The 115,343-nt window shown below is 42.3% G+C and carries 102 protein-coding genes and 1 pseudogene (1 of these 103 running past the window's edge); 15 read left to right on the top strand and 88 right to left on the bottom strand.

The window, feature by feature from the left end; genetic code table 11:
- From ACRYKC_RS10545 to ACRYKC_RS10450, 20 genes are all read right to left on the bottom strand, one after another.
- Positions 1 to 593 carry the 5' end (the start) of an acyl-CoA dehydrogenase family protein gene (locus tag ACRYKC_RS10545; RefSeq protein WP_433806695.1) on the bottom strand. Its footprint begins 1,069 nt before the window's first position, so 593 of the gene's 1,662 nt are visible here — the first part of the coding sequence; the start codon lies at positions 591 to 593; its stop codon lies off the left edge, out of view.
- A gap of 10 nt (positions 594 to 603) precedes the next feature.
- On the bottom strand, positions 604 to 2,121 hold the full coding sequence (locus tag ACRYKC_RS10540; protein ID WP_433806694.1) for a class I adenylate-forming enzyme family protein: 1,518 nt from the start codon (positions 2,119 to 2,121) through the stop codon (positions 604 to 606).
- Positions 2,118 to 2,507 carry a MerR family transcriptional regulator gene (locus ACRYKC_RS10535; protein ID WP_433806693.1) on the bottom strand — a complete coding sequence of 130 codons (390 nt, stop codon included), beginning with the start codon at positions 2,505 to 2,507 and terminating at the stop codon, positions 2,118 to 2,120. Before ACRYKC_RS10535 ends, ACRYKC_RS10540 begins: the two co-directional genes overlap by 4 nt.
- 225 nt (positions 2,508 to 2,732) lie before the next feature.
- On the bottom strand, positions 2,733 to 3,557 hold the full coding sequence (locus ACRYKC_RS10530; RefSeq protein WP_433806692.1) for a hypothetical protein: 825 nt from the start codon (positions 3,555 to 3,557) through the stop codon (positions 2,733 to 2,735).
- A gap of 123 nt (positions 3,558 to 3,680) precedes the next feature.
- Complete coding sequence (locus ACRYKC_RS10525; protein ID WP_433806691.1) at positions 3,681 to 5,348, bottom strand: glycerol-3-phosphate dehydrogenase/oxidase; 1,668 nt, start codon at positions 5,346 to 5,348, stop codon at positions 3,681 to 3,683.
- Between the two features lie 303 nt (positions 5,349 to 5,651).
- Positions 5,652 to 7,154 (bottom strand): glycerol kinase GlpK, encoded by a 1,503-nt coding sequence (glpK, locus tag ACRYKC_RS10520; protein ID WP_433806690.1) that lies wholly within the window; start codon positions 7,152 to 7,154, stop codon positions 5,652 to 5,654.
- Between the two features lie 28 nt (positions 7,155 to 7,182).
- Entirely contained in the window at positions 7,183 to 7,980 is a 798-nt protein-coding gene (locus tag ACRYKC_RS10515; protein WP_433806689.1) for an MIP/aquaporin family protein, read from the bottom strand.
- A gap of 128 nt (positions 7,981 to 8,108) precedes the next feature.
- A complete protein-coding gene (locus ACRYKC_RS10510) occupies positions 8,109 to 8,654 on the bottom strand; it encodes a glycerol-3-phosphate responsive antiterminator (protein ID WP_433806869.1) in 546 nt (181 codons plus the stop codon).
- 538 nt (positions 8,655 to 9,192) lie between these two features.
- Positions 9,193 to 9,735: an acyltransferase gene (locus ACRYKC_RS10505; RefSeq protein ID WP_433806688.1), complete on the bottom strand. Its 543-nt coding sequence runs from the start codon at positions 9,733 to 9,735 to the stop codon at positions 9,193 to 9,195.
- Between the two features lie 3 nt (positions 9,736 to 9,738).
- Positions 9,739 to 10,377 (bottom strand): pyrophosphatase PpaX, encoded by a 639-nt coding sequence (gene ppaX, locus ACRYKC_RS10500; RefSeq protein WP_433806687.1) that lies wholly within the window; start codon positions 10,375 to 10,377, stop codon positions 9,739 to 9,741.
- Complete coding sequence (locus ACRYKC_RS10495) at positions 10,352 to 11,308, bottom strand: nucleoside recognition domain-containing protein (protein ID WP_433806686.1); 957 nt, start codon at positions 11,306 to 11,308, stop codon at positions 10,352 to 10,354. Before ACRYKC_RS10495 ends, ppaX begins: the two co-directional genes overlap by 26 nt.
- Positions 11,309 to 11,321: 13 nt before the next feature.
- Complete coding sequence (gene lgt, locus ACRYKC_RS10490; RefSeq protein WP_433806685.1) at positions 11,322 to 12,155, bottom strand: prolipoprotein diacylglyceryl transferase; 834 nt, start codon at positions 12,153 to 12,155, stop codon at positions 11,322 to 11,324.
- Positions 12,156 to 12,170: 15 nt separating this feature from the next.
- Complete coding sequence (gene hprK / locus ACRYKC_RS10485; protein ID WP_433806684.1) at positions 12,171 to 13,103, bottom strand: HPr(Ser) kinase/phosphatase; 933 nt, start codon at positions 13,101 to 13,103, stop codon at positions 12,171 to 12,173.
- 222 nt (positions 13,104 to 13,325) lie between these two features.
- Positions 13,326 to 13,679, bottom strand: coding sequence for a phage holin family protein (locus tag ACRYKC_RS10480; protein ID WP_433806683.1), 354 nt, complete (start codon positions 13,677 to 13,679; stop codon positions 13,326 to 13,328).
- 27 nt (positions 13,680 to 13,706) lie between these two features.
- Positions 13,707 to 14,729 carry a DUF4097 family beta strand repeat-containing protein gene (locus ACRYKC_RS10475; RefSeq protein WP_433806682.1) on the bottom strand — a complete coding sequence of 341 codons (1,023 nt, stop codon included), beginning with the start codon at positions 14,727 to 14,729 and terminating at the stop codon, positions 13,707 to 13,709.
- Positions 14,730 to 14,840: 111 nt separating this feature from the next.
- Positions 14,841 to 15,497 (bottom strand): bacillithiol biosynthesis deacetylase BshB2, encoded by a 657-nt coding sequence (bshB2, locus tag ACRYKC_RS10470; protein WP_433806681.1) that lies wholly within the window; start codon positions 15,495 to 15,497, stop codon positions 14,841 to 14,843.
- Positions 15,490 to 15,861 carry a YojF family protein gene (locus ACRYKC_RS10465; RefSeq protein WP_433806680.1) on the bottom strand — a complete coding sequence of 124 codons (372 nt, stop codon included), beginning with the start codon at positions 15,859 to 15,861 and terminating at the stop codon, positions 15,490 to 15,492. The genes bshB2 and ACRYKC_RS10465 overlap by 8 nt, the downstream gene beginning before the upstream one ends.
- A 135-nt stretch (positions 15,862 to 15,996) precedes the next feature.
- Entirely contained in the window at positions 15,997 to 18,873 is a 2,877-nt protein-coding gene (gene uvrA / locus ACRYKC_RS10460; protein WP_433806679.1) for an excinuclease ABC subunit UvrA, read from the bottom strand.
- 7 nt (positions 18,874 to 18,880) lie between these two features.
- The gene (gene uvrB / locus ACRYKC_RS10455) at positions 18,881 to 20,860 is read right to left on the bottom strand and encodes an excinuclease ABC subunit UvrB (RefSeq protein ID WP_433806678.1); all 1,980 of its coding nucleotides are present in this window, start codon (positions 20,858 to 20,860) and stop codon (positions 18,881 to 18,883) included.
- A 189-nt stretch (positions 20,861 to 21,049) separates the two neighbouring features.
- Positions 21,050 to 22,633: a peptide chain release factor 3 gene (locus tag ACRYKC_RS10450; protein ID WP_433806677.1), complete on the bottom strand. Its 1,584-nt coding sequence runs from the start codon at positions 22,631 to 22,633 to the stop codon at positions 21,050 to 21,052.
- Positions 22,634 to 22,954: 321 nt separating this feature from the next.
- Here ACRYKC_RS10450 and ACRYKC_RS10445 point away from each other — a divergent pair, with 321 nt between their 5' ends.
- On the top strand, positions 22,955 to 26,158 hold the full coding sequence (locus tag ACRYKC_RS10445) for a DEAD/DEAH box helicase (RefSeq protein ID WP_433806676.1): 3,204 nt from the start codon (positions 22,955 to 22,957) through the stop codon (positions 26,156 to 26,158).
- 232 nt (positions 26,159 to 26,390) lie between these two features.
- Here ACRYKC_RS10445 and ACRYKC_RS10440 read toward each other — a convergent pair whose 3' ends face one another.
- Positions 26,391 to 27,278 (bottom strand): COX15/CtaA family protein, encoded by an 888-nt coding sequence (locus tag ACRYKC_RS10440; protein ID WP_433806675.1) that lies wholly within the window; start codon positions 27,276 to 27,278, stop codon positions 26,391 to 26,393.
- Positions 27,279 to 27,387: 109 nt separating this feature from the next.
- On the bottom strand, positions 27,388 to 27,942 hold the full coding sequence (locus ACRYKC_RS10435) for a metal-dependent hydrolase (RefSeq protein WP_433806674.1): 555 nt from the start codon (positions 27,940 to 27,942) through the stop codon (positions 27,388 to 27,390).
- 88 nt (positions 27,943 to 28,030) lie between these two features.
- On the opposite strand from ACRYKC_RS10435, the gene ACRYKC_RS10430 reads away from it, so the two are divergent.
- Positions 28,031 to 28,684: a haloacid dehalogenase type II gene (locus tag ACRYKC_RS10430; RefSeq protein WP_433806673.1), complete on the top strand. Its 654-nt coding sequence runs from the start codon at positions 28,031 to 28,033 to the stop codon at positions 28,682 to 28,684.
- A 66-nt stretch (positions 28,685 to 28,750) separates the two neighbouring features.
- Here ACRYKC_RS10430 and ACRYKC_RS10425 read toward each other — a convergent pair whose 3' ends face one another.
- The 23 genes from ACRYKC_RS10425 to ACRYKC_RS10315 all read right to left on the bottom strand — a co-directional run bounded on the left by ACRYKC_RS10425 (position 28,751) and on the right by ACRYKC_RS10315 (position 52,207).
- Positions 28,751 to 29,584 carry an ABC transporter ATP-binding protein gene (locus tag ACRYKC_RS10425; protein ID WP_433806868.1) on the bottom strand — a complete coding sequence of 278 codons (834 nt, stop codon included), beginning with the start codon at positions 29,582 to 29,584 and terminating at the stop codon, positions 28,751 to 28,753.
- 341 nt (positions 29,585 to 29,925) lie between these two features.
- Positions 29,926 to 30,105 (bottom strand): hypothetical protein, encoded by a 180-nt coding sequence (locus ACRYKC_RS10420; RefSeq protein ID WP_433806672.1) that lies wholly within the window; start codon positions 30,103 to 30,105, stop codon positions 29,926 to 29,928.
- 189 nt (positions 30,106 to 30,294) lie between these two features.
- Entirely contained in the window at positions 30,295 to 30,942 is a 648-nt protein-coding gene (locus tag ACRYKC_RS10415; RefSeq protein WP_433806671.1) for a methanogen output domain 1-containing protein, read from the bottom strand.
- An 80-nt stretch (positions 30,943 to 31,022) separates the two neighbouring features.
- A complete protein-coding gene (locus tag ACRYKC_RS10410) occupies positions 31,023 to 31,937 on the bottom strand; it encodes a DMT family transporter (RefSeq protein ID WP_433806670.1) in 915 nt (304 codons plus the stop codon).
- A gap of 239 nt (positions 31,938 to 32,176) precedes the next feature.
- On the bottom strand, positions 32,177 to 33,367 hold the full coding sequence (locus ACRYKC_RS10405; RefSeq protein WP_433806669.1) for a PDZ domain-containing protein: 1,191 nt from the start codon (positions 33,365 to 33,367) through the stop codon (positions 32,177 to 32,179).
- A gap of 157 nt (positions 33,368 to 33,524) precedes the next feature.
- On the bottom strand, positions 33,525 to 35,030 hold the full coding sequence (locus ACRYKC_RS10400; protein WP_433806668.1) for a S41 family peptidase: 1,506 nt from the start codon (positions 35,028 to 35,030) through the stop codon (positions 33,525 to 33,527).
- Positions 35,031 to 35,285: 255 nt separating this feature from the next.
- Positions 35,286 to 35,972, bottom strand: coding sequence for a cell division ATP-binding protein FtsE (gene ftsE, locus ACRYKC_RS10395; protein ID WP_433806667.1), 687 nt, complete (start codon positions 35,970 to 35,972; stop codon positions 35,286 to 35,288).
- 179 nt (positions 35,973 to 36,151) lie between these two features.
- The gene (gene cccB, locus ACRYKC_RS10390) at positions 36,152 to 36,556 is read right to left on the bottom strand and encodes a cytochrome c551 (RefSeq protein WP_433806666.1); all 405 of its coding nucleotides are present in this window, start codon (positions 36,554 to 36,556) and stop codon (positions 36,152 to 36,154) included.
- Positions 36,557 to 36,603: 47 nt separating this feature from the next.
- Positions 36,604 to 37,443: a YitT family protein gene (locus tag ACRYKC_RS10385; RefSeq protein WP_433806867.1), complete on the bottom strand. Its 840-nt coding sequence runs from the start codon at positions 37,441 to 37,443 to the stop codon at positions 36,604 to 36,606.
- Positions 37,444 to 37,686: 243 nt separating this feature from the next.
- Entirely contained in the window at positions 37,687 to 38,568 is an 882-nt protein-coding gene (gene galU / locus ACRYKC_RS10380; protein WP_433806665.1) for a UTP--glucose-1-phosphate uridylyltransferase GalU, read from the bottom strand.
- Between the two features lie 291 nt (positions 38,569 to 38,859).
- On the bottom strand, positions 38,860 to 39,375 hold the full coding sequence (locus ACRYKC_RS10375; protein WP_433806664.1) for a GNAT family N-acetyltransferase: 516 nt from the start codon (positions 39,373 to 39,375) through the stop codon (positions 38,860 to 38,862).
- A 365-nt stretch (positions 39,376 to 39,740) separates the two neighbouring features.
- A protein-coding gene (gene prfB / locus ACRYKC_RS10370; protein WP_433806663.1) for a peptide chain release factor 2 occupies positions 39,741 to 40,845 on the bottom strand; the annotation gives its coding sequence in 2 pieces (ribosomal slippage) (positions 39,741 to 40,772 and positions 40,774 to 40,845; 1,104 coding nt in all).
- Positions 40,846 to 40,964: 119 nt separating this feature from the next.
- Complete coding sequence (gene secA / locus ACRYKC_RS10365) at positions 40,965 to 43,478, bottom strand: preprotein translocase subunit SecA (protein WP_433806662.1); 2,514 nt, start codon at positions 43,476 to 43,478, stop codon at positions 40,965 to 40,967.
- A 146-nt stretch (positions 43,479 to 43,624) separates the two neighbouring features.
- Positions 43,625 to 43,819, bottom strand: a complete 195-nt coding sequence (locus tag ACRYKC_RS10360; protein WP_433806661.1) for a hypothetical protein — start codon at positions 43,817 to 43,819, stop codon at positions 43,625 to 43,627.
- 221 nt (positions 43,820 to 44,040) lie between these two features.
- Positions 44,041 to 44,601, bottom strand: a complete 561-nt coding sequence (hpf, locus tag ACRYKC_RS10355) for a ribosome hibernation-promoting factor, HPF/YfiA family (protein WP_433806660.1) — start codon at positions 44,599 to 44,601, stop codon at positions 44,041 to 44,043.
- 584 nt (positions 44,602 to 45,185) lie between these two features.
- The gene (locus ACRYKC_RS10350; protein ID WP_433806659.1) at positions 45,186 to 45,569 is read right to left on the bottom strand and encodes a DUF8042 domain-containing protein; all 384 of its coding nucleotides are present in this window, start codon (positions 45,567 to 45,569) and stop codon (positions 45,186 to 45,188) included.
- Positions 45,570 to 45,718: 149 nt separating this feature from the next.
- Positions 45,719 to 45,892 (bottom strand): hypothetical protein, encoded by a 174-nt coding sequence (locus tag ACRYKC_RS10345; protein WP_433806658.1) that lies wholly within the window; start codon positions 45,890 to 45,892, stop codon positions 45,719 to 45,721.
- 229 nt (positions 45,893 to 46,121) lie between these two features.
- Positions 46,122 to 46,505 (bottom strand): aspartate 1-decarboxylase, encoded by a 384-nt coding sequence (panD, locus tag ACRYKC_RS10340; RefSeq protein ID WP_433806657.1) that lies wholly within the window; start codon positions 46,503 to 46,505, stop codon positions 46,122 to 46,124.
- A gap of 473 nt (positions 46,506 to 46,978) precedes the next feature.
- The gene (locus ACRYKC_RS10335; RefSeq protein ID WP_433806656.1) at positions 46,979 to 47,644 is read right to left on the bottom strand and encodes a ComFC family protein; all 666 of its coding nucleotides are present in this window, start codon (positions 47,642 to 47,644) and stop codon (positions 46,979 to 46,981) included.
- Positions 47,641 to 49,056, bottom strand: a complete 1,416-nt coding sequence (locus tag ACRYKC_RS10330; protein ID WP_433806655.1) for an ATP-dependent helicase ComFA — start codon at positions 49,054 to 49,056, stop codon at positions 47,641 to 47,643. Before ACRYKC_RS10330 ends, ACRYKC_RS10335 begins: the two co-directional genes overlap by 4 nt.
- A gap of 60 nt (positions 49,057 to 49,116) precedes the next feature.
- On the bottom strand, positions 49,117 to 49,962 hold the full coding sequence (locus ACRYKC_RS10325; protein ID WP_433806654.1) for a DegV family protein: 846 nt from the start codon (positions 49,960 to 49,962) through the stop codon (positions 49,117 to 49,119).
- A gap of 267 nt (positions 49,963 to 50,229) precedes the next feature.
- Positions 50,230 to 50,907: a response regulator gene (locus ACRYKC_RS10320; RefSeq protein WP_433806653.1), complete on the bottom strand. Its 678-nt coding sequence runs from the start codon at positions 50,905 to 50,907 to the stop codon at positions 50,230 to 50,232.
- 160 nt (positions 50,908 to 51,067) lie between these two features.
- Complete coding sequence (locus ACRYKC_RS10315; RefSeq protein ID WP_433806652.1) at positions 51,068 to 52,207, bottom strand: sensor histidine kinase; 1,140 nt, start codon at positions 52,205 to 52,207, stop codon at positions 51,068 to 51,070.
- A gap of 171 nt (positions 52,208 to 52,378) precedes the next feature.
- Here ACRYKC_RS10315 and ACRYKC_RS10310 point away from each other — a divergent pair, with 171 nt between their 5' ends.
- Positions 52,379 to 53,020 carry a YigZ family protein gene (locus tag ACRYKC_RS10310; RefSeq protein WP_433806651.1) on the top strand — a complete coding sequence of 214 codons (642 nt, stop codon included), beginning with the start codon at positions 52,379 to 52,381 and terminating at the stop codon, positions 53,018 to 53,020.
- A 17-nt stretch (positions 53,021 to 53,037) separates the two neighbouring features.
- Positions 53,038 to 54,048, top strand: a complete 1,011-nt coding sequence (locus ACRYKC_RS10305) for an LCP family protein (RefSeq protein ID WP_433806650.1) — start codon at positions 53,038 to 53,040, stop codon at positions 54,046 to 54,048.
- Between the two features lie 124 nt (positions 54,049 to 54,172).
- On the opposite strand, the gene ACRYKC_RS10300 is transcribed toward ACRYKC_RS10305, so the two are convergent.
- On the bottom strand, positions 54,173 to 55,216 hold the full coding sequence (locus ACRYKC_RS10300) for a glycosyltransferase family 4 protein (RefSeq protein ID WP_433806649.1): 1,044 nt from the start codon (positions 55,214 to 55,216) through the stop codon (positions 54,173 to 54,175).
- Positions 55,217 to 55,823: 607 nt separating this feature from the next.
- Between ACRYKC_RS10300 and ACRYKC_RS10295 the strand changes: the two genes are divergently transcribed.
- On the top strand, positions 55,824 to 57,284 hold the full coding sequence (locus ACRYKC_RS10295; RefSeq protein WP_433806648.1) for an APC family permease: 1,461 nt from the start codon (positions 55,824 to 55,826) through the stop codon (positions 57,282 to 57,284).
- 59 nt (positions 57,285 to 57,343) lie between these two features.
- Here ACRYKC_RS10295 and ACRYKC_RS10290 read toward each other — a convergent pair whose 3' ends face one another.
- Positions 57,344 to 60,496 (bottom strand): chitobiase/beta-hexosaminidase C-terminal domain-containing protein, encoded by a 3,153-nt coding sequence (locus ACRYKC_RS10290; RefSeq protein ID WP_433806647.1) that lies wholly within the window; start codon positions 60,494 to 60,496, stop codon positions 57,344 to 57,346.
- A 243-nt stretch (positions 60,497 to 60,739) separates the two neighbouring features.
- Here ACRYKC_RS10290 and ACRYKC_RS10285 point away from each other — a divergent pair, with 243 nt between their 5' ends.
- Entirely contained in the window at positions 60,740 to 61,801 is a 1,062-nt protein-coding gene (locus ACRYKC_RS10285) for an LCP family protein (protein WP_433806646.1), read from the top strand.
- Positions 61,802 to 61,896: 95 nt separating this feature from the next.
- Here the strand turns inward: ACRYKC_RS10285 and ACRYKC_RS10280 are convergent, their stop codons facing one another.
- From ACRYKC_RS10280 to ACRYKC_RS10270, 3 genes are all read right to left on the bottom strand, one after another.
- Positions 61,897 to 62,160 carry a hypothetical protein gene (locus tag ACRYKC_RS10280; protein ID WP_433806645.1) on the bottom strand — a complete coding sequence of 88 codons (264 nt, stop codon included), beginning with the start codon at positions 62,158 to 62,160 and terminating at the stop codon, positions 61,897 to 61,899.
- A 127-nt stretch (positions 62,161 to 62,287) separates the two neighbouring features.
- The gene (locus ACRYKC_RS10275) at positions 62,288 to 62,806 is read right to left on the bottom strand and encodes a hypothetical protein (RefSeq protein ID WP_433806644.1); all 519 of its coding nucleotides are present in this window, start codon (positions 62,804 to 62,806) and stop codon (positions 62,288 to 62,290) included.
- 99 nt (positions 62,807 to 62,905) lie between these two features.
- Positions 62,906 to 63,115 carry a YkvS family protein gene (locus ACRYKC_RS10270; protein WP_085028987.1) on the bottom strand — a complete coding sequence of 70 codons (210 nt, stop codon included), beginning with the start codon at positions 63,113 to 63,115 and terminating at the stop codon, positions 62,906 to 62,908.
- 241 nt (positions 63,116 to 63,356) lie between these two features.
- Here ACRYKC_RS10270 and ACRYKC_RS10265 point away from each other — a divergent pair, with 241 nt between their 5' ends.
- From ACRYKC_RS10265 to ACRYKC_RS10255, 3 genes are all read left to right on the top strand, one after another.
- Positions 63,357 to 63,935, top strand: coding sequence for a YdcF family protein (locus ACRYKC_RS10265; RefSeq protein WP_433806643.1), 579 nt, complete (start codon positions 63,357 to 63,359; stop codon positions 63,933 to 63,935).
- Between the two features lie 145 nt (positions 63,936 to 64,080).
- On the top strand, positions 64,081 to 66,852 hold the full coding sequence (locus ACRYKC_RS10260; RefSeq protein WP_433806642.1) for an alpha-amylase family glycosyl hydrolase: 2,772 nt from the start codon (positions 64,081 to 64,083) through the stop codon (positions 66,850 to 66,852).
- A 152-nt stretch (positions 66,853 to 67,004) separates the two neighbouring features.
- Positions 67,005 to 68,510: an S-layer homology domain-containing protein gene (locus ACRYKC_RS10255; RefSeq protein ID WP_433806641.1), complete on the top strand. Its 1,506-nt coding sequence runs from the start codon at positions 67,005 to 67,007 to the stop codon at positions 68,508 to 68,510.
- A 103-nt stretch (positions 68,511 to 68,613) separates the two neighbouring features.
- On the opposite strand, the gene ACRYKC_RS10250 is transcribed toward ACRYKC_RS10255, so the two are convergent.
- The 6 genes from ACRYKC_RS10250 to ACRYKC_RS10225 form a co-directional block, all read right to left on the bottom strand.
- On the bottom strand, positions 68,614 to 69,069 hold the full coding sequence (locus ACRYKC_RS10250) for a hypothetical protein (RefSeq protein WP_433806640.1): 456 nt from the start codon (positions 69,067 to 69,069) through the stop codon (positions 68,614 to 68,616).
- 97 nt (positions 69,070 to 69,166) lie between these two features.
- On the bottom strand, positions 69,167 to 70,171 hold the full coding sequence (locus tag ACRYKC_RS10245; protein WP_433806639.1) for a YecA family protein: 1,005 nt from the start codon (positions 70,169 to 70,171) through the stop codon (positions 69,167 to 69,169).
- A gap of 173 nt (positions 70,172 to 70,344) precedes the next feature.
- Complete coding sequence (locus ACRYKC_RS10240) at positions 70,345 to 71,385, bottom strand: LacI family DNA-binding transcriptional regulator (RefSeq protein ID WP_433806638.1); 1,041 nt, start codon at positions 71,383 to 71,385, stop codon at positions 70,345 to 70,347.
- Positions 71,386 to 71,540: 155 nt separating this feature from the next.
- Positions 71,541 to 72,383: a sugar ABC transporter permease gene (locus tag ACRYKC_RS10235; protein ID WP_433806637.1), complete on the bottom strand. Its 843-nt coding sequence runs from the start codon at positions 72,381 to 72,383 to the stop codon at positions 71,541 to 71,543.
- Between the two features lies 1 nt (position 72,384).
- Entirely contained in the window at positions 72,385 to 73,674 is a 1,290-nt protein-coding gene (locus ACRYKC_RS10230; protein ID WP_433806636.1) for a carbohydrate ABC transporter permease, read from the bottom strand.
- Positions 73,675 to 73,752: 78 nt separating this feature from the next.
- The gene (locus ACRYKC_RS10225; RefSeq protein WP_433806635.1) at positions 73,753 to 75,051 is read right to left on the bottom strand and encodes an extracellular solute-binding protein; all 1,299 of its coding nucleotides are present in this window, start codon (positions 75,049 to 75,051) and stop codon (positions 73,753 to 73,755) included.
- A 281-nt stretch (positions 75,052 to 75,332) separates the two neighbouring features.
- Between ACRYKC_RS10225 and ACRYKC_RS10220 the strand changes: the two genes are divergently transcribed.
- The 3 genes from ACRYKC_RS10220 to ACRYKC_RS10210 all read left to right on the top strand — a co-directional run bounded on the left by ACRYKC_RS10220 (position 75,333) and on the right by ACRYKC_RS10210 (position 79,994).
- A complete protein-coding gene (locus tag ACRYKC_RS10220) occupies positions 75,333 to 77,066 on the top strand; it encodes a glycoside hydrolase family 13 protein (RefSeq protein WP_433806634.1) in 1,734 nt (577 codons plus the stop codon).
- A 224-nt stretch (positions 77,067 to 77,290) separates the two neighbouring features.
- The gene (locus ACRYKC_RS10215) at positions 77,291 to 78,232 is read left to right on the top strand and encodes a nuclease-related domain-containing protein (RefSeq protein ID WP_433806633.1); all 942 of its coding nucleotides are present in this window, start codon (positions 77,291 to 77,293) and stop codon (positions 78,230 to 78,232) included.
- A 403-nt stretch (positions 78,233 to 78,635) separates the two neighbouring features.
- Positions 78,636 to 79,994, top strand: coding sequence for a glucoamylase family protein (locus ACRYKC_RS10210; protein WP_433806632.1), 1,359 nt, complete (start codon positions 78,636 to 78,638; stop codon positions 79,992 to 79,994).
- 62 nt (positions 79,995 to 80,056) lie between these two features.
- Here the strand turns inward: ACRYKC_RS10210 and ACRYKC_RS10205 are convergent, their stop codons facing one another.
- From ACRYKC_RS10205 to ACRYKC_RS10185, 5 genes are all read right to left on the bottom strand, one after another.
- Positions 80,057 to 80,968 carry a DMT family transporter gene (locus ACRYKC_RS10205; RefSeq protein WP_433806631.1) on the bottom strand — a complete coding sequence of 304 codons (912 nt, stop codon included), beginning with the start codon at positions 80,966 to 80,968 and terminating at the stop codon, positions 80,057 to 80,059.
- 181 nt (positions 80,969 to 81,149) lie between these two features.
- On the bottom strand, positions 81,150 to 82,139 hold the full coding sequence (locus tag ACRYKC_RS10200; RefSeq protein WP_433806630.1) for a LacI family DNA-binding transcriptional regulator: 990 nt from the start codon (positions 82,137 to 82,139) through the stop codon (positions 81,150 to 81,152).
- 63 nt (positions 82,140 to 82,202) lie between these two features.
- Positions 82,203 to 83,033: a carbohydrate ABC transporter permease gene (locus ACRYKC_RS10195; RefSeq protein ID WP_433806629.1), complete on the bottom strand. Its 831-nt coding sequence runs from the start codon at positions 83,031 to 83,033 to the stop codon at positions 82,203 to 82,205.
- A gap of 19 nt (positions 83,034 to 83,052) precedes the next feature.
- Entirely contained in the window at positions 83,053 to 83,937 is an 885-nt protein-coding gene (locus tag ACRYKC_RS10190; RefSeq protein ID WP_433806628.1) for a carbohydrate ABC transporter permease, read from the bottom strand.
- Positions 83,938 to 84,011: 74 nt separating this feature from the next.
- Entirely contained in the window at positions 84,012 to 85,244 is a 1,233-nt protein-coding gene (locus ACRYKC_RS10185; protein ID WP_433806627.1) for a sugar ABC transporter substrate-binding protein, read from the bottom strand.
- 220 nt (positions 85,245 to 85,464) lie between these two features.
- On the opposite strand from ACRYKC_RS10185, the gene ACRYKC_RS10180 reads away from it, so the two are divergent.
- Complete coding sequence (locus tag ACRYKC_RS10180; protein WP_433806626.1) at positions 85,465 to 87,627, top strand: glycoside hydrolase family 3 N-terminal domain-containing protein; 2,163 nt, start codon at positions 85,465 to 85,467, stop codon at positions 87,625 to 87,627.
- 50 nt (positions 87,628 to 87,677) lie between these two features.
- Here the strand turns inward: ACRYKC_RS10180 and ACRYKC_RS10175 are convergent, their stop codons facing one another.
- The 24 genes from ACRYKC_RS10175 to ACRYKC_RS10060 form a co-directional block, all read right to left on the bottom strand.
- Positions 87,678 to 88,622 (bottom strand): ArsA family ATPase, encoded by a 945-nt coding sequence (locus tag ACRYKC_RS10175; RefSeq protein ID WP_433806625.1) that lies wholly within the window; start codon positions 88,620 to 88,622, stop codon positions 87,678 to 87,680.
- Positions 88,623 to 88,646: 24 nt separating this feature from the next.
- Positions 88,647 to 88,910: a cory-CC-star protein gene (locus tag ACRYKC_RS10170; protein ID WP_433806624.1), complete on the bottom strand. Its 264-nt coding sequence runs from the start codon at positions 88,908 to 88,910 to the stop codon at positions 88,647 to 88,649.
- Between the two features lie 11 nt (positions 88,911 to 88,921).
- Positions 88,922 to 89,305, bottom strand: coding sequence for a hypothetical protein (locus ACRYKC_RS10165; RefSeq protein ID WP_433806623.1), 384 nt, complete (start codon positions 89,303 to 89,305; stop codon positions 88,922 to 88,924).
- A gap of 57 nt (positions 89,306 to 89,362) precedes the next feature.
- Entirely contained in the window at positions 89,363 to 91,099 is a 1,737-nt protein-coding gene (locus ACRYKC_RS10160; protein ID WP_433806622.1) for a carbon starvation CstA family protein, read from the bottom strand.
- A 312-nt stretch (positions 91,100 to 91,411) separates the two neighbouring features.
- A complete protein-coding gene (locus ACRYKC_RS10155) occupies positions 91,412 to 91,819 on the bottom strand; it encodes a PaaI family thioesterase (protein ID WP_433806621.1) in 408 nt (135 codons plus the stop codon).
- Between the two features lie 13 nt (positions 91,820 to 91,832).
- Positions 91,833 to 93,017, bottom strand: coding sequence for a thiolase family protein (locus ACRYKC_RS10150; protein WP_433806620.1), 1,185 nt, complete (start codon positions 93,015 to 93,017; stop codon positions 91,833 to 91,835).
- Between the two features lie 16 nt (positions 93,018 to 93,033).
- A complete protein-coding gene (locus ACRYKC_RS10145) occupies positions 93,034 to 94,185 on the bottom strand; it encodes an acyl-CoA dehydrogenase family protein (RefSeq protein WP_433806619.1) in 1,152 nt (383 codons plus the stop codon).
- 180 nt (positions 94,186 to 94,365) lie between these two features.
- Positions 94,366 to 95,577, bottom strand: coding sequence for an acyl-CoA dehydrogenase family protein (locus tag ACRYKC_RS10140; protein WP_433806866.1), 1,212 nt, complete (start codon positions 95,575 to 95,577; stop codon positions 94,366 to 94,368).
- Positions 95,578 to 95,895: 318 nt separating this feature from the next.
- A complete protein-coding gene (locus ACRYKC_RS10135) occupies positions 95,896 to 97,125 on the bottom strand; it encodes an ABC transporter substrate-binding protein (protein ID WP_433806618.1) in 1,230 nt (409 codons plus the stop codon).
- A 39-nt stretch (positions 97,126 to 97,164) separates the two neighbouring features.
- On the bottom strand, positions 97,165 to 97,872 hold the full coding sequence (locus ACRYKC_RS10130; protein WP_433806617.1) for an ABC transporter ATP-binding protein: 708 nt from the start codon (positions 97,870 to 97,872) through the stop codon (positions 97,165 to 97,167).
- Complete coding sequence (locus ACRYKC_RS10125) at positions 97,865 to 98,629, bottom strand: ABC transporter ATP-binding protein (protein WP_433806616.1); 765 nt, start codon at positions 98,627 to 98,629, stop codon at positions 97,865 to 97,867. The genes ACRYKC_RS10130 and ACRYKC_RS10125 overlap by 8 nt, the downstream gene beginning before the upstream one ends.
- Positions 98,630 to 98,633: 4 nt before the next feature.
- Positions 98,634 to 99,665, bottom strand: coding sequence for a branched-chain amino acid ABC transporter permease (locus tag ACRYKC_RS10120; RefSeq protein ID WP_433806615.1), 1,032 nt, complete (start codon positions 99,663 to 99,665; stop codon positions 98,634 to 98,636).
- Positions 99,666 to 100,529, bottom strand: a complete 864-nt coding sequence (locus ACRYKC_RS10115) for a branched-chain amino acid ABC transporter permease (RefSeq protein ID WP_433806614.1) — start codon at positions 100,527 to 100,529, stop codon at positions 99,666 to 99,668.
- A 77-nt stretch (positions 100,530 to 100,606) separates the two neighbouring features.
- Positions 100,607 to 102,286 (bottom strand): long-chain fatty acid--CoA ligase, encoded by a 1,680-nt coding sequence (locus ACRYKC_RS10110; RefSeq protein WP_433806613.1) that lies wholly within the window; start codon positions 102,284 to 102,286, stop codon positions 100,607 to 100,609.
- A gap of 76 nt (positions 102,287 to 102,362) precedes the next feature.
- Positions 102,363 to 103,130, bottom strand: coding sequence for an SDR family NAD(P)-dependent oxidoreductase (locus ACRYKC_RS10105; protein ID WP_433806612.1), 768 nt, complete (start codon positions 103,128 to 103,130; stop codon positions 102,363 to 102,365).
- A gap of 21 nt (positions 103,131 to 103,151) precedes the next feature.
- Positions 103,152 to 103,556, bottom strand: a complete 405-nt coding sequence (locus tag ACRYKC_RS10100; protein WP_433806611.1) for an acyl-CoA thioesterase — start codon at positions 103,554 to 103,556, stop codon at positions 103,152 to 103,154.
- 66 nt (positions 103,557 to 103,622) lie between these two features.
- The gene (locus tag ACRYKC_RS10095) at positions 103,623 to 104,192 is read right to left on the bottom strand and encodes a TetR/AcrR family transcriptional regulator (RefSeq protein ID WP_433806610.1); all 570 of its coding nucleotides are present in this window, start codon (positions 104,190 to 104,192) and stop codon (positions 103,623 to 103,625) included.
- A 73-nt stretch (positions 104,193 to 104,265) separates the two neighbouring features.
- A complete protein-coding gene (locus tag ACRYKC_RS10090) occupies positions 104,266 to 105,438 on the bottom strand; it encodes a thiolase family protein (protein WP_433806609.1) in 1,173 nt (390 codons plus the stop codon).
- Positions 105,439 to 105,464: 26 nt separating this feature from the next.
- A complete protein-coding gene (locus tag ACRYKC_RS10085) occupies positions 105,465 to 106,238 on the bottom strand; it encodes an SDR family oxidoreductase (protein ID WP_433806608.1) in 774 nt (257 codons plus the stop codon).
- The gene (locus ACRYKC_RS10080) at positions 106,228 to 107,457 is read right to left on the bottom strand and encodes an acyl-CoA dehydrogenase (protein ID WP_433806607.1); all 1,230 of its coding nucleotides are present in this window, start codon (positions 107,455 to 107,457) and stop codon (positions 106,228 to 106,230) included. Before ACRYKC_RS10080 ends, ACRYKC_RS10085 begins: the two co-directional genes overlap by 11 nt.
- Before the next feature lie 11 nt (positions 107,458 to 107,468).
- A complete protein-coding gene (locus ACRYKC_RS10075) occupies positions 107,469 to 107,882 on the bottom strand; it encodes a MaoC/PaaZ C-terminal domain-containing protein (protein WP_433806606.1) in 414 nt (137 codons plus the stop codon).
- Positions 107,879 to 108,328: a MaoC family dehydratase N-terminal domain-containing protein gene (locus ACRYKC_RS10070; protein ID WP_433806605.1), complete on the bottom strand. Its 450-nt coding sequence runs from the start codon at positions 108,326 to 108,328 to the stop codon at positions 107,879 to 107,881. Before ACRYKC_RS10070 ends, ACRYKC_RS10075 begins: the two co-directional genes overlap by 4 nt.
- 17 nt (positions 108,329 to 108,345) lie before the next feature.
- Positions 108,346 to 109,110: a 3-oxoacyl-ACP reductase FabG gene (gene fabG / locus ACRYKC_RS10065; protein WP_433806604.1), complete on the bottom strand. Its 765-nt coding sequence runs from the start codon at positions 109,108 to 109,110 to the stop codon at positions 108,346 to 108,348.
- A gap of 28 nt (positions 109,111 to 109,138) precedes the next feature.
- Positions 109,139 to 110,308 carry an acyl-CoA dehydrogenase family protein gene (locus tag ACRYKC_RS10060; RefSeq protein ID WP_433806603.1) on the bottom strand — a complete coding sequence of 390 codons (1,170 nt, stop codon included), beginning with the start codon at positions 110,306 to 110,308 and terminating at the stop codon, positions 109,139 to 109,141.
- Between the two features lie 325 nt (positions 110,309 to 110,633).
- Here ACRYKC_RS10060 and glcD point away from each other — a divergent pair, with 325 nt between their 5' ends.
- A complete protein-coding gene (gene glcD, locus ACRYKC_RS10055; protein ID WP_433806602.1) occupies positions 110,634 to 112,049 on the top strand; it encodes a glycolate oxidase subunit GlcD in 1,416 nt (471 codons plus the stop codon).
- Positions 112,046 to 113,374, top strand: coding sequence for a (Fe-S)-binding protein (locus ACRYKC_RS10050; protein ID WP_433806601.1), 1,329 nt, complete (start codon positions 112,046 to 112,048; stop codon positions 113,372 to 113,374). Before glcD ends, ACRYKC_RS10050 begins: the two co-directional genes overlap by 4 nt.
- A gap of 53 nt (positions 113,375 to 113,427) precedes the next feature.
- Here the strand turns inward: ACRYKC_RS10050 and ACRYKC_RS10045 are convergent, their stop codons facing one another.
- From ACRYKC_RS10045 to ACRYKC_RS10035, 3 genes and pseudogenes are all read right to left on the bottom strand, one after another.
- The gene (locus ACRYKC_RS10045; protein WP_433806600.1) at positions 113,428 to 114,564 is read right to left on the bottom strand and encodes a CdaR family transcriptional regulator; all 1,137 of its coding nucleotides are present in this window, start codon (positions 114,562 to 114,564) and stop codon (positions 113,428 to 113,430) included.
- 136 nt (positions 114,565 to 114,700) lie between these two features.
- Positions 114,701 to 115,066, bottom strand: coding sequence for a gas vesicle accessory protein GvpU (gene gvpU, locus ACRYKC_RS10040; RefSeq protein WP_433806599.1), 366 nt, complete (start codon positions 115,064 to 115,066; stop codon positions 114,701 to 114,703).
- A 15-nt stretch (positions 115,067 to 115,081) separates the two neighbouring features.
- Positions 115,082 to 115,343: pseudogene (locus ACRYKC_RS10035) on the bottom strand (hypothetical protein); the annotation flags it as partial.

The raw sequence follows: 115,343 nt of genomic DNA, 5'->3' as shown, positions 1-115,343 counted from the left end.
GCAAAATACTTTTCCCCATATATTTTGTAATGATTGCCTTCAGGCACTGCTTTAACTTCGTTAGCTCCTACATCCGATCCTCCCTGGCGCTCAGTCAGAAATGTCGCTCCCTCGTACAAGTCTTTATCACCAGTCGATAACACATGGGGAAGATATTTCTCTTTTAAATGATTGTCAGCATAATGATCCATTAAATAAGCCGTCGCCATCGTTAAAGTGACAGGACAGTAAAACCCTGGCTCAGACTGGGACAAAAGATAGCCCTGTGCATAGGAATACGTATAATTTCCTTTTCTCCCCAGCTCGGGGATAGGCTTGTGAATATAGCCAACGATGCCCTCATTATACGTCTCTTTTATCGTTTGTTTATATCCTTCATTGACCCAAACCTCTGAAATATCTTCTCCCATTTTGTCATATTTGATCAGCTTCGGTTGTCCTTCTCGATCCGTATGAACCGCCCGTTCATCAATTTCATTGGCACATAACTTCCCGAATCGCCTGAGCTGCTCATCTGCCCATGGCCACAATGATGAATCCAAATGTTCTTCCAAAATCTCACTCAGCACTGGGTCACTCTTATAAAAATTCACAGAATCCCCCTTAAGTCTGACGCGCTTTTTTTCGAAGTTTGGTTTTTAACAACTTGCCTGTTGCATTTCTTGGCAGTTCAGTCACTTCCTCATATAACCTGGGTATCTTATAATCAGCTAGCCGTGCATGTAAGTATTGTCTACATTCCGCTTCGATATCTTCTATTGTACCGTCTTGAACAATAAAGGCTTTAACCGTTTCTCCCCAGTCTGTATCAGGTACACCGACTAAAGCGACATCCGTAATGTGAGGATGTTCTAATAGAATCGTTTCTGTTTCGCGCGGGTAAATGTTGAGTCCACCTGAAATAATGATGTCTTTTTTGCGATCAATGACCCAAAAGAATCCCTCATTGTCCTTAATCGCCATATCCCCCGTATAGAGCCAGCCGTTACGAAAAGCTTCCTCTGTCTGCTCCTCATCCTTATAATAGCCTTTCATGTTCCCTTCACCTTTAAGAATGATTTCACCAACCTCACCTTGTTTAACATCCTCACCCTCTGAATCAACCAATCTAATTTCACAATTCAAAGCGGCCCTTTGACCGATACTCCCCGCTTTCGAAGCGTGCTCCTGAGGCATGAGCAGCGTGCCATTTGGACCAGCTTCGGTCAACCCGTACACACAATACAGATGGTCGGTGTCCAGCTGGTCCTGGATGAATTGAACTTCAGACTGCGATAAAGGTGCTCCACCGTACACCCAGGATTTCATCCATGATAAATCCGTTTCTGTTACTTTTGGATGCTTGGCCGTCATAAGATAAGCGACAGGAGCCCCAAAAAAGTGGGTTGTTCTTTCTTTAGACACAAGCTCCAACAGCAGATCAGGTGAAAACGTCGGTGCCAGCACATGGGTAGCTCCTACATAAGTACCACCGATTAAGAAAAGATGAAGCGGAGCTGAATGACTGAGAGGCATCATATGAAGCATACGGCTTGAAGGTTTCATTTCCATCTCTACAGCCATCATAGAAGCCACCGACAAGATGTTTTTATGGGTAAACACAACTCCCTTAGGTTTTCCAGTGGTTCCTGAGGTATAAAGAATCGAAGATTCCTCATCCTCTTTTGCCTCACTGACGACTTCTGAGGAATCTTCTGCTTGAAGCAGCTCGTCGAAAGCAAGCCATCCATCAGCTGAATTTTTCGTTTTTATAAAAATGCCATCATAGATTTCCGATAAAGAGGATACTTGATCAAAGAGCAAGTCGTCTGTCAAAAAGACCTTCCCGTCACAATGATTAAATATATAGGAGACTTCTTCAGAAACAAGTTTTGGGTTAATCGGAACCGCAATAGCTCGGATTCTCTGTACGGCAAAATAGCTAATGACAAACTCTTTCGTATTGGGCATATGAATAACGACCTTGTCGTTTTGTTTCACTCCCAAGCGTTGTAATGCTTTCGCCAGTTGATTGACAGCTTGATTCCACTGCTCATATGTTACACGATCGTCTAGGGTGACAAGGCCCTCTTTGGACGGATACTTACGAGATTGATAAGCTAAAAGCTCTGAAAGATTCACGAAGATTCCCCTCTCCTTTTAATTAATTCTTCTTCAAACTTATTTAGCCAATCATTCATTTCAGCCTTCAACTGTTCCAATTCCCGGATCCGCGCATCCACCTCCAACATTTTCTTTTTACCGTACCCAATCGTCCGTTCCAGTTGCTTTACCCCTGAAGGATCCTTGTCGAAAAGCTCAATCATATCTTTGATCTCGTCCAGCTGGAAACCATATTTTTTGCCACGGAAAATCAAACTCAGCCGAGTCATATCTGCTGGACTGAAGATCCGTCGTTTGTTTTTTCTGGGTGGATCAATCAAACCGATTTCTTCATAATATCGAATCGTCCGTTGAGACACGTCAAAATGTTCAGCGACTTCAGCAATGGATAAAAAATCAGACATTCCATCCCCTTCTAACGTTTGAAAATTCTCACAATTAAACTATATCATTTACGTTAGCGTAAAGTGCAATTATAAAAATATGGAAATTAAGCCTAAGAAGTCTTGCTTCTCTATACCAAATGGTTCAAGGATGTCCTGTTTTGACTCACAATCCCATCTTAGCAAAGCAAATAATCTGCTTTAATAGAGCAAAAAACTCCCTGTTTGTTGAACAGAGAGTTAGAATTATATCTGATATCGAGTTTGTAAAAGGAAAACAAAAGCCATCAGCGAATTCGGTATATTTTTTCGGACCTTCCATTCAATTACAGATCCTTGAATATCATTAAAACGATCTGCAGCTTCTACAGGAACCGCTCCACTTTTCAAGACTGCCCAAACCTTTCCTGAAGTATCCTTTATCTTGAAATGAGCCACTTGCTCATCCCCTTCTGCACTCCAGCGGAAACCATCCTTTTCAATATAGCGGTACACTCTTTGTCCTGTTGCTTTATCCTTAGATGATTCTGTGTAAGCCACGTACTTTCCTTTATTATTTTGGACATAACCTCGCCACGTGAAACCACCTTTCCTCTCAATACGATAAAAGTGGCTCCCATATTGGTCTGTCATGTTAAAATCGACCGGCCGGATGGATCCATAAGACATAATTGCAGCGAGCAGAAAAGAGTACTTACGCTTATATGCAGAGTCCTCTTCAATTTTTCCATAGCTTTCTCCTGCCATATCATAAAGCTCAGCTTTGAAAAACTCCTTCTCCCTCTGACCAACAAACATTCGTGCTGGGACCTTTTCAATAAAAGTTGATGATTGGTCCTTATTAAAATCAATAATTGTATTTTTTGATTTTTGGAAGTCAAGATAACCTTTCCTAAGCAGGGTCGAACCGCTTATCGCAAAAACCCCTGAATACAGAACGGCTAGCAAAATACTGCTTGCGTTGAAAGTAAAGAGTCCCATAAAAAAAATTAAGGCTACCCCTACTAGGACGCCGCCTGTGATCATTTGTTTTCGAGCGTCTTTTTCTATGTACGTTTGAACGGTTGTCATGCCTCTTCACCTTCCCTTGCTTTTTATACGTATATAATTGGAAAAAGGTTTCAATTTAAATGGAAAAAGAAGGTGATATAAGCTATAAAAAATGGCCCTCTAAACAGAGGGCCATTCTTAACTTTATACATATTCGACAGGTTGGACAGCTTCTTTCAATAAAAGTTCCAGCTCTTCCGTATAGTCACTCTTCTGAATTTCGGTGTAATTCAATTCTTTGGCCATAAAGTCAATGACCGACTCTTTATGTTCGTGAACCCAATGGATATTGAAGAAAAGAGCTGCTGTTCGACGGATAAAGAAGTCTACTGGTTTATAAGTTAATTCAGCTTCTAGCCCGTATACAAGCTGAGCGAATACGATAGGATCAATTCCTTCTTTCTCAGCGTCCTGCTTACGACTCTTATAAATATGGAAGACCGCATCCACATTTGATCCATAAAGGCGGACTAACTTATCCGCTTCTTCATGGCTGAGACCGATGGATTCACCGATCTGTATCCGTTCTTTCTTAAACTGTTTGAAACCTTTGGAGCCTCCGACATCTCCACCGGATATTGGCATGTGCTTCGTTTCTGAATCAGTATAACGAATGCCATACTCTTCCATTAACTGATCACGTACAAGATCGATAGCTGTTTGAGCCATCTTCCGGTATCCTGTGAGTTTTCCTCCTGCCATGGAAATGAGGCCGGAATTAGAAATGAAAATTTCGTCTTTCCTTGAGATTTCAGAAGGATCTTTACCTTCTTCATGAATAAGCGGGCGTAATCCTGCCCAGCTAGATTCTACATCGCTCGCCGTTACCTCAACTGTAGGGAACATCATGTGAATCGCATCCAGAATGTAGTCCCGATCTGCTTCTGTCATTGTTGGATGGGCAATTTCTTCTTTATACTCTGTATCCGTTGTACCTACGTATGTTTTGCCATCTCTAGGAATTGCGAAGATCATACGTCCATCTGGACTGTCAAAATAGATAGCTTGTTTTAGAGGGAACTTAGATTGATCAAACACCAGGTGTACGCCTTTTGTTAACTGAAGCGTTTTTCCTTTCTTAGAACCATCGATTTCACGAAGCTCATCCACCCAAGGGCCGCCAGCATTTACGATTTTCTTCGCTTTTACGTGATACTGTTTTCCTGTTACCGTATCTTCAATTTTCGCTCCATGAATCGTACCATTCTCATTATAGATAAAGTCAACCACTTTGGCGTAGTTTGTGGAAGCTGCTCCATACTCAACCGCTTTTTTCATGACTTCGAGTGTCAACCGTGCATCATCAGTTTTGTATTCGACGTAAAAGCCAGCTCCTTTCAGTCCTTCCCGCTTCACTAAAGGTTCACGTTCAATCGCTTCTTCGGCTGAAAACATCGTACGACGCTCTGATTTTTTCACGCCTGCTAAGTAGTCATAAACGCGCAGTCCGACGTTTGTGCTGAATGGGCCGAAATTTCCGCCCTCGTGAAACGGAAGCATCATCCACTCTGGTGTCGTGACGTGGGGACCATTCTCATAGACAATTTCCCGCTCTTTTCCGACTTCTGCCACCATTTTTACTTCGAACTGTTTCAGGTAACGAAGTCCTCCGTGCACAAGCTTGGTTGAGCGACTGGAAGTCCCTGCTGCGAAGTCCTGCATTTCCACAACAGCTGTTTTCATGCCGCGGCTAGCTGCATCAAGGGCGATGCCTGATCCAGTTATTCCTCCACCGATAACAAGGACGTCCCAATCTTCCTGGGATAAGTTTTCGAAATGTTGTTGGCGCTCATAGCTTGAAAATGAATTCATGGTAGATCTCTCCTTCAATTTACTCTCGTCAGTAAGTATGGTCGTCTCATACGTTTATTCCCTAAAAGAACTACAAATATGTGTAAGAATGTTCACGAATGCTCCTGCGTTTTTCTTAAAAATGGGGTTCTTAGTTTTTGCTAAATCTTCTACTGCCATCCAAATTAAGGGAATGAAAATAAAAAAAGAGACCACGAAAATCTTTATGCCTTGAGCATAAAGGTTCGTGGTCTCTCCATATCTCCGACCGAATTTCTTAACTTGTAGGTTTATTATATCAGATAGTTTGTAGGAGTCAATCGATTAATCCATCTTAAATATTCTCGTTGCTTCAACAGCTTTTTGCCATCCGCGATATAAATCTTTACTCTTCTCTTTGTTCATTGAAGGATCAAATTCACGTTCGACCTTCCATTGATTTTCTATTTCTTTGCGGCTTTCCCAATAGCCAATTGCAAGACCAGCCAAGTAAGCTGAGCCAAGAGCAGTTGTTTCACTAACCTCAGGACGTTCAACCGTTACGTCCAACAGGTCGCTTTGGAACTGCATTAGCAAATTGTTCTTGACTGCGCCGCCGTCAACACGTAGTTTTTTCAACTCAATACCTGAGTCTTCGACCATCGCATCAACGACATCCTTCGTTTGGTAAGCAAGCGATTCAAGTGTGGCGCGTACAAAATGCGCTTGTTTCGTCCCTCTAGTTAATCCGAATACGGCACCACGTGCTTCACTATCCCAATAGGGAGTCCCTAAACCGACAAAAGCAGGAACAACATATACTCCCTCTGTAGAGTTAACCTGTCCGGCGATCTCTTCACTTTGGGGTGCACTTTCGACCATTTTTAATCCATCTCTAAGCCATTGAATGGCTGATCCCGACACAAAAATGCTGCCTTCAAGCGCATATTCGACTTTTCCGTCTATTCCCCAGGCAAGCGTCGTAAGTAATCCATGCTCTGACTTAACAGCTTCCTCTCCGGTGTTCATCAACATAAAACCACCTGTACCATATGTGTTTTTGGCCATCCCTTTTTCAAAGCATGCCTGGCCGAACAAGGCCGCTTGTTGATCTCCTGCAATTCCTGCTATCGGCACTTCTTTTCCATAAAAATGATAATCAACGGTATGTGCATATACTTCTGATGAAGGTTTCACCTCTGGCAGCATATCCTTAGGAATACCTAAAATGTCCAGCAGCTCTTCATCCCATTTCAAATCGAAGATATTATACATAAGCGTACGGGAAGCATTGGAATAATCCGTCACGTGAGCTTTTTGTCCAGAAAGTTTATAGACTAGCCACGTATCAATCGTACCGAACATTAAATCGCCTTTTTCAGCTTTTTCGCGGGCCCCTTCTACGTTATCCAGGATCCACTTCACTTTAGTCCCAGCAAAATATGGATCAAGAAGCAGTCCCGTCTTATCTCTGAACGTATCTTCCAATCCCTTTTCCTTCAGCTCATTACAGATGTCCTGAGTTTGTCGAGATTGCCACACAATCGCCCGGTAAATTGGTTTTCCGGTTTTCTTATCCCATACTACAGTTGTTTCCCGTTGGTTGGTAATTCCAATACCTGCCACCTGGTCTGGCTCTACATCGCCTCTTCGTAGCACATCCGCAATACAGGCTAAAACGGACGTCCATATTTCATTAGCATCGTGTTCTACCCAGCCCGGTTTAGGAAAATGCTGTTCAAATTCCTTTTGGCCTGTCTCGACAATTTCACCATCGTGATTAAATAAGATGGCGCGTGAACTCGTTGTCCCCTGATCAATCGATAGGATATATTTTTCTTTCTCCATAATTTCCACTCCTCTTTAGAAATTTTATTTAAGTATGCACTTTCTTCAACTCTACTCTCATCGATGAGAGCAACAAACTAACAATGATGAGAGAGCCGATCCAAAACCATAGATTTGAACTTCCTTTAAAAATAGCTTGGTAAAAAAGCCCTCCATAAACGCCCCCGATGGCAGGACCTAGTATGGGAACCCAAGAGTACCCCCAGTCCGATCCCCCTTTTCCGGGTATCGGCAGGAAGGCATGAGCAAGTCTTGGCCCAAAATCACGGGCTGGGTTAATTGCATATCCGGTAGTAGATCCGAGCGACATCCCGATAGCAACAATGAGCAATCCTACGATTAAAGGATTTAACCCTTCCGTAAATTCATTGGCTCCTATAAATAGAATTCCTATCACTAATACAAATGTGCCGATAATTTCACTCACTAAGTTGGAAATGGGACTTCTTATCGCAGGATCTGTACAAAAGATCGACTTTTTTGCCAGCTGATCCTCAGTATCCTTCCAGTGAGGCAAATAATGAAAATAGACGATGGTCGCTCCAATGAAGGCCCCTAAAGTCTGAGCAAAGATATACATTGGGACCTTTGCCCACGCGAAATCTCCGACCGTTGCCAGTCCGAGAGTGACCGCTGGATTGATGTGAGCCCCGCTTACCTGTTTCACTGCATAAACACCCATAGCTACACCAAGCCCCCAGGCAATAGTGATCAGCACCCAGCCTCCGTCGGCTTTAGTATTTTTTAAATTGGCTCCAGCAATTACACCGCCGCCCAAAATGATCAATATCATCGTTCCGATCAGTTCACCCATGAATTCTGTCAACACTGCCACTCCCTTTCTATAAAAACCGTAAGGAGAAAAATACACACGAAGATTTGTAGTCCCTCTACAAATAATTGTGTGTAATGGCAGTTCCTTTTTTCACAAAAGGCAAGTATGTAACCAAGCTGTCAAAAATCCCATAAATCATTCTGTGAAGTAGAAACTGCGGAAGCACCTGCTTGTAGAGCCTGGTCCACTTCTTCCTTTGTTCGGATCAGGCCTCCGGCGATAACAGGAACTCCCAAACGGTTTTTAATCTCTTTTATCATTCCCGGGAGAATGCCCGGCAAAACTTCAACAAAGTCGGGGCCTGCTTTTTTGATGATGCTGACGTTATGTTCGATCGCCTGACTATCAATTAAGAATAATCGTTGTACAGAAATCAGGTTATACTTTTTCGCCTGATGGATGACATGGCTCCTTGTCGAGATGACTCCGTCGGGCTTCACTTCCTGACCGATGTATTCCATGCCGTAATCGTCTGCCTTTAATCCCTGAATGAGGTCAATATGTACAAAGACTTTCTTGCCTGCCTTCTGTCCTACTTTTACGAGTTTTTTTAAGAGACCGAGACGTGTTTCTAATAAAATGACATAGTTTGTGTCGCTGTCCAGTAAGGTTTCGTATTCTTTGATCGACTTTACTGCAGGCAATATCGATTGTTCAAGCTTCATATAAACCCTCACTTCTTTAGAAAAGTACTTCTTATTGTGTATCCAATGTCCCGAAGCTTCCATAAATAATATTACCCTCCAGCTCAGCTAAGAGTACTCTTGGGTCCGTTACAATATTAGTGGTAGGCTGCAGGAAAACGACTCACTTTCCTAAGGGGGAACTGCCAAGCCTCCTCAGTCTCTGTGCTTCTTGTGGGGTCTCCGTATTCCTACCACCCCATTTGTTATGAGATTCAGAATGTGATGGCCAAAACGGAAATATGGGGTTCTTACCATAGGTGTTTAGTTGTTTCCGTTATTCCAAACAATTGTAAAGGGGTTCGAGAAATGGCGTGGCTCCTGTGAGACATCCGGCATGACAGGTAAGACCCCGGAGAGCGATTGCTCAAGGAGGATCAGCGCATTCCAGCGGAAAGCGAGCCATTTCTTGGACCTCCTTGTTCCATCTATGGTAACGAACAGATCCCTAACGTAAGTAATCTCAATATCTAATCTCATGGGGCTATAAATTGAAAAATACATTTACATGAAAAGACCCCTATTCACGTTTTGCATAGTCTTTAAAGAAGCCGTCATTTTTTCTTCTTTCGTCCATTTCGGCTTTGGTGTAGATGACTTTCATCGGATTTCCACCTACAAATGTCCCTTGAGGAACATCTTTATGAACAAGCGTCCCTGCGGATACAATCGCCCCATCACCAATGACAACGCCAGGAAGAATAGTTGAATTCGCGCCAATCATCACTTCGTCCCCGATAATGACATCACCAAGACGATATTCCTCAATCAAATATTCATGAGCCAAAATCGTCGTATTGTAGCCAATGACCGTATTTCTCCCTACCTGTATTCGCTCTGGATACATAACATCAAGCATAACCATGAGTGCAAAGGCTGTTTGACTTCCGACCTTCATTCGTAAAAAAGTCCGGTAAAGCCATGTTTTCATTCCCAGGAAAGGAGTATAGCGAGCCAGCTGAATGACGACGAAATTTTTTACAACTTTTAAGAACGGCACAGTCTTATACACATGCCAAAGCGAATTGGCTCCTTTGACGGGATATCGCTCGGTTTTACGCATTCGTCACCCTCCTGTTATTTCGAGCAGCTCACTCATATGAGTAAGCATGTAATCCGGTTTCAGCTCGTCCAGAACTGCGCGGCCTTTGACGGTCCAGGCTACACCCGCTGTTCTCGTCCCGGCATTTTGACCTGCTTCGATATCATGTGTATTATCACCGACCATTAAAGCCCTTGAAGCTTTTGCATCGAGGGCCTCTAGAGCCTTCACGATCGGTTCCGGATGCGGCTTGGCGTTTGACACATCATCAAGAGTGATAATGGTTTCAAATAAACCATCCAAATTAGTCAGTTCAAGCCCCATATGAACGGTATTGCGCATTTTAGTTGTCACAATCCCTAAGCGATATCTTTGTTCTTTCAACTTGTGGATTGTATCCACAACCCCTTCATAAGCTTTTACATAATCATGGTGATGCTCAATGTTGTGTTTACGATAGGTTTCCACCATCTCCTCAACATGGCCAGGGTTTATCTTTTGTAAACTCTCGCGAAGCGGTGGACCAATAAAATTCAGAATCTCTTCTCGTTTGTATTCACGATCACTATACTGACTGATCGTATGAGTAAAGGAAGCGATGATCAACTCGTTCGTGTCAATTAACGTTCCATCCAAATCAAAAAGTATTGTATCTATGCTCATGGGAAGTATCCTTTCTCTCTTGTTGTGATTTGTTCCATATAAAACCGACAATAGCTGTCAGCAGGATCGCAGTCAAAAGCCGAACGGCAAGCAACGGCCAGACCGGGATCCCGAGGGGAATAAAAATCAAGGTATCTTCAACGACGGCATGACAGGAAACTAAAAATAAGATGGCCAAATACATATCCTTCTTAGAGACGCCATCCTCTTCAACCGCCTGAATCATTAAACCTGCGCCGTAAGCCAGCCCAATGGTTAACCCCGCGACAAGCGTCATCGATGTATTTCTTTCCATACCGAGGAATTTTGTGAACGGCGCGACCCATCCGGAAAAACGGTCAAGCCAACCTTTTTCCCTTAAATATTGCATGAATATCATTAACGGGATGACAATGAGAGCAAGCTGAAAAATACCGACAATAGCCGTCTCCAGCCCTTGCCAGATGATCTCCAGCCAGCCATTCGGGTCAGCTGTTTTCTCTGGTGCCAGTCCGTACTTTGCTATCTCGCCTCCGCCTTTCCAAAAGAGGTTAATGAGCGTGGCAGATAAGAACGCCAGACCAAGTCTGACTCCAGCTACAAACCACCAGCTTACACCGACTCGCTTGGCGACCGTTGACTCTATCAGCAAATTATGCGAGAAAGAAAGCATAATAGCCAGAATGAAAACTTCTTTAACCGTGAATTCGAACGATATAATCGCTGCTATTCCAGCATATAAGTTTAAAAAGTTACCGACTACGAGCGGAACAGCCGCTTCCCCCGATAACCCAATCCATCCCATTACAGGCTCCAGCTTTTCCATGACCCAGGGCAGAATTGGAGTGAACTGGAGTATAGTCACGATCAATGTTACAGGAAAAATCACTTTTCCAAGTGTCCAGGTCAGCTCCAGCCCTTTTTTGCCGCCTCGTATGACTATTCCCTTCATTTCTACTTCTCCCTTATTTTACTTTCTTTCCGTTATAATATTTATTGGCCATTCCTGTTTTACGGCGATAAATCATGACAGCAATTGCTAAGGCTATAAGAATGATAGAAATAAACTGAGCCGTACGAATTTCACCAAACAGGTATAGACTGTCTGTACGCATTCCTTCGATGAAGAATCTTCCAAAAGAATACCAGATTACATAGCTCAAGAATACTTCGCCTCTACGAGGGTTGAACTTGTGACGCAACACCAGCAGGAAGATGAATCCAAGAATATTCCAAACAGATTCATAAAGAAAAGTTGGGTGATACAACGTTCCACCAATGCACATTTGCTGATTGATGAACCCAGGCAAATACTGCATAAAGCTGTTATAAAAAGTTTCAGACACAGGCCCGCCATGAGCTTCCTGGTTCATGAAGTTCCCCCATCGTCCTATCGCCTGGCCAAGAATGATGCTTGGGGCAGCTATATCTGCCATCATCCAAAAAGAAAGGCCTTTAATTTTCGTATATAGATATGCAGTCAAAACAGAACCGATTAGGGCTCCGTGTATGGCGATACCTCCTTCCCAAATCGCGAAGATATCCCACCAGGGGCCTCCGATATACCGATCCCATTCAAAAATAACGTAGTATAATCTTGCAAAAACAATCGCCGCTGGAATTGCGTAAACGACGATGTCAATCATGTAGTCTTTCTTTAAGCCTAGCCGTTCCGTTTCTCTTGTCGCAATCAACAGCCCTAAGAAGGCTCCTGTTGCGATAATTACTCCATACCAATAGATCGATAAAGGACCTAACTGGAGAAAGACCCGGTCCAAGGCTTCAGGTGTACAGGTCATGATGCCACCCCTCCCTTATGATTTCTGCTGATCCGAATCGATCACGTTGGTCAACCGCTCTGAAAATTCTTCTGCTGCATTGACTCCCATTCTCTTCAAGCGGAAATTCATCGCAGCTACTTCTATAATGACTGCTAAGTTACGTCCTGGACGCACAGGAATAGTCGCCTTTGGAACTTCTACATCCATGATCTTCATCGTCTCTTCTTCTAGACCAAGACGGTCATACTGCTTGTTTTTATCCCACAGTTCCAGGTTGATCACCAAAGTGATACGTTTATAACTACGGACAGCACCCGCACCGAACAGCGTCATCACATTGATGATTCCTAGTCCACGAATTTCTAACAGATGTTCAATTAAAGGCGGGCTGTTTCCAATTAACGTATCATAATCTTCTTGACGGATCTCAACACTGTCATCGGCTACAAGTCGGTGGCCTCTTTTTACAAGTTCAAGGGCGGTCTCACTTTTACCGACGCCGCTCTGCCCTGTAATGAGCACCCCAATTCCGTATATGTCGACAAGGACGCCGTGGATAGCTGTAAACGGTGCAAACTTCGTTTCTAAAAAATTAGTTAGCCGGCTAATCACTCTAGTCGTCTTATAAGGAGAAATCATTAACGGCACGCCAGCTTCTTTTGCAGCATCATGCAGCTCTGCCGGGATATCCATTCCCCTCGTAATGACGATTCCTGGTGTTACATCCGTACACAACTTCTCAGCGCGCTCCTGTCGCTGCTCCTTTGTCAATTCATTGAAATAGGAAAGCTCTGTTTTTCCTAAGAGCTGCAATCGTTCTTTCGGATAGAACTTGAAGTACCCTGTCATTTCTACACCTGGTCGAGAAATATCGCTCGTATGTATTTCACGGTGAATACCATCCTCACCAGCTATCAATTCAAGTTTAAACTGATCAATCAAATCTTCTGTTCGTACTTTACTCATGTTGATCTATGACCTCCTCTTTCATCGTTCAATCACTGTCCCCTATTGTAGCATGTTTTCTTATTATCTTGTGTAAAAACAAGCTTGGACTCTATTATACAGCGATTCTTCAGGCGGGTTAGTACACGTTCATCTTCAACAACAGTATGCCACATAAAATCGGTATACAAGCAAAAAAATCAAGTGCCCATGGACTGGGCACTTGATTTATGTCCAAACTCTTTATTTTTTCATATCCTTGATCAAACTATTCAAAATCAGATTAATTAGGGATATGATGATCGCTGCGAGAATTGCCATCCCGAACCCATCTATCTCAAAGGTACTGCCAAGGAAAAGGTCCGTCAGTGCAAGGGTAATCGCATTAATGACGAATAAGAACAGTCCTAGTGATAGTAGTGTGATTGGTAATGTTAAAACGACAAGAATAGGACGGACGATCGCGTTCAAAATTGAAAGAATGAAAGCAGCGAGCAATGCACCGCCGATTCCGTCAATATGAACGGCTTGAAACAATGTTCCTACTGCAATAATCGCAACCGCATTTACTACTATGTGAATAAGCCAACTTTTCATTCTTCCACCTTCTTTCTAATAAACTCTCTATTCACCTGCTTTTACGGTCACAGATCCTGTTTTCGTCTCAGCTTCAATATGAAAAGCTTGTTCGTATTCTTCATACGCTTCAAACTCCAATAGTTTGTTTGCGACATCTTTTTTATCTTTCAAGATCTTATAGTTATCTAGTTGACAATTTAGACTGCCCACTTTCGATCTCAGTACTCCATCAATACGTTTTTCCATCGGCAAGTTAACTTTCACACTTCCAGCTGTCGTTTTGTAAAAAGCGGTATGCGCCTTTTCTCCCTTATGTTCGACTGTAATGTTTCCGCTTAATGCTGACACATCACTCTTTCCAAAAAGACCAGAGAGGTTGACCGCCCCATTAACCGTATCAATTTCGCACGTTTCAAAGTCCCCTTCGGTAAACGTAATCGCACCATTTCCTGTTTCGATCTTACATTTATCCCCGCTTACTTGGCTAAGTTGGATTTTTCCATTCGTTGTTTTCAATTGGAAATGGTCACTATCGACCTGGTTAAACTTTATTCCGCCGTTCGTAAGCTTCGCTTTGAGGAATTCATACCTTTTCTTAGGAATATTCAGCTTTACGAAAGTCTTCACTTTCTTAGAAGGACTGGCAAGACGGAGCAGTCCTGATTGAATGTTAAATTGCCCATCAGTCAGAAACCTATCCCGGGCTTCTTCTTCTGATTTCACTTGATACACTTTCACTTGATAGGATGCCTTTACGTGAGGTTCCTCCCACGTATTTACTTCAAGCGATCCGTTAGCAATGGAAACGTCCAAATCATTAAAGTCCTGTGGATCAAGTGATTTTTCATAGTCAAACGTAACAGATTCTCCAAAAGATAGATCAAAATCCGCATTCTTAATCTTATCGACAGCGTCACCTAAAAAATGCTTGATGCCGTACTTGTTTGAAGCTGGGTCCGACTCATTTTTTTCAGTATCGTCGACGGCATCAAGCAGCTTTGCGCCTTCCTCAGCAGTTACTGTCCCTTCTTCAATCATTTTTAAGATTCTCATACGTTCTTCATTCATTACTTCATCCACTCCTTTATTCATTATTACTGCATTCCCTCACAAAAGGTTTCAAAAACACCAACAAAAAAACACCTTGAAAAACATGATGTCTTTTCAAGGTGTAAGGGATTAATCAAATTTGTATTGATAAAAACGCTCGGTTTTCAAGCGCTCCAATTGTTCGGCTTGCTGGTCTTGAGATTGTATCAAGCTCATCATTCCATCTGCTTGAGACAGGTGAGCTTTGATGGCAGCCAGTTTGCGATCCCAAAAAGGTTCTACATTGTGAACGATTTGAGGTTCTCCCAAATCTTCCTCATGATTATTCGAGATAGCGTGCATCCAAACATCCGGACGATTATTTTCCTCTATCTGTCGTACGGCCTCAACCACTGCTTTTCCTAAAGCATCGTGATCTGGATGAACTGCATATCCAGGGTAATGTGTAATGACCGTTGTGGCATTCAATGATTCAATTCGCTCTTTCAAATGTTCAGCCATTTCTTCGACGGGTTCGAATTCCAAGGTTTTATCACGATAACCCAGATATTCAACTTCTATATCCAACTGCTTGGCAGCCTCGGCAAGCTCTTTCTTACGGAATGAAGAAAGAGTTTCTCTATTGGCGAAAACAGGATTGCCCATATTTCTTCCCATCTCTCCTAGCGTTCCACACAAATAGGTCACAGGAACACCATCATCTCTGAATTTTGAAATGGTTCCAGAAGCTCCGAATGATTCATCATCAGGGTGTGGGAAAATGACCACGACATGCTGCTTACTCATCAGGATCAGCCTCGTGTGAGAATGGTGTTTCACTAATTTCGAGTGCCACCATCAAACGCCCTTCACGGTCGTGTCCTGCCATCAGCAACCGGTCTTTTTCATCGATTTCGAAGTCTGTTAACCCTTCTGCATAAACCCAGCCGAGGTCCAGTTTCAACCCCACACGATAGGATCCGCCCGTACTGACGATTTTGCCATGCTGGTAATTGACTTGAGCATTTCTAATAAACGCCCCAACATTATAGGCTTCTTCGTCAAAGTGGCTGGCATAGGCCCCATTGGTTGTTTCAAGGTGTACATAAACCTCTTTATTCGCTAAGGCATTGATTTTGTTCTGTACTTTATCTTGTATGATTGCTTCCATTCGAATTCCTCCCGTTCAACGCTTCTTGCTGGTCTAAGGAGAAAGTGAGCGGTATATGCTCTTTCACATTCCACTCACCCTACTGCCTTTACATACCTTAAACGATACGGAACTATTTTCCCAACGTCAAAACATTTACTTGTTTGCTACTTTTTCCTTTGTTTTGAGCACTTTATCCATCCGCTTGCGATCGCGTTCGAGAATAGGCTTTAAGTATTTACCTGTGTAGGACGTGGAGTGATCAGCGACTTCTTCTGGAGTTCCGCTGGCGATGATTTGACCGCCATTTTCTCCGCCTTCAGGCCCCAGATCAAGAATAAAATCAGCTTCTTTTATAACATCAAGGTTGTGTTCAATGATTAATACAGAATCTCCATTCTCTACAAGACGTTGAAGCACCTTCAATAAGCGGGAAATATCATCAACGTGAAGACCTGTCGTCGGTTCATCCAAGATGTAGAAGGATTTTCCATTCGACCTGCGGTGCAGTTCACTTGCCAGTTTCACCCGCTGCGCTTCCCCACCGGAAAGAGTCGTCGCTGGTTGTCCGAGTTTGATATATTCAAGACCAACATCCGCAACAGTTTGCAGTTTACGTTTAATTTTAGGGATGTTCGCGAAAAATTCCAATGCTTCTTCAATCGTCATCGCTAATACATCTGCAATGCTTTTTCCTTTGTATTTTACTTCCAGCGTCTCTCGGTTATATCGCTTTCCGTCACATACTTCACAAGGAACGTAAACATCTGGTAGGAAGTGCATCTCAATTTTAATGATGCCGTCTCCACGACATGCTTCACAGCGTCCGCCTTTTACGTTGAAGCTGAAACGGCCTTTCTTATAACCACGGATTTTCGCTTCGTTCGTTTGCGCAAATACATCTCTGATATCGTCAAAAACACCTGTGTAAGTTGCCGGGTTGGATCGTGGTGTACGTCCTATCGGAGACTGGTCGATATCAATCACTTTGTCCAGCTGGTTGATCCCTTCAATGGTTTCATGTTTTCCTGGTTTTTGTTTACCTTTATGAAGCTTCATTGATAAGGATTTGTATAAGATTTCGTTAATAAGCGTACTCTTGCCGGATCCTGATACACCGGTAACGGCTGTAAGCAGTCCAAGTGGAATTTTAGCATTCACTTTCTTCAGGTTATTTTCTTCCGCTTTCTTAATCTCAAGGAAGCGTCCGTCAGGCTTCCGACGCTCAGCTGGAAGCGGAATGAATTTTTTCCCAGATAGATACTGTCCAGTTAAGGACTTCCCACTTTTCATGACTTGTTTAGGAGTTCCTTGCGTGACGATATCCCCACCATGAGCTCCAGCTCCTGGCCCAATATCGATCAAATAGTCGGCGGCAAGCATGGTGTCTTCATCGTGCTCGACAACGATGAGAGTATTGTCTAAGTCTCTCATCCGCTTCAATGTATTGATCAAACGATCATTATCACGCTGATGGAGCCCAATGGATGGCTCATCGAGAACATAAAGCACGCCCGTTAATGCAGAACCAATCTGCGTCGCCAATCGAATACGCTGGGCTTCACCACCTGACAGAGTTCCTGCCGAGCGGGATAAAGTTAAATACTCCAGACCAACGTTTGCTAAGAAGCTCAAGCGTTCGCAAATTTCCTTTAAGATCATTCGGGCAATGGTTTCTTCTTTTTCCGTTAATTCAAGACTTTCAAAGAAATCTTTGGCTTCTGTAACGGAATAATCCGTTGTGTGACCAATGTGTTTACCGTTAATAAGAACCGCTAATGCCTCTTCATTCAAACGGTTTCCCTTACATTTTGGACAGGGCTTCTGAGCCATATATTTTTCCATTTGTTCACGAATATAATCAGAACTCGTCTCTCTGTAACGACGAGATATATTTGGAATGACCCCTTCAAAGTAAATTTCGTTTTCTCTTACTTTTCCAAAGTCATTTTCATAACGGAAATAGACTTTATCATTTCCACTTCCATAAAGTATTTTGTCCATCTGCTCTTTTGGCAGATCTTTGACAGGCTTGTTCATATCGATGCCGTAATGATCAGCAACACTTTTCAGCAGCTGTGGGTAATATTGAGAGCTTGTCGGTTCCCACGGAGCAATTGCATGTTCTTTTAACGAAAGTGTCCAATCGGGAATAACAAGGTCAAGATCCACTTCCAGCTGAGTCCCTAATCCATCACAGCGGCTGCACGCTCCGTATGGACTGTTGAATGAGAACATACGGGGTTCTAATTCGCTAACGGAAAACCCACATATCGGACAGGCATGGTGCTCACTGAACATCAGTTCTTCATCATTGATGACATCAACGATCGTATGGCCGCCTCCAAGATTCAATGCTGTTTCAATGGAATCAGATAGACGTCCTTCCACACCGTCTTTTACAACGATACGGTCAACAACAACTTCTATCGAGTGCTTTTTATTTTTATCAAGGTTTATTTCCTCGGAAATTTCACGCATCTCTCCATCGACACGTAGACGGATATATCCTTCTTTTTGAAGCTGCTCAAAAACCTTCACATGCTCTCCCTTTCGACCTGAAATGACAGGGGCAAGAATTTGAAGTTTTGTGCGCTCTGGATATTCCATAACTCTGTCGACCATTTGCTGGACCGTCTGAGAGCTGATTTCAACTCCATGCTTTGGACAGGTCGGCCGTCCGATACGGGCAAACAGTAAGCGCAAGTAATCGTAAATTTCTGTTACTGTTCCTACGGTAGACCTGGGGTTACGGCTCGTCGTTTTTTGGTCAATAGAAATGGCGGGTGATAACCCTTCGATTGAATCGACATCAGGCTTATCCATTTGACCCAGGAACTGACGGGCATAGGCACTCAATGATTCGACATAGCGCCGCTGCCCTTCCGCGTAAATCGTGTCAAATGCTAGAGAAGATTTTCCTGAGCCGGACAAGCCTGTCATGACCACCAGTTTATTTTTAGGAATATCGATATCGATATTTTTTAAGTTGTGTGCTCGGGCACCTTTGATACTGATATACTTACTGGCCATTGTACACTCATCCCTCCGCTTTTAATTCCAATAAAACATCTCGCAGTTCTGCCGCTCGTTCGAAATCGAGATCTCGAGCCGCTTGTTTCATTTCTGTTTCTAGATTGTCGATCATTTCCAGGCGTTCTTTCTTCGTCATCTCTGAAGGTCTCTTAGTTGTCTCATAATCTCCCTCTTCCTCAGCAACAGCTGTGGCCTTAATGACGTCCCGTACTTCCTTCCTGATGGTCTTAGGAGTAATGCCATGCTCTTCGTTATAAGCAATTTGCTTTTCGCGGCGACGGTATGTTTCGTCGATCGCAAACTGCATCGATTTTGTAATTTTATCTGCATACATGATGACTTTTCCATTTTCATTACGTGCAGCTCGTCCAATGGTTTGTATTAGGGAACGGTCAGAACGTAAGAATCCTTCTTTATCAGCATCCAAAATAGTAACTAACGACACTTCTGGTATATCAAGACCTTCTCTTAACAAGTTAATCCCGACAAGTACATCATATTTTCCAACACGGAGATCCCGTATAATTTCAATTCTCTCCAGTGTTTTAATTTCTGAGTGTAGATAAGCGACTTTGATTCCGAGTTCTTTTAAGTAATCCGTTAAATCCTCGGACATCTTCTTAGTCAACGTCGTGACTAATACGCGCTCACTTCTATCTTTTCGCTTATTGATTTCTCCGACAAGGTCGTCAATTTGGCCATGGATGGGTCGAACTTCAATTTCTGGATCCAACAAGCCAGTTGGTCGAATGATTTGTTCAGTCATTTTCGGTGTATGCTCTAATTCATAAGGCCCAGGGGTAGCAGATACGTAGGCCGCTTGATTAACTTTTGATTCGAACTCCGGAAATTGGAGAGGACGGTTATCCATCGCTGATGGCAGACGAAACCCGTGGTCAACGAGCACTTGTTTTCTCGCTCGGTCTCCATTGTACATCCCTCTTACTTGAGGAAGTGTAACATGCGATTCATCCACCATGACCAAGAAATCATCGGGGAAATAATCCAGCAGTGTATAGGGCGTTGCCCCTTCTTCCCGGAATGTCAAATGGCGTGAATAGTTCTCAATACCGGAACAGAACCCCATTTCCCTCATCATTTCTAAGTCATAGTTCGTTCTTTGTTCTATCCTCTGAGCTTCCAAAAGTTTATCCTGATCTTTAAGTTCTTTTACGCGAACTTCTAATTCTTTTTCGATATTCTTGATTGCTTTTTTCAACTTCTCTTCTCTAGTTACGAAGTGAGAAGCAGGGAATATTGCAACATGTTCTCTGTCTCCGACAATTTCACCTGTCAGGACATCAATCTCCCGAATTCGGTCAATTTCATCTCCAAAGAACTCCACACGTATCGCATGTTCTTCGCGGGATGCTGGAATAATTTCAACCGAATCCCCACGGACACGGAACGTACCGCGCTGAAAATCGATATCATTTCGTGCGTACTGGATGTCTACCAAATTCCTTAAAAGCTCGTCCCGGTCCTTTTCCATTCCAACTCGTATGGATAAAACTTGACTGCGGTATTCGTCGGGAGAACCTAAACCATAGATGCAGGACACACTGGCTACAATGATGACATCATTCCGTTCGAACAACGATGAAGTAGCCGAGTGGCGCAGTTTATCGATTTCATCATTAATGCTTGCATCTTTTTCTATAAATGTATCCGATGATGGTACATAAGCCTCAGGCTGATAATAGTCATAGTAACTGACAAAATACTCAACGGCATTGTTCGGAAAAAACTCCTTAAACTCACTATATAGCTGTCCAGCTAATGTTTTATTGTGGGCGATAATTAGAGTAGGTTTATTGACTTGCTGGATCACATTGGACATCGTAAACGTTTTTCCCGTTCCTGTTGCACCTAGAAGCGTCTGATGCCGCTCACCACGTTTAATTCCTTCAACCAATTCCTTGATCGCTTTCGGCTGATCACCTTGAGGTGAGAACTGTGAAACCAATTCAAATTTATTCTCCACGACGAAACCCTCCGTTCCTATCTCATTCAAGATTAGTTTACCACAATATATTACCATTCTAACATGAAACGAACAAACATTCGGTTTGCAATTCTTTTGGAAATTTTCGGGATTCAATCGGATATTAAGTACCGCTTTAAACCCTAAAAGAGAAACCACTACATGAAGGTGTAGTGGTTTCTCTTTTACTTATTCAAATGTCTGGTTATACTGGTTGACTTCAAACAAATCGGTAAGTTCAATATCTGGGTTTTTGTCGATGAACCAACGAAGTGAGAAATCATTTTTAAATAGGACAAGTGGATTGCCTTCTCTATCTTGCACTAGCATATTTCGCTCATCAAACAAGGATTCATCCACCTGATCCTGCCGCAACCAGCGAGGAATCCGTTCCCCAATCGAAGTCAGTTCTACTTCAACGTTATACTCATTCTTCATCCTATATTCGAATACTTCATATTGAAGTTCTCCGACAGCTCCGATGATATAATCTTCAAATCGATAGCGTTTAAACAGTTGAATTGCTCCTTCTTGGACAAGCTGTTCCAAACCTTTTTTAAATTGCTTCGACTTCATCACGTTCTTAGCGGTTACTTTTTTGAAAAGCTCTGGCGGGAACTGAGGAAGCTCATCATATTCAAAGTTGGATTTTCCTGTCACAATCGTGTCTCCAATGCGGTACACGTTAGGATCATAGATTCCGATAATATCCCCAGCATATCCTTCTTCTACTGTACCTCTTGAAGAAGCAACAAATTGCTGTGATTGAGCAAGTTTGAATGTTTTCCCTGTTCTTGAAAGGGTTACGTTCATCCCGCGCTCAAACTTACCAGAGCAGATCCGGACGAAAGCAATACGGTCACGGTGCTGCGGGTTCATATTCGCCTGAATTTTGAAAATAAACCCTGAAAACTCTTCGTGATCTGGAGATACGACTCCTTCAGTTGATTTTCTAGGTGCAGGCTCCGGTGCCATATCAATAAACGTATTAAAGAAGGTCTCGACTCCGAATGGAGCAAGGGCACTGCCGAAGAAGACTGGTGTCTGGTCGCCTTTCATCACCTTATCCATTGAGAAATTGTCACCCGCTTCCACTAAAAGCTCCATCTCTTCTTGAGCTTCCTGGAAGGTGGCGTTTTCGGTCAGCTCTGGATAGTCATCAAGCTGATCATAGGGAATGTACGTTTCTTCTTCATTTCCTGAGAAGTGAACAAACTTTTCATTGTTGCGGTCAAATACGCCAAGGAATCGTTTCCCCATTCCAGCCGGCCAAGTCATCGGGTACGTTTCAATATTAAGCGTTTCTTCGATTTCCTCCATCAATTCAAACGGATCGCGGCTTTCACGGTCCATTTTATTGATAAAAGTAAAAATCGGAATCCCGCGCATTTTACAAACTTTGAACAATTTCAATGTTTGAGCTTCAATCCCTTTTGTAGCATCGATGATCATGACTACGCTGTCTACGGCCGTAAGCGTACGGTACGTGTCTTCACTGAAATCTTCGTGACCGGGTGTATCTAAAATGTTTACCTGGTAACCCTTATAAGGAAAGTTCATCACACTGGATGTCACAGAAATTCCACGCTGCTTCTCAATTTCCATCCAGTCTGAAGTTGCAAACTTACCAGACTTCTTTCCTTTTACAGTTCCTGCTGAACGAATCAGGTTTCCGAACAAAAGCATTTTCTCTGTCATCGTTGTTTTCCCGGCGTCCGGGTGCGAAATAATGGCAAACGTTCTGCGCTTTTTCATTTCTTCCTGTATTTCCATCGTTATATCCTCCATCATTTTAAAATCGTTTATGAAAAGGTTCGGGGATATACGGATATCACATTGGACTCTTCACTCCATAAAAAAACCGCTCCCTCTCGAGCGAGCGGCTTCCTCGAATTTTCAAACTCATACTTTGAAAGTTAGCATAACCATAGCGTAAAATCAATCGTAAAAGGAATTTCTGCCACCTCAGGTCATCCATTATCTGGATGACCTGAGGTGGCAGAATCTGGATGACCTGAGGAGACATTTATAGGAAATCTTCACCTTTTCAAACCTGTTATAATAGAGAAAATACTGATAGTAAGGATGCCAGTTATGCAGACGTACTTGTTACAACCGAACGATATAAAGAAAATAACCGGTACTACATTTTATACTCGAGGCAAGCAATACTTTGAGGCCGGTAAAGTATACGGACTTTCCCATAATAGCGCCATTCGGTCGTGGCGAGCTGTCGTAGCGGGTACGCATGATTATGAAGTACGCGTCTTCTTTTTTGAGGATGACGATGTAGAAGCAACTTGCGAATGCGCTGCTTATAGTAAGTACTATACATGCAAGCATATTGCTGCCGTATTAATTGCAATCCGTGAGAAAGCTCTGGATGAAGTCGCACCAAAACTTGCGGACAAAGGACAGCGGGAACGATCTTCAACGACTAACAATGACCGATTATTTGCAATGCGTTTATTTGAGACGTTTCGTCAACGGCAGGAAAACCGAATGGCGAGTGATCTTAAAAAAACATTAGGAGTTCAGTACTTTCTTCACCTTCATACTTTACTAGGGACTAAAAGCTTAAGTATTGAAGTAAAACTAGGTGAGAACTATCCATATGTCATAAAAAACATTAGAGAACTTCTTGAACATATGGATCGTGAGCAGCCATACAGAATTTCTAAAAAATTCACTTACGATCCTGCTGAACATGTCATGAAGACAGAAGACAGAGCCATTTTTGACCTTCTCATTCATGCTTACGAGCAGGAACGTTTTTATGAACAGCAATGGAACATCTCCGAACAAAAAACAATAAGAATCCCGCCCGGCCTTGCAGAAAATCTTCTGCCAAAGCTGGAAGAGAATAATTGTGAAATTATCGATCGCGGAGAGACCAAAGGGAAATTACACTACGACCGTGAGTTTCCTGATCTTTCTTTTTACATTTCTGAAGAACGCGGACATTTTCATATGCACTTAAGTCATTTGAAAAGTTACGATTATTTAGCAGATTATCACCTTTTATATAAGGAAGGTACATTCTATCCTATAGAACAGAAAAAGGAACAAGTCATCGATACGCTCTATTCGCTGTTTCCTTATAACTCCAACGGAAACCATACGGTCAGCCACACGGATATGGAAGGGATTGTTTCTTATGTACTTCCGGAATTAGAAACCATTGCAGACGTGGAACTTGATAGTGCTGCCGAAAAAAAAATCATCCAAAAACCACTCCGGGCTGAAGTCTACCTCGATTTCTATCATTGGACCTTAACGATCGAAGTCCGCTTCCGCTATGGAGATGAAACGATCAATCCATTTAAAACGAAACCACAAAACGATAGCACAATTATTCGAAGAGATAGCGCAACAGAACAGGCCATAATGGAACTGATTGAGTATGCGGAATTCAAGTTCGATGGTGAGATCGTTTATATTGAAAATGAAGATCAACTGGATGTGTTCTTACAGGAGCTTCTTCCAAAGTTCAGAGAACACGCGGAAGTATTCTTATCATCTTCCGTTCGTTCATTAATGGATCAGCAGGATCATGAATTGAAGCCTTCTGTTGAAGTTCAAAGCGATGGCAGCTGGCTTGATATCAGTTTTGAAATTGATGGTATTAGTTCAGATGATGTATCAGCGGCGTTAAAAGCTTCGATAGAACGAAAAAAATATTACAGGCTTTCTGATGGCGCACTGTTATCTTTAACTTCTGACTCTTTTGAGCGATTCCAGCGACTGGCCTCAGAGCTTGATTTGTCCAGCAAAGATATCGAGGATAGCCACCTTCAAGTAGCTAAAATGAGAAGCCTGCAGGTTGAGGATGCACTAAAAACGGAAGAATCCGAGCGTGATCAGTCGTTTACTGAACTAGTTGAACGGTTAAAGTCACCTCAGTCCTTTAACATTGAGGCTCCAAAGAACTTACAGGCCGACTTGCGTCCCTATCAGCTGACAGGTTTTCGCTGGATGAAATCACTAGCGACTTACGGACTTGGAGGCATTCTCGCCGATGACATGGGACTAGGTAAAACTTTGCAGACCATCACCTTCCTGCTTTATGAAAAAGAAAAAGGTCTATTGGAGCATCCAGCGCTTATCATTGCGCCTGCATCACTGATCTACAACTGGAAAAAAGAAGTGGAGAAATTCGCACCAGACTTATCTGTTCAGACCATCTCGGGAGATCCGCAAGCAAGAGCAGAAGCACTTGAACAAATGGCTTCTAAAGATATTGTGATTACTTCTTATCCCTTGTTGCGACAAGACGCTGATTTTTATAAAGAAGCAGACTTTCATGCGATGATATTAGACGAATCGCAGGCCGTTAAAAATGAATCGACGAAAACAGCCACTGCTGTTCGGACCATCAAAGCGAAGCACCGCTTTGCGTTGAGCGGTACTCCAATAGAAAATTCCTTACAGGAGCTATGGTCCATATTCCGCATTATCATGCCTGGTTTCTATACGAGTAAAAAGAAATTTCTTGATATGAAACCGGATAAAATTGCCAGGATGACGCGTCCCTTCATTTTAAGGCGGATGAAAACGGAAGTACTTGATGAACTTCCCGATAAAATTGATACGGTTCAGTACTCCGAGCTTACTCGCGAACAAAAAGAAGTATACCTGGGTTATCTTGAAAGAATTCAGAATGATATTCAAGAAACCATAGCGACGAAAGGCATTCAGCGAGGAAAACTTGAGATTCTTGCCGGCTTAACTAGATTGAGACAAATTTGCTGTCACCCCTCCTTATTCTTAGAAAACTACGAAGGGGGATCAGGCAAGCTGGAACAATTGAAAGAACTAGCGAAGGAAATGAAGGCAGGCGGTCATCGTCTCCTCATATTCTCCCAGTTTTCAAGCATGCTGACTATTCTTCATAACGAGCTTGCAACAGAAGGAATCGATGGTTTTTACCTGGATGGGAGTACTAAATCTGAGAAGCGTATGGAACAGGTGGAACGGTTCAATGCAGGTGAAAAGGATGCCTTTTTTATCTCATTGAAAGCTGGAGGTACTGGCTTGAACCTAACCGGTGCAGACACCGTCATTCTCTATGACTTATGGTGGAACCCGGCCATTGAGGAACAGGCTGCCGGCAGGGCTCACCGTATTGGTCAAGAGAAAATCGTCCAAGTGGTCCGTATGATTTCTGAAGGAACGATCGAGGAACGCATCTATCAGCTTCAGCAGAAGAAACGTGACCTCGTCGATCAAATTATCCAGCCTGGTGAGTCAATGCTGACGTCCTTAAGTGAAGAAGAAATTCGTGATTTGTTTAGATAAAAGAAATAAGCCCAGCAGGAAGTCGAGGCTCCTTACTCTTATCTTCAACTGCGGGAAAGCGGGAAAGTTAAGACCGACAAACAGGGACCCTGAAGAGGCTTGCCAGCACGCCCGCAAAAGCGAGTGATTTCTAAACCCGCCTTTTACTAAATTGAGAGAAAGAAACAACTGCAAGTAAATAAAAAGAGCCTCGACTTCGTGTCGAGGCTCTTTTTGTCCATTCAATTGCTGTTTAACTTACCACCGATTTCTTTTGCAGTTTGAACCAGTATCCACCTAGGATGCTTGCACCAATAACCATCGTTACCGTTGAAATGATCATATGAATCGACGATGCAACCACGATGTTCCCTGTCACAACGATCACAAATCCAACGACGGCATTCAATAATAGCGAAATGAGGTAAAGCCAGGCAAGTGAAATGTGATACTTGAATTTTGAAGCATAAATAAGGAACCACACAGCTGCAACAACGATGACCACGGTTGCTACCCAGTGCAGCGAGTAAATCATATTCGCAATCGATTCGCTTTTTATCAAGTACTCCACGGCCGGAATATCAAGCAGCACGTTACTGGCACGACTATGCTTGAAAAAGGCGCCCAGAATAACCTGCATTACATACAACCCAAAACCGATTAAAAAGGTACGATAGCTCATAGAAACCGTTGACCAGCTTGTGCGGTCAAGCTCAATTTTCTTCTCGTGCAGACTGTAACTCAGTAATACAAGAACAATTAAAAGAATTTGACTGAACGTCACGTCGAGCGTTGTGAACCCTGGAGGAGTACCAAGCAGAACGTTTAATCCTCCAACGAGTGATTGAAAGACAAGCAAGCCTAAGCTTAAAATCGATAAAATAAAGACAGATTTCCGCTTGCGATGTTTATAAAGCGCTCCTACGGCGTTAATGAACGTCAGCATTGCAAGTAGCGGCACCATTAAACGGTGCGAGTATTCTATAAGGACATGGTAGTTCGTAAAATCGGGAATGACCGATCCATTACAAAACGGCCATGACGTCCCGCACGCATCCCCTGAATCTGTCGCAACGACGAGATTGCCGAGAATAAGGGCGAGAAAAGTTACGAACGTTGTCAAAATGGAGAATTTCTTCATCGTCTTACCCTTCCTCTATCTAGATCATAAAAATATTGTCATTTCATGCATTCACAGTAAATCATATCATGAAAACCAAACTGGAGAGAACGAAAAAGGCCGTCATAGGTCATGAACTTTTTGTGAACGGACGCTTTTTTCTCAGTTTTTGGATAAAAAGGTAAAGAAGTGATAGCATGATCAGCGTTGTATTTATAAGGGAAAAGATCCCAGCGTAATGTTCGTCATCCCAGTACGATACTTTGCTTCTAAACGTATAGCTGTTGACAGGGTAAAACATTGGAACGGCATCCTCAACATGAGTCAACAAGTCGAGGATGATGTGACCAAGCCAACCGTATAAAAGAGCCATCCACTTAGTTAATTTCCGTCCTTTCCAGACAAAAATAATTACAAATACAACAGCCCATACAAACATAGAGTGCCCTGCTTGACGAAGGACAAACACAACTGGATGCTCAAACAGGTCATGAATTAGTCCAAACAAAGAACGCATTGGATCTGGATTGTCTAAAACTTGAAAAGCATTTCGTGTAATCGCTAAGTATAAAAACATGACATAGTAGACAATATCAGGCATAACGCTGCCGAAAACGAACCAGCCAACATTTTTTTGCTTTCTGGAAGCAAAAAACGTCCAATATCCATGGTGGAGTGTATTCAACGTCCCCTCCTCCCCTTCCTGAACACTTCCTTCTGTTTACCACCAATGTGAAAAGGGAAACAACAACGATGTAAAGGAGCGTGATTGGATGAGTTACAAAGCATACGTATTCGATGCGTATGGAACCCTTTTTGATGTCCATTCTGTCATGGATAAAATTCATGAGTACTACCCTGATCAAGGCGGCTCCATCAGTCAACAGTGGAGAGACCGGCAAATTCACTATTTTATGGTCCGCCAGCTGATCCAGGGCTATCGACCATTCCACGAGATTACTCAATGGGCCTTGGAAGATGCTTTAGCTTTTAGTAATGTGGTTATCAAACCGGATGTTTTAGAAGACTTGATGAAGCAATACGAAAAACTACAGCCATATGAAGAGGTCTCAACATTGTCAGACCAGCACCCAGATAAAACTTTTACGATCTTTTCCAACGGAACACGATCAATGCTGCAACCTTTGCTCGAACATAATAAGCTGACAGAAACCTATGATTTGCTCAGTGCGGACGATGTAGAAGTTTATAAACCTCATGCGGAATCTTACCAGTATGCTCAGGAAAAATTGGATTGCAGCAAGGATCAAATCCTATTCTTCTCAAGCAACCCGTGGGATATCACCGGAGCTGCATCATACGGTTTCCATACGGCTTGGGTGAACCGTAAACAGGAGAAATGGCCTGAACTTGGCATTGAACCTACCTATATCATTCAAAACCTAAATGAAATACCTGGTGAATAAAAAGTATAGGAAACATAAAAAAGCAATGGGACTCCCCATTGCTTTTATTGATGTATTTCCTGTGGATTATACGATGGATTGAGATTGAGCTTCCGCCTGGGCTTGTTTGATCAAGCAGCGGCCTTTCCCATGTGGAATACACATTGGTGTTCCAAATAAAGGATCCTGTCTCACTTCACAATTCATTTCAAATACATGCTGCATGAGATCACAATTAACGACTTCTTCAGGTTTTCCTTGAGCGAAGACAGTTTTATCTTTTACAGCGATGATATGATCTGCATAACGGCAGGCAAGATTAATGTCATGTAAAACCATAACAACTGTGCGTCCATTGTCCTGATTTAAGTCGAAAAGCAGATCCAAAATATCGATTTGGTGAGTCATATCAAGATACGTTGTCGGCTCATCTAATAAAATGGTATCCGTATCCTGGGCCAAGGTCATGGCAATCCAAGCTCTCTGGCGCTGTCCTCCAGATAGTGAATCGACTGTACGATCACGCAGTTCAGCTAGGTTCGTATCATTTAATGCTTTTTCAACGGCATGTTCGTCCTGCTCAGACCAACGCTTTGTAAATCCCTGATAAGGGTATCTTCCCTGTTTCACCAACTGATGAACAGTCAATCCTTCAGGCGTTGTAGGACTTTGTGGAAGAATCGCCATTTTCTTTGCGACTTCCTTCGTTTTCATTTTTGAGATGTCCTTGCTGTCTAGGACAACCTCACCGGATTTAGGTTTCAGCAGACGGGCCATTGAGCGCAATAGTGTTGATTTTCCGCAGCCATTGCCGCCGATCAGCACCGTCACTTTACCTTTTGGAATTTCTATATTTAACGAATCTATAATAATGGAATCTCCATATCCCAAGGTTAAATTGTTTGCGAGCAGCGTATCCATCTTCTTAACCTCTCCTTTTCCCACAAGCAATAATCCATAATACTACGTACAAATATCGCTATCTACTAGTTTATTGGGTGAATCGAAAACTGTCAATGAATTTGAGAATCATTTTCACTAGAAGTCTCACTCATTTGTATGCCATTCAGCATTAAGACAGAACAAAAACTCGAGCACCTTGGGAGCCTTGACAAGCATAAGAAAAGCGATGGATTGGATGGTCTTTAGTCACATAAAAAACAAAGGGCTAAATGAATCCTCAAAGCGCAATAAGTTATTCATAGACCCATAAACACAAAAAAGTCAAAAACCGAATGGCTTTTGACTCATATATATGCGTTCTATAGATTTTCAGGTTTTGTGGCTTCGTTGCCTGATCCGTGGGAGATGTAGTCCTGTTCGAGTGTTTGATGATCTTTGACAGAGAGATGGTCTTCCTGAGCCTGTCTCTTGTTTCTTCGTTCAAAATAGATCGCCACAGCAATAATCGCTGCAGGAATGACGAGTATCAGCCATATCATAGTAATTCCTCCTAGGATTTATTGGCTTACACTCTATTTATTCCCTGCTAGCAAAACGATATGCTTTTATGACAGAAAATAGGAGTTGGGAAAGAGATTTAGTAAAGATAGACATGCGGTTGTAATGGGTGTAAGCTTTGCCCAACGAATTGTTAACAATTTTGAAATATGCTTTTTTGTTAACTGAAGTTAAAGTTTCGTCGCTTTTTCAGCTTTAAGCGTATCGACTTCTTTTTTCAAAGTCTCTAATTCATCCAAAAGCTTTAAGATCATTTCATCACTTTTTCTCAGTTCTTCCCCTAATGATTCAATCGCTTCCTCATCCCAGATAAAAGGGTTTCCGTTTGAGGGAGTAATTGGGAGGTTTTCATAAACATGTCCTTCTTCTTCATCCGTGGGATGAAAATAAATAACGACTTCACAGCCTGGATCTCCTTTAGCAATCCGCTTTCGCAAATTGACCTTACCGTACCCCATCCGCCTTGATGCAATGCCTCCAAATACGCTCGAAGTCATCATACAAAGGTGAGGAGCATCTTTAACCACTTCTCCGAATGGACACCCAGACGCTTTTACAATCACTTTGTCTGGATGGATCTCTGAGATTCGAAAAAGACCTCCAATGGAGTTCTTGATGTCAACAATCACCTCTGCATAACGCTCAACAGACCACTGTTCATTCTTTTCACCATAGAACGATTCGACCCATTCTCCCGTACGAATTCCTAACTGGCTTATATATTCATCTGCATGTTTACCTACTGTCCGTTCATGTAAATGAGCATATTGAGTAATTAGTTTAGAAAGAAATACCGTACCACTTAGCGAAGATGACATGCTAATTACCCTCCTAACTCTTTTAATCTTATTATATACCTGTTTCTTTCATATCAAAAAGAAAACCAAAGTATTTTTGGCTACTTTTTATGATTTTCGATTCTTATGGAATGATAGCTTAAGAGTGTAATGGTAACGACGATCACTATCATTCCTAGCAGTTGAGTGAAATTCAACGCTTGGGCTAAAAGAAGTATTCCAAAAGAAGAGGCGGTCACTGGCTCTATCATGGCAACTATGGAAGCCACTCCAGGTGTGATTTTTTTTAAACCAATGACATAGAGAAGAGTGGACAAACCTGCCCCTATCAAACCAAGAATTAAAAACCAAATCAAATCCTGGTTCATTTCAAATATAGAGAAAAACTGGTTCTTATCAGAAAGAGACAAAAGTATAGTAGATTCTGTAATGGAGGAAATAATTAACACAGTTATGAAGTTACCGTAAGCTGAACTGTTTTTGTAACCAAATATGAAAACAGCGTAGGATAACCCTGATAACAGACCACTTAGAACTCCTATAAATTGAATAGCAGAACGTTCGGTATCATAAACCCCTGTTAATAAAATAATTCCTCCTACGACGACTAGGGCCGAAATAAGTTTAAACGAAGTAACTCTTTCCGTTTTAAATAGTGCTGAAAGAATGAGAACAAAAATAGGGGCGGTGTACATGAGCGTAGATGCTACAGGCACACTAGTATATGAAATACTGACAAAGTAAAAGCCTATGTTACCCGCCATCCCAATTCCAGCTACTACAGCCCAAATGAGTATTGATTTATTTAATATGAAGCTCATCTGGCTTCGTGAGACATACCAAAAGAGAATAAAGAGAAATCCAAGGCATGCGCGAAATGCCGCAATAACAACAGCATTCCATCCATGATTTAATAAGATTCCAGCTAACCCTCCACCTATGCCCCATAAAAAAGCCGCAAGTATGACAAATACTAGTCCATAGGAAAAAGAAGAGAGGAATTTTAAGCTGTTCATGTAATCTCCCTTCCAATTTCGCCCTCGTAAAATAAATAGATACATTCGAATTTTCGTGATCTGAAAGACTTTTGTACCCAATACCTGTGTAGCCTTTTGCTCACTTCCCCAAACCCATAAATAAGAAATAATTTAATTTAGTAAAGTTTTCGCCGGAGATCTCACTAGTCTTCTTGCTTACAATAAAGAGGTTATCCAAAGATACCCGGATAACCTCTACTAAGACTTATGCATATGAATTACACGTATAAACCAACCGTTTCTTCATGCTCAGGAGGTTCTAAGAATACTAGTCCAAGTTCATAGTGCTCTCCTTCATAAAGAGCGCGCTGCACATAACGATTTTCTCCCCATTCATCTCTAACTTCAATTTTGTTAAAGCCTCCGTTCATTTGCAGCGCTTCATAAAACTGTCTCTCCGTTCGAACCTGCTGAGCGTTGACACGAACAATAAGCTCTCCAGGCGCAAGTCCCATTTGTGCTCCCGGGCTTTTCGGAATAACACCGAGAACGCGCAGCCCTCTGGCATCAGGAGAAAAAAAGCTTTGGCTTCCTTCTTTTAAGCGATGATGAACTTGAATAATGATTCGTCCTGCAAGTCCTGCTCCTATGGCTGCAAGCGATAGGGGTGTATAGATTATGCTTCCGATCGTTAACAAAAGAACGAAAATCGCTACCACAAACGTATGTCGTCCTATCATTTTTGCTGCTTTTTCAGGAGACTGTCCCCTCGCTACCCATTCCCATCCTGTAACAAAAGGAACTAGGACGAGCCCGAAGCTTTCCTCTCCTATATGTAAGATGGGCCACCAGGAGGCTAAGGCTTCTATATTTCCTACTGGAAAAAGTGCTATAAATGGAACGATGGCCATTTTCGTACTGCGATGCTGTCCAATCCACATGCCGCGACTGCCCTTAATTCGCTCTGGAAACGTTTGAGTTTTCGATGTGCGTAAAAGCAGGATCGCTTCAACAAAGAGCATGACCGACAACAAGACAGCAATTGATGTTATCGGCACCTCCAGAAGAGTGGTCTTCAAAGATTCTATCGGGCCGTACACAGGCGCGTACGGAAGAGCTAGGAGCACTAGTGTAGTGATACCTAGTGTATAGCTAGCAGAATACAAGCTGAGTTTGAAAGGGAGACTGACCAATATCAGAGTCAGGCCGAGCAGCCATAAGAATGAAGGAGGCAGCACCATACCTGCTCCTAGAGAGAAAATCGATAAACATCCTCCAGCGATCAAAGATGTTGCGACCGTTCCCTTCCATTCTGAAAAGCGATCAAAAATACGTGTGCCGAACGCTTTTCGTTCCTTGTTAATCCTTCTTTGTGACAGGAATATTACCATGATAACAGCTATGTATAAATGAGGTTGGGTAAACATTCTTCCCAGCCCTTTTATCAGTTCCAAAAACCAAACTTCCACATTAATTTCTCCTTTCAAATTGAAAAACAAAACGTCTTACTTTGCCTTTAAAGGGTGTGCGGTTGAGTCAGCAAGATGAACAATGTGCAGTAAATGAAAAAATCCGCAGTCAAAGACTACGGATTATATTTCGTGATCGAATAACAGAATCCCTTCCTTACTCAAACAGGACTTCCAAAGCTTTCTCCATTTGACGGTCATTTTCTTCATTACGGACTTCTTCAACGATTTTTTCTTCTAATTTGCCGCCGGTCTTCTCATCAACCTGGCCGGTTGCTTCAAGCCCGGAATCGGATTGGAAAGCTTCTACGGCAGCTTCTGTTTCTTTGCTGTAATATCCATCTGTGCGGCCTGGATCGTATCCGAGACCCTTCAGCATTTCTTGGACATTTTTAATTTTATCGTTATTATCATTACGTTTCAGCGGCTCTTCGATTTCTACTGGGTTTGTGTAGAAGTACTCAGGCTGCTTCACTTTGACCGTAGGCTCAATGCCTTTTTCATGAATCCAGTTGCCATCAGGAGTCAACCACTTGAATAGCGTCAGCTTGATCGTACTGCCGTCCCCCATTGGTATCGCCTGCTGGACCGTACCTTTTCCGAAACTTTTCGTACCAACAAGATCATAACCGCCTGCTTCTTTCATTGTTGCTGCTAATATCTCTGAAGCTGATGCACTTCCTTCGTCCATCAGTACGGTAATAGGATAGTCCTTCTTCTCTGTGCGGTCAGAGAAGTAACGGGATTTTTCCCCTTTACGATCTTCCACTTGTACGATCGGCTTTTCATCTGTAATAAATTCCTTCAAGATTTCCTGCACATCCGTAAACAAGCCCCCCGGATTACCTCTCACATCAATAACGAGTCCTTCCATTTCATCTCCTTCAAGCTTTTGAAGAGCTTTGTGGAATTCATCAGATGTCTTTTCAGAGAAAGAAGTAATTTCGATAACGCCTACCTTTTTACCGTTCACTTCTTTCGTATCGCTATAGACTGTTTCTAGTGGAATATCGTCGCGGACAATTTCTATGTTCAAAGGGTCGCTTACGCCAGGACGGTCCACTTGCAAAGTCACTTCTGTTCCTTTTTCCCCGCGGATCTTAAGCACGGCATCATATAAGTCAAGGCCTTCCACACTTTCTCCGTCGACTTTCAGTATTTGATCATTCGGTTTCAATCCGGCTTTTTCAGCTGGAGACCCTTTGATTGGAGCAACAATGGTAACTTTATCGTTTACCATGCTGACCTCGGCACCAATTCCTTCAAAAGAGGATTCTATGGACTGATTAAATTGCTTCATCGTTTCCTGATCCATATAGACACTGTATGGATCCTCAAGCGTATCCAGCATTCCCTGGATCGCCCCTTCAACGAGCTGCTTCTTGTCGACATCCTCTACATAGTTCTCTTTAATCACGTTATAAGCCTGGGCTACTTTTTCCAAGTCACCGTTGCCGGTCATATCTTCAATGAACTTCTTTTGTTCTTCTTCAGTTAAACTTCCGAAATTCTCAGCGTTCTTGCCAGCATTGGCCAATTGTTCTGATTGGGACTGGTCACCCTCCTTGTTTGCGAAGTACTCTATGCCTATGTAAGAGCCAGCTGCCCCTACCAGCACCGCAAGCGCCATCAACAGCGCTATGACACGCGGTTTTATATTCATCGCATTCACCCTTCTACTTTTTATTTCCTTAATGCTTTTATACTAGCAAATAAGCGCCTTCACCGTAAATGTGCGTTTATTACTGATATGGTATGCCACAACAATGAATAGCATGTCCACATCATTATAGTATTTTTTCCTCCAAATCAAAACCCTATTAGGAAATAAAAGGAACAAAAGAACAAGAAATACTTACACAAAATATGAAATGATCTAAAAAAGACTGTCTCTACTAAATGAGACAGTCTCGCCAATTTAATATTCGTAACCGTATTCGCCTTTTGATTCATCTCTTACAACCATGCCGTCTTCAATGGCGATGACGCGCCTGCGGATTGTGTTTACGATTTCTTGACTGTGGGTCGCCATTAAGACTGTTGTTCCACCAGCATTGATTTCTTCTAGGATATGCATGATTTCCCATGAGGTATCAGGATCCAGGTTTCCTGTCGGCTCATCGGCGATTAGAATCTTCGGATGATTGACAATTGCCCGGGCAATAGAAACTCTTTGCTGTTCCCCACCTGAAAGCTCATCTGGAATAAAGCGCGCTTTGTTTTTCAAACGAACTTGACCCAATACGTCCATCACACGGCGGCGGATATTCGATGGGCTTTCTTCAATGACCTCAAGGGCAAAAGCTACATTTTCATAGACAGTCAGCGTCGGCAGAAGACGGAAATCCTGGTAAACGACACCAACCTGACGACGAAGTTTAGGAACCCTGCGTTCTTTCATCGTTGATGTATCCATATCAATAACTTTTACAGAGCCTTTTGTCGGCTTTTCTTCACGGTAAATAAGCTTTGTAAATGTCGATTTCCCTGCACCACTAGGGCCCACGACATAAACGAATTCCCCCTGATCAATCTTCACATCAAGACCGTTTAATGCTGTAACCCCATTCGGGTATGTCTTATATACTCCTTGCATATCTATCATATGTTGATCACCTTAATTTCTTATTTATTAAACACTTTTTATGCAAACAACTTTATTATAACATTGAAATTCGATAATTTTAGACAAAAAATTATTACATTTATTTTTCAAACGGAGATCATTTTTGCATCATAATAAAAAGCCTGGCTGAGAAAGCCAGACTTTGTTAAGTATTTCGTTTATTTCTTTGTAGCTAACCAGCCTGCGATAAGCTGAGCGTCTTCATCAGAGACTTGTTCTTGCGCAGGCATACTGCCCTTACCATTTTTTATGATTCCAACGATATCTTCAGCCGAATACTTAGAGCCTACTTGTTGAAGGGACGGCCCCATTCCTCCGCCAAGGTCTCCGCCATGACAGCTGGCACAATTTTGTTGGTAAGCCTGTTCGGCTGCTTCTGCATCTACATTTGAGTCGCCACCTTCTCCAGATTCACCGCCACCCTCATCCGTGCCTTCTTCATTTGTACCTTCTTCTGTTTGTTCATTAGCATTGTCATCATTTGCTCCTTCATCTCCACCGCCACCACAGGCAGCTAAGACGAGGATCAATCCCAAGAAAAGTGCGGATAATAGTTTCTTCACATCGATATCCCCCTTCTTCATATAAGTATAGGAATATTATAACCGAGTCACGTCGTTTTGAAACCTTCTCCGAGCACCTCCGTGGCATTCATAGCCACGACGAAAGCACCAGGATCGACCATTTTCACCGTTTGTGTCAATTTAATGAATTCGTTTTGCTGCACGACACACATTACGACACGTCGTTCTCTATCAGTATAGCCTCCAGCACCGCTTAATACAGTCACTCCACGGTCAATTTCTTCAAAAATGGCGTCTCGGACATCATCCACATATTCGGTAATAATCATCACGTTTTTCGACGTATTTAATCCTACCTGAACGAAGTCAATGGTCCGGCTGGTCGCAAACAAACCTATCAATGCATATAGCCCTTCCTCTAACGAGAAAACGACCGCCGAAGTGAGAACAATCATTCCATCAAGTAACGCCACGCTAATCCCAAGAGGAAGGTGGGTAAATTTATGGAGCACTTGCGCGGCAAGGTCAATCCCCCCTGTTGATGCTCGTCCTCGGAAAACGATTCCAAGCCCAAGACCTACACCCATGCCACCGAATATGGCTCCAAGGAGCGGATCAGGTGTCGCTGCATCTAAGTCACTTGTCAAAAGCACAAACATCGGCAGGACCAATGTTCCGACGAATGATTTGATCCCGAAGTTTTTCCCTAAGATTAAGACTCCGGTAATGAACAGCGGAATGTTGAGCACCCATTGCACGATTCCTGGCTCCCAGCCGAATACACCTTTTGTAATTGTACTGATCCCAGCTACACCACCTGATGCAATATTGTTCGGTAACAAAAATACGTTGAACGCTAATGCCACAAAAAAAGAGCCCAATATAACGAGCCCATACTCGATCATATGTTTCATCAATGGAGGCATTGGTTCTCTTCTATATTTCTTAGCCATCATCATGTTGTCTTCTCTCCCTATTCTTTCATCGATCTTCTTTTTACGAGATATAAACCGATAGGAGTATAACACCCGGGGATAGAACTGTAAATGAGAGCGAAATAACGTATTACCACGTTAAAGGAACTCTATACGCTTACTATCTTCTTTTTCTAGTGAACTATACAAATAGATAAGAAAAGCGATGGGCAGAAGCACCCATCGCTTTATGGTTTAAGATTTTGGTGTTTGCTGAGTTTTTAAGATTTCTTCTAGCAGTCCCAACACATCATCACGCATATCTTGGCGCTCCATGGCAAGGGCCAGAGTCGTTTGGATAAACCCAAGCTGATCGCCAACATCATAACGCTCGCCTTCGAATTCATAGCCGTAAACTGGCTGTTTGAGATTTAATCGTTCGATTGCGTCTGTAAGCTGAATCTCGCCTCCACGACCTGTTTCCTGCGAACCTAATAAGTCAAGGATCTCAGGGGTAAAGACATAACGCCCAATGATTGCAAGGTTGGACGGAGCCTCTTCCACTGGAGGTTTCTCAACAAAGTGCTCGACTTCATAGCGACGGCCTCGCTGATCCTTCGGTGCAATAATTCCGTATTTATTCGTATCTTCGTGAGGCACCTGTTTGACACCAATCACAGAGGAGTGCGTCTCTTCGTATTGATTCATCAGCTGCTTCAAGCACGGTTCATCAGATCGAACAATATCATCTCCGAGGAGAACAGCAAAAGGCTCGTCTCCTATAAATTTGCGAGCACACCAAACCGCGTGTCCAAGTCCTTTAGGCTCTTTTTGGCGGATGTAGTGAATATCAACTTTAGCCGACTGTTTCACCTCATCAAGCAGGTCGAACTTTCCTTTTTTATAAAGGTTGTCCTCTAGTTCAAAAGCATGGTCAAAATGATCCTCAATCGCCCGCTTTCCTTTACCTGTAACAATGATGATATCCTCAATTCCTGATTCAATCGCTTCTTCTACAATATATTGAATCGTAGGCTTATCAACGATTGGAAGCATTTCTTTCGGCATCGCTTTTGTTGCCGGCAGAAAACGAGTCCCCAATCCTGCAGCAGGTATAATCGCCTTTTTCACTTTCATCTTCTCCACCGCCTTCATATGTATGTACGTTTATCATAGCAAAAATAATTGGAAATGGATAGAAGGCAGAACAGGAACATAGTCATTGTTGTAGAACAAATAGATTAGAATGCATGAGTGAAATAGTGTCGTTAGACCTGATGCGAAAGGGCTTTTTATTCATTTTCATACAATATTCACATATGATATACTCTTATTGATCATAAAAAGCAAATCCTCTGCCTTTTGTGATTGCCTTTGTTCATTACATAAGCCCCGTAAGAGAATTTCTCTTACGGGGCTTGCGCGTTATTAGAAGATATTTTTGTTATTTTCGTTTAACGTAGCAACCATATCCCACGACGTCCCATTAATGCCTACTTTTCTGAATCCGTATTTTTCATATAGCAAGCGTGCATTGTTATCTGGATCTACGCTTAAGGACAAAGCGGTATATCCCTTCTTTTTTACCTCCTTTATCATTTCACTCAATAATAAAGTTCCGATTCCCTTCCCTCTATAACCAGGTGCAACTGCCATACAGCTGAGAACAGGTGTGTCTCCGTTAATATATCCGTATGTCTGATTATTCTCATCAAAGAGACGTGTCCAAACGGCTCCCACTTGATTTTCATTCTGATCGATCGCTATATAAGCCATATCGCCTTCTCTTCCCCAACCACTCAAATACTTAGCAATTTCCGGTCGGTTAATAATATCTTTAGGAGGTCTGGCTTCGCCTTCAGGTACGTAGATGGCTTCATAAAGCATGTCGCTTAGAAAATCATGATCTATTTTTGTTGCTTGTCTGATTTTGTACTGTGTCAAACGATTTCCTCTTTTCTTTTATGATGTCTATCATAAATAATTCAATAGAAGAGGGAAAAACCCTTTTTTATAGAGGTTTTTTGAAGTTATTGAATGAAAAGTTTAAAAAATAGTCCTCTTAGTCAAGTCGCTTCATTCATTTTAACGATTGTAAGATCAGCTCATATTGAATTTGATGATAGAAATTAATAAGACTCCGACGCAAAAAAACGGCCGGTAAAGACCTTACAGTGAATCGAAGATGCTTGGCAGGTCTTCCGAGTAAAGCTAATGAATTCCTATTCCGTCAACAAGTCGAGCCCAAATAAAATTCCGAACACACTCTGTGACTAAAAAGACTCCCACTGTAGTGAGAGTCTTCAAAATTAACTATCCATTTGGGAACGAAGGTAAGCATCTATGAACTTGTCTACTTCACCGTCCATAACGGCTTGTGTGTTTCCGATTTCTGTGTTCGTACGGTGGTCTTTAACCATGGAGTAGGGATGGAAAACGTACGAACGGATTTGGCTGCCCCAGCCGATCTCTTTTTGTTCACCACGAATATCATCAAGCTCTTGCTGTTGGCGTTCGATCTCCAGCTGATAAAGCTTCGACTTCAGCATCTTCATAGCTTGTTCACGGTTCTTAATTTGAGAACGCTCAGATTGACACGTTACTACGGTGTTCGTTGGAGTGTGGGTGATCCTTACAGCTGAATCCGTCGTATTGACGTGCTGACCGCCTGCACCACTGGAACGATACGTATCGATCTTCAAATCTTCTGTTCGAACGTCGATTTCAATTTCATCGTTGAATTCAGGCATGACCTCGCATGACACAAATGATGTGTGGCGACGCCCTGAAGAGTCAAACGGCGAGATACGCACAAGACGGTGAACGCCCTTTTCCGCTTTCAAGTAGCCGTAAGCGTTGTGTCCCTTAATTAATAGCGTGACACTCTTTACGCCTGCCTCTTCGCCAGGAAGGTAATCCATCGTTTCGACTTTAAATCCTTTTCTTTCTGCCCAGCGAGTGTACATACGTAACAGCATGCTTGCCCAGTCCTGGGACTCTGTGCCGCCGGCTCCCGGGTGAAGCTCAAGAATCGCATTATTCTTGTCATAAGGTTCACTCAGTAAGATATTTAATTCAAATTGGTTTAAATCTTTAACTAGTTGTTGGATTTGCTCTTCTAAATCCTGACGAAGATCTTCATCATCTTCTTCTTTAACCAGTTCATAGGAAACTTCCAGGTTCTCATGGGTTTCCTCATGTTCTTCCAAGGTATGGACAAGTGATTTTAGTCCATTTACCTCATCAATGACTTTTTGGGCCGTTTTCTGGTCATCCCAGAAGCCCGGTGCTGTCATTTCTTCTTCAAGTTCAGCAATTCGGGTTTTTCTTTGATCGATGTCAAAGAGACCCCCTGAAGTCCGCTAAACGATTAGCTGTATTATCTAGTTCATGGCGAATTTCGGCCATATCCATAACGATCACTCCTCAAATAATCATACATAATAGGTTATTAATATCTTATATAAAATGTTTTAAAATCAACAGGCCAAAGACAAGGGAAGACACTCTCTATACGAGAGTGTCTCACTTCCTTATTTTCCGTGGCAGTTCTTATATTTCTTACCGCTTCCGCAAGGACATGGATCATTACGACCTACATTGTCTTTTTTCACAAACGGTTGGCGTTTCTTCTTCTCTTTACTTTCTTCGCCACCTGATACGGCTGTAGCCCCTTTGGCTACTTCCTGACGCTGCAGGTTGTTGCGAATCTGAGCTTTCATGACATAACGAGAAACTTCTTCATCGATGTTTGAGATCATTTGTTCAAACATGCGGAAGCCTTCGAAGTTGTACTCACGAAGCGGGTCATTTTGACCGTATGCACGCAAGTGAATTCCTTGGCGCAACTGATCCATCTGATCAATGTGATCCATCCACTTCTGGTCAACTGTACGAAGAAGTATAACTTTTTCAAATTCACGCATCTGCTCCTCTGTCAGCTCTTCTTCTTTCTCGTCGTAACGCATCTTCACTTTTTCAAGGATTAGCTCCTGCATTTCTTCAGGATCTTTTCCTTTCAGATCAGCAACGGTCACATCTCCTTCAAATAGAAGATTGGCACGCAGATACTCCACAAGTGCTTCAAGGTCCCAATTCTCTTCTTCCTCTTCACTCGTGTGTACGCTGACTGTATTCGCTACCGTACGCTCAATCATCTTCTCTATGATTTCACGAAGATTGTCTGAGGTCAGTACGTCATAACGCTGCTTGTAAATAACCTCACGTTGCTGACGAAGAACATCATCGTAAGAAAGAATCGTCTTACGTGCATCAAAGTTGTTACCTTCGACACGTTTCTGAGCAGATTCTACAGCTCTTGAAATCATTTTACTTTCGATTGGCTGAGAATCATCCATTCCAAGACGGTCCATCATACTGCGAATGTTATCGGAAGCAAATCGGCGCATCAGTTCGTCATCTGTAGCGAGGTAGAACTGAGACATTCCAGGGTCACCTTGACGGCCGGAACGTCCACGCAGCTGGTTATCAATACGTCGTGACTCGTGACGCTCTGTACCGATCACGGCTAGACCGCCAGCTTCTTTGACGCCTTCGCCTAGTTTGATGTCGGTACCACGTCCGGCCATGTTGGTTGCAATCGTAACTGCACCTTTTTGTCCGGCATTTTCAATAATTTCCGCTTCACGGAAGTGGTTCTTCGCGTTCAACACATTATGAGGAACGCCTGCTTTATTCAAGTAACGTGAGATGATTTCTGAAGTCTCGACCGCTACCGTACCAACAAGCACAGGCTGTCCATTTTCATGACGTTCTTTAATGTCCTCTACAACAGCTTTGAACTTACCGTCCATGGTTTTGTAAACAAGATCCGGCTTGTCATCACGAACGATGTCCCGGTTTGTCGGGATGACGATAACACGCATGTTATAGATGTTAAGAAATTCTTCTTCCTCTGTTTTTGCTGTACCTGTCATACCAGATAGCTTGTCATACATTCGGAACAAGTTTTGGAACGTTATAGAAGCAAGCGTCATGCTTTCATTTTGGATTTCCAGGCCTTCTTTCGCCTCAATCGCCTGATGCAAGCCATCACTATAACGGCGTCCTTTCATAAGACGACCGGTGAACTGGTCAACGATGACGACTTCCCCTTCATCCACAACATAATCTGTATCACGATGCATAGACGTATGAGCTTTCAGCGCCTGGTTGATATGATGAATTAAAGAAACGTTGGAAAGATCGTATAAGTTATCGATCTTGAAAAAGCGCTCTGCTTTGTTGATTCCTTCTTCAGTCAGCTGAACATTTTTTGTTTTTTCATCATACGTAAAGTCTTCTTCTCTCTCAAGCAATCGAACGAATGCATTCGCTGATTGATAGAGATCAGCAGATTTAGAAGCTGTACCTGAAATGATTAGCGGAGTACGTGCTTCATCAATTAAAATCGAGTCGACCTCGTCAATGATCGCAAAGTTAAGCGGACGCTGAACCATTTGCTCCTTATAAAGCACCATATTATCACGCAGGTAATCGAAACCAAATTCATTGTTCGTTCCGTACGTAATATCGGCATTGTAGGCTTCACGCTTTTCATCTTTGGACATTCCATTCAAATTTAGTCCGACAGTCAAACCAAGGAATTGATAGAGTTCACCCATTTCCTTCGCATCACGACTAGCCAGGTAGTCGTTGACCGTGATAATGTGAACGCCTTTTCCTGAAAGAGCGTTCAAATATGCTGGCATAGTGGAAGCAAGGGTTTTACCTTCCCCTGTCTTCATTTCCGCAATATTACCTTCGTGTAATGCAATCGCACCTAAAAGCTGCACTGTGAATGGGCGCATATTTAGTACTCGTTTAGAACCTTCGCGGACGACCGCAAAAGCTTCAACTAATAAATCATTTAAGTCTTCGCCATTTTGGTGGCGTTCTTTGAATTCTTCAGTCTTTTGGCGCAGTTCATCATCCGATAGCTTTTCGTATTCAGATTCTAAAGCGTCAATATCGTCAGCGATCTTTTCCAGTCGCTTCAATTGACGTGTATTACCATCGCCAAAGATCTTCTTTAAAGTTCCAAGCATTGCAACCGCTCCTCTATTGATTTCAAATCTCGGTTGAATAGTATAATCCATTTATTATCATAACACTAAGAGAAGCCGAGATACAAAAAATTTATGTGACATATTGTTTAACGACTAGAACACTCGGGAAGGGGTTTTATGGTGAATTATGTAGAGGTTTGCAGGGGTGTGGGATTTACTTTTCTATAAGATTGGTTGAGGAAGTGTTGACGCTGATCCAATTCACAAAGTCTTCGGTTTGTTGTGCCAATAATTTCTACAAGCTGGGCGATTGCTTCTTCCTGTTTTTTGATTCTGTCATTTAAGTGGCTGCACTGACATAGTGGAGAAGATTTTTTCATTCGTCCACCTCCTGATACAGTAGTTGTACTCTTGTTATATCATAGTGTTATTTGAAGAGCCCAATTACTATTATTCAATTTTAGTACAACTTCCTAGCTATAAATTCTAATTTTTACATAGAGAAAAATTGATATTTACTCGTCCCTGGTCTCCTATTAGCCAAATTTATTAATCCATAAAAAACCCCCTGCGGAGCAGGGGGTGTTGGTTCATCTCTTCATTAAGTTTCGATCAGGCCATAGCGCCCATCACGACGTTTATAAACGATGTTCGTTTCATCTGTGTTCGCATTTGTAAATACGAAGAAGTTGTGACCTAACATATCCATTTGTAGTGCAGCCTCTTCACTATCCATAGGCTTCAAGTCAAAGCGTTTCGTTTTTACAATTTCAATATCAAAATCATTTTCATCTTGTGCTTCGCGTTCTTGCTGAGCTTCACGCTCGAGCTCTGCGAATACGTGTTTTGGAGCACCCTCTTGACGGAACTTACGATTCACTTTCGTTTTATGCTTGCGAATTTGTCGTTCCAATTTATCTACCACAAGGTCGATGGCAGCGTATAAGTCAGTGTTGTGTTCCTCCGCACGAAGAAGCAAATTCTTCATCGGGATTGTGACCTCGATTGTCTGCTCATCATTGTAGACACTTAAGTTTACATGAACCTCGGATGACGGCGGAGTATCAAAGTAGCGTTCGAGTTTGCCCACCTTTTTCTCCACATATTCTTTAATAGAATCCGTCACTTCTAGGTTTTCACCGCGAATGGTGTACTGTAGCATAAGAAGTGTCCTCCTTTCGTCCTTATGTGATATATATTCTATCATACCCACCCCCTTTCCTGCATAAACTCTCAAAATATTTTGTCGAATTTGTGTCGGTAATTGCTGGAAATTGCTATTTAATGCAGTTTTCATTTTCTGGCTTGCATGTAGACAGCGATTTTAGAGGGGGTTCGACAAGTGAGTAAGGGAGGTTAGAAATGAGTCGAAGAGATTTTGTAGAATTTTGTTTGAGGAATTATTTTAAAAAAAAGAGATTTAGCAATCTCACTTCTTTTTTGTATCCTTTCCTTTAAAAAAAGGGTTAAACACTGCCCAGATAACGGCTGCTACAGCAGCTTGGGATACATGCATTGTCCATGAAATTGTTTCTTATGAAAAGTAGTCAAACAAAACACTTACACCACTAAATATTAAGAAGATGGCGATAAAGGTATGAATCCTGTTTGATAGATTTTTCAAGATCGTCCACCTCCAAATATTACCATTCATTTAAAGAATCCTTCCCCTATAAGTGGTCACTCAACCCTGCACAATAATAATAAATCAATAAAAAATACCGCCTTATAAGACGGTATTGTTATCTAATGAGCTATGTATGGTTTCACAAACAACTGCATTTTGTCCTTCCAGCTCTCAAAAGCTGGAATAACATTTTCAGTAAGCAGCTTTCGTTTTTCTTCGTTTGATTCAAAAACGAACCATTTCTTCAATAAATCAATGACCTCATGGTAATCTGCCACTAGCATGGACATCTCTACTTTATCTTCGAACCAAATAATCATTTGTTCGTGACGTACACTAAGCTGTTCAAAGGCAAGGAGCAGATCTTCAAATACTTGCTGGTCTTCATCTAAAGCTTCTTCTTTCAGGTTCTTCTCAAGGTATACCAGTGCTTCACTTACAGTATCCAGCACTTCATTATAATCCTTTAACATGTGATGCTGTTCTGCGGTTAGTTCTGACAAAAAATCACCTGCTACTTTTTATGGTCAAAAAACATCCCATCATAGCTTGAAACGTTCGAGTAGGGGTTTGTATAACGTTGTTGGCTAGATTTTTGCTTTTTGTTGTTCCGCATGTCCCTTTTCAAATCGGTTAGGAGAAATTCCAGTTTCTAATTGATTATCAAATCTAGCTTTTTCACCTTTTCAATCATAACTCTTTCCTCACCCTTAGTTGGCTTCGTTAATTCTCCCATAAGGAACTGTCGCTTATCAAGCAATACGTCTATTTGATCCACTAAATCAGCACGACTACTGTAAGGTTGAGAAGTGGCAGTACGCTTCAAAGGCCGTTTATCAGCTTCAAAACGACTGGTATTAGCTGGTTGAAACGGGAGGTCCTTTCAATCAGCTGGAGCAAATCGGAATTGAAAACTTCCAATTACCTTGATGGCGGAAAAATTATCATCACTGAATGTAAGCTGTAAGAGCCTTGAGTGAAGATCCAGACTCTGTTCATAAGCTCTTTGCCGGGGCACAAAAAAGTTCACCGCTCTGGGTGAACTTTTGCTGGGACTATTCTTCCGGCCAATGTAGCTTATGCTCTTCTACATTTGTAATATTATTTTCTCCATCTACAAAAACAACTTTTGGCTCTAAGCCGTCGATTTCCTCTTCTTCAAACATTCCCATGCTTAGGATAATGACGATGTCTCCTGGAGAGAAAAGGTGAGCGGGAGGTCCATTTAAACAAATCTTCCCGGATCCTTCTGGGGCAGGGAGTGCATACGTTTTCCAGCGAGTCGCATTCTTTAAGCTAGTGATTTGGACCATTTCATAGGGTTTAATATTCGCTTCTTTCATTAGTGTGGAATCGATGGTAATACTGCCAACGTAATCTAAATCAGCTTCGGTTACAGTGGCGCGATGAATTTTACCTTTACACATGAGTCGTTGCATAGTTAGAACCTCGCTTTAATGTTATTTTGGTAATTGATGGTTTCATCTGTCTTTCTCTTCAAAGAGATTTAACAGACTTTTCTGATACACCATCACTATATATTTTTTTGAAAACGGGTTCAACAGCTTTGCTTGATTGTTAGGAAGACGTAAAAAACACCCTTATGCGAGATGAGCGTCCTTGGTCTATGAATCTAGTACTCCATGAGGCATTTGATTGACTTTTGCAAGCATAGCTTGGGATGGGCAAGAGTAGAAGAATTCGTTTAGTTCATCATTTCTTTCGCCATATCTACGTTACGAACGAGATACTTACCTTTTCTAAAGGTTTATGAACTGTAACCTTAAGTCTTCCTTCCCGCTTCCTCTTTAAAAAGGAAAAGGTCGTACTCTCATAAAGATGGTTTTGTTACTTTTTAGCTAATTTATCTTTTCTATTATATTGGCAAGAACTTCTCAAACCAAAGGAAAAATTAACGAAAAAGCGTAAAAGCGTACACTTGGGGACAGCCTTCTTTTTTCAATAAACTTGCCGCATGCCTCAATGTTGAACCTGTCGTGTAAATATCATCGATTAGAATGACGGGGTCATGAATCACTTTAGTTAATCTAAAAGGATTCGTCGATTGGATTCGTGCGGAGCGGTGTTTCTTTGATTGTTTTTGGGTTCCCATTCTTGTTAGTAGTTGATGAGACTCTCTTTGTAAAAGTTGAATGATGGCTTCCGATTGATTGAATCCCCTTTCGTGTAGTCTAGTCTCGCTAAGGGGAATCACTATAAGTGGAATTGGCTCTGGATAATGCAGCGTGAAGGTTTTTAAAATGTCCTTTTGATAAGCTTCCATCAATACATAGTCTCCGCGGTACTTCCAGCGCGCGACCACCTCTTTCGAAAAATCATTGTAGCGAAAGACAGAAACGTTTTTTTCCAGTACACCTTCGTGGCTCTCTTCCCATCTCTCACAGTCATAGCAAACACCTATGGAATCTGTTCGGAAACACCTAGGACATCCAGGCTTTGTGATTCGTTCCATACGGTGTGAGCAATCTGAACAAAGTTTGTCTTTCTCAGGAAGCTGCAAAAAGATTTCCCATGTAACTTGAGGCTCGATGGTGTTAAGACAGACAAGGCATTTCATGAGTTTGCCCCTAACCGATTCATTTCTATAATTGCGTCTTTGGCATCAAGCATCGCGTTTGTTTTCCCTATATGAAAAAAGAACACATCACCCCTGGGGTCATCAGGACTGCGTCCGGCTCTGCCAGAAATTTGGACGAGCGCAGGCTCATCGAACACATCGTGTCCAGCGTCCATCACGTAAACATCGACAGACGGAAAAGTTACTCCGCGCTCTAAAATTGTGGTAGTAACGAGGATATCATACTCTTTGGCGCGAAAAGCAGACACTTTTTCTGCTCTTAAAGGGTCTTCCGCATGGACATACGCCACATGAAGAGAAAAGGATTTTAAATAAGAGGAGATCTTCTCAGCCTGTTGCTTTGTAGGGAGAAAGATTAGCAGTTGCCGATAGGAGTTTTGTTGATGGCGGATCCTTTCCAGTATAGACCCGGGGAGTTTACTTCGTTTTAAATGTCGATGGAGTGCAGGAGTTAGTTTAAATTGCGGAACCGGGAGGGGATAACCATGAAAACGCTTCGGGATAAATACAGCAGGCAAAGACTTTGATCTAATTCGCTTTTTCTGAGTTTTTCTTGGCGTAGCGGTCAAGTAGATGAGTGCAGCGTTTTCTTTAGCCGCTCTAGCTGCTGCATAATGGAGAGAAGGATCATTATGAAACGGAAAAGCATCAATTTCATCAATGATTATCAAATCAAAAGCCCGGGCAAAGCGATAGAGCTGATGAGTGGTGGCAATGACAAAAGAAGCATCCCCCTTTTTGTCTTCACTTGTACCATACAAGCCCGCGATTTTGACATCCGGAAAAGCTTGACGAAATCTGGGCAGCAGTTCCCTTACCACATCCGTGCGCGGTGTGGCCAGGCATAAACGTTTCCCCGTTATTAAAGCTTCTGTTATACCGGGGAACAGCATTTCTGTTTTACCTGCTCCGCAAACTGCCCAGATCAGCTTTTCCCCATTACCTTTTTGAATTAACTGCTTGAGCTCATGTGACGCACGTCTTTGATGAACCGTGAGTGTACCCTCCCAAGAGCAAGGCTCATGGTAGTGCGGCCACTCTACCTGCGGACTGCCGTAGTAAAGCGGCTCGCATTCAATGACTCGCCCCATCTGGATGCACGACCGACAATAGATACACTTCTTCTGACATGAGGAATGAGGCATCTCAGCAAAGTAATCTCTTTTTTGGTTACCACAGCGGCGACACCGATAACCCCATACGTGTTTTTCTATGGAAGGAATGGTTGTCAAAGCGGATTGATCTACTAATGAAGTGATTTCTTTTTCACTAAAAGGAAGTTCATGTTTAAGTAGAAGTTTGCCTGCTAGTTGAAGGGTAGTGTGAGGAGGAGTTTCTAGAGGAATCCAGGAGTAGTCTTTAGAAAAATAATTGCGGAGAGCTTTTATCATATTTTCACCTGCTTTTACAAAATAAGCGCCTGGTTGAGTCTCGCAAACAGGCGCTTACAGCTAAGACTTACGGTACCAGCCTAACCCGATTGCTCCTTCCCCAAGGTGGGTGCCGATGACAGGTCCAAAATAACTGAGTTCTATGTCTACATGATCAAACTTGGATTCTAATTCTTCTTTTAATTCTTTCGCTTCATTATGCTGATTGGCATGAATTAGGCAGGCCTTATACTGGCCGCCATCTTGAATAGATTCTTCAAAGAGGCTCATGATTCGTTTTAACGCCTTTTTCCGAGTGCGGATTTTTTCATAAGGAACGATCTTTGTATCAACAAAATGCAGGACAGGCTTCACTTGTAGCAAGCTTCCAATGAATGCCTGCGCTCCGTTCAATCGTCCACCTCGTTGAAGATGACTTAGATCATCAACCATGAAATAAGCATTCATGGTTTGCTTCATTTCATTAAGGCGAGCAATAATCTGATCTGGCGTTGCTCCGTTGTTTGCAAGTTCAGCTGCCTCCAGGGCGTAAAAACCTTGCATCAGACAGCTGATTTCAGAGTCATAGACATGGACATCGATCTCTTCCACCATTTCACTAGCTGTCACCATTGCCTGAAATGTTCCACTAATCCCACTGGATAAGTGAATGGCAATAACCGCATCATAATCGTCAGCAAGCTCTTCCAGCTTTTTCGTCATTGAACCGATTGATGGCTGTGACGTCTTAGGAAGCTCACAGCCTTCTTTTACCATATCGTAAAAATCTTCTGCACTTATATCAATTTCTTCCTGATAGGATTCATGACCAAAAATGACGTTCAACGGGACCATATGTATGTGATTAGCTTTTCGAACATCTCGAGGTATGTAAGCCGTACTGTCGGTTAGCACCGCTGTTTTCATTTGAGCCAACTCCTTATTTCACTAAGTTTGTTATCGTTTTATGTAGAGTTTATCTCACTTAAATCTCTTTCTATCATTCTACATGAACCTCTTGCAGTTTGCACCAAAAAACTGGAACCAGTGAACATTCGATTTTACCATTTACTGGATGACCTGAGGACGAAAATAGATGAGATGGTGCAGTTAGAAAGCTCCAAATAAATAGACTACCTTCTGAGGTATATATAAATACACCTCAGACGATAGCCTTCGTTTGGTTAATTACGATTAGATGACCTCAACCCAGCCATTCTTAATTGCTGTAACAACGGCCTGTGTGCGATCGTTAACGTTCATTTTCTGTAAGATGTTGCTCACGTGGTTTTTAACTGTCTTTTCACTGATGTAAAGGGATTCAGCTACTCCGCGGTTACTGTTTCCGTCAGCTAGAAGCTGAAGTACTTCACATTCACGGCGAGTCAGCAAATGCAAAGGCTTACGATATTCAATCGTGCGGTAAGCGCTGCTTCCTTTATTTTCTGCAAGGCGTCGATATTCAGCCACTAAGTTATGAGTTACTTTCGGGTGAAGATAGGATCCGCCATCACTGACTACTTTGATAGCGTCGATCAATGCATCAGAATCCATTTCCTTCAGCAAGTACCCTTGAGCACCCGTCTTCAGTGCATGGGTCACATAGTTTTCATCATCATGAATAGATAGGATGATCACTTTCATGTCAGGATATTTTTTCGTAATTTCAGCAGTAGCTTCTACACCGTTCATGCTTGGCATATTGATATCCATTAACACAACATCTGGTGTGTGCTCTTCAATCAGGTTCAATGCCGCGCTACCATCGTCTCCTTCAGCTACTACTTCAAAACTAGATTCAAAGTCTAAGATTCTTTTTACGCCTTCACGGAATAATTTATGGTCATCAATCAGGACTATTCTGGTCGTCATGATCTTTTCCTCCTATTTCCTTGCAAATAATGGATTTTCTTACGGTCCCCTATCCTATATCAGATCTCTATATATCTCTAATTTTATCTTTTTTTATATTACCCTAATCCTATTTTTTATTATAAACGATTCATGCCATTTTACATAGTTATTCTTTAAATCAACTATTTATTGGCAAATAAATCGTGACGATGGTCCCTTCACCAGGGCTGGAATCGATCGTAAGTTCTCCTTCTAGCATATCTACACGTTCATGCATGCCGACTAAGCCAAAAGATTTATCTTTTTTTACAGAAGGATCAAAACCATCCCCATCATCTTTTACTATAATCGTTACGGATTCATGATTCATTTCCATTTTCACATGAATGGTCGAAGCGTTTGCATGTTTAATTGCATTTTGCACGGCTTCTTGAATCAACCGGAAGAGAGCAACTTCATATTTGGATTCTAATCTTCTCTCTTTTCCAAAGGAAGTGTACGTAACCTCCAAACCGTTATATTCTTCCACCGTAGCCAGGTATTTTTTCAATGTCGGAATAAGTCCGAGGTCGTCCATTGCCATAGGCCTTAGATCATAGATGATCCTGCGCACTTCATACAAGGCAGAACGCACCATTTTTCTAACATTTTTCATTTCTTGTAAAGCTTCCTCCACGCCCCGCTCTCGATAAGTACGATCGACGAGGTCGGATCTTAGCACGACATTGGCAAGCATTTGCGCCGGTCCATCATGGATTTCTCTTGAAAGACGCCGTCTTTCTTCTTCCTGTGCTTCAATAATTTGTAAACCGAATTTTTGTTTTTCTTTCGCATCCTCTAGCGCATCGGTTACGTGCTTGAAGTCTTCTTGTAAATAGTTGAGTACGACAGAGATCTTACCTCCGAGCGCTTCCGCTCGATGAATGGTATCATCTAGGTTCTTCAACCGTAGTTCAAGATCATCTCGACGTTCTCGCAGTTGCTTTTCTTTTTCTTGCTTCATGGACAAATCCATTTGCAACCCATGTGTCTGTTCATAAACTTTTCTAATTTCATCTTCTGAATATTTCTGGAACTGCTTACTGACCTCTGATAAGCGCACGCGGGACAAGCGCACTCTTTGTTCGAGCTTATCCCCCTCCTCAATTAATGTAAGGACCTGCTGCTTCGTCTCTATTAGTTCTTTATTTAATTTCTCGTATTCAGTACGGGACTCTTCACCAATGGCAAAAATTTCATCTCTGCTGTTTGTAACTGTATCGATCATTTCACCGATGATGAAATCTAAAGTCTTATCCCGTAGTTTCTTTTCACTCATCATAGTCCCTCCATCAATATTCACACACACTCATTCGTTCGACCTAAGTCAATTTGTGGGGGTTTTTTATCACAAAAAAAGTATGCGATTTATTATTTTGATAAAAGCTGCCTATATTTGCCGAAATTGGCCCCCGCTTATATAATGAATGATTAGGAGGTTCAACTCATTATGCTAGAAAATTATTATACAGTAAAACCTGAAGGATCAGAAGAAGTGACTATACAGAAATCTCGGTTTATCGGCTATATCAAACGGTGTGAAACAGAAGAACAGGCGCAAGCTTTTATACAGGAAATCAAAAAGAAGCACCATGATGCTACACACAACTGTTCCGCTTATATGATCGGGGAACACGACTTAATTCAAAAAGCCAATGATGACGGCGAACCGAGTGGCACAGCTGGTGTACCGATGCTCGAAGTGCTTAAAAGAAGAGGGCTGAAAGACACAGCCGTTGTTGTGACCCGTTATTTTGGTGGGATCAAACTTGGTGCTGGTGGATTAATTAGAGCTTATTCTGGAACAGCTTCAGCAGCCATTGACAAAACCGGGGTCGTCACACGTCAGCTTATGAACGAAATGAAAGTAACCATCGCGTATCACCTGCTTGGAAAACTGGAAAATGAAGTCCGTAACTCTCAATATGCTCTTCAAACGATTAATTACATGGAAAATGTGGAACTAATAATATATGTAGAAAGTGGTCAAGAGACAGCATTCAAAAACTGGATCACTGACCTTACAAGTAATCAAGCTACGATTACACAGGGAGGATCATCCTATGTGGAGTTTGATGTGACCCCTGAATAAAGGAGTAGTTCCCCACCATGAAACACAAAAAGCTCAAAATTTTCTTGTGGTCTTTGGCATTTGTATTCTTAATGGGTGTCGGTGCAGCTGCAGGTTATGCAGCTTACATCACTGACCAGATGAAACAAACAGCCGTTGACTCTCACCAAGAGCTTGATCGCGGCGAAAAGTCTGAGAAACGTAAAGAAGTCGTCAATCCCGAATATGACCATACTTCTGTGTTATTTGTAGGTATTGACGATAGTGAAAAACGATCTTCAAATTCGACCAGATCGGATGCCCTCGTACTCGCAACATTTAATGACGATGACAAGTCCATCAAAATGGTTAGCATCCCTCGAGACTCCTATACCTACATCCCAGAAATCGGCTACAAGGACAAAATCACTCACGCCCATGCCTTCGGAGGTATCGATGCCACTGTTGCAACTGTTGAGGGAATGTTTAACGTTCCTGTCGATTATTATGTCCGTTTGAACTTCAATTCTTTCATCGAAGTTGTCAATTCTATAGGCGGTATCACCTACAATGTTCCTTTTGATATAACAGAGCAGAACAGTGCAGACCAGGCTGGTGCCATTGAACTTGAAGAAGGATACCAAAGATTAAATGGAGAAGAAGCATTGGCCTTAGCAAGAACGAGAAAGTATGATAGTGATCTTGCACGCGGACAGAGACAGATGGATTTAATCCAGGAAATAGTCCGACAATCCATGACGACAAGTTCCATGAGTAATTTTAGTGAAATCCTCAATTCCATCAGCAATAATCTTAAGACGAATTTAACTTTTGACGAAATGATCTCCTTTAAAGATTATTTTCTAGAAAAACAAGGATTATCCTTTGAAAAAATGCAGCTTCAAGGTGAAGGAATGAGAAAAAATGGTGTATGGTATTATGACGTTTATGAAGACAGTTTACTTTCAACTAAAAGTGAACTCAGGACACATCTCAACCTTGAAAAACCAGACGATGATCAAGGGGTAAATACGTTTGCTGATGATGCCGATGATGAAGATGAAACGTGAAACCATAAAACGCGATTGGGCTTTTATAGGGTTCTTTCGCATTTTACTTTCCACGATTCGACGATATATTTCCCAGGTAATAAATAAGCTGCCATGCAGGTATCCTGCATGACAGCTTATATTTTTATCGTTTGCGATAATCTTTAATTAAATTAAGAATTGGTTTGTATTCTTTACCGATTAAGCCAGTCATTTCAACAATCAACTCAATCATGAGGATGAGGAGAGCAATGACAGCCAGGGCACCGAACATAGTAGCCTGTGAGAAAATAACTGCGGCTAAACTGAATAAGGCACTCACAGCATATATCATAAGCACTGTCTCAGGATGGCTATATCCTAGATTGATGAGGCAGTGATGTAAGTGAGATTTATCTGGTGCGGACAGCGGTTTCCGTTGGATGACCCTTCGCACAATTGCAAAAAGAGTATCCGAGATCGGAACACCAAGTATGATGACCGGAATAATAAATGAGAACAATGTAACATTTTTAAATCCTAGTAAAGAAAGAACACTGATCATAAAGCCTAAGAACAAGGCTCCTGTATCTCCCATGAAAATTTTTGCCGGGTAAAAGTTGTATAGGAGAAATCCTAATGTACTTCCTAGCATCATAAAGCCTGCAAAAACCACGAACACATTTCCCATCGTGATCGCCATTCCAGATATCGTTAACAGCGCAATGGCTGATACGCCTGCCGCAAGTCCGTCAAGCCCATCAATCAGGTTGATCGCGTTAGTAATCCCGACAATCCATAATATTGTAATCGGAATGCTCAAATATCCGAATTCTAATTGACCTCCAAAAGGTAAGTTAATGTATTCGACTTGAACACCGCCGATAACAACTACGATCGTAGCTAACAGTTGACCACCCAGCTTCATCTTCGCTGACAGTTCCTTCATATCATCCAGAATTCCTGTAATGATAATAATTGTGGCACCTATGAATACAGGCCAAGTGAATTTACTTTCAGGAAAGAAAAACAATAAGCCAATGGCGAAACTGAGAAATATGGCTAGTCCTCCTAGCCGCGGCATGACGACCTTATGCACTTTTCGATGATTCGGTTTATCGGTTGCTCCAATTTTAATCGCCATCTTCTTCACAAGCGGCGTAATTAAAACAGAAGCTATAAAGCAGAATAACAAGGCCTTATACTCCATAAAGACCCTCCTCAGGTTTATTATGTCCTCTCCACTTTGAAGTAAGCTACTATAATTTTTCCATCTCTTACTGAATAAATCCTGCTCTACTTCGAACAATAATCTTAAAAGATTATAGCACAACAAAGACGTCCGAGATATACATTTTTTCTTAATTATTTGTTAGCCCTTTTTTTACATTCATAAACACTTTAATCGTTTACCCGACAACATCTTTACCTTTGTTTTTCAGCTGTATTACTTGGACGGTTGGAGATGGCAGGAGTTTCAAAAAAAGTTAAGAACAGGAAAAAAGTCGTACGAATTTGCATCTCCCCAGACAATGGATCAAATGCTTACTTCTGGCTTTCAGTGCTTTCTCCAAAAACTTTTATACCTCTTCGTTTGTTGTTTAAAACTTAATGGGGTAATTTTTCGAGTTTTTCCCTACAAAAACTTACATTTCACCTTCCAATTTATGGAGTATAATCCTCTTCATAATAAGGTTTAGCCAGCAGGATTTAAGTCAATATAAACCTAGAGGCAGTCTGAGATATTATTTGCAAAGTTCTTATTTATTTCCTTACAATGTGTGCTATGTCATTTTTTCTAGGAGGATTTTCGAAATATGGTGAAAAGAGAACGTAAGAAACTGGAAAGGTCTCTGAAAGCTCATTGGGTTTGGGCCATCGCCTTCGGATCGGCCATTGGCTGGGGGGCCTTTGTTTTACCTACAGATTGGATCAGTCAAGCTGGCCCAATTGGCGTTGTCATAGGTATTTTGCTTGGTGCTGTTTTAATGATGATTATAGGTGTCAGCTATGGATTTCTGATTGAGAAATTTCCGGTAACAGGCGGGGAATTTGCTTATGCCTATATCGGATTCGGCAGGAAGTTCGCCTTTCTCGCTGGATGGTTTTTGACCCTGGGTTATATTTGTATTGTTGCTTTGAACGCATCCGCCCTTGCTTTACTCGCTAAATTTTTGTTTCCTGATTTCGTGAGAACAGGAAATTTATACACTGTAGCTGGTTATGAAGTTTCCATCATTCAAATTGCTATTGCCAGCATTGCTCTTATTATTTTCGCATTCTTGAATATCCGAGGAGCAAGTTTTTCGGGACGCACCCAGTTTATTTTCAGTATCATTTTAATTTTAGGTATTACCTTGTTGGCTGTTGGAGCAATATTTACTGACGGACCAAGTGTCGAGAATATCTCACCTGCTTTCCAACCTAATAAAACAGCAATCGCATCGATTTTATCTATCCTTGCTCTTGCGCCTTTCGCTTACGTAGGTTTTGATAATATCCCTCAGGCAGCTGAGGAGTTTACTTTTGATCCAAAGAAAGCTTTTGGTTTAATCATTTGGTCCTTGCTTGCAGCGGGATTGGCCTATAGTGCGATGATTTTGATCACAGCAAGCACGATGCCTTGGCAGGATCTTCTAGCACAGATCGAAGCGAATAATTCTGTATGGGGAACTGGAGATGCCATTGAAAGTTATATGGGACGTGCTGGTGTATTAATCATCGGGATTGCAGTATCCATGGGTATCTTTACTGGACTGAACGGATTCTACATTTCAGCAAGCCGCCTTACTTTTGCCATGGGCCGTGCGAGAATCCTGCCAAATATGTTTAGAGCATTACATTCCAAATACCACACTCCTTACGTTGGAATCCTATTTACGATGGCGATTTGTTTGATTGCTCCCTGGTTCGGCCGTGAAGCATTACTGTGGGTCGTGGACATGTCATCGACCGGTGTTGCAATTGCTTACTTTTTCTGTACAGCGACAGCTTATAAATTCTTCCGCTGGTCATCAAACAGTAAATCGAACGGAGCCTATGATGTCGTTGCACCAGGTAGAAAACTGTTATCACTGATCGGTATGATCAGTTCCATAGGTTTTCTTGTACTGTTGCTTTTCCCTGGGTCTCCGGCATCATTGGGCAGAGAATCCTATATCGCTCTTGGAATATGGATCTTGATTGGTATCGTGTTCTACCTCGTCAATGCGAAGCGTTACAATAGCATTGACCGTAAAGAAATGAATTATCTCATTTTAGAAAAAGAAGAAATATAAACAAGGAAGCTAGAACTAAACCCAAAAAAATCCCCGCTTATCGCGGGGATTTTCTCATTCTAAAAACCAAAATGATAACCAAAATACTTATTCCAAATAACATAGAGCCAATGATGAAACCGATCCTTAGCCTCATCAGCTTTATCTTTTTTAATGTGGATCTGAGCTAACACAGGGTCATGATCACTGGCACGGCCATCCACTTCTGAGAAATCGGCATTAATGTTAACTGTTTCTATCTTCGTTTGCTTTTTCAAATCTTTATTAACAAGAATATGATCCAATACTTGAGAGTTCCCTTGATAGATATACGTATAGCGTTCATCATGAGGAACTTCCTCGATCATATTAGCGAGAATATCTCCTTCCAGCGTTTCAATTGGAGCGGAGAATTCAAAATCGTTCAAATCCCCTAGGACGACGACATTCGCACCCTTCATTTCGCTTTCTACTTTTTGGACAAAGTTATTAATTACTTTCGCTTGTTCGATTCGCTGCTCTTCACTACCCAACTCGACAGGTTGAGAAGCTCCAAACAATCCATCGTCACCGCCTTTTGAATTGAAGTGATTAGCAACGATAACCACTTTCTCTCCATTGAATTCAAATTCAGCAGCTAAAGGTTTTCTTGAATCATAAAAAGCATCGTTTGTTGGATTAACACGACCTGGATTTAATGTGAGCCCCTCTTCATTCACATCAACAGCTGTTACTGCGTCTCCATCTGGTTTATCCGTAAGCGTTACACGCTCAGGGTTATAGATAAATCCAACGCGAATGTTTCCACCAGGCTGACCTCCGTCTGTTTTGTCTTGAGGAGCAATATCTGTAAATTCATAACGAGGTCCACCCGCTTCTACAATTGCATCAATCAGCGTCTGGTAACTTTCGCTTGCATCCACCGTTCCATCGTCTGTGGCTCCATTGTTATCCTGCATTTCGATTAGACCGACAACATCAGGAGTATTCAAGTTGTTAACAATAGAGTCAGCAATTTTCTCAACTTTTTCAGGATCTGTTTCTGCTGAGAAGTTTTCAACGTTGTAACTGGCAACCGTCAATTTTTGCTTAAGCCCTTTAAGCTTCGCGGATTCTCTTTCTGTTCCGCCATCATAGATCTGTGGAAATTCTCCTGCTACGCGGATTTTGTAGTTGCTGTAATCATAACTCACGACACCTGTAATGGATTCTTTAAAATAGTCACCCGTTTTCGCAGTTACATCAATGCCGTCTACATCCACAAGCATACGCTCAGGATTGTAATCTTCGGGAGAGATTAGTAACCCGCCGGCATCCGTGAACAATTGGTCTTCGCTTGCTTCTACATAAACAGGCAGTTCATCGTATTTAATCGGGCCCGTCACTTTTGCATCTGGAAGTTCAATGAACATGCCTTCAAGACTTTCATAAAAATCAATGCCATCTTCATTTGGATCAAAAGACTGTAAACCGTCGTTTTCGATAATTTCAGTGGGTGGTGTACGATCCTCACCGATGACTACTGGCTCAGGTATATCCTGACCTGATTCAGTTACTTCCACACTGGAGGCGGTAATTTGAGTTGTCAGAAGATCATCGGCATCAGAATAGCCGTCTTCCCTCCACTCTTTTACTTCACCGCTAACTGTAACTTGATCGCCAACGTTTACATCAGCGTTCCGTTTGTACACATAAATTCCCTCAGAAGTTTTTACATCATCATCAGGGTTTACGCTTTGCATGTAAAATCCGTTTGATCCGTCTAATTTGGTCACGACGCCTTCAACTTCTTCTACGACTTGACCTTCATAAGGGGACGTATGAGAAGCACCCTGAATATCGTGAATTTCTAATTCATCAAGAGGCTTTAAGGCTGTATAGTTGAAAGTCGCTACATCACTTACGTCTCCATTTTCTCGAACCGCCACCGCTTTAATGGTTGTATCTTCCTCAATAACAACCGGTTCTGTGAATTCTTTACTGTCAGCTGTAGGCTCTGAACCGTCTGTCGTATAATGAACCGTTGCCCCTGGCTCGGCTGTTTTCAAAGTAACCTCAGTTCCTTTTACAACTTCACCTGCAGATGGAGTTGCTGTTACAGCAAAAACTTTTTGAATGATGTCACTTTGAGAACGTGGAACTAGTTTATAATTTCCAAAACTGTAGTTCACAACACCTTTGATTTGTTCGTAAGTTTGCCCGACTTCTAGAAAGTCTTCATTTTCAGGGGTAATCACAAACGTTCCATTTTCACCCTGGGCTGTAAAATCGCCGTACTGATTTTTATCTGTAATTTCAACGGGGCCCACTTGTACGAACTCTGCTTCAATCTCTTCCCCTTTTTCAGCACTAAAATGGGCGGCGTTGACAACTTCAGGTACAGGAACACCTGCGTTTTCAGTTGTAACTTCAACTTGAGCTGAGGAAGTTTCAATCTGCTGCATGCCATAATAATCTCCCATTTTGCCTGTCGCTTTTACCTGATCCCCAATAGCTGCGGTAATACCAGGAGCACGAACAATCACACCTGCTGTATCGTCTTGTATGTAGAGGTTTGTTTGACCGCCCGCTTCAAAGGATGCTGTCGCGATTCCTTCCACCGTTACCGTTTCGCCTTCAGCCTGGCGTGCATCTGCAATGGATTGTACTTTTCCTGTTTCCGTCTCAGGTACGTCCGTATTGCCTAAATAATTGAATGTATCTTTAGCAAACTGATCCCATTGTTCCGAAAGATCAACCGCATCCATAGCGTCTGTATCGCCTGTCGCTACATCCAAATTTCGGAGCAATGTCACGTCTACAGCGAAATCTGCATCGTTTCCAATCTGTCCTAGAGAATCAACGATCTCACCGTCTTTTTTCAAAACTAATGCATCATTTCCGTTGAAATTCGCAACGTTATTGTTCACATCACTGACGGTCTGGATAGCTTCCTCAGCCTTCGAAACGGAAATAACAAACACTTCACCATCGGATAAAGTCCCTTCCATTTGATAAGAAGTGCTAGCGGTGGTATTCCCATTGCTGTAAAGTTCAACTGCGTATTGTGATAAATCCACACCTCCGCCTGTACCGTTATAAATCTCAATAGCTTTATTGTAGCTGGACCCTTCGACATATTCTGAGATTAATAAATTGGATGGCGTTTCAGCCTTAGCTACTTTAGGGAAAGGAGTAATAGCTGAACCGGCCACAAGCATCAAAATCAAGCACCAAATGACTGTTTTTTTCAAATGTGTTGCCTCCCTTACAAAATATGATAAATTCTTGCTCTAACTCTCAGTATATAAAATTCAGAATTGAGATTATATTTTATTTTTGTAAAAAAAGATAAATCATTCCAAAGAAAGGCGACTTTAGGCCCACTTGTAACAATCATATTACAGATCTTCCTACGTTTGATGGGTGTCGTATGGGTGTTTTCATATGTGTTAGAATATTAATTTGAGAGGTTAGTAAATTGAGGTGTTCATAATATGGGCAAACGTATAATACGTGTAAGAAGAAAAAATAAAAAGAAACGAAGAAGAAGAGTGGCGACACTCCTATTATTGCTTGCCATGCTAATTGGAGGCGGATTCTATTACGTCTCTCAAGTGTACACGGCATCCTTTCAGGACCTTGGGCGTGGCGATAAATCAGATTTAAGAGAAGAAGCCGTTGATATCGGGGATGAGCCAATATCCATCCTGCTTATGGGAATAGAAGATTACTCTACCAATGGTCAGGCTGGACGAGCAGACACGCAGATTGTCATGACCCTAGACCCTGAAACGAAAAAAATCACGATGACAAGTGTTCCCCGTGATACAAAAGTAGAGATCCCAGCATCTAAAGTTGGGGAAAATTATGCTGGGGAGCATAAAATCAATGCCGCTTACTCTCTCGGAGAAGTCTCTGGATATGGCGGTGAAAAACTGACTGTTGAAACCGTTGAAAATTACTTGAACATTCCGATCGATCGGTTCGCAACCGTAAACTTTGATGGATTCACTGAAATTGTTAATCTATTAGGCGGTGTAACGATCGATGTCAAAGAGCCATTCTGGGAGCGAAGCAGCCTTGACTGGTATAAAAAGATTGAATTTGAAGAAGGACCAATGAAAATGGATGGAGAGGAAGCTTTAGCTTTTGTTCGAATGAGGAAACGCGAAGCCAATCTCACTTACCCGAGGGATGAGCGTCAGCGTCAATTCATCCAAGCATCGATCGATGAAGCGATTTCCGCTGGTACACTTTTCAAAGCCGGAGATATTGCTGATATCCTTGGTAAAAATGTAAAAACCAATCTCTCACCACAAGAACTTTTTGCTATACAGAAGACATTTTCTTCTGAGAAAGCACAGACAGAAACGTTTAATATCGAAGGAGAAAATAAACGTTTGGAGGACGGACTCTATTATTTCGTCCCTGATGAGGAAAGTTTGACAAAAGTGAAAAATGACTTGAAGAATGCCCTTGGATTGAAAGCAAGTACAGGTGAAGACTCAAGCAGCAGTCAATATTCTTCTAGTGAGGAGCCGTCGCTAACTAACTGATCCTAACCACCGTTCTATTTAAGAGCGGTGGATTTTTTTGCACAAAAAAATCTTCCCATTTTGGGAAGATTCCTTTTGTTTGTTTCTCTCTGTCTTTATGAAACACTGCGAGTAAATACCAACACGCCATGCACCCTTTTGAATGTGTAAGGGCCTGGATACTCCAGAAAAGGCTTCACATCCGGATTTTTAATTCGGATTTTTGATATGGTTGGTTTTGTGTCCATAATTCGTTTAAATGTAGTTTCTGTTAATTGCCTTACAGGTTCAATAACGATCGTCTGATCCAACCGGACACTGTACCGTCCAAAGATCGACAACTCGTCCTGGTCCAAAAAAAGTCTCGTTATTTGTGCCAATCCACTTCATCCTTTCAACACTCTCTTTATTTATTGAAGTGTTTAGCACATCACCCTATCCTGTACTATTATATCTTATCTTATATTTGAACTTTTGGAAAACGGTCTATTGAACTATCCGATCCGATTAAAACGATTCCTTAGCCGACCGCATTAAGCTGTCACGCCAGCCTTTCTTTGTTTCTTGATACTCTCTCTTTAAATCTTCAGCGGCCTCGCTTTCGTATCCTTGCTCTTCCAGCCGAGTTTTCATCGGCTTATAAATTTCTTCAAATGCTTCATCCGTACTTGCTTCGAGTCGATCCGCTGCTGAGGTATACTTATTAAAAAAGTAACTGTAAGAGATATCTTCTCCGCTTTGCTTTTTCTCTACGAATTCCTTTTCCGCTTCACTTACAATTCCATCAATTCGGCTTTCAGCTTCTCCAATCAACTCTTTGTAGGTTTTACGATAAGGCTCTACAATTTCTTCTTCACTAAAACTGGACGAACCGGTATCCTGGGGTAGTGACAGCTTATAATCTCCTTCTGCCAACTGATCTACTTCCTGATCAGCTGTATCGTAAGTTTTAAAGAAAAACAAATAACCAATGTATCCTGCCAAAATCAATAAAACGACGACTAAAATAAGAGCGGCTTTTTTCAAATCACGTTCTCCTTTGCATTTTTTCCAAAATAAGTATATCACAGGAAGGATAAAAGCAAAAAACCCTCTCTTTTACAGAAAAAGAGAGGGTTCGTAAAGTTATTCTTCTATAATTCGATAATTCGTATGAGCGACGACTGTACGATCGTACTCGAAATCAATTTCATCTAGGTTATCCATTACAGTTAAATCAACAATTACTGACCGCTGGCATTGACTAGGAATGACTTTTCCTGTAAACGTAATGTCATTTCGTTCAAAGCTAACAATTTGGCCAGGGGTCGCTACTTTTTCATCAGGCTGTATCATATCTTCCTACCCTTCCTCTACAACAAATTTTCAACGTAAATGTTGAATCCCTCCTATATGAAATTGACAAACAATTCACATAAAAGGTTTACAGAATATGTTACTTCATTCGACACAAAAACTCAAGTGATAAGGGTGCATTTTCGTGGATTCTAACGTTTAAAAATGGTATTTTCGAGTTAATGTAACTTTATCCAATGTTTTACATAAAATCAAGCAAGCAGAGAGGAAGATAAGACCGTTGACTTTGTTAAAAACGAAAAAAGTAATTCTCTCTACATTCATGTCATTCCTTTTTCTGTTCATCATTTTCGTCATTACCTTATTCATCCTGGGCCCAGAATATTTAAAAGCGGAAAGCAGCCCTGAGAAATCGGATGCCATTATCCTCTTAAGTGGTGGAGAGGAGAGATTGGAGCAAGCCGTAAAACTTTACAAGGATGAGCGAGCGAATAAAATCATCTTAACGAATTCTACAGAACATTGGACGAAAGTCGAGACGGTTTCCGAGCGAGGTATACCCACACAAGACTTACTTGAGGAACCGAAAGCAACAAGCACTTTTGAAAATGCTACTTTATCAAAAGAGATTATGAAAGAGCACAATTTTAAATCAGCGATCGTAGTTACGAGTGATTATCATGCGCGGCGAACGAAGATGACATTTGATAGGGTGTATGAGAGCGACATTCAGCTTTCCTACTCCTTTGCTGACTCTTTTTTTAATCCGAATGATGGACTGACAGAAAGGGAGACAAAAACCGTTTTTACGGAGTATGTGAAAATGATTGCTTATTGGCCGCGTTTATTATTCGTTTAAGCGAACAGCTTAACAGTTCATTCGATCTATTAATCTAGTGGAAAACCTAATCAGGAACCACTAGATTAGTCCTATGGACAGAAGTCTTATCATCTTATATTATGAAAGCGATTGCAACAAAATTCTGAAAACAAGGAGTGCTTGAATGAAGAAGAATTGGATTTGGCTCATCGGTTTGACGCTTTTATTTTTGTCGTTTGCGCAACCGTTTGCACAAACAGAACAAAAGGTTCATGCAGATGAAAAGGTGTATGAGTCTGTTGTTCTTCGCGGAAGTGCAGATCCCCTGGACTGGAGCTCAAATGATCATCCATTACAATATGATGAAGAGGAAGGTTTGTGGCTAAGTAACCCTATTGAATTAGAAGGTGGAGAGAAAACTGAATACAAGTTTGTCTATGACGGGAACTGGATGCCTGGCAGCAATTTGACCTTTACCCCTCCCCAGGATGGAAGTTACATATTTGCCTTTCATCCCGAAGATGAACGTACCATAGATGTTCGCCTGGCAAACAGTGCCACAGGCAGCCTGACTTTAGAACTTACTGTTCCGGAAAACACGCCGGAGTGGATCATCCCCACAGTAGCTTCCAACAAAAACAATTTCAACTATGAAGTCAGTCCTATGAAAAAAATTGGTGACCGTACTTATGAAATAATGGTTACTGGTGAAACTGGTAAGACACTTTCCTATTTTTACAGTTTAAGTGGAGAGCCGTACAAGGAAGTAAGAGAAGAACCGCGTACAGCTACCTTTACTGCAGATAACAAACGCTATCAAGATCAGGTTACAGAGTGGGAAACGATCCCTGTAGCTCAAGACGTTACACATGATTTCAATCATGAGCCCTACACCCCCGATAAACACGACCAAGTTGAAATAAACGTAACCGTGAAACATTACGGTCCTATAGATCAAGGGGCAATTTATTACACAACAGACGGTTCTTCTCCTGATGGAAAGAAAGGGAAAGCATCAAACGGAAAAACGGCTTCCCTCGAAGTTGTGGACACAGAAGCTAATGAAAATGAATTAAAAACAACGACAATGACTGGAACCATTCCTAAACAAAAGAACGAAACACGCGTGAAATATAAAATAGATGTGTGGAATTCTGAAGGTGAAGGCTCTCAATTTGCTGATAACAATGCATTAACTTCAGATGAAGCAACAGAATTTGCTTATTATGTAGAGGATTATGAGTCTCCACAATGGGCAAAAGAGTCTATCATCTATCAGGTTTTCGTCGATCGTTTCCGTGATGGCAGTGAGAAGAACAATACATCTGTCGACCCTTCAATGCCTTACGATGAACAACTGAAAGGATGGATGGGTGGAGATCTACAAGGTGTATTAGAAAAGATCGATTATATTGATGGGCTTGGAGTCAACACGATTTGGGTTTCCCCTATTTATGAAGGCCCTTACTCTCACGGTTATCATCCGACCGATTTCATGAACATCGATCCACGTTTCGGAAGCAACCAACTAATGAAAGAGCTAGTGGACGAAGCACACGAGCGAGACATCAAAGTCGTTTATGACCTTGTGCCAAACCATACATCAAGCAAGCACCCATTCTTCCAGGATGCGTTGGAGAAAGGTGAAGAAAGCCCTTATTTTGACTGGTACACGTTCCTGAACTGGCCAAATGAGTATGAAACATTTTACGGCGTCAAGGAATTGCCTGAGTTGAATAACGATAATCCAGAAACAAGAAACTATATGCTTAATGAAGTCGTTCCTTTCTGGATGGAAGAAATCGGTGTCGACGGCTTCCGCCTTGATTATGCCAAGGGACCAAGCCAAAGCTTCTGGGTGGACTTCCGCCACAAGGTAAAAGAATTGAATGAAGATGCATTTATTTTCGGTGAAGTCTGGGATAATTTGGAGACCATTACTTCTTATACAGGAAAATTAGATGGTGCGATCGATTTTCCAACACAATCGGCCATCTATGATGCGTTTATGAACGATTCCAGTATGAATAAGCTTGCTGATTCTTTAACTACAATCAATGAAGCGTACCATGAGGAGTTCGTTCCAGCTACATTCCTTGACAGTCACGATATGCCGCGCTTTTTATATGAAGCGGATGGAAATACTCAAACCTTGAAGATGGCTGCTTCTCTTCAATTTGCTTTACCTGGGGCACCAATCATTTACTATGGAGATGAAGTCGGTCTTTCACAAAGTGGAAACCATGAGGAAGTTTCCGAATGGAAAGACCGCTACTATAGAGAAATGATGATTTGGGATGAATCTGAACAAAACCTCGACCTAAAAGGTTATTACGAAAAACTTATCGATATGAGAAAAGATCATAAAGCGCTCACCCACGGAGAATTTAATGCGATCTATTCTGACGATGATGTCATTGTTTTTGAACGTAAGCTGCCACAAGATCATGTGCTAATTACGATCAACAAAGGAGAAAAAGCCCGCAGCCTGGACATCTTTGATTTGTATCATCAGAACACACCAAACCGTGTCCAGCTGACTTCACTTTTAAATGATGAAAAAGTGAAAAGTCATAAAGGCTCTCTTGATGTAAGTTTACAGGAGAACACGATTCAGATTTTTAATGTAAAAGGTAAACTGCGTCAAGAAGCACCGAGTGAAGAGCAAAAATATTCAAAGGTCGTATTAAGAGGTTCTGCTCCGTTAGATTGGGAAAGTGATCGTTACCTGCTCAATTTTGACGAGTCAGATAATCTTTGGAAAAGCGGACCAATTGCTCTAACAGCTGGAGAAACAGTTGAATTTAAATATGTGCGCGACGGAGAATGGCTCGAGGGCGGCAACTTGAGCTTTACTCCTGAAACTACTGGAGACTATATTTTCATTTTTGACCCACAGTCAGAATCAAAAGTAACGGTAGTGCCAGTAAACGCTGCAAGTGAATCTGCCGCATAACCATAACCGTCCCTTTGAAAGGGACGGTTATTTATTATAATAAATCTTTCATAAGCTTTTCATATTTTCATATGAAATCTTAGGAAATTACTAGAAATAACCATAATCATGTCTCATAATAAGGACTGGAGTATAATTTTTGGGGGATACATATGAAAAAAATTACCTGGTACTTGATTGTTACGTTTTGGTTGCTAATGACAGTGCTTTTTCCTTCGTATGCTAAGGCTGCTGAGCAATTTACAGATACCGAGGGCCACTGGGCAAATGAAGAAATCGATTATTTGATAGAAAAAGAGATTTTAGATGGTTATCCTGATGGATCTTTTAAACCAGATGCACCGATTACCCGTGCGGAAGCGTCAAAAGTTATCATAAGTGAGCTGGACATTGATTTAAAATCTCTGCCTAGCCGAGATATGTTTCCTGATGTGAATGGTCACTGGGCAGAGGATTACATAAAAGCAGCTTCCATAGAAGAGATCATCACAGGTTATGAAGATGGCACCTTCCAACCGAATGCTCATCTGAAGCGTTCAGAACTCGCCGCTATTTTAATCCGTGCCTATAACCTGGAAGGCGGCGAATCGGACGGATTCAAAGATCTTTCCTCAGAACATTGGGCTTTTCCTTATGTGAATGCCTTATTAAGCCACAACATTACGACTGGATATGAGGACGATACCTTCCGTCCATCAAGAAACGTATCAAGGGCAGAGTTTTCTACATTTTTAGCTCGTATTTTAAATGAAAGTTTCCGTGTTGAAGAGAACTCAGACGGCACAACCGACGAAGAGGAAGAGCCTCTTCCCCCGTCTAAAATGACTCAAGTTCCAGTTTTGATGTACCACAGCCTTTCTAAAAACGAAAACGATTGGAACTCCATAGTGATATCACCAAGGAAGTTTTATGAGGACATGCTTTATGTCAAAGCTATGGGATATGAGACGATTACGTCTGAAGAGTTGATTGCCTACAAAAACGGAGATAAAGAACTTCCTGAAAATCCGATTATGATTACCTTCGATGATGGATACAGGGACAACTATTTGTACGCTTATCCGATACTCGAAAAATTAGATATGGAAGCGATCATTTCGATTATTGGCTGGAGTGTAGGAAGATACACCTCTATCGGAGATCAATACGAAATCCTTCCTCATTTTTCATGGCAAGAAGCAAAGGAAATGGTCGACAGCGGGCACGTTGATATTCAAAACCATTCCTTTAACCTCCATACGCCTGCTGATGAGAATGGATTTGGTCAAGGGGTATTACCGCTGGAAGGTGAAACGACAGCCGAGCATGCCAAGCGATTCCGTGAGGATACGTTGAAGCTTCATAACCAGATTAGAGAACACCTGGGTTATGAACCTAAGCTATTCACCTATCCGTACGGCTCCTATAACGAGACAACGGAAAAAGTATTAGAAGAACTAGGCTATGAGATATCCCTGACTACGAAACGCGGAATCTCAGACGTCGATCAAGGATTAATGGAGCTAGAGCGTATTGGTACTCCTTATTATTTGGACAGCCCTGAGCTGATGGACCAGATGTTAGAAAACATGGGTCGAAATACGCGGGTTCCTTTCAGTGAATTGGCAAATTCAGAGGATCGAATTGATTCGCTGGAAAACTATCTTGGTCTGGAATAATAAAGAGGATGCTCATTGGATTGGGCATCCTCTTTTGCTTTTTTATATAGAGTATAAGTACGCTCCAACATATCTATATTAACCAGTATAATTCAAGATAGAATTATTTCTTATAATCCCACATCACCTGCCAGTTATCTTTAGATTTCACTACGTAGACGTTCTGATGCAAATCAAAATGACCATACTTTCCTTTAAAAGTCTGGATGACGGTAAAGGCATATACGTTTTGTAAAGGTTTTGCCCCCTTCTCCATCTTCCAATCCTTTAATTTTTTTGAATCACCGATGGTAAAAGTAAAAGTCTCGACACCAAAGTGATTCATAAACACATGAGCCCTGTCCTGTATGTAATGACCAACCGAGAATTTGTCTTTCATAAGCGGGTGAAGCAACTCCCATGAATCAGAAAATTTGCCCTTCTGTTCAAACGTATAAAAAGCTTCCACAGCTTCTTTCGCTTGATGGCCTGGACTTGTTTGAACGTAAATAAAAATAGATACAGCTAGGATGACTGCCAGTACACCGACAATGGGGACCCATTTTGCTGAGCTTTTCAAACCACTTCCCCTCCTCTGCCCTAGTTGTATAACTTATGCAGAGTTTAGTAAATTTAGAAAAGCCTGAATCCAATATGGATTCAGGCTTTAAGCATAATCACTTGTTTTCAGCAAAATCTTTTAGTTCATCTAATCGACGATTCATGCTGCTAGGGCTCACACCGTATTTCGTTGCGACTGCTTTTTTGGTTACAGAGTGATTGTAAGCAAAATATCCCGTTCCAGTCATTAAATATTCTAGAGCCGCTGAAAAAACGGACGGCTTTCGGTATTTCGGCTGGTATGCGTCTTTATATTGGTTCCATAGCTCACGAAGCTTTGTGTAGGATGTAGATGCTTGAACGTCTGATGGAATATTTTCACCCAGTAATTCCAATACATCATCTTTCTCAGTTGTAGGTTTGCTATCTACATCTTTTTGATCAAGATCACTATGAATCCATTTCTTCATGTAACTCATAAAGTTTTGCTCAAGTTCGTTTTGACTGGAAGACTCGGAATGGTTTCCATTTTCCAATTTACTCTTGAACGCTTTAAAGAAGGAAGAATGATTTGGAATAGCCAAAGGGATGAAGTTGAACATCGCCCCCCACTTCATTAGAATCCCCATCACATAAGGATTGTCAGGGACATTTTCATCTATTAATGGAATACCGTCTCTCTTTACCTCGTATAGGGAGCCTGAGAAGGCGTCCTTCACTTTAGCGATTTCTTCTGATTCGATCGTTTCAACTTCATAAAGACCTGGCGTCAATGACGCCCATGCTGTCACCGAAGGTTTGGCTGGTTGAGGAATAGTATCCTTTCCTTTTTCATCAAGGTATTCCTCAAATACCGTCTTCCCGTTATTTTGACGAAGAAATACTTCGTTCATCATGTTGAATGCTTCTTCCATCTGCTTTTCCTTTGTTTTTGCTTTGCCTGTTGGCGCTGCGTCCGTGTGGAACTCTGCAATATATTCCATAAAGTTAGTATATTGTTCATTTAGCAGTTCATGGACACGCTCCTGGGTCACTTCTTCCCCTTTCAAGCGTCCACAGCATTTTTTATATTTATCACCGCTGCCGCAAGGACATGGCCCGTTTCGTTTTACTTTACTCATTACAATTCTCCTCTTATAACTTAAAACATCAACTTATAGAGTAACTAAAATTAGCTGCAGATGCAAAAAAGAAAAAACATCCACCTCAGGTCATCCAGATAATGGATGACCTGAGGTGACAGATTTTCCCTCATCAACTCATTTACAAACAAAAAAGCACCTGGCCCGTTGGATTAGATGTTACGGGTAGGTGCTTCGTTTGCTTTAGTGGAGGAGCGATATTTAATATCAAACGGAACGATAATACGTTTCGCAGGCTCCGATTTGTCTTTTACTTTTGCTATTAAACATTTAGCTGCCTGAACACCTAGTTCATAAATATGAATGTCGACAGTAGTTAGCGGTGGACGTGTGATCTCAGATAAATAGACGTTATTAAAACTTACGATAGAGAGATCATCCGGCACCCGCTTATTGCACTCTTCCAGCATATTCACAACACCAATGCTCATAAGATCATCGGCGATGACAAGGCCTGTTGGCGGTTCAGGCAGGGCAAATAATTCGTTCATCGCTTGTTGTCCGCCTGACTTCAGGAATTCCGTATGAACTCTGTATTCATCCAAATACGGAAGACCCGCTTCTTCTAGAGCCATCTGATATCCACGCATCCGGTCGACCGTTACAATAAGGTCCGTCGACCCGCCAATAAAGGCAATGCGTTCGTGGCCAAGGCTGATTAAGTGTTTCGTAATCTCTCTTCCTCCACTGACATTGTCGTTATCCACGTGCGTAATTTCGTCGATACGCTCTGATGGTTTTCCAATGATAACAAAAGGAAAGTTTTGGTCGAGCAAAAAGTTAACGACTGGATCATCAATCTGCGAGTATAGCAAAATGATGCCATCCACTCGGTTGCTGTAAACCATACGCTCTACACCCTCGAGCATTTCCGCCCCCGTCTCACCTGTAGCAAGAAGCAGGGAATAATCCATCTTATGTGCAATTCCGCTTATCCCCCGTAAAACTTCTGGAAAGAAGGGGTTTTGGAGAGCTTTATCCGCACTAGACGGCATAACCACACCGATCGATTGGTTCGAGCGGTTCGCCAGACTTCTTGCATTGGCATTCGGATGATAGCCCATTTCCTTCATCGCTTTTTTTACCCGTTTTTTTGTAGCTTCACTGATCCTCGGATGGTCAGCGATAACACGGGATACCGTAGACGGGGCTACTCCGGCCGCTTTTGCCACATCTTTAATTGTCACTCCCATTACGATCACCTTCTATTGAAAACGTTATCTTCTATTGTAGCCTAATAATACTATTCATACAGTTTTTTTAAACTATTTTCTTTTTAATTGAAGAGAATGTTTAATAAGCGGAAGCGGAATGTTCACGAACATTCCGCTTCCTACTTTGGAAAAGATTATCCTTTCGTACCTCCCGCTGTCAAACCGGAGACGAAATACTTTTGCAATGATAAGAAAAGGATCGAGATTGGAACAGCGATTAACACAGAACCTGCAGCAAACAACGTAAACTCATTACCAAACTGATCTGAAATCATTTCATATAGACCAACGGCAAGGGTAAGTTTTTCATCCGTACGCAGAAGAATTCTCGCCAGGATAAAATCTGTAAATGGCGTAATGAATGTAAACAAACAGATAACGGCAATCATTGGTTTTGCAAGCGGCATAACAATTTGCCAGAAGATCCGGAAGTTTCCCGCTCCGTCCATTCGCGCAGATTCATCGAGCTCTCTTGGAATTGTATCTAAATATCCTTTCATTAGATACGTGTTCATCGGAATCGCTCCACCTGTGTAAACAAGGATGAGTGACAAGTGTGTGTCGATTAACCCAGTCAAATTAGCCAAAGCGTAGATTGCGATCAACGCCGCAAAGTTCGGGATCATTTGAAGAATTAAGAATGTCATCAGTCCATTCTTTCTTCCGATAAAACGGAACCTTGAAAAAGAATAGGCTGTTAAACAAACAAGAATGACCGAAAGCACCATGGTCAGAATACAAATTTTCAATGTATTCCAATACCAAATTAAATAATCACTTTCTGCAGGGTTGAATAATTCCTTATAGTGCTTGAAGGTTGCATCCGTCGGAATCATTGATGACCCGGATAAACTGTTCCCTGGGTTAAGAGAAGACCCGACGATCCACAAAATAGGATACAAGATAATCACGCACATAACCGCAATCACTAGATAAGACAACGTCAGCTGTAGTGTTTTTCCTCTATTTCTCTTCATATTACATCATATCCTCTTCTTGGAATGATTTCGTTCTTCTAAACTGCCATAGCGCGACAGTAATAACGATTAACGATAGAATCATCGTGATAGCTGCAGCCTTTCCGTACTGTGCAGAAGTCATCGTCAAGGAATATATCCAAGAAATTAATATATCTGTACCTCCTGCGTTTTGTCCGGGTACTGCAGGTCCTCCGCCATTGAAAAGGAAGATTACATTAAAGTTATTAAAGTTAAACGTGTATTGCGTAATTAAGATCGGTGCTGTGGCATAAAGGACAAGTGGAAGCGTAATATTTTTGAACTTCTGAATGATTGTAGCTCCATCCACTTCAGCCGCTTCGTACAGCTCATTCGGGATCGATTGAAGGACTCCTGTAACCATGGCAAAAATGAACGGAAAGCCAAGCCATGTCTGAATCATAATCAAAGCAATTTTTGTATAAACAGGATTCGTTAACCACGGAATGTCACCTAATCCAAAAATGGCAAGGATATCATTGTTAATTGTTCCAAACGTCTCATTAAACATACCAGCGAAAACTAGAATGGAAACGAATGCTGGAACTGCCCAGGGCAAAATGAAAATTGTACGGAAGATTTTTTGGAACTTAATTTCTTTTTGATTCATCAGAACGGCTAAGAAAATTCCTAAAGCGATTTGAAGAGTAGTTGCCCCAAACGTCCAAATAACCGTCCACGCTAAAACACTGAAGAATGTTTCACGCCAAATTGGAATACTGAAGATTTCAATGAAGTTTTTGAACCAGACCCAGTCTACAAGACTTGCAGGAGGTGAATGGTATAAATCATAGTTTGTAAACGACAGTAAAACAACGAAAAGAATCGGGAAAATAACAACAAAGATTAACAGTAAAAATCCTGGGGTCATCATTAAGTATGGGAATCCTGCTCCGACCAGATTGTGATATTGCTGACGAATCGAGTTCGGATTTTCATTCCTATCCCTCTGCTTGCCCACTTTGAAAGCATCTCTTAAGTTAAAAATGTAAATCCCAAATCCTAGTATGGTGACGATAACCGTCAAGATCCCTTCTACCAAAAGCGTAATGGAATGGTCATATGCGGGATCGATTCCAAGAGTGATTAGCCCCCAGAATCCGAACTGGATTAAATCCTTAAAAGCAATGACAAAAGATGCTGTCAAAATGAGAAAGACTATCCCTTTAATCAACTGCTTATTATAGATCTGTCCGAGCCCTGGAATAATCGATAGCGCTAAAGCTATTTTTCTATGATTTGACTGGTATTGGTTTTCATTCTCCCCCATGTTCAGGCTCCTTTCTCTCCTTGCTCTTCTTTAAAAAAGAAGCAGCACCCGTTTTGGTCCGGGTGCCGCCTCGCCCGTTTATTCGTTACCGGAGTGATTCAATTCAATTTGTTTGTTAATGGTTTCTACAGCTTCGTTCAGTGCATCTTCAGGAGAAGATTTCCCTGTAGCAACCAATTGCAGTGCTTGTGCCATTGGCTCCCAAACCTCACTCATTTCAGGAATGTTAGGCATTGGAACACCACGTTCAGATTGAATTGCAACTGCGGATGCTCTTTCGTTATCAGCGATAATCGGATCTTCGATTAGAGATTTAACTGGTGGAATTTCACCTGTTTCTTCGAAGCGGATTTTCGCGTTTTCTTCATTAGCAATCCACTCTACAAGCTTCGTAGACCATTCTTTATTCTCAGACATTGCAGAAACGTGCCACCCTTTAACTCCAATAAACGTTTGTGGATATTCACCATTTGGAAGTTTTGGTAGTGGAGCTACACCAAAATCAATTCCTGCATCATCTAAAGCTTGATAAGCCCAAGGACCATCCATCATAGAGGCTACGTTGCCATCCTGGAAAAGACCGTCTTTAGCAGATCCGCCACTTTCACCAACAATTCCACTTGGGAAGATTTCTTCATACCATTTTTGAATATATTGAGCTCCTTCAACAGCACCTTCATTGCTTAATCCAAGGTCCTGTGGATTTAATGTACCGTCTGCACGATCAAATACATAACCGCCATACCCAGCCATGACTGCGTTACCAAAGTAGAAGTTGTCCCAAAGAGCTAGGAAACCGTATTTCTCTTTACCAGCAAACTCTTTAGAGAACTCGAAAAGCTCATCAAAGTTTTCTGGTACTTCTTGCATATGTTCTTTGTTATAAATGAAAACCGGAGTTTCTGTAGACTTCGGTAGACCATATAATTTTCCATTATATGTCTGTGCTTGTACAGAAGCTTCAGTATAAATATCTGTTACAGAGCTATCCACTTGTAATGGTTCAAGAAGACCTTCAGTAGCTAACTGGCCGATTTGGTCATGTGGAATAGTCAAAACATCTGGACCCGTTCCAGCTGGACCGTCCAAACGTAGACGTTCACGCATGTCACTAGCCATATCTAATTCTTCATATTCTACTTCAATTCCATATTCTTCTTCGAAACTAGCAATGGCAGGCTCAAGCCCGACTCCTCTTTCTTTATCTTCCCAGATTACTAGTTTTTCAGGTTTCTCTGGCATGCCATCTTCAGAAGATGAATTTCCTTCACTATCTGATCCTCCTGAGCTTGCCTCTTCTTCACGATCAGGCGCACAGGCAGCCAACAAACCCACAGCAAGAAAGGCGACGAATAAAACACTTAACCATTTCTTCATCAATAAGTTCCCCCTTAAAATTTTCACTTCACGTTAGACGTGAACAAATGCAAAAGTTAGTGAAAACGATTGCACATTTCTTGATTCTTATTATACAAACCCACATTATTTTTGCAAGCGTTTTCTGACAAATTTCTATATTTATTTAAAATCTATCATCATAGTATTTAAACCGCTTCCATTATTTTTATTGACTTCACACCCATTATTCATTACTTTAATTATAGAAAGATAAACTTTAATTTTTTTGTGCAAGCGATTGTTCAGAAGGGATGATAATTTTGTTAAAAGAAGCAATCTACCACCGGGCTAAAAACAATTTTGCCTATGCTTACGATAGAGAAACGATCCATATTCGCTTACGTACGAAAAAGAATGACTTAGAAACTGTCACGCTCGTTCACGGAGACCCTTACGTGTGGGAAGATGGAGAATGGCAATATGAAACACAGCTAATGAAGAAAAGCGGAAGTGATGAGCTTTTCGATTATTGGTTCACATCACTGAAACCACCATACCGACGTTTGCGTTATTCATTCTTATTAGAAGATCATGAGGAAGAATGGAATTATAACGAAAAGGGGTTTTATGAAAAGGTTCCTGTCGATGATATTGCCTATCATTTTTGCTTTCCTTTCATGAATGAAGCGGATGTCTTCCAAGCTCCTGAATGGGTCAAAGATACGGTCTGGTATCAAATCTTTCCCGAAAGGTTCGGCAATGGAGATCCATCGAGAGATCCTGAAGGCACCTTACCATGGGGAAGTGAAGATCCGAAGCCGGACAGTTTCTTCGGTGGAGATTTCCAGGGGGTCATTGATCACTTAGACCACCTTGAAGACCTTGGCATAAACGGTATCTATTTCACGCCAATTTTTAAAGCCTACTCCAACCATAAATATGACACGATCGATTACATGGAGATCGACCCACAGTTCGGAGATAAAGAAACCTTTCGAAAACTGGTGAGAGCGTGCCATGAACGCGGGATTCGAGTGATGCTTGATGCCGTTTTCAACCATAGCGGATACTACTTCGCCCCTTTCCAGGATGTATTGGAAAACGGTGTGAAATCAAATTATTATGATTGGTTTCACTTATGGGATAAACAGGCCAAAACAGAACCGAAACCAAATTACGATACCTTTGGTTTTGTTCCAGAGATGCCGAAATTAAACACGGAAAATCCAGAAGTGAAACAATACCTTCTTGATGTTGCGCGCTACTGGATAGAGGAATTTGATATCGATGGATGGCGTCTCGATGTTGCAAACGAAGTCGACCATGCCTTCTGGAGAGATTTCCGCCGCGTTGTGAAAACGACAAAACCTGAAGCGTATATCCTCGGAGAAATTTGGCATGACTCGATGCCATGGCTGCAAGGTGACCAATTTGACGCAGTGATGAACTACCCGTTCACGAATGCTGTCTTGAAATTTTTTAATAGTGAGATCAGTTTGGAACACTTTAAAAATCAAATTTCCCATGTGGAGCATATGTACCCGGAGAATGTAAATGAAGTGGCCTTCAACCTTCTAGACAGCCATGATACTCCGAGAATTCTCACTTATGCAGATGGAAATAAGGAAGCTGTGAAGCTGATGTATTTGTTCCAGCTTTCCTATAAAGGGACTCCTTGTATCTATTATGGGGATGAAATTGGCATGACAGGTGGAGAAGACCCAGGTTGCAGGAAATGTATGGCTTGGGATAAGGATAAGCAGGACCTTGAACTGTTTTCTTTCGTTCAGAACCTGATCAGCCTGCGTAAATCTCAGCACGCTTTCGGAAACAATGCTCGTCTATCTTTCAAGGACTATGGTGATGATGTGCTTGTTTATCAAAAAGACTCTAGCGAACAATCACTATTATTTGTAGCGAATGCAACGGAAGAAGAAAAAGACGTAACTCTCAAAGAAACAGTAGGAAAAGCTCTTCTTCTAAGTGAGAAGGCAGATGTGAAAGGGGCTGCTGTAGAACTTCCTGCTTATGGATATGCCGTGATTGAAATTTAACTTTGTTTTACTTGGCGATTCGCTGATATATTTCGTTTATTGCCGATATATATCAGCGATCGCCTATATATCTTCTTTTGCTGATATAAGTAATTTATCGCTGATATTCGGACTAAAAAACTCCTTTTTCAAGTAGATATCTGTGATACTCCTCAAAATTATTTCTTACGAAGGATTTAAGACTTTTAATGCCTAACTATTAAATATAGAAAGGTGTTGACTCTATGATTATTAAAGAGCGAGAAACTTCCTTAAGCTTAAATCAATTAGAAGCACTAGAAAGAAGACTAGTAAATACTCATCCTAACTACACGCTCATTAAAGAAAGATTAGGCTCGGAACTTGCGGGACGAAAAGGTGAACTGGCTCTCAATTATCCGCTCTCCTTTTGTACCAATGAGCAGCTGATTTTTTACGATTTACGACTGTGGGATGGTACCCACTACTTTCAGAATGACGCGCTTATCCTAACTAGAGAATGGATCCTTCTCATTGAAGCAAAATATATGGCAGGCACCTTATATTATGATGATAAACAGTTAATCAGAGATGATCATCAAGGGTTTGATAATCCGATTCATCAAGTAAATCGCCATAAAAACCAACTTCAGAAATGGCTTCATCTCCATTCTTTTCCTTCCCCCTCTATCTACTGCCTCGTTACGAACAGCCACCCCTTATGTGTGATTCGATCAAACACTCAAGAAGACGACATAGTCATTCGAACGTACGACCTACCAGTAAAGATTAATAAATTGGATACTCTCCAATTCCCCACTTCTCTTTCCACAACTGAACTCCAAGAAATATCAACGGCACTTTTAAAATTTCATCATCCACTTTCTTACAACTATTTAAAAACAATCGATGTTCAACCTTCTGATGTGAAAACAGGCATTTATTGCAGTTCATGCAGCTACGCACCTTTACAGAGACATCACGGAACATGGTACTGTCCTAAGTGCAGACGTTCAGACAAGCAGGCACATATTGAAGCTTTGAAGGATTACAGGTTAATATTCGGGGATGAAATTACTAATGAAAAAGCAAAGAAATTTCTTCGTCTTGATTCATCATCAGTTACAAAAAGAATCCTACAAGCTTTATCGTTAGAACAGCAAGGGAAAAATAAAGGCAGGAAATACTATTTAAAAACCTTAATTTGATTGGATTGCTGATATGAATGTGTTTTCCGCTGAAATAAATCGGCGAACGTCGATATATATCAACGTTCGCCGAAATCTTATCCTAAATAGCCGATAAACCACGAATAGCCCTCAGGTCATCCATATTTTGGATGACCTGAGGGCTTTTCACTAAATTCAGAGTGTGTCTTCCCAAAATCACTCATGATCCTTCTTTTTTGTGAGTGCAGGAAACTCTCCAATTCTTCTATGTATGGCTGGATATGATTCACCTTGTGACCTCCATTATTGGTGAAACAATAATCCATCACCAACTTTCTAACTATCTGAATAGTATCACATTTCCTACTATTACATTATTTATCTAAGGTTTCATTTTCTGTAAACTAATAATTGAAACGTTTCACCAAATCATAAAAAGGAAGTGAATGTATTGAAAAAGTATACGACTTTGTTCTTAGCTGTTATTTTAGCGATAAGCACTGTATTCCCTGTCTCGTCTTTTGCCGTATCAAAAGGAAAAGAGGTTGCTTTATCAAAACAATTGAAAGCGGTATCAAAGAAAACGTATCGATATTTTGAAGAGTTCACAGTCGAAGAAACCGGCCTTACTTATGACGCTGTCCGTTACAACGAAGATGGTGAAATGACCGCGCAAAAACACACCTCGCCCACTAATATTGGAATGTACATGATGAGTACAATCGCCGCTGATGAAGCTGGACTGATTTCCCGCGAAGAATCGATTGATAAAATCCAAACAACATTGAATTCCCTCGAAGATATGAAAAAGTGGAATGGACTTTTTTACAACTGGTACAACACCTCTGATGGTTCACTCTATACAGACTGGGGAGAGTTTATTTCTACCGTCGATAATGGATGGCTGTCTGCAGGCTTGGTCGTTGTAGGACAAGCCTATCCAGAGTTGTTCGAACAGTCCAATGCACTTGTTCAGAACATGGACTACTCTAAGCTTTACACACCTGAAGTTGGGCAAATGAGAGGCGGCTATGATGTTGCAGCAGAAAGCTATACTTCTCACCATTACGGTGCATTCTATACAGAACCGCGTGTCGCAAGCTACATTGCCATTGGTAAAGGCGATGTCCCTAAAGAGCACTGGTGGAAAATGTTCCGTACTATGCCGGAAAGCTGGGATTGGCAGCAGCAAACACCTGAAGGATACACGACCACTTATGATGGTGTAGAGGTTTTTGAAGGCCACTACAGTTACAACGGTAAAAAGTATGTACCAAGCTGGGGAGGCAGCATGTTTGAAGCACTTATGCCTCAACTTGTGTTAAAAGAAAAAGAACTTGGTAAAGATGCCCTTGGGCTAAACAACCAGCGGCATGCTGAAATTCAGATCGAGTACGCAAAAGAGCAAGGTTATGAAGCATGGGGCATGTCACCAGCCGCAACTCCAGACGGATACTCTGAATTTGCTGCTACCCCTCTTGGAATGGATGGATACAAAGCTGACGGCACCGTGACACCGCACGCTACATTCCTTGCCCTTGAGTATACACCGATGGAAGCATTCGAGAATATTCACACATTGAAACGTTTCGACACTTATAGTAAGTATGGCTTTTTGGATTCTGTAAACGTAGAAACAGGGGAAGTGACAAATGCATATCTTGCACTCGATCAAGGGATGACGATGGTTTCTATTATCAACTACTTGCAGGATGGTGTAATCAGAGATTACTTCCATCAATCTGAGATCGGAAAAACACCTGAAGACCTTTTGAAAAAAGAAGAGTTTTCTATAAAATAATTGGTTAGGTATTGTCCTACAAAAAGGCGCTTCCTTTGTGAAGCGCCTTTTTAATGAATGATTCATGCTTTTACTTCTTCAAGCAATTGTTGTTCGTACTTATTCTTAGATTCCTGTACGAGAATGACAGATGAAAGGACTAGTATCATCCCTGCATACTGCCATATTGTCAAAGTTTCATTGAAAACTAAAAACCCTACAAGGGAAGCCACTACAGGTTCAATCGTCGCAATAATAGATGCACGGCTGGACTCTACGTACTGCAGCCCTTTCGTATATAAAATAAAGGGCAGCATGGTTGAAAAAAACCCTAATCCAATAATAAATCCCCAAACGGATACACTTGAAAATAAATGCCCATTGGCAGCTAATCCACTGAACGGCAAGATGGCCACCGACGCGAACAAAAACGTGTACAGAGTAACGGTGAGAGAGTCATAATGTTGGAGGGCTGCTTTTCCAAAAATGCTGTAAAGAGCATAAAACAACCCTGATCCAAGACCAAGGATAAACCCATATAAAGAAATAGATGCACTCACATTTGGCAGCACTCCTATGACAAAGGAACACCCAATAAGCGTGATCACTAACGCACTTATCTTACGCCCTGTCAAAGCTTCTTTAAAAAATAACCACGAAAAAACCGTAACAAAAGCTGGAGCCGTGTAGAGTAATATAAATGCGATCGATATAGACGCTTCTTCCATAGCGCTAAATAAGCAGAAGTTGAATAAAACAATACTAATAATAACAGTACCCACAAAATACCAGCTATCCGTTAATTTTATCTTGAATAAATGACGGTTCTTACTTAAGACATAAATAACTAGAAAGAAAAATGCCGTTGTAACTCGTATAGCTACAACCTGGATAGGGGTGAATCCAATTTCATATAATTGATTTACAAAAATACCGATAATCCCCCATAAAGAGGCACCTAAAGCAATGAAGAATAGCGATGATTTACTGTCCAATTTCATCCCCCTAACCAGTCTTTTCTTGTATGCTACCAGATAATAGTATGATTGAATATCTTCCATTAGAAAAAGATGCAAGATTAAAGGATCAGATTTTTCACTTGGATGTTTTCATTGTTTAAAAGGAGCTTAAAATAAAGCAAACCCGGTAATCCAATAAAGAACTACCGGGTTTGCTTTATTTTTCTTTTACAGAAGAGCGTTCTATAAACTCAGTAGATAAGTTATAGTTTCTTTCTACTTTTTCACCAGCAAGCATCTGAAAAATCATGTGGACAGATAGTGCTCCAGCCTCGTACTTCGGCTGCCTAATCGTCGTCAGCGGGGGATTGGCATATTCAGAAAGTTGAATATCATCAAAGCCGACAATCGATACATCATCCGGGACTCCAATTCCTTTTTCATTAAATGCTTGAAGACCTCCAATGGCCATTTCATCATTGGCGTAAAAGATCGCATCTGGTAAGTTTTGCTGAGCAATCAGCATCTTGGTTGCCCGGTATCCGCCATCTCTGGTGAAGTCCCCGCCGATCTTCAGTCGAGACTGGTAAGGAACATCATAATCCTTTAAAGCGTCCATAAAACCTTTGAAGCGCTCTTGGTTATCATGAGAATCTATTGGACCGCTCACATAGCTAATGGACTTATGACCCTTTTTGATCAAATACTCCGTTGCCTGATAACCACCCTGGCGGTTATTGACTTCCACGTGGATGGCATAGGGATTTTCAACATCACGGTCTAAGACTACAATCGGAAAGTCTTCTCTTGCAGATTCTTCAATCACTTGTGTCGAGATATTGTTTGCTAATATGATCGCTCCGTCCACGCGCTTCTCACGTAGAAATTTCGTTGCTGTCGACCTGTCCCCGCCGACAGAACTACAGGCAATCAAGTCATACTGATTGTTCGCCGTCACTTCCTGTACCCCTTTAATCAACTCGGAAAAATAAGGTCCAGACATATCACTAAGAATTAAAGCGATCGTATTCGTTTTGGTCCGCTTCAAATCGGAAGCAAAACCGTTCTTTTGATAATTTAACTCTCTTGCGGCTTTCAGAACTTTATCAATTGTAGCTGCACTGACTTTTTCATTGCCGTTCAAGGCATAAGAAGCGGTCGATACAGCGACTCCCGCTCGTTTAGCCACATCTTTAATCGTAGCCATTGAAATCCTCCCTCTATAAGGGTTACCTAATTTTATTGTAACAGTTTTTATTCGATTTCGATTCTATTTAAGTCCGGACATCGTAAACCCTTCGACAATGTATTTTTGGAAAAAGGCGAAGATAATGATGATCGGCACGACCATGAATGCAGCTCCGGCCATCTGCAAGGCAAAGTTATTCGCATATTGCCCTTGTAGTAAGGATAGACCGACAGACAGCGTATATAAACTTTCATCATTGGCAATGATCAACGGCCATAGGAAGCTGTTCCAGCCGGCAATGAATGTCAAGATTCCCTGGACGGCAAAGATCGGCTTCGCAATCGGAACGACCAGTCGGAAGAAGATATAAAACTCTCCCGCTCCATCGAGTCTTGCCGCCTCAATCAAGTCATCTGGAATGGTCGTCATGAACTGACGGAATAAGAAAATACTGAAGGCAACGGCTAATCCAGGGAGAACGATCCCTGTCATTGTATTCGTCAGCCCCATGTAATTGAGCAAAAGGTAAACAGGTATCATCGTGACTTGCCCCGGGATCATCATGGTAGCCAAGACGATATAAAAGGTTTTCTCCCGGCCTTTAAAGTCGTATTTTGCGAAACCATATCCGGCCATGGCATTAAATAATAAACCTAAGAACGAGAATATTACGATGACTAACGTATTCCTTAAGTAAACAGCGAAATTCATATTGGTAAATAATTCAATATAATGCTCAATCGTTGGGTTGTCCGGAATAATTGTTGGCGGAATGGCCAGTACTTCACTTTCCGGTTTAAAGGAACTCGAAATCATCCAGATAAACGGAATCGAAACGAGGATTCCACCTACAACCATAATGAAAATGACAATCGATTTTTCGAGCCTGCTTTTCTTCGTTGCTGCAGCCATAAGCTTCTACTCCCCTCTCTTAATATTCCGTATCTGATTTTCTAAATTTGAATTGAATCACTGTAACTAGAATAATCATGGCAAACAATATAAAGGATCCTGCAGCGGCATAGCCGAATTGACTGAATTGGAAACCTTCTTTATAGATGAAGAGAGCGATCGAGATCGTTCCGTCTAATGGTCCGCCGTCCGTCATGACAAACGGTTCTTCGAAGAATTGCATCCATCCGATCAATGTTGTTACAGTCACAAAGAAGGTCGCATACCGCAAGAGCGGCAATGTTACATTGAAAAGGACCTGCAGTCGGCTTGCTCCATCCATTTCCGCTGCTTCATAGTAGGATTTCGGTATTCCTTGAAGAGCAGCTAAGAAAATAATCATGTTAATACCGATCCCTTTCCATACCGCTAGAAGAATCAACGATATTTTCGCAATCGTCGGCTCTTCTAACCAGGGAACGTTCTCAACAGAAAGAAAGGAAAGCAAAAAGTTGAACAAACCGTATTCAGTATTGTATAGATATCCCCAAATGACCGCCACAGCGATGATGTTGGTGATGGAAGGCATATAATATACAGCTCTGAACGTGTTGAAGATCCAGCTTGTTCCATAGTTCAACAACAGTGCGATTGACAGCGAGCAAATGATAACCAGCGGCACACCAATCACAACATAGAACAGCGTATTATAAATCGATTTGATAAATGTGCTGTCTGAAAATAAATCCTTGTAATTTTCGAAGCCGATGAACGTAATGGATGACCAGTCTGCCAATCCTTTTAAATCCATATTGGTAAAACTGATAACGAAAGCGATGGCAATTGGAATTAGACTGAATAAAGAGAGCAAAAGGACAGCCGGTCCAATAAACATATACGGGTGTCTGTTTTTAAATTGTTTCATGGAAAACCACCTATCTGAACGTGACATGGATAAAAGATGATGGAATGATCGCTCATCCCATCATCAGCTAATGTTTAATCTTCTATAATCTCTTGTGCTTTTTGGTTAAACTCTTTCAGTTCTTTATCTAAGTCAGCTCCGCCTTCGGTAATTCGTTCAATCGAAGCAAGGAGTTCTTGAGCAATTCGTTCAAAGTGTTCAGTCTGTAACCCTGGGTTCGTGTTTTCTAATTGTTTACCGAATGTCGCATAATTCGGATCTTCTTGCATTACTGGTTTTTCCCATGCTTCTGTACGGGAAGGAAGCGTATTGGATTCTTCCAGCCAGTCCATTTGCGTTTCTACATCTGTCATGAAGGAAATATATTTCATTGCACCTTCCACATTGTCAGAGCTTTCAAATACAGAAAGCAGAGAGCCGCCCATCATGGATGTATTTTTTTCTTTTGTAGGCATAACAGCAGTCGCCCATTTCCCTTCAAGATCCGGAGCCTGATCATTGATGATATTAATCATCCATGGACCACTGAAAAACATCGGCTTAGAACCAGCTTTAAAGGCTTGGACAATGTCTACACCTTCCTGAGTTGGACTTAATCCCTCTTCGAAATAGCTTGCATAATACTCCATCGCTTCTTTAAATTCCGGAGAATCTAGATTCAATTCTTTGTTTTTCACATCAGCTTCGTATCCATTCTGCCACGCAAAGATAAACGGTGTAGACTGGTCATTACGGTCGATATCAAGTCCATAAGAGTCTTCGCCACGATCAGCAAGCTTCGTTGCCGCATCCTTCAGCTCATCCCATGTTTTTGGTGGTTCTTCATAGCCGGCTTCTTTTAACAAGTCTGTACGGTAGTAAATCACACGCGTATCTACATACCAGGGAATTCCAACAACTTGATCGCCATTTTCCATCGACGTTACAGAACCATCAAAATAGTTTTCTTTTGCAAAGTTAGGATAGTCTTCCATGTATTCAGACAAGTCTTTCAGTGCACCAGCTTCAGCAAATTCTGGTACCCAGGTTGTTCCTAATTGGACAACGTCCGGCCCGTTCCCTGAGGCTACGGCTGTAAGTAATTTGTCATGTGCCGTATCCCAAGGAATAGCTTGTACATCTACGGTCAGATCAGGATTGTTTTCTTCGAACTTTTTACTAAACTCCTGAAGTTTTTTACCTTCTTCCCCCATCGCCCACACAGTAACGGTGTTTTCATCCCCTTCAGATGATGAGCTGTTTGAACAACCCGCAAGTGCCATAGATAAAACGAGTACAGATAACAAGGTTAATAATTTCCACTTCACTGAAAAAGCACCCCTTCGATATTTTTAATTGAAACGTTTCGATAACTGCATTATAATTTAATTTGTATCCGCTTTCAACTACTTTCCTGAATTTTTTCAAAAATTATAGAAAAACCTTTTAAACAGGAGGAACTTATAGGTTGACGGATAAACACTACACACTTATACTGCAATTATATTTTATTCGAAACGTTTCACTTAACTTTGAGGAGGAATTCTAATGACAGATGTAAACCTAAATCATTTACTAGAAAAAATGACGATAGAAGAAAAAGTTGGACAGCTCGTCCAGCTGGCAACCCCATTCTTTAAAGGCGCCACTGATCGAGGCGAAATTACAGGCCCTATGGTACAAATGAACATTAGTGAAGAAGACATCAAACACACAGGATCAGTTCTCGGTGCTTCAGGTGCAAAAGAAACCACCAATATTCAGAGGGTACATATGGAAGAAAACCGTCTCGGTATTCCTTTATTATTTATGTCGGATATCGTACACGGTTTTAAAACGATCTTCCCTGTCCCGCTTGCCATCAGTTCATCTTGGGATCTGGACCTTGCAGAAAAAAGTGCGGCTATTGCAGCAGAAGAAGCAGCTGCCTCAGGTGTACACGTCACTTTTGCCCCAATGGTCGACTTATCACGAGAACCACGTTGGGGACGGGTAATGGAAGGAACAGGGGAGGACCCCCATTTGAATAGTGAATTCGCTCGCTCCTTTGTACGAGGATTCCAAGGTGATTTTGAAAATGACCACTCAAAAGTAGCGGCATGCGTGAAGCACTTTGCTGCTTACGGTGCTCCCGAAGCGGGCCGCGATTATAATACGGTTGACATGTCCGTATGGCAGCTTCGTGAAAACTACCTACCTGCTTACAAAGCCGCTCTCGATGAAGGCTGCGAAATGGTCATGACCGCCTTCAATATTTTGAACGGCGTTCCTTCGACAGGGAATGAAGAGCTGATGCGAGGTATTTTGAGAGGCGAATGGGGATTCGAAGGTCCACTGATCTCAGACTGGGGAGCCGTAAAAGAACTGATTCCTCATGGTGTAGCCGAAGATGCGAAACAAGCGGCTGAAAAAGCGATGAAGGCAAGTGTAGATATTGAAATGATGACGTCTTGCTATACGAACCATGTACGGGAATTGATCGAAGAAGGAACCCTAGAAGAAGCGATCGTAGATGAAGCAGTACTGCGAATTTTAAGGCTTAAGAAAAAGCTCGGTCTGTTTGAAAACCCTTATAGAGGGACCAGTGAGGAAAAAGAGGCAGCCGTTATTCTATCTGAAGAAAACCGCAAGACAGCTCGAGAACTTGCGAGTAAATCAATTGTATTATTAAAGAATGATGAAGTCTTACCACTAGATTCCGGTCAAAAAACCGCCCTTGTTGGGCCATTTTCCACAAGTACAGACATTCTTGGTCCATGGTCCTGGGGTGGATCTTCTGAAGATACCATCACTGTTAATACCGGCTTTTTAAACCATATCAAAAAAGAGAAACTATTTATTTCCGAAGGCTGCGGCATTGAGGAAGGTACAGAAGGACAACTGCAATCGGCGTTAGAACAAGCGGAAAAAGCGGAAGTAATTGTTGTTGCCTTAGGAGAACATTCAGACATGAGCGGTGAAGCCGGCAGCAGGGCAGACATACGTATTCCGGAAGTTCAGCTCGACCTTTTGAGAAAGATGAAGGAATTAGGAAAACCAGTAGTTGCTGTATTGTTTAACGGACGACCTTTGGACTTAAGAGAAGTGATCGAGAATGCTGACGCTGTTATTGAAGCCTGGTATCCAGGGACAGAAGGCGGTAATGCACTTGCAGACATTATTTTTGGTAAAGTAAATCCATCAGGTAAGCTGACGATGTCGATGCCGTACTCTGTCGGTCAGGTCCCGATCTATTATAATCGCTATAGTACTGGCCGCCCTAAAAATGCACCCGATGCACAAGTACGTTACGTCTCTCAGTATTTAGATATTCCAAATGAGCCCCTTTACCCGTTTGGTTATGGACTGAGCTACAGCCAATTTGAGTACGGAGAACTTACCTTATCTTCGAATGAAATGAAGTATGATGAACAATTGACTGTGACAACGACCGTATCCAATACCGGTGATAAAGCTGGCGATGAAGTTGTTCAACTTTATATTCGAGACCTTGTGGGAGACGTTGTTCGACCACTGAGAGAACTCAAAGACTTTAAAAAGATTTCACTAGAACCAGGTGAATCAGAAGAAGTCATTTTTCAGCTAAATGAAAGTCAACTGCGTTACTATCATGCGAACATGGAACATAAAAGTGATGCTGGAGAGTTCGAAGTTTTTGTTGGAACAAACAGCCGCGACGTAAGGTCCCAAACGTTCCGATTAGTAAAATAATGAAACTCTATCATGAAAAAAGCCTCATGAACTCCATCATGAGGCTTTTTCTATACGCTAATTTTTCTTCGCACATGCTCCGCAAATACACCGAGCTTTTCCATATCTGAAACATCCTCCTCAAACAATGGCACCCGGATGAGCTGTTGTTTAGTAAAGCGCTTTTCAATCTCATCCAAATAAGTTTTTTCCTGCTTTCTGCGTTTCTCTAAAAAAGCACCGTCGGCATGCTCTGGCAGCACCTTATTCACAATGAGCGTTCGTACCGGGAGATCGTGCTGTCCCAGCTGTTTAATCGCTTTTTCCGTTTCTAAAATAGGGAGCCGCTCAGGAATCAATACAAATGCAAAGCCCGTCTGTTCCTCGTCTAAAATAATTTTTCTTACGGCAGCAAATTTTTCTTTCCTATTTTGCAATATAGAATAGATCGGATCATCAACTGGATCACCATCATTTAAAAGCTCTGTGTAATTATCATTCACTTTCTTTCTGCGCTCGAGCATTCCATCAATCCATACGCCCATAAGTTCAGGTAATGTCAGTAAACGAATCGTATGACCTGTCGGAGCCGTATCAAACACGATTTTATTAAAGTGGTCGGATTCTTCGAGAATAATGGAGATCAACCGATCAAAAAGAGCCGCCTCATCGGCCCCAGGGGAGGCGCTTGCCATATCGATTTGACGATGCACTTCCTCAACCATCTTCGATTTAACAAGACCTTCAAGGTTATCCTTCACGCCTTCGATATATCGTTTCGATTCAACATTTGGGTCGACTTCAATCCCCCACAGATTCTCCTCAAGTTTTGTTTTTTTGTGGTCCACTTTTTTATGAAAAATATCACCAAGGTTATGAGCAGGGTCAGTAGAAACGACGAGCGTCTTTAAGCCTTCCCGTGCGAATGCAACAGCAAGCGCCGCGGAAGATGTAGATTTACCGACTCCTCCTTTTCCTCCAACAAATAAAATTTTCTTATCATGAATTTGTTTCATTATGAGTCCACCTTTTCCTTCATTTCAGCAGCACCTGATCCCATCAAGAGGCGACTTCTCCATGCCCATCCGCAAGTGCCAGTCATGAAATTTCTCAATGATATACGGATATAATTCTAATGTGTAATAAAAAGCTGGGTTTGGAATTCCGAGCATATCGGAATATACAAGCAGCATGAATAAATCATCCTCGTCCCTCAGCTCTCGTGCGATTTCTTGCTTGTGAGGAAGACTGAGGATTTCATCGTAAAGCTCCACTAATCTTTTTATAGAATATTTTCTTGGCATACTACCCCTCCTCACGTATTTAACACTTTTCTAAGTTGTGTATGATAATCGTTCAATCCTTCCACCATTTTTCCATTAACAAAAATTGCATTGTATTTCATATGGAAAAAGAAGTGTCGAAAGGCAGTAACTAGAGAGATTTCCCTTTCTTTTACTTGTTTCAAGAAGTAAACCGCAATGGCCAATACATTCCGTGGATCGAGAAAAGTAATTTCTACTTGATCTCCATAATTACTCAACGTTTGTTGGTAAAGCTCACCAAGAGTCTTCCTGTCCTCATCGTGGTGTTTAAACTCATCTTCCATATGCACTAGCGCATCTTTGTCACTGCAGACCCCACCGCAACAGCCCATGCCGATTTCCTTTTCCGCCCGAATGATCATCACTTCCACCATCTTTGGTCCCTCCTCTTGATGAAAAGGAAAGCCGCACGTGAGCACGTGCGGCACTTGTTACGCACTCCTTTGTACAGAGTCACGATTTCCTTTACTTAACGCTGATATAGCTGTCAATAGAATCCAAAATGTAAAGACAAGAATAATCGCACCAAAGCTGAATAACATCCAGTCGCTTCCTTCGGCCCAAGGCGCCCATTCCGTGACAACCTGATCAATCATCGCCCATAGCGTCATGAACATGATGAACAACATCGGAATCAAGGTTGGCAAGTAATTACGTCCTTGGTTTCGAAGCCAGATGGACACTAACAGTAAGCTGATTCCTGCTAAAAGCTGGTTGGATGTTCCAAACAACGGCCATAGCAGATAACCTCCTGAACCAAACCCTTTTGGCCCCTGCGGAATAAGGGTAAGCATCGCACTGGATACGACAGCAGTAGTCGTCGCCACATGGGTTTTCGTAAGCGGTTTAATTTTATATTCTGTACCTAGTTCAGCAATGATATAGCGCATAAGTCGGACAGAAGAATCCAACGTCGTGGCCGCAAAGCTCACTACAATGACGGAAACAATCGTAGAAGCCACCATCGCCGGAATACCGAGCCCTGATGCAAGCTGTCCTGCACCTTGAATGAACACACCAAGACCCGCTCCGCTAGCTGCAGCAAATCCGCTATACGTTGCTGTAAATTCTCCCGGTGTCGGGAAGAATGTGACAACAGCGATGATAGCGACAAGAGCAAGTGCTCCTTCCCCGACAGATCCTAAATATCCGACAAAGCGAGCATCTTTTTCATTGTTCAACTGTTTAGAAGAAGTCCCTGATGACACTAATCCATGGAATCCTGAGATCGCTCCACACGCAATCGTAATAAAGAGAAGCGGGAACCACGATGTATCCGCAGACGCATTTGTCACTGGTGCTGTGATTTCTGGGTTTGTGAAAAGCAACCCTAAATATAAGAGTCCAAGACCGACAATTAACTGGTGAGAGTTAATATAATCACGCGGCTGCAACAGCTTCCAGACAGGCAGCGTCGATGCAATATACACATAGACCATCAAAACGATGATCCAGACTAAGAACGACATCGAAGTCGCGCTCATACCAAATAGAGTTGTCGCACCTTCCCCGCCAAAATATTTAACGAGATCAATTTGTAACGCAGGCACGTAACTTGCCACAATGGCCGCTAAATACATGACTGCAAGTGCCACAATCGAAGGCAGCAGCATATTTCCTTTTTTCTTATACACACTATAACCGATCCAAACAGCCAATGGAATTTGGATGAATACCGAGACGACACTTGCCGGAAAAGAAATAAACAAGTTCGCTATGACCCAGGCAAAGACGGCATTTACCATTAATACAAGCAATAAAATGATGAATAAAAACAAGACTTTCGCTTTTTGACCAATTAATTTACTAGCTAACGTACCAACGGATTGACCTTTGTTACGAACGGACAAGACAAGTGTACCAAAATCATGCACACCAGCTGCAAATACTGTTCCAAGCAATACCCATAGAACCGCAGGCAGCCAGCCCCAATAAACCGCAATCGCAGGACCAACAATCGGTGCTGCTCCAGCTACGGATGTAAAGTGGTGCCCCCAAAGCACAAATTTGTTCGTCGGCACAAAGTCGACACCATCCTTGTACTGATGCGCAGGTGTCACGTAATTCGGATCTAATCGATAGATCTTTTCAGCAATGAATTTTGAATAATACCGATAACCAAGAAAGAATACGAGGCCCCCTACGACCGCAAGCCATATTCCACTCATAAAAAACCCTCCTCTTAGAAGTTATTAATCTATGTATGCGTTTCCATACTACTTGGTATTATACATTAGATTTTCCCTTTTCTTCAATAAAGTTTACAGATTTATCAGAAAAATGAAATCTTATAGCGAAATTTGTAATGTGAGCGTGTGGATTGTTCCTTAACGTTTTGGGATTGTTCCCTAATGGTGGGCTATTGTACCCTAACGATGGTTGATTGTTCCCTAACGCCGAGCTATTGTTCCCTAATGACCAATCATTGCTCCCTAACCCAATTAAAAAGCTTTGCAGACTAAAACTGCAAAGCCTCTTGTCTAATCGTCTGACCGGATCAATTTATAAGAGCCTGTCCCCTTCGCAATTATTTGGCCGTTTTCATCAAACAGTTCACCTTCAGCAGTCACGATCTTGTACCCCTGCTGCAGAATTCTTCCCTTTGCTGTAATGAGTCCCCTTTTTACAGGGGCAAGATAATGAGTGTTTAAGCTGATCGTAGTGCATCTTGTTTTCGTTTCCGAGCGAATAGCCATGCCGATAATAATGTCGATCATCGAAGCATGCACTCCTCCATGAAGGGTGCCGTTTGCATTCAGGAGCTTTTCCTTAACCTGTAGCTGCAACGTTACATGGCCTTCTTCAAAATGAGTGATTTCAAACCCAATTAAAGAGAAAAATGGACTGGTTTCAAAACTCTCTTTCACCTGATCTATCGTTGCAGTCATCCTCTCTACCTCCTCAAATTAGCTCAAGCATCATGGCCATTCCCTGGCCTCCTCCAGCACACAGTGTAGCTACCCCAAGTTGGTCCTCGCGCCTTTTCATTTCATGTATCAAAGTTGTCATAATCCTCGCCCCACTTGCGCCTACGGGGTGCCCAAGCGCGATAGCTCCACCGTTTACATTTACCTTGTCATGATCGAGACCAAGCTCTCTGATAACCGCTAACGATTGTGAGGCAAAAGCTTCGTTTAATTCGAAAAGTCCGATGTCTTCCACCGACTTCCCCGTCTTTTGAAATAGTTTTTGAACAGCTGGTACAGGACCAATTCCCATGACTTCAGGAGAAACTCCAGCTGCTGCCCAACCGACAATACGAACGAGCGGCGTGATTCCTAAATCATGCGCTTTCGATTCTTTCATCACGATAAGAGCTGTGGCACCATCATTTCTTCCACAAGCGTTTCCAGCTGTAACCGTTCCATTTTCTCTAAATACTGGCCGAAGACTCGCCAACTTTTCCAGGGTAGTCTGCGGGCGTGGATGTTCATCTGTATCCACCGTCACTTTACGCCGCTTTTCCTGTATTTGGACGGCAGTTATTTCATCTTTAAAAATTCCGGTCTCCAAAGCATGAGCAGCGCGGCGCTGACTCTCGATCGCAAAGCGGTCCTGGTCTTCTCTTGAGATCGAATAGCGTTCGGCAACATTTTCAGCCGTGACACCCATTCCTAAACGTGGACCGTAAATTTCCTGAGGCTGCTGACCTGCTTCTGTATTGGAATCTACCAAGACGGAGTTGTCTCCGCCAAACCGTGAGTTTCTTAAATAAATTGGAGAACGGCTCATGCTTTCTGTACCACCGGCTACAATGATTTCTGCCTGGTCAAAAGCGATTTGTTGGACTCCAGACGCAACTGCCTCCATGCCTGAAGCACACAATCGGTTAATGGTATAGGCAGGCGAGGATTCAGGAATACCTGCACGCAAGGCGGCCACACGGGCCACGTTTGAAGACTCTGTCGTCTGCCGCACTTCTCCCATAATCGCTTCATCCACCTGCTCCGGAGATAGTCCTGCTCGTTTAATCGCCGCTTCCATAACGATCGTCGCTAAATGACCTGATGAGAGGTTTTTTAATGATCCTCCATAGCGGCCGATCGGAGTTCTTACAGCACTTGCGATGACGTAACTCTCTCTCACGCAATTCCCTCCTCTATTAAATGCTGTATTCCTTTTTCAGTTGACTGGCGATAATATTTTTCTGGATTTCGGAGGTTCCTTCATAGATTCTCGTAATTCTTGCATCTCTGAAAAATCGTTCGATCGGGTAATCCGCTATATACCCAATACCTCCATGAACCTGTACAGCTTTATCGGCCACTCGGTTGTAAACCTCTGAACCATATAGCTTTAACATAGCGGCTTCCTTAATCACCTTTTTGCCTTGGTCGACCATCCAGGCCACCCGATAGGTAAACGATCGGAGCGCTTCTGTCTCTACGGCCATCTCAGACACCATATGTGCAACCGCCTGATGTTCGATGATCGGTACGCCAAACTGTTCACGCTCCTGAGTGTATTGCATGGATAAGTCTAAGAGCTTCTGGCAGGATCCGAGATTCCTTGCTGCTAATCCCGCGCGGCCATTGGCTAAGATTTTCAAAGCGTTCACGTACCCCTGCCCTTCCTCCCCCAGGACATTTTCGGCTGGAACCTCACAATCTTCCAATATGATTTCTGCAGACTGAGAGCCATGCAAGCCCATCTTCGGTTCAACGGCTCCCACTTGAAAACCAGGAAAATCTTTCTCTACGATAAAAGAGGTGATCCCCTTTGCTCCTTTACTCGTATCTGTAACGGCCATAACTGTAAAAACATCCGCCTCAGTAGCGTTGGTGATATAGTGCTTTGTACCATTCAAAATGTACCGGTCTCCTTGCTTAACGGCCGTCGTTTTCAAATTTGTGGCGTTTGATCCTGCGCTCGGTTCAGTTAATGCAAAAGCTCCGATCGAATCTCCACGAGCCAATGCAGGTAAATATTTTTGCTTTTGCTCTTCATTTCCAAGTTCAACAATTCCTACGGTACCAATCCCAGTATGACCGCCAATCAGGGTAGTATAGCCGTTATGTGTGGCACCAATTTCTTCATAAAGCGCACATTTACCAACCATCCCAATTCCTAATCCACCATATTCCTCTGGGATACTTAAACCGAATAACCCCATGTCTTTGGACATCTCTATAATTCGAGGAGGGATGCGGTTCTCTCTTTCAATCTCCATCGCAACGGCTTCTACTTCTGTTTGAATGAAGTCTCTAACATTCTTTTTCAGATAGTCGATATCCTCGTCAAAATTGAAATTCACTCCAACCTCTCCTTTCATAAAATCAGAATTTATCCCCTGACCGATTCTTTTATGGTTTTGAGCGATAATTTTGATAGTTTAGTAGAATTCTTTTATTGATGTTTCTGAATTGTCCACAACTTTAATAAATAACCTTCATCCTTCTGAGCGATTCCTCTATTTACTATCCTCATTTCAGAATTACACTTCTTCTTTAACTTCATCATAAGGCCACGCCGGAAGCATGTTGGACAACGTTTTGTCAGAACGGTAGCCGAGTACATACTCAGCCTGCATAACGGTATGAATTTCTCGTGTTCCTTCATATATGACGGGAGCTTTTGAGTTTCTCAGAAAACGTTCCACTGGATATTCGTTTGAATAACCGTAGGCTCCATGGATTTGGACCGCATCATTCGCCGCTTCATTAGCAAAATCACACGCCTGCCATTTAGCTAATGAGGTTTCTCTCGTGTTTCGCTTTCCTTTGTTCTTTAAATCTCCTGCGCGGAATACAAGCAGTCGGGACATTTGATAACCGGCTTCCATCTTGGCGATCATTTGTTGAACAAGCTGATGCTTGCCGATCTCTTTTCCGAAGGTTTCGCGTTCGTGGCAGTACTTTACGCTTTCTTCAAGACACGCCAGAATTTGCCCGCAAGCGCCGGCAGCAACTGTAAAGCGTCCATTGTCCAGGGCAGACATGGCTATTTTAAAGCCTTCTCCTTCTTCTCCAAGCAAGTTTTCTTTCGGAACTTTCACATGATCAAAAAACAGTTCCCCAGTATTTCCGGCTCGGATACCCAGCTTGCCCTTAATTCCCTGGGAAGAAAATCCCGGCATCGTCCGTTCGACAATAAACGCCGATATGCCTTTATGTCGTTTACTTTTATCAGTGTAGGCAAAGACAAGAAAATGATCGGCATGATCGCAAAGAGAGATCCAGGTTTTTTGCCCATTTAAAATATAAAAGTCGCCTTCTTTTGTGGCAGTCGTTTTCAAAGAAGCGACATCAGAGCCGGCATTCGGTTCAGTAAGACCGAACGCTCCGACTTTTTCTCCTTTTGCCTGAGGAATAAGGTATTTTTGTTTTTGCGCTTCATTTCCCCACTGAAGAAGGGTCATGCTATTTAAACCAGTATGTACGGATACGGCGGTGCGAAAGGCTGTATCTCCACGTTCCAGCTCTTCACAGACGATGGCGAGCGTATTGTAATCCATTCCGCTTCCGCCGTATTGTTCAGGTATGCAGACACCCATCAAATCAAGATCGGCGAGTCGCTTCATAATCGATGGCTCAAAGTGACCTTTTTCATCCCATTCTTGAATATAGGGATTGATTTCTTTGTCAACGAATTTCCGGACCACCTGCTGGACCATCTTCTGCTCTTCAGAAAGTTCAAAGTTCATCATTTGTGCATCCTCCTCGTCATCGTATGAAGAAAAGCCAGTCATGAACAACTGGCCATTATTAGTAATCACTTTTTCGTAAAAGACAGATTTTTGGAATAAATCATTCATGATTTCCACACCAAATACAAAAAGGGGGTAGGAAACGAAATGGTGAGACCCTTAAGACGATAGCCTAAGGAGCCTCAGCGTACGCCCTCGGAAAGCGAGCCGTTTCCATCTTCCCTTTTCTCTTTTTAGGTACGGAACCGTCCTCTCAAACCTTATTTATTCTATCTGCGCTTCCAGATGAATAGCTAACCCTCAATTTAATCAAATCATTTACTCTTCGACATCCATGTTAACGACTTCACCGTCTTCGACTGCGGCAATTCTAAGACCTGTGATAAAGCCGCCTTCTTCTGTAACTTCCTTAATCGTGTATACTTCTTTTTCTTTAGGCACAGCATCAAGACCTTCCTGGACATGAGCGCGAATCACTTCAGGGTCTTCTACGTTTCCAGCTGCTTTCATTGCTTCCATAAACGCATACATGGCCACATAGTGGTAGCCGGCTTCAGATCCAGGCGTTTCTCCGTAATCGTTCTCGTATTTTTCAATAAATGCATCTGTCCCTGGATAATCCGAGTGAATCAAAGGCGTAACACCGACCGCTCCGTTGAAGGTTTCATAATCGCCGGTAACAGTCTTCATTTCATCCAGTTTGGCCTGATCCATGACGATAAAGCCGCCTTCAAACCCCAGCTGCCTTGCCTGATCGGCTACTTTTGCTGTCGGCTCAGATGGACCTCCGATGAATAAAACGTCAGGATCCTTTTTCAATGCATTGGTGACCAGAGTGAAGAAATCGGTATCCTTAGAGAAATCGATGGAAGAGTTGTACACGACTTCTCCTCCTTGTTCCTTCCAATAAGGAAGTAAGGTTTCCGTCCAATCCTTTCCGTACTGAGAAGCTGTTGGCAGTGCGGCTATTTTCTTGCCGAATTTATCCATTTCATAGCTCGTAAACGGTTCGATATATCCGTCATAACTAGGAGGAATCCGGATGGTAAGTGAATTTCCCGCTTCTGTGACAGCGGGTTCACTTGTATAGGCACCGATCAAGAATTTATCCTGCTGCTCATTGAACACCTGCATCGCTTTTACCCCTCCGCTGTGGGGAGTGAAAATGATCGGCGTATCATTCTCTTGCAAAAGACGCTTCGCATTTGCTGCTGTTTCATTCGGTAAGTATTTGTCATCCAAACTGACGAGGTTTAATTTATATGTTTGTCCGTCAACTTCAAATCCACCGTTATTATTGATCTCATCTACGGCCAATTTAAGTCCATTGAGTGTACGTTCGCCATAATAAGCGGCTGGTCCGCTTAACGGTCCGGTGTAGCCAATGTTGACGACTTCTTCACCTTCTGCTACTTCAGGCGCCTCCGTTTCACTTTCAGCCTCACCTTCACTTGAAGCCTGGTTGGATGATGGATTATCGATACATCCGGCCGCCACGAACAGAAACGATAACATAAGTAAAAACGCAGTAATTCGAATTACTTTCATTGGTTATCCTCCTCATTTGAATGGATGTTCCCCTTAACCTTAAGCACCAATATATGCTTTACGAACCGTATCATTTTCAAGCAGCTCCTCCGCCGATCCCTGGACAACGACGGAACCATTTTCGAACACATAGCCTCGATCAGCAATCCTTAAAGCTGCGTACGCATTTTGTTCCGCTAAAAGAACCGTCGTCCCTTCCTTGTTGATCTTTTGAATCACATCAAACATCTGCTCGACTATGAGGGGGGCAAGGCCGATGGATGGCTCATCTAAGAGCATTAATTTCGGCTTTGCCATCAGTGCCCGGCCGATCGCGAGCATTTGCTGCTGTCCGCCACTTAATGAGCCAGCGGCATTGTCTTTCTTTTCATGCAAAATCGGAAACAGCTCATAGACATGTTCAATGGATTGCTTAACTTGTTTGCGTTTACGGCGGTGCACATAAGCTCCCATGATCAAATTTTCGTGGACACTCATTTGCGGAAAAAGCTTTCGATCTTCTGCACATTGGACGACACCCGCCTTGACTATTCGGTCCGGTGACAGCCCGTCCAAGCTGACATCTTCAAAACGGATGGTGCCTGTACTCGGCTTTTTCAAACCACTTATTGCATTGAATGTCGTACTCTTTCCAGCACCGTTTGAACCGAGCAGCACCACCAACTCTCCTTGACCAACGTTGATGTTCACATCCTCAACGGCGTTGTAACTGCCATATTGGACAGACACCTTTTTCATATCAAGCACTCGCCTCACCTCCGAGGTAAGCATCTATCACGGCCTGGTTGTTGCGGATTTCATCCGAGGTGCCTTCAGCGATCTTTTCTCCGTAGTTTAAGACCATGATTTTGTCGGCAAGCTTCATAATCATTTTCATTTTGTGCTCAATGAGGCAGACGGTAATGCCACGCCCGACCATTTTTTCCATCAGTTCAGCCAGCCCTTCGGTTTCACCAGGATTTATTCCTGCAGCGGGCTCATCCAAGAACACAACCTCGGGGTCAGTAGCCAGCGCAAGAGCGAAAGCGACCCGCTTCTTTTCTTCCTGTGTGATATTTCCGGCGAGCTTATTTGAAACATGAGTTAAGCCAACAAAATCGAGGACTTCCATTGCCTTATCCATACATCTCTGCTCTTCTCTTTTGAACCGCTTCGTCCGCAATACTGCATCAAGTAAACTCGAGTTCGTCCTCAGCCGGTGGCCGACAAGAACGTTATCTAAAACTGAGGACTGCTCGAACAAATTTGTTGTTTGAAAAGTCCTCGCCACTCCGATTTCCGCTATTTTATTTGGTGGCAGCTTGGTAATGTTTTTTCCTTTATAGAAGACTTCTCCTGAGCTTGGTTGATAACTGCCGCTCACCAAATTGAAAAACGTCGATTTACCTGCTCCATTCGGCCCGATGATGGCATTGATTTTTCCTTTTTCAATCGCAAAGTCAACCTCATTGACGGCCACTAAACCTCCAAATTTTTTCGTCAGCTGTTTCGTTTCGATTAACACTCCATCATCCCTCCTTGATTCTCTTCTCCGTATCCGATTTGGCCTGTGGCTCGACGTAACGTTTCTTTTGCTTTAACGCTAAAGACTTTTTCAAGGAACGCTTCATTCTCCAGTCAATAAAAGCTCCGGCAATTCCTCTCGGATAGAAGATGATGAGCAAAGTTAATAATGGACCGAAAATTAACATTCGGTAATCTTGTAAAAATTGAAGAGACTGCGAAACCGTTACGATCAAAAATGTCCCAACGATAGGACCGGCCAGCGTTCCGATTCCTCCAACAAGCAGATAAGTCAGAAAGTCAAAAATGATTGTGATATAGCCGATATCAGGCCCAATGAACCTAATAAAGGAGGCATATAAAGCTCCTGCTAAGCCAGCAAAGAAAGTTGAAAGAACAAAAGCGAGAAGCTTGTTCTTCATTGTCGAAATCCCGATAGTCTGCGCGAGTTCTTCGCTATTACGTATTGCGATGAAGGTTCTTCCAGAAAGGGAATGGACGATCCGATACATGACGAGAACGGTAAGGAGTAGAAAAAAGAGAATCAAATAATACTGGGAGAGAGCTGTATCAAAGGCAATCGGTCCGATGTTTGCTGGCGCCGGTATTCCGATAAGTCCGCGCACCCCTCCAGTCAAGCTATCCCACTTATCGATAATTAAGTAAATGATGTAGCCGACACAGAGTGTATAGATCGCGAAAAAATGCTCTTTCGTCCTTAAAGCGACAAGCCCGACAAGAAAGCCGAGCGCACAGGTGATTAGGCAAGCAAGAACTAAGGCCAGCCAGTAATTGAGACCTGCTTTTACCGTCAAGAGCCCAAGGGCATAAGCACCGACAGCGAAAAATCCAGCGTGAGCAAGTGATAAATATCCAGTGTATCCCGCAAGTAAGTTCAAACCGTACACGGCAATCATCCAGATGAAGGATAAGGTCAAGACGTGAAGAAAATAATCATTTTGCGATAAAAAAGGAAACACGATGGCCAGTAGAATCACGCCAAGCACCCAGCCTCTTTTTTTAAGAATTGACATCATTTAGAACCCCTCCCTTGAAAAGAGTCCTTTTGGCTTGATGGATAAAATGATGACAAGAAGCAGGAACGCAAGGATGTCTTTATAATCATTGGAGATGTATGTGGCTCCGAGACTTTCTGTAAAACCAAGAATGTATCCCCCCAAAATCGCTCCCGGTACACTTCCCATTCCGCCAAGGATGATAATGACGAACGCTTTTAAGATAACGAGGTGGCCCATTCCAGGGAATACAAGATTGATCGGTGCAGATAAAGAAGCAGCGATAGCAGCCAATCCTCCGGAAATCATGAAGGTAAGCATCGCCACTCGATTCGTGTTGATGCCGACTAGATTGGCTCCTTCACGATTTTGAGCCATGGCGATGATTGTGGCTCCGATATACGTTTTCTTCAAAAACAAGTAAAGTAAAATCATGACAGCCACTGCACCGATGTTGATGAGGACGCGCTGCATCGTAACGGTCATGCCGAATAGATCGATGACCTGCCCGTAAGGCGTTTGCATCGTCCGGTAATCCGCTCCCCAGATCAGCTGGGCAAAGGCTTCAAGAAAAAGCAAAATTCCAATCGCTGCGATCTTATCGTGAATCGGCGGTGCATTACGTAAGGGGTGAAAAACAAGTCTGTCCATCAAAACACCTAAAAGACCGACAACGAGCACGGATATCGCCATAGAAATCCAGTAGGGAACATTCCACAAAAGCATCATCGTCAGGGTGACATACGCACCAAGCATGTAAAGTGCGCCATGGGCAAAGTTAGGAATATGCAAAATGCCATAGACGAGCGTCAGTCCTAAAGCTACAAGACTATAAACACTGCCGATGGTGAGCCCATTAAAAAGCTGCTGAACCAAAATATCCATTAGACTCCCCCTTTAAAAGTAGGAAACCCAGGCCTGGAAAACGATTTGACGTTCTCCAGACACTGTTGGGTGATTGCTTAAGTTCTCGGACTTCCTTCAACCTTCTCGTGCTCCTCTTCCTGAAGCTTCCGCCAAAGAATCTTTCCGCTGTTTGTTGTCGGGAATTCAGTTTTGAACTCAACCATGCGCGGATATTTGTAAGCCGCCATTCGCTCTTTTGACCAGTTTATGATTTCTTCTTCAGTGATGTTTCCTTTATAAGAATCATTCAAAATGACGAAAGCTTTAATGTTTTCACCTTTACGCGGGTCAGGGACTCCGACGACGCAAGCTTGCTGGACAGCCGGATGATCATAGAGAGCTGATTCTACTTCCGTCGGCCAAACATTGTATCCGGAAGCATTAATCATTCGTTTTAGCCGATCAACGATGAAGAAGTATCCTTCCTCGTCAAAACGGCCAATGTCTCCAGTACGGAAAAAAGACTTGCCTTCGATTTCGACAAAAGCACTCTCATTTTCGTCCTCCCTGTTGTAATAACCCACCATCACCTGAGGACCATGGACTACAATTTCGCCAATTTCACCGACGTCCACTTCTTCATTAGTACCCGGCTGTAAGATACGGGCATCGACGTTAAAGGAAGGCACACCAAGACATTGCATCTTCGGTCTGTCAGGCGGATTGAAGTGCGTCTGGGCAATCGTTTCGGATAGACCGTACCCTTCAACGAATTCAAGGCCGGTCAACTGATACAGCTTTTCTCCAACGGCTTTTGGAAAAGCAGCCCCTCCACCTGAAATGGCATATAGAGAACCCAAGTCCTCTGATTTCACTTTCGGATTAGCAAGAAAATCGATGAGCATCGTACTGATGGTAACCCAGTGCGTACATTGCTGATCGCGAATTAACTGACGGGCCGTTTCCCTGTTCCAGCGCGTCATAATGACCATCGAGTTCCCACTGAAAATCGGGATATGCATACTCTGCACCATCCCTGTCACATGGAAGAATGGCAAGGTCGCGAGGCTCTTCGAGTCCGTGGTAGGACGAGCCCAATAAAACCCGCCAAGCGTGTTAGCTTGAACCGTCCGGTTTGTGTGCATGCAGCCTTTTGGTAGACCAGTCGTGCCTGAAGTGTACGGCAGAACGGCAAGGTCATCAGCTAAAACCTCCACTTCACTCGGCTCGGCTTTTGTTTGCAGTGCTTCCGACCAAACGTGGAGATGATCATCATCTAATGAAGCAGCAGGAGCTTTAACTTCAGCTGGTAGATGATCCTCAAGGCCCTCTCCAGCATAATCAGAGTAAGCAGCGACGATTAAATGTTTTAAGGTTGTTGTTTCTGTAAGGGAGTTAGCCGTATCGATGAACTCCTGTCCGATCAGACCATTTTGAATCGTACAGTCCTTCACATAAAACTCAAGTTCCTGTGTTTTTAGCATCGGGTTGATAGGTACGACGACAGCTCCCGCGCGAAGGATGGCGTAATAACTGATTACAAATTGTGGGGAATTTTGCATAAATAAGAGCACCTTTTCCCCTTTTTCCACATGAAGATGCTGCTGCAAATATCCAGCCAGGGTATCAACCTCTTCCTTTAACTGACGGTAAGTAATTGAATTCCCGTAATAATAGATGGCTTCGTTCTCAGGATATCGGATTGCTGAGACAGCTAAATTATCATAAATAGAAGTTTCCGGAACCGTGATGGTCTTCGTAAGCTTCGGCCAAAAATCAAAATGATTCGTTTGCATGAAACGTCCCCTTTACTCTATTTTTCCAGTTGGCGAACCTTTTGTAAGCGTTATCATTTCGTGCTAGACTAACCTGTTATTTGATTAGCCATCCCCCATCCACGAGCAAATCTGATCCTGTCATATAAGAAGCTTCTTTAGAAGCAGCAAAAGCGATGACCTGAGCGATTTCTTCCGGTTTACCTACTCGCCCTAATGCGGTATTTCTTTTGATCGCCTGTTCAAACTTCCCATTTTTCAGCCCCTCTTCCGTGAGCGGTGTTTCAGCAAAGCCTGGGGAAACGGAGTTCACTCGAACTCCATGAGGAGCTAATTCGAGTGCAAGAGACTTGGAAAAATGAATGACAGCCGCCTTTGAAGAGCTGTAATGAGGGATTTTCGCCCCTGCTTTATGTCCGGACAAAGAAGCGACATTGACGATCGCTCGATTACTTTCCTTCTGATCTTCATCGATCATCAAGCGTCCAAGACTTTTAGATACGAGATAAACACTTTTTACATTGGCATCCTGGATCCGGTCCCATTCTGATGCTTCCATCTCTAAAATGGTTGTATTACCTGAGGTACCCGCATTGTTAATCAGTACGTGGAGCTCTCCGTAATTATCTTGAACAAAATCTCTCAGCGCTTCTATATCTTCTTCTTTTGTAACATCTGCTTGAAAAACAACCGCTTTTGAGTCCTGTTTCTCATTGATGATGGCAGCTACCCGCTCGAGTTTCGACGGCGTCCGTCCAACTAAAATGACGGTCGCCCCATCTTCGGCAAGCAGCAAAGCTGTCTGCTCTCCGATTCCGCTTCCTGCGCCGGTCACAACGGCAACCGTGTCTGTAAATCGTTCCATAGGTAAATGACCTCCTTTTCTTCAACTGAGGACAAGGTGACTTTCCAATACAGAACGGAGATCTGCAGGAATAGACTCACTTTTCTGTGTTTCATAATTGAAATGAACGATCGTTGCTTCTGCTTCCGCGATCACCTCTCCCATATCCTCCGTCTCGATGCGATGGCCGAAGCGAAAGCTTTTATTTCCGATGTTGGAAACCCACGAAGAGATGGTTAAGGATTGTCCAAAATAAGCTTGACTGACAAAATCGCATGTCGTTGAAGCAATAATGAATCGGCCGAACGAATTGGAATGATTCGGAATCACTTCTTCAAAAAATTTGCCTCTCGCTTCTTCTAAGTAAATGAAGTAACTCGTATTATTCACGTGTCCTGCCATATCTGTTTCACAAAACCGAACTCTTACAGGCACTTCATATTTCAAGAGCTCACCTCCATTCTGACCAGTTAGTATGTTATAAGTAGAATCTCCCATTGACGGGGAGAGGCCTTACGCTTTTTTGTCGATGCCATGCAGGATCATTTCAAGATAGATGGAAGTCAATTCTTCCTCTGAGACTTCACCGTCAGGGTTATACCAGTAGTAACTCCAGTTCGTCATCCCGAGTATTCCACGGGTGACCATATCAGGACTCAAGTGATTCTGAAAATCCCCTTTTTCCATACCTTCTTCCACTAATGTCTGGAGATTCTTCCGAAACTGATCCCTTTTCTGGATGTTCTGGTCCAAATATTGCCCCTCAAGATTGCGCATTTCTCTAAAGAATATTCTCGCACTCTTTTTTCTGTGCTTAATGCTTGAGATAACCATTAAGATCATGGACCTTAGCTTTTCCCTGCTATCCTTTGACTCATCGTTCAGTATTTCCTGCTGTCTCTCCAACAAATATTCAATGAAATTAAGGTGGATATTTGTTAAAAGCTCTTGTTTATTTTTGAAGTAATAATAAAACGTTCCTTTTGTTACACCAAGCTCATCCACAATTTCCTGAATTGATGTTTCGGTGAACCCTTTTTTATCAAACAGATGAATGCTGATATCCATGATTTTTAGTTTCATAGGTACATTGTCCTTTCATTTAGGGATGATATAACATTATAACATTCCTAAATCTCGCAAAAACTTCGATTTTCTACTCGCGTTCGAGAATCATAGCGATGCCTTGGCCGCCACCGATACAGGCGGTAATCAACGCATATCTTCCGCTCGTCCGTTTCAATTCGTAAATCGCTTTCGTTGCAAGGATCGCTCCCGTTGCTCCTAGCGGATGTCCGTGGGCAATAGCCCCGCCATTGACGTTCACCTTTTCCATATTCATCTGTAGTTCTTGATTACATGCTAATACTTGAGCAGCAAATGCTTCATTGATTTCAATAATATCCATGTCCTCAAGGCTTAGACCCGTTTTCTCTAACACGGTTTGGGTGGCAGGCACAGGTCCGATTCCCATAATGTTTGGATCAACTCCAGCAACTGTGCAAGCCCTGACAGTGGCCAATGGAGATACACCATCTTCCTCTGCTTTTGCTCTCGACATTAACGTAAGCGCAGAAGCTGCATCATTTAGACCAGAGCTGTTCCCCGCCGTTACTGTTCCATCTTCAAGAAAAGCCGGCCGCAGCTTAGCCATTCCTTCCAGCGTCGATTGAGGCCGTGGATGTTCATCTTCTTTAAATACAACCGGGTCCCCTTTTCTAACAGGAATCTTAAGCGGAACAATTTGTTCTTTAAATCTACCGTCTTCCATAGCAGCAGCCATGCGTTCCTGACTCTGCTGGGCAAATCGATCGGCATCTTCTCTCTTAATCTCGTATTTCTCTGCTAGATTTTCTGCTGTAATCCCCATTGGCGGATCTCCAATTTCTTTAGGAGATAGTTGAGATTTACTGAATTTCGGCGGGGCTGGACTATAGGCTCTTTCAGGTCGATCCATCAAGTAAGGAGCACGGCTCATACTTTCTGTGCCTCCAGCTACATACACGTCTCCATCACCTGCTTTTATTGCCTGCGCCGCCAAATGAATGGCATTTAACCCCGAGCCACACTGCCTGTCAACCGTTAAACCTGGGAGCTTCATAGAAAGTCCTGTCTGCAAAGCAGAAAGCCTAGCTACATTCCCTCCACCGCTCAACACATTCCCAAAGATGACATCTTCAATGGATTCTGGATCAACCTTAGCCCGCTTGACGCTTTCCTTAATAACCTCTGCTCCTAATACGTGAGCAGGAACGGTAGCCAGGGCACCTCCCTGCTTGCCAATAGCCGTTCGAACAGCTGACACGATTACCGCATCTCGTTGTGTCATCGTTTCACTCCTTTTTGTAAAATGCCTTACATAGCATGTGTACCGCCATCTACAATGACTACATCTCCGGTGATGTGCTTGGAAGCTGGTGCAGATAAGAAAATGGCAGCGCCTTTCAAGTCATCTTCACCACCGAATTTTCTTAGTGGTGTGCCTTCTATAAATGTATCCTTCCCTCTATCCATAAGCACTTTAGACATTTTTGTCGGGAAGAAACCTGGAGCGATCGCATTCACACGGATGCCTTTAGGTCCCCATTTAACAGCTAAATCTTTCGTAAATGTAAGAACAGCCCCTTTGCTGGAGTTATAACCGATCGTATTCATATACTTTGGATCAGAACCTTTCAAGCCAGCAACAGAGGCAATATTAATAATCGTGCCTTCTCCCTGTTCAAGCATCACTTTTCCAGCCAACTGCGACATGAGAAAGGTACCCGTAACGTTTACATTAAAGACTTTTTGCCAGGCTTCCAGTGGCATCTCCTCCACAGGAGCTCCCCATGTGGCACCACTGTTGTTGACGAGAATATCGATTCTGCCAAAGTGATCGACCGTTTGATCGACGAGCTCTTGCATACTATCGGGGTTTGTTACGTCACACTCAAGAGCAAGGGAATCAACCCCGAGTTGTTTAAGTTTTTCACTTACTTCTTTACAAGCATCCACCTTTCGGGAACAAACCACCACGTGAGCTCCAGACTCGGCTAGCCCTTCAGCAATTTGCTTTCCGAGTCCTCTTCCTCCACCTGTCACAATAGCAACTTTGCCGGTCAGGTCGAAAAGCTCTTTAGCGTGCATGGACAGCCCTCCTGTGCTCGGACTTTTTCAATTCATATTTAGCAACGGCTCTACGGTGAACTTCATCAGGACCATCAGCAAGCCTTAGCGTACGAATATTCGCCCACGCCGCTGCAAGCGGAGTATCCTGACTTACACCAGCCGCACCAAAGGCTTGGATTGCTCGATCAATAACTTTTAAAGCCATATTCGGAGCAACTACCTTGATCATGGCAATCTCAGATTTTGCTTCCTTGTTGCCGACTGTATCCATCATGTGAGCGGCCTTTAAAGTAAGCAGGCGGGCCTGTTCAATCTCGATTCTGGAATCAGCGATCCATTCTCGGATCACTCCCTGCTCAGCTAAAGGTTTTCCAAACGCCTCTCGTTCCTGCACGCGGTCACACATCACTTCCAGCGCACGTTCCGCAGCACCGATCGTCCGCATACAGTGGTGGATTCGTCCAGGCCCCAACCGTCCTTGTGCAATGGCGAACCCTTTACCTTCTCCCCAAATCAGGTTGGAGGCAGGGACACGCACGTCTTTAAACTCAATTTCCGCATGGCCATGAGGAGCGTGATCATACCCAAAAACAGGCAGAGTACGTTTAATGGTAACTCCTTCAGTATCGAGCGGTACAAGAATCATCGATTGCTGATCATATTTTGGGGCATCCGGATCATTTTTTCCCATCACGATACTCACTTTACAACGCGGATCCCCGGCTCCTGAAGACCACCATTTCGTACCGTTTATTACGTACTCGTCACCATCTCTTTTAATCTCTGTTTGGACATTGGTTGCATCCGATGAAGCCACATCAGGTTCTGTCATAGAAAAGCAGGAGCGTATTTCTCCTTCAAGCAAAGGTTCAAGCCACTGTTTCTTCTGCTCTTCCGATCCATAACGAACGAGCACTTCCATGTTCCCCGTGTCCGGTGCGGCACAATTGAATACTTCAGGTGCCAGACTTGAACGCCCCATGATTTCACAGAGAGGAGCATATTCCAAGTTCGACAAATCAGCTCCGTACTCGCTATCTGGCAGGAAAAGGTTCCAAAGGCCGGCCTCTTTCGCCTTTGCCTTTAATTCTTCCATGATCGGAGGGATGTCTGAAAAGCGGTCCTGTTGGTTCAGCTGCTCTTCATACACCGATTCGTTCGGGTAGATATGCTCTTTCATAAAAGCATTTAAGCTTTCCTGCCACTGTTTAACTTTAGGTGAGTAATCAAAGTCCATGAGATTCCTCCTTAATATGTAGGGACTTTTCTGGAAAACAAGACTTTACCTTTAATTACAGCTTCATCGTTCTGATTGACAGCCTGTACATCAAAGGCCATTTCATGTTCATCCTCTTCCACTAGAACCGCATGTAAGGTAAGCACATCTCCGAGGAAAACCATGCCTTTGAATCGAATCGAGTAGTCCTGAATGAATCCTTCTTCATAATACAGTGTGAAAAGTTTGGCGAGATTTCCCATCGTCCACATACCATGGGCAATGATACCTGGTAAACCAGCTTTTTCTGCCTCTTCATCAATAGTGTGGATCGGATTATAATCACCGGAAGCACCTGCATATTTGATCAAATCGATTCTAGAGACAGGTTCAAGAGTCACTGGTTCCAGTGAATCGCCTTTTTGCAATGTCGTTATTGCACTCATACCTTCATCTCCTTTCGCACAGCTTCCGTGATAATGACCGTTTGCTCTTCAGAAAATATAAGCCCTCCATCAAAATCTGTGCCGTATCTTTTCACTTTCAAAAAGCCCATATCCCCGCTTTTTCCGCTTCGTTCATAGTAGTCTTTCACTTCGGTATAGCAAAGAATGTCTTCCCCTACGAGCAGCGGCCGTTCATAGTGATAGATTTGCTCACCGTGAATTAAACCTTTAGAAGGAAGTTTCAGCTCATCAATAGCTCCATAATCAAAGACTCGTGGAAAAGTTGGTGGAGCGATGTTCGCTCTGTAAGGAGACTGCCTGCCCGTCTCCTCATCAATAAATATGGGATGCGGATCACCAATAGCTTCTGCAAAACTCTTGACTGCGCCACGCTCCACAGTGTTTTTCACTTTATCGGACTGTTTACCAATCGTATGTTCAAACATATTACGCCCTCCTTGAATTAATCTTTTGGACCCCCTGCAACATACAGCACCTGGCCGTTGACGAACGACGACTTCTCGTCCGCATAAAAGGCAACTGCATTTGCAATATCTTCAGGCTTTCCGCTTCTTGCAACTGGGATATTGGCCACACTGTGCTGAATTAGTTCTTCAAAGGAAATTCCGATGCGGGCAGCTGTCTCTTTTGTCATTTCGGTTTCAATAAAACCGGGAGCGACTGCATTGGCCGTGATCCCAAACTTCCCTAATTCAATGGCCAGGGTTTTCGTAAACCCTTGAAGACCAGCTTTTGCTGTAGCATAATTTGCCTGGCCACGGTTGCCGAGTGCTGAGGTCGAAGAGATGTTAATGATGCGGCCATACTTGTTTTCCACCATGTATTGCTGAGCTGCACGCGCAGCATTAAAGGAGCCTTTTAAGTGAACATCCATCACCGTATCCCAATCGGAGTCCGTCATTTTGAATAACATGTTATCACGTATAACTCCGGCATTGTTCACAAGGATGTCAAGAGAACCGAACTTGTCATAGACTTCTTTCATCGCATTTTGAACCTGTTCGAATTCCACGACATTTGCTACCTGACAATGAACCTCGTATCCCTGTTCCTTGAACTCACTCTCCGTTTCAGAAAGGGCTTCTTCGTTCACATCGATAATCGCCACTTTAGCTCCCTCTTCTAAGAACCGTTGGGATATCCCTTTTCCAATTCCTCGGCTGCCTCCTGTTACAAAAGCAACCTTATTATTAAATCGTCCTGCCATCATAAATCCCTCCCTGGTAAGATCTTTCTTAGCCGATTTTTACGTGTCCTTTTAACAGATTCCTGGAAATAATCAAGCGCTGAATTTCGTCCGTCCCATCATAAATCCTCCATAAGCGCGCTTCACGGTACCAGCGTTCAATCGGCAATTCTCTTGTGTACCCCATTCCGCCATGGATTTGCAGTACACGATCAACGACCCTGTTCCCCATATTGGCTCCGTACAGCTTAGCGATAGAGGCTACATGCCTGTTGTCCTCACCCTGGTCAAGCGTGAAGGCCGCATTTAAGACGAGCCATTTTGCTGCTTCAATTTCCACCGCTGAGTCAGCAATTTGCCACTGAATGGCTTGGCGCGTTGCGATTGGTTTTCCAAACGTTTCACGTTCATTAGCGTAATCGATCGCCATGTTCAACAACCGCTCTGCCGCTCCAACTGCTCTTGCTCCCACAATCCACCGGGCAAAGCCAATCCATTCAAGACCAAGATCATAACCGCCATGAACCTCACCTAAAATGTTCTCTTCCGGGACACGAACGTTATCAAATACAAGTGCAGCTGGTCCCCATTCGCCCATCGTATGGATGTATTCTGACTTCCATCCCATATCACGGTCCACAATGAAGCACGTCACTCCTTTACGGCCGCCGGAAGATTTGTGCAATTCTCTGTCAGTAATCGCAATCGCCATCGTAAAATCAGCTTCGTTTCCTCCAGTGATAAAAGTTTTTTCTCCATTTAACACCCATTCATCGCCTTCTTTTACAGCGGTCATGCGAATATTTCTCGTGTCCGAGCCTGCCCCAGGCTCCGTCATTGCGAAGCAGGATTTTTTCTCACCATTAATCGTAGGAAGGAGATATTTTTCTTTTTGTTCTTCATTACCGTAATACAAAATATTATCGGCGGAACCTCCAAACTGGAAAGGAACGAATGTGCGTGCCACTTCCATCTGAACGATGGCAAGCATCATTTGCCCTAAGTCGGCACCTCCGTATTCCTCCGGAGTGTTGATTCCCCAGAATCCTGCTTCTTTCGCCTTCATTTGCAACTCTTGCATTTTATCTTTGGAAATACTAGGCTTTCCTTCTCTCTCGTTTCGCAGTACTTCATTTTCAAGTGGGATCAATTCTTTTTCCACAAACTTACGGATCGTTTTTTGAACCATTTGTTGTTCATCCGTTAAACGTAAATGCATTCAACTATCCCCAATCTTTAAGTTTTTTAGAAAATCCATGATGTTTTCTATAAGTAGGTAATACATACCTACCGGTTAGTATGTTTTATTTTATATTATTTGAAATTTTCGGAAAATACAACATGTATTTTGAAATTTCTTGTCAATCTATCTTTCTAATTACCAATCAGGTACCTAAAGTATTTTCTCTGAAGCACCATTAAAATGTGTAAACCTACAATAATCATCAATTATATACATAAATAATTGTGCAAATATCCATATAGTTTAACTCAAAGATGATCTAAAATTAAAGTAAAGCTATTTTTTCCAAAGGAGACTTTCCATGTTCACAGATCAAGTCAAAAAGCAATTAGAGGATATTGTTGGCGAAAAAAATGTAGCTGCTTCGAATGCAAGCAAATTGGCGTATTCGTATGATGCTACCCCCCAATTTCAGTCTCTTCCTGATGCTATTGTTTCTCCGAAGAACACGCAGGAAATAGCTGAAATTATGAAACTATGTAACGAAAACAAGGTTCCCATCGTGCCACGAGGTTCCGGAACTAACCTGAGCGCTGGAACTACTCCGATTGATGGAGGTATCGTTTTATTATTCAAGCATATGAACAACATTCTTGAAATCGATGAAAATAATTTGACGATTACGACCCAGCCAGGTGTGAACACCCTTCACTTAATAACTGAAGTAGAAAAATTGGGTTTGTTTTACCCGCCTGATCCTAGTTCAATGAAGATCTCTCAAATTGGAGGAAATATCAACGAAAACTCCGGAGGGTTAAGAGGTCTGAAATACGGTGTTACCCGCGACTATGTCATGGGTCTTGAAGTCGTTCTTCCTAATGGGGATATCATTCGGGCGGGTGGAAAGCTTGCCAAGGACGTTGCCGGATACGATTTAACGAGATTATTTGTCGGCTCCGAAGGCACCTTAGGAATTGTTACGGAAATAACACTTAAACTTTTGCCTCTCCCAGAAACGAAAAAAACGATGCTTGCCTTATATGAGGATATACACGCAGCAGCCCAGACGGTCTCGAAAATATTATCGAATCGCATTATTCCAACCACTCTTGAATTTCTAGACCAGCCTACCTTAAAAGTTGTGGAAGATTTCTCAAACATCGGATTACCTACTGATGTCAAAGCCGTGTTATTAATTGAACAGGATGGAGACGCTCAATCCGTGGACAAAGACATACATAAAATGGCTGAAATTTGTAGAGAGAACCATGCCATTCAAGTAGATGTAGCAAAATCACCGGAGGAAGCAGAGGCTCTTACGACTGCAAGGAGATCAGCCTTATCTGCTCTGGCAAGATTGAAACCGACAACCATCCTTGAAGATGCCACGGTACCTCGCTCTGAAATCGCAAATATGGTCGAGGCGATCGCCATAATCGCAGAGAAATATGACGTCGATATTTGTACATTCGGTCATGCAGGAGATGGAAACCTTCACCCAACCTGCCTGACAGATGTCAGGGATAAAGAAGAAATTCATCGAGTGGAACAAGCATTTGAAGAGATTTTTGAAAAAGCTGTGGAGCTGGGCGGAACCATTACGGGAGAACATGGGGTTGGTGCAATGAAAGCTGACTATCTGCACCTCAAGCTAGGCGAAGCAGGTATTGGTGCAATGAGAAATATTAAAAAAGCATTCGATCCAAACAATATTATGAATCCAGGAAAAATCTTTGCGAAGAACAGTCCAAAAAGAGTGGTGGTGAGTCAATCATGAATACGAAAGAAAAAGAAAGAATCCAGCAGGATTTTAAGGAAAAAATGGACTATGATGAACTATTAAATTGCATGCGCTGTGGATTTTGTCTGCCCAGCTGTCCCACTTATATCGAATCTGACTATGATGAAGTTCATTCGCCAAGAGGACGAATCGCCTTGATGAAAGGGGTTGTCGATGGAGTCATCGAACCAGATGAAGATGTGAAGCAATCGCTTGATATGTGTCTTGGCTGTCGAGCCTGTGAACCCGTTTGCCCCGCAGGCGTCAACTATGGCCACCTGCTTGAACAGGCAAGGGACGTCATCTATCAGAATAAAGATCTGCCTAAACATGTGAAGGCGATACGCAATGTCGCCTTTAAAGGTCTGTTTCCTCATCAAAACCGGATGATCGGGGTTACAAACTTATTAGGATTTTACCAACGCTCCGGCGTGCAACAACTGACTAGAAAATCGGGAATCATGAAGCTGTTTCCAGATTCACTTCGTACAATGGAAAAGGTTCTTCCAGAAGTACCTAAGCGGAAAGAAATGAAAAACAGACCACGCTATTACAAACCGCTACAACAAAAAAAGAAAAAAGTCGCCTTCTTCTCAGGCTGCCTAATGGACACCATGTTCCTCTCCACCAATAATGCAACCGCAAAACTTCTTCAGTACGCCGGCTGTGAAATCGTGGTCCCTGAAAATCAAGGATGCTGTGGAGCGTTGCACGGACACAGCGGTGAAAAAGATCAGGCTAAAGAGTTAGCCAAAAGAAATATTAAAGCCTTTGAAAAAGCAGAAGTCGACTATATCATCACGAACGCAGGAGGATGCGGAGCATTTTTAGTCGATTATAAGCATCTTTTAAAGGACGAAGAAGAATGGAAAGAACGTGCAGAAAACTTATCTTTAAAAATCAAAGATATTAGTAAAATTTTAGTAGAGCTCGACTTTCATAAGAAACCGTTAAAGTTAGACCAGCAAATCATCACCTACCAGGATTCTTGTCATTTAAAAAATGGTCAGAAAACATTCATTGAACCAAGACAACTGCTTGAAGCGATTCAAGGGTCCAGTTACGTAGAAATGAAAGATGCTTCAAGGTGCTGCGGCTCAGCAGGGATTTATAATCTTGTCCAGCCGGAAATGTCTATGCAAATATTAGATTATAAAATGGAAAAGACAAAAGAGGCAAAAGCCAAAACAGTAGTCACAGCCAACCCAGGCTGTCTTTTACAAATGAAACTGGGAATAGAAAGAGAAGGGCTCAGTGAAGAAGTGGAAGCCGTTCATATCGTTGATTTACTGTTAAAAGCTTATGAAGAAGCAAATATATAATCCATCAGCCCCTGCCTTATTTCCTGCAAGGCAGGGGTGATTTTTCACGCAAATTACTGAGAACGAGAGTGATGCAAATCTTCTCCAATAAAGCTCAAAGCAATATAAAATAAAGTAATGCCCTCCGAGTTCCGGGGGTCCAGCGTAGTAAGATCCTTGATTTGTTTTAGCCGATAATGAAGGGTATTGATATGAATGTTCATAGCGTTTGCTGTATCTTTAACCGATTGATTTTGAAGTAAAAACACCTTTAACGTATGCAATAATTCAGGTTTATCTTGAATTCCAGATAATACACGGTTTGTAAATTCCTCTTTCGTGTCTCCGCTGATTTCTTCTAACACAATATCAAGTACAAGCTCTTCATACATCACAATGTGTTGCTTGCTTAAGGCAACCTTTAATGCTTTTTCCGCTTCTTCGTAAGCTCGGTGCAAATCGTAAGTGATCGTGGATTTACTCATTCCCGCACAAAGGTTTATTTCATAATTCGTCTTGAAGTACCTTTTCCATCTATACAAATGTTCTCGAATGTCCTGTTTCGGCTCATCCTCTCTCACATGTTTAAGTAATAGATACCTCCCCTCTCCCCAGCGAATGAACATATCGTTAGCATTTTTAGGAAAAAGGTTTTTGAACCAATCCATCATGGCTGCGTCCACTCTTTGTTTTTCTTTGATTGAGCGGACTTGAAATAATATACACAGATAAGGCTTCCCGATTGATACCCCTAAGAGCTGTCCTCTATGTATGAACGTCTGATCGACTTCCTTTGAAAACACCCACTCATAGAAATAGGCTTCTAACCCCCTGCTTTCTGATTCTTTCTGTTCTGTATAATACGTCTCTCGAATCATAAGTTCTGTCATTTTACGAAGGAGTTCAGCGAAACCTTCAATCTGAGAAGGTGGTCCCGTAATCCCAAGTACTCCTATGACCCTATTTTCAAAAAATATAGGCAAGTTAATTCCAGCTTTAACTCGGCTAACCTTCAACGCCTCGGCTTCAGTAATATAATATTTCTGCCTGGTCTGGACGACTCTGTGAGCAATTTCGTGAAAGTCTCCAACGCGATCTACTTTTGTGGAAGCGATGATTAACCCAGTTCGGTCAACGACGATCAAATCTTCATTTATAACTAAACTGACTTCCTGAATAATCTTCTCGGCGAGTTCTGGTAATAACTGCATTCTCAATACCTACTTTCTCTTTTATCCTATTTGTCTATTATATAGAGGTTTAAAGGAGTGACAAACTTTTATAATACTTCTTCAAATCTTCAAATTAAAAGAGCTTTGCATCTCTGCAAAGCTCTAATTATCTACCCTATTTAGCATCAATTTTTCCTAAGAAGAAACCATCTACATCTTCAGCTTTCCCTCTCCAAAAGAATTTCTCCTCAGAAGGTGTTGGCAGAGAGTCGCCATTGTAAACCTGTGCATCTTTGAGATGAATAAATTTGATTTCATCCTGATCCGATTCTTTTGCAGATTGACTGGCTTTCGATAATTTTTCACTAATGGACTGGGAAACGTCATTGCCATCTTCCAACGACCTGCTGATCGACTCTAAATATTTTTGGGCGGATACCGTTGTGCCCGTCACGAGCGCTCCATTAACGTTCAATGTAATATCCAGAGAAAAATCTTGTTGATTAGCCGCTTTCACGAATGTTAACAACAAATTATCCATTACTTCATCCCCTTTTTATAACTTATTTGTATCATCTTTAGAAGAAAGCCCCGTCTTCACATCTTGGGAACTATCAGATCCAGCTGTCTTTTTTTCATTTTGTTCATTCAGATCGTTCTGGTCACTTTGATTGTCTTCTTCAGAGGAAGCGGCTGCTTCTTTTGAACCGTCCTGATCATCTGAAGAGTTTTCTTCTTTGCTTTCAGGTGACTTTTGGTTCGTTTGCTCCTTCTTGTCGCTCTCATCATTTTGATCGTCTTCTTCAGAGGAAGCGGCT

The sequence above is a fragment of the Halobacillus sp. A1-3 genome (genome assembly GCF_050971765.1).
GTDB classification, from domain to species: domain Bacteria; phylum Bacillota; class Bacilli; order Bacillales; family Halobacillaceae; genus Halobacillus; species Halobacillus mangrovi_B.
Note: the sequence above shows the minus strand (reverse complement) of the source record. Positions and strands in the feature narration are given on the sequence as shown.

Bases quoted from the DNA above. Each gene is read 5' to 3' on its own strand.
- ACRYKC_RS10255 (WP_433806641.1), top strand. From the start codon at position 67,005: ATGAAAAAAATTACCTGGTACTTGATTGTTACGTTTTGGTTGCTAATG.
- ACRYKC_RS10270 (WP_085028987.1), bottom strand. From the start codon at position 63,115: ATGATACAGCCTGATGAAAAAGTAGCGACCCCTGGCCAAATTGTTAGC.
- uvrA (WP_433806679.1), bottom strand. From the start codon at position 18,873: ATGGCCAGTAAGTATATCAGTATCAAAGGTGCCCGAGCACACAACTTA.
- ACRYKC_RS10195 (WP_433806629.1), bottom strand. From the start codon at position 83,033: ATGGCTGCAGCAACGAAGAAAAGCAGGCTCGAAAAATCGATTGTCATT.
- ACRYKC_RS10315 (WP_433806652.1), bottom strand. From the start codon at position 52,207: ATGAGTGAAAAGAAACTACGGGATAAGACTTTAGATTTCATCATCGGT.
- ACRYKC_RS10305 (WP_433806650.1), top strand. From the start codon at position 53,038: ATGAAACACAAAAAGCTCAAAATTTTCTTGTGGTCTTTGGCATTTGTA.
- ACRYKC_RS10480 (WP_433806683.1), bottom strand. From the start codon at position 13,679: ATGAAAAGTTGGCTTATTCACATAGTAGTAAATGCGGTTGCGATTATT.
- ACRYKC_RS10180 (WP_433806626.1), top strand. From the start codon at position 85,465: ATGACAGATGTAAACCTAAATCATTTACTAGAAAAAATGACGATAGAA.
- ACRYKC_RS10320 (WP_433806653.1), bottom strand. From the start codon at position 50,907: ATGACGACCAGAATAGTCCTGATTGATGACCATAAATTATTCCGTGAA.
- ACRYKC_RS10165 (WP_433806623.1), bottom strand. From the start codon at position 89,305: ATGGTGGAAGTGATGATCATTCGGGCGGAAAAGGAAATCGGCATGGGC.
- ACRYKC_RS10525 (WP_433806691.1), bottom strand. From the start codon at position 5,348: ATGAATTCATTTTCAAGCTATGAGCGCCAACAACATTTCGAAAACTTA.
- ACRYKC_RS10230 (WP_433806636.1), bottom strand. From the start codon at position 73,674: ATGGGGGAGAATGAAAACCAATACCAGTCAAATCATAGAAAAATAGCT.
- ACRYKC_RS10295 (WP_433806648.1), top strand. From the start codon at position 55,824: ATGGTGAAAAGAGAACGTAAGAAACTGGAAAGGTCTCTGAAAGCTCAT.
- ACRYKC_RS10260 (WP_433806642.1), top strand. From the start codon at position 64,081: ATGAAGAAGAATTGGATTTGGCTCATCGGTTTGACGCTTTTATTTTTG.
- panD (WP_433806657.1), bottom strand. From the start codon at position 46,505: ATGCAACGACTCATGTGTAAAGGTAAAATTCATCGCGCCACTGTAACC.
- ACRYKC_RS10240 (WP_433806638.1), bottom strand. From the start codon at position 71,385: ATGGGAGTGACAATTAAAGATGTGGCAAAAGCGGCCGGAGTAGCCCCG.
- ACRYKC_RS10415 (WP_433806671.1), bottom strand. From the start codon at position 30,942: ATGTCATCTTCGCTAAGTGGTACGGTATTTCTTTCTAAACTAATTACT.
- hprK (WP_433806684.1), bottom strand. From the start codon at position 13,103: ATGAGTAAAGTACGAACAGAAGATTTGATTGATCAGTTTAAACTTGAA.
- ACRYKC_RS10155 (WP_433806621.1), bottom strand. From the start codon at position 91,819: ATGACTGCAACGATAGATCAGGTGAAAGAGAGTTTTGAAACCAGTCCA.
- ACRYKC_RS10385 (WP_433806867.1), bottom strand. From the start codon at position 37,443: ATGCCTCCATTGATGAAACATATGATCGAGTATGGGCTCGTTATATTG.
- ACRYKC_RS10530 (WP_433806692.1), bottom strand. From the start codon at position 3,557: ATGACAACCGTTCAAACGTACATAGAAAAAGACGCTCGAAAACAAATG.
- ACRYKC_RS10285 (WP_433806646.1), top strand. From the start codon at position 60,740: ATGGGCAAACGTATAATACGTGTAAGAAGAAAAAATAAAAAGAAACGA.
- ACRYKC_RS10190 (WP_433806628.1), bottom strand. From the start codon at position 83,937: ATGAAACAATTTAAAAACAGACACCCGTATATGTTTATTGGACCGGCT.
- ACRYKC_RS10160 (WP_433806622.1), bottom strand. From the start codon at position 91,099: ATGAGTGGAATATGGCTTGCGGTCGTAGGGGGCCTCGTATTCTTTCTT.
- ACRYKC_RS10335 (WP_433806656.1), bottom strand. From the start codon at position 47,644: ATGAAATGCCTTGTCTGTCTTAACACCATCGAGCCTCAAGTTACATGG.
- ACRYKC_RS10050 (WP_433806601.1), top strand. From the start codon at position 112,046: ATGAATACGAAAGAAAAAGAAAGAATCCAGCAGGATTTTAAGGAAAAA.
- ACRYKC_RS10420 (WP_433806672.1), bottom strand. From the start codon at position 30,105: ATGATATGGCTGATACTCGTCATTCCTGCAGCGATTATTGCTGTGGCG.
- ACRYKC_RS10090 (WP_433806609.1), bottom strand. From the start codon at position 105,438: ATGACACAACGAGATGCGGTAATCGTGTCAGCTGTTCGAACGGCTATT.
- ACRYKC_RS10060 (WP_433806603.1), bottom strand. From the start codon at position 110,308: ATGCATTTACGTTTAACGGATGAACAACAAATGGTTCAAAAAACGATC.
- glpK (WP_433806690.1), bottom strand. From the start codon at position 7,154: ATGGAGAAAGAAAAATATATCCTATCGATTGATCAGGGGACAACGAGT.
- ACRYKC_RS10170 (WP_433806624.1), bottom strand. From the start codon at position 88,910: ATGCCAAGAAAATATTCTATAAAAAGATTAGTGGAGCTTTACGATGAA.
- ACRYKC_RS10105 (WP_433806612.1), bottom strand. From the start codon at position 103,130: ATGGAACGATTTACAGACACGGTTGCCGTTGTGACCGGCGCAGGAAGC.
- glcD (WP_433806602.1), top strand. From the start codon at position 110,634: ATGTTCACAGATCAAGTCAAAAAGCAATTAGAGGATATTGTTGGCGAA.
- ACRYKC_RS10075 (WP_433806606.1), bottom strand. From the start codon at position 107,882: ATGAGTGCAATAACGACATTGCAAAAAGGCGATTCACTGGAACCAGTG.
- ACRYKC_RS10115 (WP_433806614.1), bottom strand. From the start codon at position 100,529: ATGGATATTTTGGTTCAGCAGCTTTTTAATGGGCTCACCATCGGCAGT.
- ftsE (WP_433806667.1), bottom strand. From the start codon at position 35,972: ATGATAGATATGCAAGGAGTATATAAGACATACCCGAATGGGGTTACA.
- ACRYKC_RS10095 (WP_433806610.1), bottom strand. From the start codon at position 104,192: ATGAAACTAAAAATCATGGATATCAGCATTCATCTGTTTGATAAAAAA.
- ACRYKC_RS10070 (WP_433806605.1), bottom strand. From the start codon at position 108,328: ATGTTTGAACATACGATTGGTAAACAGTCCGATAAAGTGAAAAACACT.
- ACRYKC_RS10410 (WP_433806670.1), bottom strand. From the start codon at position 31,937: ATGAACAGCTTAAAATTCCTCTCTTCTTTTTCCTATGGACTAGTATTT.
- bshB2 (WP_433806681.1), bottom strand. From the start codon at position 15,497: ATGAGTAAGCAGCATGTCGTGGTCATTTTCCCACACCCTGATGATGAA.
- ACRYKC_RS10140 (WP_433806866.1), bottom strand. From the start codon at position 95,577: ATGATGAACTTTGAACTTTCTGAAGAGCAGAAGATGGTCCAGCAGGTG.
- ACRYKC_RS10235 (WP_433806637.1), bottom strand. From the start codon at position 72,383: ATGAAGAGAAATAGAGGAAAAACACTACAGCTGACGTTGTCTTATCTA.
- ACRYKC_RS10535 (WP_433806693.1), bottom strand. From the start codon at position 2,507: ATGTCTGATTTTTTATCCATTGCTGAAGTCGCTGAACATTTTGACGTG.
- ACRYKC_RS10505 (WP_433806688.1), bottom strand. From the start codon at position 9,735: ATGCGTAAAACCGAGCGATATCCCGTCAAAGGAGCCAATTCGCTTTGG.
- ACRYKC_RS10360 (WP_433806661.1), bottom strand. From the start codon at position 43,819: ATGAAAAAATCTTCTCCACTATGTCAGTGCAGCCACTTAAATGACAGA.
- ACRYKC_RS10175 (WP_433806625.1), bottom strand. From the start codon at position 88,622: ATGAAACAAATTCATGATAAGAAAATTTTATTTGTTGGAGGAAAAGGA.
- ACRYKC_RS10425 (WP_433806868.1), bottom strand. From the start codon at position 29,584: ATGGATACGCTGCTCGCAAACAATTTAACCTTGGGATATGGAGATTCC.
- ACRYKC_RS10110 (WP_433806613.1), bottom strand. From the start codon at position 102,286: ATGCAAACGAATCATTTTGATTTTTGGCCGAAGCTTACGAAGACCATC.
- galU (WP_433806665.1), bottom strand. From the start codon at position 38,568: ATGAAAGTGAAAAAGGCGATTATACCTGCTGCAGGATTGGGGACTCGT.
- ACRYKC_RS10120 (WP_433806615.1), bottom strand. From the start codon at position 99,665: ATGATGTCAATTCTTAAAAAAAGAGGCTGGGTGCTTGGCGTGATTCTA.
- ACRYKC_RS10215 (WP_433806633.1), top strand. From the start codon at position 77,291: ATGATTATTAAAGAGCGAGAAACTTCCTTAAGCTTAAATCAATTAGAA.
- ACRYKC_RS10300 (WP_433806649.1), bottom strand. From the start codon at position 55,216: ATGGAGTATAAGGCCTTGTTATTCTGCTTTATAGCTTCTGTTTTAATT.
- ACRYKC_RS10085 (WP_433806608.1), bottom strand. From the start codon at position 106,238: ATGCACGCTAAAGAGCTTTTCGACCTGACCGGCAAAGTTGCTATTGTG.
- ACRYKC_RS10440 (WP_433806675.1), bottom strand. From the start codon at position 27,278: ATGAAGAAATTCTCCATTTTGACAACGTTCGTAACTTTTCTCGCCCTT.
- fabG (WP_433806604.1), bottom strand. From the start codon at position 109,110: ATGGCAGGACGATTTAATAATAAGGTTGCTTTTGTAACAGGAGGCAGC.
- hpf (WP_433806660.1), bottom strand. From the start codon at position 44,601: ATGCTACAGTACACCATTCGCGGTGAAAACCTAGAAGTGACGGATTCT.
- ppaX (WP_433806687.1), bottom strand. From the start codon at position 10,377: ATGAGCATAGATACAATACTTTTTGATTTGGATGGAACGTTAATTGAC.
- secA (WP_433806662.1), bottom strand. From the start codon at position 43,478: ATGCTTGGAACTTTAAAGAAGATCTTTGGCGATGGTAATACACGTCAA.
- ACRYKC_RS10080 (WP_433806607.1), bottom strand. From the start codon at position 107,457: ATGGACTTTGATTACTCACCTAAAGTTAAACAGTGGCAGGAAAGCTTA.
- ACRYKC_RS10325 (WP_433806654.1), bottom strand. From the start codon at position 49,962: ATGAAAACAGCGGTGCTAACCGACAGTACGGCTTACATACCTCGAGAT.
- ACRYKC_RS10245 (WP_433806639.1), bottom strand. From the start codon at position 70,171: ATGAGTAAAGTAAAACGAAACGGGCCATGTCCTTGCGGCAGCGGTGAT.
- lgt (WP_433806685.1), bottom strand. From the start codon at position 12,155: ATGACCTGTACACCTGAAGCCTTGGACCGGGTCTTTCTCCAGTTAGGT.
- ACRYKC_RS10225 (WP_433806635.1), bottom strand. From the start codon at position 75,051: ATGAAGAAATGGTTAAGTGTTTTATTCGTCGCCTTTCTTGCTGTGGGT.
- ACRYKC_RS10475 (WP_433806682.1), bottom strand. From the start codon at position 14,729: ATGAATGAAGAACGTATGAGAATCTTAAAAATGATTGAAGAAGGGACA.
- ACRYKC_RS10310 (WP_433806651.1), top strand. From the start codon at position 52,379: ATGCTAGAAAATTATTATACAGTAAAACCTGAAGGATCAGAAGAAGTG.
- ACRYKC_RS10445 (WP_433806676.1), top strand. From the start codon at position 22,955: ATGCAGACGTACTTGTTACAACCGAACGATATAAAGAAAATAACCGGT.
- ACRYKC_RS10045 (WP_433806600.1), bottom strand. From the start codon at position 114,564: ATGCAGTTATTACCAGAACTCGCCGAGAAGATTATTCAGGAAGTCAGT.
- gvpU (WP_433806599.1), bottom strand. From the start codon at position 115,066: ATGGATAATTTGTTGTTAACATTCGTGAAAGCGGCTAATCAACAAGAT.
- ACRYKC_RS10135 (WP_433806618.1), bottom strand. From the start codon at position 97,125: ATGAAAGTAATTCGAATTACTGCGTTTTTACTTATGTTATCGTTTCTG.
- ACRYKC_RS10450 (WP_433806677.1), bottom strand. From the start codon at position 22,633: ATGGAAATACAGGAAGAAATGAAAAAGCGCAGAACGTTTGCCATTATT.
- ACRYKC_RS10510 (WP_433806869.1), bottom strand. From the start codon at position 8,654: ATGAAGCTTGAACAATCGATATTGCCTGCAGTAAAGTCGATCAAAGAA.
- ACRYKC_RS10200 (WP_433806630.1), bottom strand. From the start codon at position 82,139: ATGGCTACGATTAAAGATGTGGCTAAACGAGCGGGAGTCGCTGTATCG.
- ACRYKC_RS10465 (WP_433806680.1), bottom strand. From the start codon at position 15,861: ATGGAAGCAATCATACAAGATAAAGTACAGAACAAAATCAATGCCTTA.
- ACRYKC_RS10495 (WP_433806686.1), bottom strand. From the start codon at position 11,308: ATGAAGGGAATAGTCATACGAGGCGGCAAAAAAGGGCTGGAGCTGACC.
- ACRYKC_RS10330 (WP_433806655.1), bottom strand. From the start codon at position 49,056: ATGATAAAAGCTCTCCGCAATTATTTTTCTAAAGACTACTCCTGGATT.
- ACRYKC_RS10430 (WP_433806673.1), top strand. From the start codon at position 28,031: ATGAGTTACAAAGCATACGTATTCGATGCGTATGGAACCCTTTTTGAT.
- ACRYKC_RS10400 (WP_433806668.1), bottom strand. From the start codon at position 35,030: ATGAATATAAAACCGCGTGTCATAGCGCTGTTGATGGCGCTTGCGGTG.